The sequence below is a fragment of the Chitinophaga sp. genome (assembly GCF_039596155.1).
Taxonomy (GTDB): domain Bacteria; phylum Bacteroidota; class Bacteroidia; order Chitinophagales; family Chitinophagaceae; genus Chitinophaga.
Map to the genome: position 1 here is coordinate 57,672 of NZ_JBCNKF010000004.1, position 115,343 is coordinate 173,014.

The 115,343-nt window shown below is 44.8% G+C and carries 79 protein-coding genes (2 of these 79 cut by a window edge); 19 read left to right on the plus strand and 60 right to left on the minus strand.

The window, feature by feature from the left end:
• The 17 genes from ABDW33_RS05185 to ABDW33_RS05265 all read right to left on the minus strand — a co-directional run.
• Window positions 1-412: the 5' portion of a glycosyltransferase family 2 protein gene (locus tag ABDW33_RS05185; RefSeq protein WP_343689000.1), read on the minus strand. Its footprint begins 335 nt before the window's first position; the window shows 412 of its 747 coding nt (coding positions 1-412); it begins with the start codon at window positions 410-412; its stop codon lies off the left edge, out of view.
• A gap of 1 nt (window position 413) precedes the next feature.
• A complete protein-coding gene (locus tag ABDW33_RS05190; RefSeq protein WP_343689001.1) occupies window positions 414-1,493 on the minus strand; it encodes a glycosyltransferase family 4 protein in 1,080 nt (359 codons plus the stop codon).
• 5 nt (window positions 1,494-1,498) lie between these two features.
• Window positions 1,499-3,502 carry a right-handed parallel beta-helix repeat-containing protein gene (locus ABDW33_RS05195; protein ID WP_343689002.1) on the minus strand — a complete coding sequence of 668 codons (2,004 nt, stop codon included), beginning with the start codon at window positions 3,500-3,502 and terminating at the stop codon, window positions 1,499-1,501.
• Window positions 3,503-3,512: 10 nt separating this feature from the next.
• Window positions 3,513-4,955 (minus strand): O-antigen polymerase, encoded by a 1,443-nt coding sequence (locus ABDW33_RS05200; protein ID WP_343689003.1) that lies wholly within the window; start codon window positions 4,953-4,955, stop codon window positions 3,513-3,515.
• Between the two features lie 8 nt (window positions 4,956-4,963).
• Window positions 4,964-5,920, minus strand: coding sequence for a hypothetical protein (locus ABDW33_RS05205; RefSeq protein WP_343689004.1), 957 nt, complete (start codon window positions 5,918-5,920; stop codon window positions 4,964-4,966).
• Entirely contained in the window at window positions 5,917-7,194 is a 1,278-nt protein-coding gene (locus ABDW33_RS05210) for an oligosaccharide flippase family protein (RefSeq protein WP_343689005.1), read from the minus strand. The genes ABDW33_RS05205 and ABDW33_RS05210 overlap by 4 nt, the downstream gene beginning before the upstream one ends.
• Window positions 7,191-8,357: a sialidase family protein gene (locus ABDW33_RS05215; RefSeq protein ID WP_343689006.1), complete on the minus strand. Its 1,167-nt coding sequence runs from the start codon at window positions 8,355-8,357 to the stop codon at window positions 7,191-7,193. The genes ABDW33_RS05210 and ABDW33_RS05215 overlap by 4 nt, the downstream gene beginning before the upstream one ends.
• Window positions 8,358-8,387: 30 nt before the next feature.
• On the minus strand, window positions 8,388-9,110 hold the full coding sequence (locus tag ABDW33_RS05220; protein ID WP_343689007.1) for an acylneuraminate cytidylyltransferase family protein: 723 nt from the start codon (window positions 9,108-9,110) through the stop codon (window positions 8,388-8,390).
• Window positions 9,111-9,113: 3 nt separating this feature from the next.
• Window positions 9,114-10,160, minus strand: coding sequence for a nucleotidyltransferase family protein (locus ABDW33_RS05225; RefSeq protein WP_343689008.1), 1,047 nt, complete (start codon window positions 10,158-10,160; stop codon window positions 9,114-9,116).
• A 12-nt stretch (window positions 10,161-10,172) separates the two neighbouring features.
• Window positions 10,173-11,285: a UDP-N-acetylglucosamine 2-epimerase gene (gene neuC / locus ABDW33_RS05230; protein WP_343689009.1), complete on the minus strand. Its 1,113-nt coding sequence runs from the start codon at window positions 11,283-11,285 to the stop codon at window positions 10,173-10,175.
• Entirely contained in the window at window positions 11,282-12,301 is a 1,020-nt protein-coding gene (neuB, locus tag ABDW33_RS05235) for an N-acetylneuraminate synthase (RefSeq protein WP_343689010.1), read from the minus strand. Before neuB ends, neuC begins: the two co-directional genes overlap by 4 nt.
• Window positions 12,302-12,303: 2 nt before the next feature.
• Window positions 12,304-12,939, minus strand: coding sequence for an acetyltransferase (locus ABDW33_RS05240; protein ID WP_343689011.1), 636 nt, complete (start codon window positions 12,937-12,939; stop codon window positions 12,304-12,306).
• A complete protein-coding gene (locus ABDW33_RS05245; RefSeq protein WP_343689012.1) occupies window positions 12,932-14,065 on the minus strand; it encodes a LegC family aminotransferase in 1,134 nt (377 codons plus the stop codon). Before ABDW33_RS05245 ends, ABDW33_RS05240 begins: the two co-directional genes overlap by 8 nt.
• On the minus strand, window positions 14,062-15,060 hold the full coding sequence (locus ABDW33_RS05250; RefSeq protein ID WP_343689013.1) for an NAD-dependent 4,6-dehydratase LegB: 999 nt from the start codon (window positions 15,058-15,060) through the stop codon (window positions 14,062-14,064). Before ABDW33_RS05250 ends, ABDW33_RS05245 begins: the two co-directional genes overlap by 4 nt.
• Before the next feature lie 22 nt (window positions 15,061-15,082).
• On the minus strand, window positions 15,083-17,482 hold the full coding sequence (locus ABDW33_RS05255; RefSeq protein ID WP_343689014.1) for a polysaccharide biosynthesis tyrosine autokinase: 2,400 nt from the start codon (window positions 17,480-17,482) through the stop codon (window positions 15,083-15,085).
• Window positions 17,483-17,500: 18 nt separating this feature from the next.
• A complete protein-coding gene (locus ABDW33_RS05260; protein WP_343689015.1) occupies window positions 17,501-18,337 on the minus strand; it encodes a polysaccharide biosynthesis/export family protein in 837 nt (278 codons plus the stop codon).
• Window positions 18,338-18,412: 75 nt separating this feature from the next.
• Window positions 18,413-20,164: a nucleoside-diphosphate sugar epimerase/dehydratase gene (locus ABDW33_RS05265; protein ID WP_343689016.1), complete on the minus strand. Its 1,752-nt coding sequence runs from the start codon at window positions 20,162-20,164 to the stop codon at window positions 18,413-18,415.
• Between the two features lie 1,639 nt (window positions 20,165-21,803).
• On the opposite strand from ABDW33_RS05265, the gene ABDW33_RS05270 reads away from it, so the two are divergent.
• Window positions 21,804-22,820 carry a GntR family transcriptional regulator gene (locus ABDW33_RS05270; protein WP_343689017.1) on the plus strand — a complete coding sequence of 339 codons (1,017 nt, stop codon included), beginning with the start codon at window positions 21,804-21,806 and terminating at the stop codon, window positions 22,818-22,820.
• 215 nt (window positions 22,821-23,035) lie between these two features.
• Here the strand turns inward: ABDW33_RS05270 and ABDW33_RS05275 are convergent, their stop codons facing one another.
• Entirely contained in the window at window positions 23,036-23,641 is a 606-nt protein-coding gene (locus ABDW33_RS05275) for an FMN-binding negative transcriptional regulator (RefSeq protein WP_343689018.1), read from the minus strand.
• An 88-nt stretch (window positions 23,642-23,729) separates the two neighbouring features.
• Here ABDW33_RS05275 and ABDW33_RS05280 point away from each other — a divergent pair, with 88 nt between their 5' ends.
• Window positions 23,730-24,302, plus strand: a complete 573-nt coding sequence (locus ABDW33_RS05280) for a Crp/Fnr family transcriptional regulator (protein WP_343689019.1) — start codon at window positions 23,730-23,732, stop codon at window positions 24,300-24,302.
• Between the two features lie 251 nt (window positions 24,303-24,553).
• On the plus strand, window positions 24,554-24,880 hold the full coding sequence (locus tag ABDW33_RS05285; protein ID WP_343689020.1) for a multidrug efflux SMR transporter: 327 nt from the start codon (window positions 24,554-24,556) through the stop codon (window positions 24,878-24,880).
• Between the two features lie 53 nt (window positions 24,881-24,933).
• On the opposite strand, the gene ABDW33_RS05290 is transcribed toward ABDW33_RS05285, so the two are convergent.
• The gene (locus ABDW33_RS05290; RefSeq protein ID WP_343689021.1) at window positions 24,934-25,434 is read right to left on the minus strand and encodes a GNAT family N-acetyltransferase; all 501 of its coding nucleotides are present in this window, start codon (window positions 25,432-25,434) and stop codon (window positions 24,934-24,936) included.
• Window positions 25,435-25,443: 9 nt separating this feature from the next.
• Complete coding sequence (locus ABDW33_RS05295; protein WP_343689022.1) at window positions 25,444-25,902, minus strand: MarR family transcriptional regulator; 459 nt, start codon at window positions 25,900-25,902, stop codon at window positions 25,444-25,446.
• Window positions 25,903-26,498: 596 nt separating this feature from the next.
• On the opposite strand from ABDW33_RS05295, the gene ABDW33_RS05300 reads away from it, so the two are divergent.
• A complete protein-coding gene (locus ABDW33_RS05300) occupies window positions 26,499-27,083 on the plus strand; it encodes a tetratricopeptide repeat protein (protein WP_343689023.1) in 585 nt (194 codons plus the stop codon).
• 492 nt (window positions 27,084-27,575) lie between these two features.
• Complete coding sequence (locus ABDW33_RS05305; protein WP_343689024.1) at window positions 27,576-28,808, plus strand: ATP-binding protein; 1,233 nt, start codon at window positions 27,576-27,578, stop codon at window positions 28,806-28,808.
• 68 nt (window positions 28,809-28,876) lie between these two features.
• Here ABDW33_RS05305 and rhaM read toward each other — a convergent pair whose 3' ends face one another.
• The gene (rhaM, locus tag ABDW33_RS05310) at window positions 28,877-29,233 is read right to left on the minus strand and encodes an L-rhamnose mutarotase (protein WP_343689025.1); all 357 of its coding nucleotides are present in this window, start codon (window positions 29,231-29,233) and stop codon (window positions 28,877-28,879) included.
• A 30-nt stretch (window positions 29,234-29,263) separates the two neighbouring features.
• On the minus strand, window positions 29,264-29,833 hold the full coding sequence (locus ABDW33_RS05315) for an LUD domain-containing protein (RefSeq protein WP_343689026.1): 570 nt from the start codon (window positions 29,831-29,833) through the stop codon (window positions 29,264-29,266).
• A 225-nt stretch (window positions 29,834-30,058) separates the two neighbouring features.
• Here ABDW33_RS05315 and ABDW33_RS05320 point away from each other — a divergent pair, with 225 nt between their 5' ends.
• Complete coding sequence (locus ABDW33_RS05320; protein ID WP_343689027.1) at window positions 30,059-31,375, plus strand: amidohydrolase; 1,317 nt, start codon at window positions 30,059-30,061, stop codon at window positions 31,373-31,375.
• A gap of 94 nt (window positions 31,376-31,469) precedes the next feature.
• Here ABDW33_RS05320 and ABDW33_RS05325 read toward each other — a convergent pair whose 3' ends face one another.
• Window positions 31,470-32,459 carry a 2-hydroxyacid dehydrogenase gene (locus ABDW33_RS05325; RefSeq protein ID WP_343689028.1) on the minus strand — a complete coding sequence of 330 codons (990 nt, stop codon included), beginning with the start codon at window positions 32,457-32,459 and terminating at the stop codon, window positions 31,470-31,472.
• A 351-nt stretch (window positions 32,460-32,810) separates the two neighbouring features.
• Entirely contained in the window at window positions 32,811-33,851 is a 1,041-nt protein-coding gene (locus ABDW33_RS05330; RefSeq protein WP_343689029.1) for a hypothetical protein, read from the minus strand.
• Between the two features lie 76 nt (window positions 33,852-33,927).
• Here ABDW33_RS05330 and ABDW33_RS05335 point away from each other — a divergent pair, with 76 nt between their 5' ends.
• Window positions 33,928-35,139 (plus strand): hypothetical protein, encoded by a 1,212-nt coding sequence (locus ABDW33_RS05335; protein WP_343689030.1) that lies wholly within the window; start codon window positions 33,928-33,930, stop codon window positions 35,137-35,139.
• Between the two features lie 28 nt (window positions 35,140-35,167).
• Here ABDW33_RS05335 and ABDW33_RS05340 read toward each other — a convergent pair whose 3' ends face one another.
• The 7 genes from ABDW33_RS05340 to ABDW33_RS05370 all read right to left on the minus strand — a co-directional run bounded on the left by ABDW33_RS05340 (window position 35,168) and on the right by ABDW33_RS05370 (window position 45,729).
• Complete coding sequence (locus tag ABDW33_RS05340) at window positions 35,168-36,553, minus strand: lactate utilization protein B (protein WP_343689031.1); 1,386 nt, start codon at window positions 36,551-36,553, stop codon at window positions 35,168-35,170.
• An 18-nt stretch (window positions 36,554-36,571) separates the two neighbouring features.
• Window positions 36,572-37,309: a (Fe-S)-binding protein gene (locus ABDW33_RS05345; protein WP_343689032.1), complete on the minus strand. Its 738-nt coding sequence runs from the start codon at window positions 37,307-37,309 to the stop codon at window positions 36,572-36,574.
• Between the two features lie 22 nt (window positions 37,310-37,331).
• Window positions 37,332-38,876: an FGGY family carbohydrate kinase gene (locus ABDW33_RS05350; protein ID WP_343689033.1), complete on the minus strand. Its 1,545-nt coding sequence runs from the start codon at window positions 38,874-38,876 to the stop codon at window positions 37,332-37,334.
• A 251-nt stretch (window positions 38,877-39,127) separates the two neighbouring features.
• Window positions 39,128-40,402 (minus strand): TIM barrel protein, encoded by a 1,275-nt coding sequence (locus ABDW33_RS05355; RefSeq protein ID WP_343689034.1) that lies wholly within the window; start codon window positions 40,400-40,402, stop codon window positions 39,128-39,130.
• Window positions 40,403-40,497: 95 nt separating this feature from the next.
• Entirely contained in the window at window positions 40,498-42,615 is a 2,118-nt protein-coding gene (locus tag ABDW33_RS05360) for a bifunctional aldolase/short-chain dehydrogenase (RefSeq protein WP_343689035.1), read from the minus strand.
• Window positions 42,616-42,846: 231 nt separating this feature from the next.
• The gene (rhaT, locus tag ABDW33_RS05365; RefSeq protein WP_343689036.1) at window positions 42,847-43,905 is read right to left on the minus strand and encodes an L-rhamnose/proton symporter RhaT; all 1,059 of its coding nucleotides are present in this window, start codon (window positions 43,903-43,905) and stop codon (window positions 42,847-42,849) included.
• 315 nt (window positions 43,906-44,220) lie between these two features.
• The gene (locus ABDW33_RS05370; protein WP_343689037.1) at window positions 44,221-45,729 is read right to left on the minus strand and encodes a glycoside hydrolase; all 1,509 of its coding nucleotides are present in this window, start codon (window positions 45,727-45,729) and stop codon (window positions 44,221-44,223) included.
• Window positions 45,730-45,906: 177 nt separating this feature from the next.
• On the opposite strand from ABDW33_RS05370, the gene ABDW33_RS05375 reads away from it, so the two are divergent.
• The 4 genes from ABDW33_RS05375 to ABDW33_RS05390 all read left to right on the plus strand — a co-directional run bounded on the left by ABDW33_RS05375 (window position 45,907) and on the right by ABDW33_RS05390 (window position 53,007).
• Complete coding sequence (locus ABDW33_RS05375; protein WP_343689038.1) at window positions 45,907-46,818, plus strand: helix-turn-helix domain-containing protein; 912 nt, start codon at window positions 45,907-45,909, stop codon at window positions 46,816-46,818.
• Between the two features lie 201 nt (window positions 46,819-47,019).
• Entirely contained in the window at window positions 47,020-48,051 is a 1,032-nt protein-coding gene (locus ABDW33_RS05380) for an efflux RND transporter periplasmic adaptor subunit (protein WP_343689039.1), read from the plus strand.
• Between the two features lie 17 nt (window positions 48,052-48,068).
• Window positions 48,069-52,421 carry an efflux RND transporter permease subunit gene (locus ABDW33_RS05385; RefSeq protein WP_343689040.1) on the plus strand — a complete coding sequence of 1,451 codons (4,353 nt, stop codon included), beginning with the start codon at window positions 48,069-48,071 and terminating at the stop codon, window positions 52,419-52,421.
• A gap of 28 nt (window positions 52,422-52,449) precedes the next feature.
• Complete coding sequence (locus ABDW33_RS05390; RefSeq protein ID WP_343689041.1) at window positions 52,450-53,007, plus strand: TetR/AcrR family transcriptional regulator; 558 nt, start codon at window positions 52,450-52,452, stop codon at window positions 53,005-53,007.
• A 49-nt stretch (window positions 53,008-53,056) separates the two neighbouring features.
• Here ABDW33_RS05390 and ABDW33_RS05395 read toward each other — a convergent pair whose 3' ends face one another.
• The 5 genes from ABDW33_RS05395 to ABDW33_RS05415 form a co-directional block, all read right to left on the minus strand.
• Window positions 53,057-53,650, minus strand: a complete 594-nt coding sequence (locus ABDW33_RS05395) for a hypothetical protein (RefSeq protein ID WP_343689042.1) — start codon at window positions 53,648-53,650, stop codon at window positions 53,057-53,059.
• An 88-nt stretch (window positions 53,651-53,738) separates the two neighbouring features.
• Window positions 53,739-55,715, minus strand: a complete 1,977-nt coding sequence (locus ABDW33_RS05400) for a PAS domain-containing protein (RefSeq protein ID WP_343689043.1) — start codon at window positions 55,713-55,715, stop codon at window positions 53,739-53,741.
• A 206-nt stretch (window positions 55,716-55,921) separates the two neighbouring features.
• Entirely contained in the window at window positions 55,922-56,950 is a 1,029-nt protein-coding gene (locus ABDW33_RS05405; RefSeq protein ID WP_343689044.1) for an LLM class flavin-dependent oxidoreductase, read from the minus strand.
• Between the two features lie 98 nt (window positions 56,951-57,048).
• Window positions 57,049-59,253 carry a helix-turn-helix domain-containing protein gene (locus ABDW33_RS05410; RefSeq protein ID WP_343689045.1) on the minus strand — a complete coding sequence of 735 codons (2,205 nt, stop codon included), beginning with the start codon at window positions 59,251-59,253 and terminating at the stop codon, window positions 57,049-57,051.
• Window positions 59,254-59,367: 114 nt separating this feature from the next.
• A complete protein-coding gene (locus ABDW33_RS05415; RefSeq protein WP_343689046.1) occupies window positions 59,368-60,357 on the minus strand; it encodes an S-adenosyl-l-methionine hydroxide adenosyltransferase family protein in 990 nt (329 codons plus the stop codon).
• Between the two features lie 606 nt (window positions 60,358-60,963).
• Here ABDW33_RS05415 and ABDW33_RS05420 point away from each other — a divergent pair.
• From ABDW33_RS05420 to ABDW33_RS05440, 5 genes are all read left to right on the plus strand, one after another.
• Window positions 60,964-61,482 carry a DUF4402 domain-containing protein gene (locus ABDW33_RS05420; protein ID WP_343689047.1) on the plus strand — a complete coding sequence of 173 codons (519 nt, stop codon included), beginning with the start codon at window positions 60,964-60,966 and terminating at the stop codon, window positions 61,480-61,482.
• A gap of 182 nt (window positions 61,483-61,664) precedes the next feature.
• Complete coding sequence (locus ABDW33_RS05425; protein ID WP_343689048.1) at window positions 61,665-62,441, plus strand: hypothetical protein; 777 nt, start codon at window positions 61,665-61,667, stop codon at window positions 62,439-62,441.
• A gap of 89 nt (window positions 62,442-62,530) precedes the next feature.
• Entirely contained in the window at window positions 62,531-70,435 is a 7,905-nt protein-coding gene (locus ABDW33_RS05430) for a T9SS type A sorting domain-containing protein (protein ID WP_343689049.1), read from the plus strand.
• 165 nt (window positions 70,436-70,600) lie between these two features.
• On the plus strand, window positions 70,601-71,098 hold the full coding sequence (locus ABDW33_RS05435) for a DUF4402 domain-containing protein (RefSeq protein WP_343689050.1): 498 nt from the start codon (window positions 70,601-70,603) through the stop codon (window positions 71,096-71,098).
• Window positions 71,095-73,884 (plus strand): hypothetical protein, encoded by a 2,790-nt coding sequence (locus ABDW33_RS05440; RefSeq protein WP_343689051.1) that lies wholly within the window; start codon window positions 71,095-71,097, stop codon window positions 73,882-73,884. Before ABDW33_RS05435 ends, ABDW33_RS05440 begins: the two co-directional genes overlap by 4 nt.
• Window positions 73,885-73,903: 19 nt before the next feature.
• On the opposite strand, the gene yiaK is transcribed toward ABDW33_RS05440, so the two are convergent.
• From yiaK to ABDW33_RS05480, 8 genes are all read right to left on the minus strand, one after another.
• Window positions 73,904-74,875 carry a 3-dehydro-L-gulonate 2-dehydrogenase gene (yiaK, locus tag ABDW33_RS05445; RefSeq protein WP_343689052.1) on the minus strand — a complete coding sequence of 324 codons (972 nt, stop codon included), beginning with the start codon at window positions 74,873-74,875 and terminating at the stop codon, window positions 73,904-73,906.
• Between the two features lie 102 nt (window positions 74,876-74,977).
• On the minus strand, window positions 74,978-76,198 hold the full coding sequence (locus ABDW33_RS05450) for an ABC transporter permease (protein ID WP_343689053.1): 1,221 nt from the start codon (window positions 76,196-76,198) through the stop codon (window positions 74,978-74,980).
• Window positions 76,199-76,364: 166 nt separating this feature from the next.
• The gene (locus ABDW33_RS05455) at window positions 76,365-77,114 is read right to left on the minus strand and encodes an ABC transporter ATP-binding protein (protein WP_343689054.1); all 750 of its coding nucleotides are present in this window, start codon (window positions 77,112-77,114) and stop codon (window positions 76,365-76,367) included.
• Between the two features lie 33 nt (window positions 77,115-77,147).
• A complete protein-coding gene (locus tag ABDW33_RS05460) occupies window positions 77,148-78,398 on the minus strand; it encodes an efflux RND transporter periplasmic adaptor subunit (RefSeq protein WP_343689055.1) in 1,251 nt (416 codons plus the stop codon).
• Window positions 78,399-78,420: 22 nt separating this feature from the next.
• Window positions 78,421-79,737 (minus strand): TolC family protein, encoded by a 1,317-nt coding sequence (locus ABDW33_RS05465; protein WP_343689056.1) that lies wholly within the window; start codon window positions 79,735-79,737, stop codon window positions 78,421-78,423.
• Between the two features lie 146 nt (window positions 79,738-79,883).
• A complete protein-coding gene (locus tag ABDW33_RS05470) occupies window positions 79,884-81,839 on the minus strand; it encodes an alpha-L-arabinofuranosidase C-terminal domain-containing protein (RefSeq protein ID WP_343689057.1) in 1,956 nt (651 codons plus the stop codon).
• Between the two features lie 349 nt (window positions 81,840-82,188).
• Entirely contained in the window at window positions 82,189-83,637 is a 1,449-nt protein-coding gene (locus ABDW33_RS05475; protein WP_343689058.1) for a RagB/SusD family nutrient uptake outer membrane protein, read from the minus strand.
• A 21-nt stretch (window positions 83,638-83,658) separates the two neighbouring features.
• Window positions 83,659-86,724, minus strand: coding sequence for a TonB-dependent receptor (locus tag ABDW33_RS05480; RefSeq protein WP_343689059.1), 3,066 nt, complete (start codon window positions 86,722-86,724; stop codon window positions 83,659-83,661).
• Between the two features lie 503 nt (window positions 86,725-87,227).
• Between ABDW33_RS05480 and ABDW33_RS05485 the strand changes: the two genes are divergently transcribed.
• Window positions 87,228-87,950, plus strand: coding sequence for a hypothetical protein (locus ABDW33_RS05485; protein ID WP_343689060.1), 723 nt, complete (start codon window positions 87,228-87,230; stop codon window positions 87,948-87,950).
• Between the two features lie 226 nt (window positions 87,951-88,176).
• Here the strand turns inward: ABDW33_RS05485 and ABDW33_RS05490 are convergent, their stop codons facing one another.
• The 9 genes from ABDW33_RS05490 to ABDW33_RS05530 form a co-directional block, all read right to left on the minus strand.
• Window positions 88,177-88,704, minus strand: coding sequence for a hypothetical protein (locus tag ABDW33_RS05490; protein WP_343689061.1), 528 nt, complete (start codon window positions 88,702-88,704; stop codon window positions 88,177-88,179).
• Window positions 88,705-88,910: 206 nt separating this feature from the next.
• Window positions 88,911-89,411, minus strand: coding sequence for a hypothetical protein (locus ABDW33_RS05495; RefSeq protein ID WP_343689062.1), 501 nt, complete (start codon window positions 89,409-89,411; stop codon window positions 88,911-88,913).
• A 224-nt stretch (window positions 89,412-89,635) separates the two neighbouring features.
• Entirely contained in the window at window positions 89,636-90,001 is a 366-nt protein-coding gene (locus ABDW33_RS05500; protein WP_343689063.1) for a hypothetical protein, read from the minus strand.
• Window positions 90,002-90,082: 81 nt separating this feature from the next.
• Window positions 90,083-91,519 (minus strand): RagB/SusD family nutrient uptake outer membrane protein, encoded by a 1,437-nt coding sequence (locus tag ABDW33_RS05505; protein ID WP_343689064.1) that lies wholly within the window; start codon window positions 91,517-91,519, stop codon window positions 90,083-90,085.
• Window positions 91,520-91,537: 18 nt separating this feature from the next.
• On the minus strand, window positions 91,538-94,696 hold the full coding sequence (locus tag ABDW33_RS05510; RefSeq protein WP_343689065.1) for a TonB-dependent receptor: 3,159 nt from the start codon (window positions 94,694-94,696) through the stop codon (window positions 91,538-91,540).
• A gap of 100 nt (window positions 94,697-94,796) precedes the next feature.
• A complete protein-coding gene (locus tag ABDW33_RS05515) occupies window positions 94,797-95,366 on the minus strand; it encodes a TlpA disulfide reductase family protein (protein WP_343689066.1) in 570 nt (189 codons plus the stop codon).
• A 199-nt stretch (window positions 95,367-95,565) separates the two neighbouring features.
• Window positions 95,566-95,769 (minus strand): heavy metal transport/detoxification protein, encoded by a 204-nt coding sequence (locus ABDW33_RS05520; protein WP_343689067.1) that lies wholly within the window; start codon window positions 95,767-95,769, stop codon window positions 95,566-95,568.
• 4 nt (window positions 95,770-95,773) lie between these two features.
• Window positions 95,774-97,936, minus strand: coding sequence for a heavy metal translocating P-type ATPase (locus ABDW33_RS05525; protein ID WP_343689068.1), 2,163 nt, complete (start codon window positions 97,934-97,936; stop codon window positions 95,774-95,776).
• A 66-nt stretch (window positions 97,937-98,002) separates the two neighbouring features.
• A complete protein-coding gene (locus tag ABDW33_RS05530) occupies window positions 98,003-98,545 on the minus strand; it encodes an AraC family transcriptional regulator (protein WP_343689069.1) in 543 nt (180 codons plus the stop codon).
• A 326-nt stretch (window positions 98,546-98,871) separates the two neighbouring features.
• On the opposite strand from ABDW33_RS05530, the gene ABDW33_RS05535 reads away from it, so the two are divergent.
• The gene (locus ABDW33_RS05535) at window positions 98,872-99,696 is read left to right on the plus strand and encodes a hypothetical protein (protein ID WP_343689070.1); all 825 of its coding nucleotides are present in this window, start codon (window positions 98,872-98,874) and stop codon (window positions 99,694-99,696) included.
• A 25-nt stretch (window positions 99,697-99,721) separates the two neighbouring features.
• Here ABDW33_RS05535 and ABDW33_RS05540 read toward each other — a convergent pair whose 3' ends face one another.
• The 7 genes from ABDW33_RS05540 to ABDW33_RS05570 form a co-directional block, all read right to left on the minus strand.
• Window positions 99,722-103,597, minus strand: coding sequence for a PAS domain S-box protein (locus ABDW33_RS05540; RefSeq protein ID WP_343689071.1), 3,876 nt, complete (start codon window positions 103,595-103,597; stop codon window positions 99,722-99,724).
• Window positions 103,598-103,725: 128 nt separating this feature from the next.
• Window positions 103,726-106,050, minus strand: a complete 2,325-nt coding sequence (locus ABDW33_RS05545) for a glycoside hydrolase family 3 C-terminal domain-containing protein (protein WP_343689072.1) — start codon at window positions 106,048-106,050, stop codon at window positions 103,726-103,728.
• A 21-nt stretch (window positions 106,051-106,071) separates the two neighbouring features.
• The gene (locus ABDW33_RS05550; protein ID WP_343689073.1) at window positions 106,072-108,987 is read right to left on the minus strand and encodes a TonB-dependent receptor; all 2,916 of its coding nucleotides are present in this window, start codon (window positions 108,985-108,987) and stop codon (window positions 106,072-106,074) included.
• Between the two features lie 369 nt (window positions 108,988-109,356).
• Window positions 109,357-110,358 (minus strand): FecR family protein, encoded by a 1,002-nt coding sequence (locus ABDW33_RS05555; RefSeq protein WP_343689074.1) that lies wholly within the window; start codon window positions 110,356-110,358, stop codon window positions 109,357-109,359.
• A 164-nt stretch (window positions 110,359-110,522) separates the two neighbouring features.
• Entirely contained in the window at window positions 110,523-111,101 is a 579-nt protein-coding gene (locus tag ABDW33_RS05560; protein ID WP_343689075.1) for an RNA polymerase sigma-70 factor, read from the minus strand.
• 52 nt (window positions 111,102-111,153) lie between these two features.
• On the minus strand, window positions 111,154-112,419 hold the full coding sequence (gene xrtN, locus ABDW33_RS05565) for an exosortase N (protein ID WP_343689076.1): 1,266 nt from the start codon (window positions 112,417-112,419) through the stop codon (window positions 111,154-111,156).
• Complete coding sequence (locus ABDW33_RS05570) at window positions 112,416-114,899, minus strand: XrtN system VIT domain-containing protein (protein ID WP_343689077.1); 2,484 nt, start codon at window positions 114,897-114,899, stop codon at window positions 112,416-112,418. The genes xrtN and ABDW33_RS05570 overlap by 4 nt, the downstream gene beginning before the upstream one ends.
• A 310-nt stretch (window positions 114,900-115,209) precedes the next feature.
• On the opposite strand from ABDW33_RS05570, the gene ABDW33_RS05575 reads away from it, so the two are divergent.
• Window positions 115,210-115,343, plus strand: partial view of a DUF427 domain-containing protein gene (locus ABDW33_RS05575; RefSeq protein WP_343689078.1) — the 5' portion only. It continues 148 nt past the right edge of the window; the window shows 134 of its 282 coding nt (coding positions 1-134); its start codon is at window positions 115,210-115,212; its stop codon lies off the right edge, out of view.

Genomic DNA, 115,343 nt, shown 5'->3' on the forward strand with positions numbered 1-115,343 from the left:
CATATGGTTTGGTTCTCCAGGTACGCACCACCTTATCAAAGTCATTCTCCCTGAAGTAAACAATATTCCCGTATACTGCATCCACATCGGAATGCTCCTTAAATACCTGCATAATATTGCTGATGGTATGGGAATCGTAATAAATATCGTCGGAATTCAATATCCCGACCACCTCTCCGGTAGCCATTTCGATTCCTCTGTTCATGGCATCATAAATGCCCTTATCCCTTTCTGACGAAATTCTGGCTATCCGGCCCTTATACCTGTTCACCACCTCCATGGTTTTATCTTTCGAGCCTCCGTCTTTCACGATATATTCAATATCGGGATAGTCTTGTGACAACACAGACTCGATGGCCTGATCAATATACCGTTCGTTGTTATACACAACAGTTATTATACTCACTTTCATGTTATCGGGAGAATATATTTTTCAATTTCATTTTGTGTGACTGCCTGGAAAATTGTGCCTGGTAACGCTGCTGCAACCACTCAGATAATCCATCCTTATCTGCATAGCTTCTAAAACGTTCGATGCAATCTTTCAGCGAAGCTTCATTCTTTGGCTCACAATAAAAAGGATAATTATCACCCAGTAGTTCGTTCACATACCCAACACGTGTGGTAATCACAGGAAGACCTACGCTCATAGCTTCCAGCAATACAAGTGGCATACCCTCGTTATGAGAAGGGAATATAAATACATCAGCAGCTGACAAAGCGCTGAATTTATCATTACCGGTTATTGCCTGGCATAATTGAATATGTTCCTGCCCGGCAACACTTGCTTTAAGCACTTCCCAATAAGCCGGCTGAGTAACATTTCCATAACAATCCAGTCGATAATCAGCCGCTGAAAGTTGGCAAAACACACGCGTCAGCTCTCCTATTCCCTTCTCTTCAATATAATTTGCGATATAGATACAGCGTAACACCTCTTGTTGGCCTGTTTTTACCCTGGCCCCGCCCTCCTGTTCTATGGTATTGAATAACACGACTTTCTTATCAGCCGCGGCAGGAAATCCATCCAGCTGCTGCGCTGATAATAAAATAAACCTGTCGGTCATCTGCTGCACCTTACTGAAAAAAAAGCGATTCAGCTTCGATGCATTAAACCGGTCAAAGTCACTTCTGTGAATATGCAGGTAAACTTTTCCGGCGGGGTTCGCTCTTCTATACAAAGACAGCGCCAGATAATTTTTTATAATGCCAAATAGTGAAAAATATAGCACGCCGTAGTAACAATCATATGCCCTGTGGGAAAGTGCGGCCTTTAATTTCTTTATCGCCCTGAGAAAAACAAAAGTTTTATTGAGCGAAAAACGACCGTGATACTTCAGGTCGGCAAATTCCTCCACAATTTCAATATGAAAATCCTCCTGCAGCATCTCCAGGTTTATACCACTGGAAATGCTGGCACCATGAATTGTACGGGGCGGGGTTTCTCCAAAAAATATCAAATTCCTTTTATTCAGTAATGGATGTATGTTCATGTCTTCTAATTCCCATTTTGATTGGGATCAAACTTGTATTTGTTCAGGCTTTTCCAATAGAACTCACTGGTTTTTCTGATACTAACTGAATTTTTATAGCTGTTGTCTGAGGTCACACCTACCCGCTGTAGATCTATATCCTTAAATCCTATCTGCTGTTTCAGATTGTTATTGATGAAAGACTGACTCTTTACATCGTCATCTTCCACTTTTGTATTGGATATTACAATAGAATTGCGGTCTTTATTAGACAGTTTACGCCAGTCATTAAGGTTACCGTTCGCGAAAATTTTCTGCACGTTTTGTGCGTTGGAACAATACACATTGCTGTCCAGGTTAATTGTCATCTTACTCCAATATCCGTCCAGCCAGTTGCTGCTACCATCACCCACAATGATGTTTTTAGTGATCGTATTATTGACAGATTTTCCATCAAAAGCACCAATCTTCATCTGGTAGCCCCGGCCATTTGCAAAAATATTATTGTGCACTCTATTGTCACGGCCCTGGCTCAGGAAGAAACCTCCTGAATTGGTGTTATAGACGATATTATTCTGAATGTTGAAATCTGATGATCCCTGGTCCAGATAAATACCCCAGCCACCATACCTGTAACAGAGGATATCATACACCAGGTTGTGTGTAATAGATGAATTAGCATTTAGGCCAAGTGTATAAATACCGCCCAGATCATCCATCACTCCCTGCCCGATTTCATGGATGACATTATTACTGATCACAATGTTCTTATTCAGTGTGGTCTTAAATCCCCAGGTCCAACCTGTTGATATGCCGGAGTAATAAAGATCGCTGATATCATTGTTGGTAATTGAAAGATCACTGATATTAAATGCAGTAATACCAGCAGCAGCTGGATTCAGTCTGCCACCCGATTTGATAATATTATTAGTGATTTTAACCCCTGCAGTCAGCTGGCTCGCATCCATCATAATATTTCCCACTTTCACCGCGCCCATACCCAGGTCGCTGAACAGGCAGTTGCTTACTGTAACGTTATGAACACCATTTCTAAACCACATTACATTGTAACCAAAGTGCTCAAAGGAACAACCATCAAATGTGAGGTCACTGGTGTTATCTACCTGTATAGCCGCTGGCTGTGAAGCTGCCGCCTGTTGTGGATCGAAACCTTTATCAGGCAGGACGCAACCGGAATATTTAAAATGAAGATTCCTGAATGAAAAACCACTGCCGGTAATGTTGAACAACACATCAGTAGCAGGTGCATAGATTTGTGTACCCGAAGCTATAAACCCAATGGTTTTACCATCCGTAAAGAACTCTCCATCGTCATCCAATGCAGCCCATGTATTCGCAATTTTTATACGGGTACCGGCATTCCATGGCGTATATTTGGAAATAGCCAGCCCTGTAGTGGTAAACTGCTTACCTGATGCAGCAATAACAGGATATTGTGTAAAGTTCCATTTTGTATATACTTTAACCGTAACACCGTCTGTTGATTTCAACAAGCTACCCAGGTTATTGGCAGCTGTATCCAGGTTGACTGTTTTTCTTCCACTGGCATCTTCAGTAGTGCTTTTGATATAAAAGTAATTGTCGTCATTCGGTGATTCTGCCTGTTTCAGGCGTTGCTCTCCTGCGAATAACTGTAGTTCCCCCTTTCTCAGCAAAGCAGGATTATCAGGTGTAAGTATATTGATATTCCCTTTCTTACTGAGTTTTCCGGTCACTAACCGTGCTCCGGATATAATTACATTCGCATTGTTATAAGGTTGAAATGTGATGCCCGCATTACCCGAAAGACTGATCGGTGCATCGATGTAGTAAGTGCCAGCCAAAAAATTGACTGTCCCACCACCAAGTTGCTGAATCTTAGCGACAGCGGCTTTTACAGTTGCAAGTGGTGCGGAGACAGAAGTTCCTGCATTCCTGTCATTTCCGTTAACAGCGACATATACATTTGCCGCCTGAAGGCTCTGACATGCAATAAGCATCCCTAACAATAAGCAATTAAGGAGTTTCATACAAACAGTTTTAATTTGATGACAATTTGAATAACTCTTGATTATTATGAACAGGATGGAAATTTTCATTTTGCCCTACCCTGAATTTTCTCTTCTTAACTTTTTTCTTCACAAGCATATATGCCAGGTAGGCTGTCACCAGCATTCCAAAAGTATATGCATAAGAGGATAATAAATCACCTCTCATCATGAAGAAAAACATGCCTAACAACGACGGATAAATTAATATCCAGAAATTCATTTCGCTGCCACGACTCACATTTACCCAATAGAATCTATCAAATCTGGCAAAGATGAACGCAAACAGTAAAACTATAATTAAAGCACCCGGAATACCAAAATTCAGGTATCCTTCGGCCAGGTAAGGGCAGGACACATTCAGAAAGTAAAAACCATTTTTCTGGCCTATAAAATATCCGCTTCCGACGGGTTTATCCGGCCACACATTACGGGGTACAAAAAACAGGAGGACCCCCGAAAGTTGTTCTCCATATACGATACCTCTCAAATCGGTATATTCTACCGTCTTACAAAACATTGTATATGCATCAAAGTCACCAGAACTATATGCTTTAGCAGAAATCTCAGAAAAATTACCTGCTACATATTCCATAGAAAAATAATCATGACGGGCCTCCGTCAGGATCGGAAACACATAAAACAGTGATGCGATAATAATAATTGGAAACAGATTAGGACTGTTGAACCAACGCCTGTAAGTAAGCGCAAGCCCGATATAAAAAGTTGCAGCCAGATAACGGGGCAAAGCAAGCGGGAAATTGGTTAGTACAGTGGCCAACAATATGGTCAACATCCAGAACAGAGAAATTCTCCTGGACTTATACAACTGAATTGTTATGATAGCATAAATCAATACCCATGATCTGGCGACCTTATCGACCAACAGGTTCTCCGAAGAGTTGCTGTTTACATTATCTACAGAAGCACTGATTACATCAGAGCGCAAAAAAACAATTCCCCCACTTCTAAGCACGATCAGGGCACAAAATGCAAAAAATATGGTACCCCCAATCCAGTAATAGCGGGGAATGCTTAGGTCCGACGAAACATTTTGCGACCGTGACTGCGTGATCAGCTTACCTGAAAAATAAGCATAAAAAAACCTGAATAGCAAAAGACATACGATCAACAGAATATTTACCTTCAGTACCAGATCGTCGCTTAACTTCTCTCCTATCCATGGGTAACGGTTATTCAGGTATTGCATGGTAGGAATATATCCCAGGAATACAAGATTGAAGATCCAGAAGAACTTTTTGAGCGAGTAAGGATATCTATCTTCGAACACACCGATAGCCGATATCAGTACTATTCCTCCAAACGTCAGCAGATTCAGCAATGACACGCCACTCAGGTTATCATTCTGCAAAATGATTACTAAATAAAGGAAAAGGATAATTCCTACGGGTATATATGTCTTTCTTTCTTTCATTCCTGTTTTTACGCAAAATTTTCCAGGTACATCTTTCTGAATGTACCGAATTCTTCCTGTAATACCTTGCCCATATTGATCACTTTCATATTACTTTCATCCACATATAAGCAGGTAGTACTACTTTCGTGCACCACCGTTAATTCGTTTCCTTCTGCCAGCCGGCTAATTATAATTTCAGCCAATACACTGTTCGACATCACCGTCAGCTTTTCCGCCGGAATTTTGTCGGTGTGGTTTTCAATCCTGAAATTGTTGGCCAGATGAGGGTGTATTTTTATTATTATATTGTCGTATTGATCTATATTTTCCGTAAGGAATGTAATTACATCCGGATTAATGTTATAGGCGGTCAAATAAAATGCCACCTTTTTCCCTCCCTGTATAGCTTCCGGCAGTTCCAGGCCTGATACCTTTTCCATTAGCTCCTTTCTGGCTGCAAGTGCACTAAAGAAGTCGGTTCTGAAAGGTAAAATCTGTTTCTTATACCCCTTATGTACATGCCTGTAATAATGAGGGTTATACAGGTAAATTCCTTTCGTCCGGCTATTCCCTCCCAGGAAGGTTCCCCAGCCCTTCACCCGGAAAACAAGGCGTTTTAGCGTGCCCTTCTTTACTTTGTCGACATAAGGTCCAAGGCCCTCTTCTATTACATACAGGTTGCCAACAGGTAGCCTGGCATATTCACCGCCAATGCTGCCATAGTCACAATCAACATACAACCGCTCAACGGCATACTTCTTTGCCAGTTCTCTCACAAGGGCATACGAATCCTCCCTTGTCTGTCCAAATATCACTTCAGACCATGTGTCATCATATAACTTTACTCTTTCGTAGAATAACTCAGCTTCCTTAAAAGAGTTAATCACGATCAGGATACGATCCTCCTGACCCGGAAAATCTATATTCAGTGCATTGAACCACTGCAGTGGTTTCGTGCAGACAATTACATTTACTACTTTCATCTTAAAGAAGGCTTTAACCAAGGCATTTTATAGACCTTATCCGAAAAAATCAAAACGGCTATAAAAGTCAGTGCCGCAATAATTGTAGCTGAATACGCTGCACCGATAGGTCCGTAATTACGGATAAAATAATAAGAAGTTCCTACCTGCACCAGTGCAGCAGAAAAGGTAATGTACGCCAGCTGCTTAGTTTTCTTTGCATAAAAATAATAACAGGCTACCATCAGGTACATTCCCTGAAATACCTGCGTAAACATAGACCAGCTGATAAAGTCCCTGGCTTCTATGTAACTTTTTGAGAGAAAATGGTCAACTATAAAATAAGAAACCACAATGAGTATTACCGCCAGCACCACCTGTACGATACCATATGCGTATGTGAAAAATACCAACTTTCGCTTCAGCGGTTCATTGTTCTCTCTACCCAGGTTTTTATACAGATATGGAATGTAAGCATTGTTAAAAGCGAGGTTCATGAAAGACAGCAATAGCCCGAACTGAAAACCTGTAGCATACAGCCCGGTTGCTTCTGTACCATAAAATTTCGTTAAAAAAATCCTGTCGATACCTGTTCTTACCCAAATACTCATCGCATGAGGCAGCAATGGCAAACCAAATCCGAGCGCATCTTTAATGTAAGCTTTATTATACACCGGCTTCAGGTATCCCCTGCGCCAGATAAAACCAAGACTAAAGATACCATATACAAATGTTGAGAGAGCGATGGCCCAAACCCTGCCTTCCCACTTATACTTTAAACTGATCACAAACACAAGTGTGAGCAGAAAATTCAGTATGGTCTGCGTGATCTGATAAACACCAAAACTCAAAGGCTTCTCTTCCAGCCTCCACAGTTCCATATTAAACAGCGTGATTACCTGCGCCAGTGTGATCATTACACCCATCAGCAGATAAAAATTATTAATAGGCAAAAAACCTCTTATGAAATCTCCCAGCAATGCGATCAACACAAAACATACCACTGTAGAACCAGCCAGTATAAGACAAAGATTGTAGATGTAAGTGGCAATCTGCTCCTTGTCGAACTTATAAAAATTAACAGATATCGTACCATGTAAATTAATACCGGCGAATACCAGTAAGATAGAAGTATAGACAGTATAGTTGGCTACCACACCATAATCTGAAGGTGTCAGGTAAAAAGTCAGCAATGGCAATATAAGGAAAGGTACTGCCTTGTTAATGGCATCTGTCAGTGCATAAATCAGGCCTCCTTTCAGGAGTGGATGTTGTAAGATCTGCCGAAAGTTCATTTAATTAATTTTTCTATATCCACTTTCGCAAGCGCGATACGGGGCTTGCCCGTTAGCTTGCTATACTTATTATATGTAATGATGAGTAGTTTACCGGCAATCTTCACAGAAGGATAGCTATATGAATAATTAGCGGTATTTTCAATATCAATCTTCTTATCCCAGGTCTTCCCATTGTCAAAGCTTACCGCCAGTGTCAAAGGATTTCGCTTGTCAAAAACAGCCGGATCGTAGGTAGCATTATTCCAAACCATGAATAAACAGTTATACGCCGCGGAGTATACAATCGTTTGTGGTGATTCCGGTGTATTAATCTTTGATTTGGAAATATCCGACCAGGTATACCCGCCATCACTGCTCGATGAAAACAATACCGAGCCTGTTTTGCTCCTGATCGCCATTAGCAGCTTGCCGTTCCCCAGTTCCGTCACAGAAGGCTCCATTAGTGCCACATCAGCACTATATGTTCTACCCTTTTGCCAGGTCAGACCATAATCATCACTATAGTAGCAGAACATCGTCTGGAAGTTATAATACTGATTGATTTCCGGTGCAAAAGAAACAGGGATCAACAACCTTCCGGATTTCAATTGTATCAGCCTGGAATTATTGATGATGTTGTACCCGTCGTTCAGTGGATTTATATGTGTAAGTGGATTCCAGGTCAGGCCTCCGTCATTGCTGGCTTTAACATACAAATTGATATTAGAAAGAGAATTCTTTGCCAGGAATACCAATAACCTTTTGTTATTTCCTACATCCAACATATTAGGCATAGAAATATTAATCTTAGCCACTTTTTCCTGAAGGATCGAGTCTATTGCCCATGTTTCACCCAGGTCATAACTGGATGCCACTGCAATGGTGGCACTATCTGTATCAATCAAACCTACTGAATGTCCTGTAGCAGACAGTATCCATTCACCCGTTTTGGAAATCAGTAACTCAGGGTACCCAAAGCCTCCCGGGAACCGGGCGTCGGGCATTAAAATGTCTTTCTTGAAAATCAGCGCTTCTGATTTACGTTGTTCTTCTCCGTCGTCACTGACTAAGGCAATACCAGCATCATCATTTATACTCAGCCGATCATCATAAGTCAAATTGGCTGACTTCTTACAGGCTGCCAATGCAACCAGCATAAATAGAAACCCAAGACGGTACATAAGTAAGAGATAATAAGATTTCTGTACAAGTTAAAGCAAATCAATGCCGACCTTTCCTGTGTTCACCAAATACTCCATAAAATCGAAATCAATCTGATGATCAACGTCGAAACAAATATGGGGCATATCATATATCATAGACCTTTCTGTAATGACCTTGTTTGTGCCCAATTCAAAGAATGAACGTCTGTAAAAATAGAATGATCCATTGATGTCGTATACCTGAGGAGAAGCCTGACGGCTTAGGAAACCGCCTCCGGCAGATTTAACGACGCCGTAAAATCCATTTTCCTTTTGTTCAACCATATTAAAATAAGGGTTACGCCCTGATTTACTTACGGAAAACAAAGTAAGTGCGGTTTCCGCTGATTTAAAAGTATGGAAAGCCGTTTCAAGGTCATCCATAGTACGAAAAGGCGATGTAACGTCAAGATCCAGCAGGTATTCGAATTTTTGATTACGCTGTTGTTCCTCGAACAGCAGGAGATCAGCAATAGCATCCACTTTACCTGCAGTATCAGAAGCAAGTTCTGCCGGGCGTTTGTAATTGGTAGTAATACCAGATGCTGCAGCTACACGGATGATGCCTTCATCATCCGTCGATAAGGCGATTGCACCATCATACCTGGTCAGGAAAGCCTGCGCCATTTTAATAGAATAATCTATCAGTGGTCTGCCACCTAATGGCTTAATATTCTTACCCGGCACTCCTTTGGAACCACCCCGGGCACATATTGTTACTAATATCGACATATATTAAAACCGGATATATTTAATGTCTTCCTGTGCCTTTTTGAAATCCTCATGTTTGCCGATGTCCAGCCAGTACCCATGCAATGGATAAGAAGCCACCTTCTCCCCTTTTGCAATCAATGTCTCCATCAGGTCGGTGGCATTAAAAAATGCATCCCGGGGTATAAGATCCAGACATTCTTTTTTCATCAGGTAGATGCCTCCATTTGAATAATAAGTATACGTCGGTTTCTCCTTAAATGAACGAACATGTGATTCGTCTGTTTCGAGTACCGCGTATGGCACCTCTACATGATAAGGAATGGTTACCACGGAAAGCATCGCATCTTTTGCAATGAAATCCAGGAAAAAGTCTTCGTAATTAAGATCTGTTAACAGGTCCGAATTACTAACCAGTACATAGTCCTGGCTTAAGTCTTCGGCTTTCGATACTGCGCCGATAGTACCCAGCGGGGTATCTTCCCAGATGTATTTAATGGTAGCGCCTTTCTCTCCACCATCTTTCAGGTGGTTTTCGATCTGCTCACCCAGGTAGCGTACAGATACCCATATATCGTCAATACCGTAACTAACCAGCCGGTCAATGTTATACTCGATAATCGGTTTCTCACCTACCTTCAGTAAAGGTTTAGGCGTATTATCCGTCAGCGGTTTCAGGCGTTCTCCCCTGCCACCCGCCATAATAATGGCGTCTACAGGCAGATAGGAACGATGAAAGCGGAAGTTCACAATATTTTGAATACGACCTTCATCATCAACAACGGGAATGATCTTCAAATTGTTCTTCCTGTATTCAATAATTTGTTCAGCAGTATATTTTCCCTTTTGAATAATTTTTGGCGGTTTGGCAATAAAATCCCGGACATAACTGTCCAGTTGCAGGCCTCTGAGCAAACCTCTGCGAATATCTCCGTCTGTCAGCGAGCCAACCAGTTTGCCGTCTTCATCTATCACAAATAAAATAGTATCACTCGCCAGCACATTCAAGCGTGCCAGGCCTTCCATGAGGGTTGCCTCCTGGTTTATTAAGTGTTTTTTGTAATCTTCCATAACTTTTGAGGTTTAAAGCTGCTTAAGGGTTTGTATAATCCTTTCTGCTGCTCCGCCTTTGAAATAAATGTTTTCACCTTCGTAAGGCCCTTTCCCGGAAGCTTGTTCCACTGCTTCAAGCATTGCCGCTTTACTGAATGGCACATGCATTACATTGCTGCCTGTCAATCTGCCTTTCTGCCGGTCGCCCAGGTTAATAACATATTTATTAAAAGAGGCCGCTTCTATGATACCACTGCTGGTATTTCCCAGGAGCATACTGGCGTGCTGCATACAGGAAAAATAACTTTGGGTACCAAAATTTTCTATCAGTTTTATCTTTTCCGGATTGTTCTGTCCGAGCGCCTGAAAGGCATTGCGGAACACACTTCCGTTTGTATCTGCATTCGGCATGGTGATCACCAGCTGATAGCTGGATGAAAGTACTTCCAGTGCACCCAGCACTTCCTGCAAATGGCTTTTATTCTGTTGCGCCCCTACCGTCTCGGGATGAATGGTGATCAAAATAGAAGGCTTATCCAGATCAATATGCCACTTGTCATTAAATGCTGATTTGCTTAATAATGGAATACCAGAAAGATTATCCAGGCTCAGGGCACCGGTAACCGTTACGTTTGCATCCCTATTATCCAGTAAAGTGAAGACCCTTTCAGCAAACACATCTGTGGCCACGAAATGCAAATGGGATGCCATAGTTATAGTATGCCTGAAAACATTATCTATAGCACCTAAAGTTGTCTCTCCTCCGTGGAGGTGTGCAAATTTCACCCCAAAGCTGAGACCGGCTACCACAGCGGTACACATTTCATAACGATCTCCCAGACAGAAAACGACATCAAAATCCTTTGCGTGTGCCTGCCAGAAATCTGCAAAGCGGATAGTGGTCAGGCCCATCGCAGTTGAGATAGATGCATCATCATCTGTCAGTAACATAGAAGCGATCCTGTAATCCACCTTATAGCCATCCTGCTCTATCGCATCTACAGTATGCCCGTGATATGACGATAAATGAGTACCGAAAGCGATGATCGCAGTCTGAAAGAAATCGTCTGCGTACAGTGCCTTAATCAATGGTTTGTAAATTCCATAATCTGCTCTGGAACTTGTTAAAATGGCTACTCTCATGAAATATCAGACCAACTGAGTTTATGAAATGCGGATAAATCCCTGCCTGCCTTTCTGCCAACAATCTTGTCCATTTCAAATGGTGAAATTCCATCCCCCGGGCGTATCATTACCAAATCACCTGCTGTAATCACGGTACCTTCTGCAAGGTCTTTGCTCAGGTGAATGCTTTTCCTGGCGATTGCCATATTCTTCCTTTCACTTTCACTGGGCTGTTTATAACCATCTCCGGCCATTGCAAGCTCCACATTGCGAATAGCAGACACCATCTGCCGAAGTTCTGCAGGGTCCAAAGATGCTTTGTGATCAGGTCCTTCCATTTCCTTGTCCAGGGTAAAGTGCTTTTCAATCACTTCAGCCCCCAGCGCCACAGCTGCAACAGGCACTTCAATACCCAATGTATGATCAGAGTAGCCAACACCTATTCCAAATGCAATCCTGATGGTGTTCATGGCACGCAGATTTACATCCTTCATGGGTGTAGGATATTCTGTATTGCAATGCAGCACCTGGATGTTCTCCCTCGCAATGCCGTTCTCCAGCAATACATTTATGGCATTCTCTATTTCTCCGAGGGTAGTCATCCCTGTAGACAATATCACCGGCTTCTTTTTCGCCGCAATATGTTTCAGGTATGGATAGTTGGTAATTTCACCGGAAGGTACTTTAAAAAGGTCCATTCCAAGATTGTCGAGGAAATCTACACTCTCTTCATCAAATCCCGTACTGAGGAAACGGATATTATTCTTCTCGGCGTGGGCTTTTAACAAATAATGTTGGTCTTCTGTAATTTCCAGCTTTTTCAGCATCTCGAACTGGGTTGATTTGGCCCCCATATTCTTTTCCTGGTATTCGGCCTGCTGAGCGGTTTTACTAACCAGTTTGGCAGCTTTGAAAGTCTGGAACTTGACGTAATCTGCACCTGCCGCTGCTGCCGCCTCAATCAATCTGAAAGCATTTTCCATGCTGCCATTATGATTCACACCGGCTTCGGCTATGATCAATACTTTTTTCATCTCTATATTTTTTTGCAGGGAACACCTGCATATGTACCGGGAACGGTGATATCTCTGATCACAAGAGCACCTGCACCTACAACGGTATTCTCTGTTATTTTTACCCCATGCGATACAATACTACCGGAACCGAGCATGCAGGCATCTCCTACTACCACATTTCCATTAAGCAATACACCGGTAGAGATGTGGGTATGATTACCAACGCTGCAGTCGTGTTCCACATTTGCGCCTGTGTTGATAATGCAGTTTTGCCCGATTGTGACATCTGCATTAACAGATACCCGATGATGAATGACCGTACCCGCACCAATGGTTGCATATGCAGACACGGTTCTCTCATCTGCTATCACTGTTGCCAGGGGGGCTCCTCTTGTCAGTAGCGCATCATAAATACGCTGCCTTGGCTGAGCACTTTTAATCTGGCCAATGGTGATTAAAAAATGATGACCGGCTGCAACTAAAGCATCCAGGTTTTCATCTGTACCTATAATTTTCTGGTCGAGCAGGTTTGTGCCGACCAGTTCTTTTCTATCCAATATGCCTGCTACATGCCATTTACCGGAAGTACGGATTACTTCCAGAACGGATTTGCAATGCCCTCCGCCTCCTATCAGGATCAGCGACTGTTTAGGCATAAAACTCCTGGATTTTTGCAATGACTGATTTCACTTCTTCATCAGTTATATTTGTAGAACATGGAAGGCTCAGGCATTGCTCATATACCATGTTACTAATGTCTGCTTCTGAATAATAAATATCATTCTTAAACGCAGGCAGGCGGTTCATTGGCACCCAGAATGGGCGGGTTTGTATGCCATTCTTATTCAGGAATTCCAGTAAGTCCCTGCTTTTTGAAAACGCCGCTGTATACAACCAGCAGTTGGCCACCACTCCTTCTGTAAGCGCCTGTCCCATAAAACCAGGAATGTTTTTCAGTCCTTCGTTATACATGGCGGCGATAGCGCGTTTCCGCCCGATAAAACCAGGTAACTGCTCCATCTGGGCAACTCCCATAGCCGCCAGTATATTTACAAGACGGTAGTTATAACCCACTTCATCATGAAAATATTCCATTGGATCTGATTTGGCCTGGGTAGTCAGGTGTTTCGCCTTTTTTCCCAATGCTTCATCGTTCGTGAGTATCATTCCACCACCACCGGTTGTGATAATCTTATTACCATTATAACTCAGACATCCGAACAGCCCCATAGAACCCGCTGGCTGGCCCTTATAGCTGGATCCCAGCGCTTCGGTAGCATCTTCTACAACCGGAATATTGAACTTTTTCGATAAAGCCATCAATTGATCCATGTCTACCATATTGCCCAGCACATGCACAGGCACAATTGCACTAACTCTTTTGCCACTTTCTTTGTGATAAACACCATCTTCTTCCTCATCACAGTTATGGCTAAGGAAGTTCTCCAGCAGCTGTACATCCAGTTGCCAGGTGTAGGCATCCACATCTATCAATACAGGGTCAGCTCCCAGGTATTTAATCACATTTACAGGAGCGACAAATGTAATGTTCGGGCATACAACCAGGTCGCCCTGTTTAACACCTGCCAGCATCAGACTGATATGCAGCGCAGCAGTACCATTACTGGTTGCTACCGCCTTTTTGGTATGGGTAAAGGCAGCAGTCATTTCCTCGAACTGATTTACATAACTTCCTACTGAAGATACCCAGTTGGTATCCAGGCAATCTTTCACATATTTCCATTCATTTCCCGCCAGATTTGGCACAGATAACGGTATCATATATTGTATATATCGGCTTTATACTGCTTTAAATTTTCTTTGTCTTTAAACCATTCGATCGTAGCGGCAAGACCATCTTTCAGGCTATACTGCTGCTTCCAGTTGGTATATTCCTGGATCCTGGCGTTTGCTCCATACAACCGGAATACTTCCGACTTCTCTGGCCTCAGCCGCTGGTTATCAGTCACGATTTTCGCATTCGGATTGATCTGGTTGATCAGTTCCTGTGCCAGATCACCTACAGAGATCTCTGATTGCGTGGCGATATTACAATCGAGGCCAATTAACTTATCACTTTTTGCAATTTCCACGAAGCCATTGGCGGTGTCTTTTACAAATAATAAATCACGCGTAGGAATCAGGTCGCCCAGTTTTATTTCTTCCTTTCCATTCAGCAGTTGAGTAATAATGGTAGGTATAACCGCTCTTGCTGACTGACGGGGACCAAATGTATTAAATGGCCTTACAATAGTGAGCGGCAGATCAAAGCTTCTGTAAAAAGATTCCGCGATACAATCGGCTCCGATTTTCGAGGCCGAGTATGGCGACTGCGGCTGACGCGGATGCTTCTCGTCGATCGGGATATACAGTGCGGTTCCATATACTTCCGAAGTACTGGTGACAAGCACACGTTCAGTGCCGAGATCCTTTGCTGCCTGCACAATATTCAGTGTACCTTTTACATTTGTATCAATATAAGAGTCAGGTGAATGGTAGCTAAAAGGAATTGCTATGAGCGCAGCAAGGTGAAAAACAACATCAATATCTTTCATGGCAGTACGTACACCATTAGGGTCACGTACATCGCCCGCAAACACTTCCAGCTGTGCCAGCTTCTCTTTGGGAAAAGAATCAAGCCATCCCCAGCTGTTAAAAGAGTTGTAATAAACGAATGCCTTCACTTTACATCCTTCATCCAGCAGTCGCTCTACGAGATGACTCCCAATAAATCCGTCAGCTCCTGTTACCAGTACCTTTTTACCCTTTAAGTCCATTGTCAACAATTAGCTTTAAAAATTATTTTTTGATCTTTTTTGTCAATTTTGATAATAATGGTCGCTCCGTTTCTGATACATTGTAACCGTAACCATAACCATATCCGTAACCATAACCATATCCGTTCCTGTCACCTTTACGCACATCGTTTACAACCAGATTCAGCTTCGGCATCTTCCGTTGCTGGAAGAGGTCATTTACGATCTGGAGCTGCTGCTTGAATGTATAATTCTGACGTACCACATAGATAGTTGCATCAGCATACCTTGCAAGTAACTGCGCATCTGTCACCAAACCGATAGGCGCCGTATCGATGATCACATAATCAAATTCCTGACGCAGTCTTTCAAAAAGATGCTGTACCTTCTCCTGCAGTAATAATTCGGCCGGGTTTGGAGGAATAGGACCAGAGCTGATCACAAAACAATTTTCGTTAAAACCGGAAGGCTGAATCAGCTCATCATAGCTGGTCTTACCAATTATATAGGTACTAAACCCGGAAAAGTTCTTTAATCCCAGGTATGTGGAAATCTTTGGCTTTCTTAAGTCCAGTTCCATCAGCAACACCTTTTTCCCTGAGATTGATAATACAGCTGCCAGGTTGGTCGCGATGATAGACTTACCCTCCCCACTCATACTGGAGGTCATGAGAATGACTTTGTCGTTCGCCCCGGACAGAACGAACTGAAGGTTGGTACGTGCAGCGCGGAATTGTTCTGCAATTGGCGTTACAGAGTCTCGTTGTACAATGACCATCTCTCCATTTTCAAAATGTCCTATTTCAGAAAGAATAGGCACATTGGTGCTACCTGTGATATCAGCTTTGTGTGTGATACGGGTGGAGAGAGATTCCTTCAGATAAATAATCAGGGAAGGGAAGATCATACCCAGCAAAAGCCCTATCAGGTAAACGAGAGAACGCTTAGGTCTGAAAGGACGGGCCAGGGTCTTGGCAGGATCAATCACCCTCGCTGTTGCCATGTTGGACGACTTGGAAATCGCAGTTTCTTCACGTTTTTGTAGCAGGAAAAGATATAACTCCTGTTTAATAGATTGCTGCCTGGAATAATCAAGGAAGATACGTTCCTGTGCAGGTACTTTTCTGATCTTCTGAGACAGGTCGCCGGAACGTGATTGTAACTCCTTTATGCTTACTTCAATGCTCTTCCTGACAGATGCCACATTTGAAGAAAGGTCCTGACGCAAACCAGCCAGTTGGGTATCAATATTCTTTACCAGCGGATTGGACTCTGTGCTGGAGAGTAATTGTCTTTCTCTTTCCAGCTGCAGCAGGTTATATCGTTCAATGATACCTGCAAAGGTTGGATCTTCTACCACCAGTGCAGACGGCACCACTCTCTTATTGTTCTTACTGTCGGCCAGGTAATCTTCCAGTGACTTCACTACACTTAATTTTACCTGTAGATCCGTTAACTGTTTCAGGAAGTCGCCTGTACCGGATACCAATAATTTAGATTGTTCAGTCAGGTCTGCCAGCTCATTGGTCTGCTTAAAATTCTGGATCTCCTTTTCAACACCGGTCAGCTCCTGCCCTACTATCACCAACCTGTTGTCGATAAAGGCAATCGTGCTGTCGGCAATTCTGTTCTTATCGTCTACACTGGCCTTCAGGTATTCATCAATAAACCTGTTGAGGATAGTTTCTCCCTTCACAGGCACTTTGGTATCCAGTTTAAGGTCGATTGTGCTTACCTGCTTATTGGGAATAGATACGTCGATCATCCGCTGGTAATCTTCAACAGCCTGATCTACCGAAGTCAAATCAATCGTGTAAGTTCCTTCAAACGGGTAGTTGGTATTTCTCCTGATCACAAGGTCTCCTTCGTTCAGCCGCAATGTATCTCCCCAGGAAGCAGTCGTAGTTTTACCGGATTTGCCTATTGTCAGGGCAAATTTAGTCACATCAGCCACTGGCTTGATGGTATATGTTGTAGCCCGCAGGGAGTCAGTCATGCGAACCCAGTTCATATTGAACGGGGAATTACCGTACAACTCACTGCGCTTAATATGCCCCTCAGCAGTAATTCTGGAATAGAGTTGTAATTCCTGCACCACGCGTTGCATGAGAGAACGGGACTTCAGAATTTCTACTTCATTGTCCACATTACTCTTATTAGAGAAGAGCTGTAATTCCTGGAAGAGTTCCTTACCAGGAATATCCCCTCCCTTTTTGTCATCCTGGATCAGGATCTTAGCCTGTACTTTATATTCGGGAGTTGTATACCGGATATATAGCCATGACATTACCATACAAAAGACCAGGAAAATAAGGAAGAGGTACCAGTGGGTGATAAATTTATCAATAAGTTTTCTCAGATTCACACCATTCTCATTGACCTCCTCATTAGAGATTGTAGAGGGAATAGGACCTGGCTGATAATTGTTCCCGTTATAATGCATAATAAAAAAATAGAAAATTTATAATTTGACTCTGGACACGATGACTACCAGTAAGGTCAGCACAGAAGTGAGAATAGTAATTCTGCGTACCTGTCTGGAATCTGTAGCAGCAACCCTTGCTTTACTAGGTTCTACATAAACGACATCGCCCTGACGGAGGTAAAAATAGGGAGACTGGAACGTATTACTTTTATTCAGGTCAAATCGAACAAACTCTTTTTTGTTATTATTATCCCTTATTAGTAAAACATTCTCCCTTTTTCCGTAGATGGTCAGGTCTCCGGCCATGCCGATAGCATCCAGGAGCGTAATTTTTTCATTGGGCATTACATAAGTGGCAGGTTTGGCAACTTCACCAAGAACAGTCACTTTAAAATTTGCAAATCGGACGTTGACAACAGGTTCTTTATAGAATTCAGCCGCCTTGGTGCTGATTTCATCTCTTACCTGGTCAGTTGTTTTACCAGCTACAGCAACCTTTCCTAATAATGGAAGTATTACATAACCGTTCTTATCAACCAGGTAACCACTTACGTTTGTTGGAGATACTGATGCATTGTTCAAAGCGGGTTGTGCACTGCTACCTGTTGGCCAGGACTGCTGATTTAGCATTGCAGTAGCAGACGGGTCAAGTGTCTGAATGTTCACCTGGAGGATATCATCGGGTTGTATTACAGGTGTTGTATAGCCTGCCTGTTCAATCGATCTCCATTTTACAGAATCTGCAACATCATTAAAGTAGGTGATATTTTTTGTGGATGTACAAGAACTGATAGTTGCAAACATTAAAAGAGCCACCACATATAAGTATACACTTAATGCTTTTTTTTGGTGCCCGGTTGTAGAAATCCTCATTATGTAAAAAAAGTTTAATAGCAAATGACCAGACACAGCAAAATTCTTGCCGTTCGAGCTTATCTGGTATTAATATCAGATTTTTATTTTGTCTTTGTCTAATTGTTCATATGCCGAATTTTTGCTAATGAATTCTGGCACCAGTTGTTTCATCATCACAACTGTAGGGGTCACATAATGTTTATTCGCACTTGCAATCAGTTCTTCAATTCGTTGATTTACCGTAACAAAATCGTATTCTCTCACCTTTGCAATCATGATTTTCTCATGATATGTGCTCACTGTATTCTCTGAATTATTAAGTAATTCTTCGTACAGTTTCTCACCTGGGCGCAATCCTGTATACACAATTTGTACATCCTTACCTGGCTCACGACCACTCATAAGGATCATTTTCCTGGCCAGATGCGCAATTTTGACAGGTTGTCCCATATCAAATACAAAGATTTCGCCGCCCTGTCCCATCGCTCCTGCTTCCAGCACCAGTTGGCAAGCCTCAGGGATGGTCATAAAATAGCGGGTAATTTCCGGGTGTGTTACAGTAAGTGGCCCACCTTTTTCAAGTTGCTGTTTGAAGCGGGGAATAACACTACCATTCGAACCTAATACGTTTCCAAAACGGGTAGTAATAAATCTTGTAGGCGGATTGCCATATACTGGCCCCGTCTTTTTATAATGCTTATGCAGATGGTGATTAAAAGACTGTGTAAAGATCTCTGCAATTCTCTTGGAAGCGCCCATTACATTCGTTGGATTAACAGCTTTGTCTGTCGATACAGTAACGAATTTCTCTACGCCGAAGTCTACAGACAGTTCCGCGAGAATTTTTGTACCCAGTACGTTGTTCAAAACGGCTACTGAAGGATTCTTTTCCATCATCGGCACGTGCTTATAGGCAGCAGCGTGATAAACCATAGCAGGTTCATAGACTTCGAACAACTGCTGCATACGATTTCTATCGCAGATATTAGCGATAAAAGGAACAACCGGTACATTTGGGGCGAGATCCTGTAATTCAAGCTCCAGCTCATGCAGCGGAGATTCGGCCTTATCACAGAGGATTAATACAGAAGGACTCAATTTTACCAGTTGTCTTACAAGTTCACTACCAATTGAACCGGCAGCACCTGTGACGAGGATAGATTTTCCTTTAGCCTCTTTGCGAACCTGCGCGTTATTAATATTAATAACTGAACGGTCCAGGAGGTCTTCAATACGGATATCCTGTAGTTTGGAAGGGTTCCAGCCAGAATTGATCCATTTATTGATCGGTAATACCTTTTGTACTTTGATATTGAGAGAAAGGCAATGATCTACCAGGTTATTTAATAACTGAGAGTCGATAGCTTCTTCAACAATCAACACGAGTTTTACACCTTCCTGGTTTGCCAGTTTCTCAAGTGAGGCACGATTGGTAGCAAAAATAGGCAGCCCTTCCAATCGCTTTCCAGATCTTGTGAGTTTATCGTCCAGGAACCCACAGACTCTGATTTCACCGCTTGCGTCTTCACTTATTGCCTTTTGCACCATTATGCCGGAATGCCCAGCATTATAGATGACAGCTTTGGTCTTATTAATTGAACCATAGCGTGCATAATAATGGAACGCCCATTTAACAAATAACCGGTAAGAAAGTAAAGCGGAAATGTTGATGAAGAAGTTAATTACAATGACTGATAATGGAATCATTGTACCTGTGCCGAAGTGTACAGATGCATAATTTACAGAAAAATAGATGATACTTCCCAATAATCCCATACCGGAGATTCTACCGATATCTGACATACTGGTGTATCGTACAATACCCGTGTAAGTACGAAAAATCATCGACGTCAACAGATTTGTACATACCACTATTACCATTAAATCCTTGATGGGATAGTGGCTAAAATCTTCGAGGTTAAAATTAAGCCTGAGCAAATACGCCAGGTTCATCGCAACAATAGAACAACCTAGGTCCAATAATAGTATCAGCCAGGACGGAGTTATCCAAGATCTCTTAGTCATCGAATTAATTAGATAAGGTTAAAACTGTATCAGTGATTTAAAATTGTCCCAATCTCTAATACTTACCCTTATATTCTGTTTATGCCCTGAGAGATAAACAGCGTGCAAAATAAATATATAATATCAAATTTTGCAGTAAGAATGAGCACTTAAGATCAGATGTTTTTTTTATTAATATGTAATTTGATCAATATATTTTTATCCACAACTTATAAACCATTCAAAATTAATACATTATACCTTTTATACAATGCTCAGTTTGGAAGGATCTATATAGGATGAATACTAATCAATTAAAAAAAAACGTATTTATACGTATCCATATTTACAATCTTTTGGGTGCGTTTCGACAAAATTCACCGGAAAAGGGGCAGTTCTCTAAACGGACCACTTTAAGGTGTTTCGGTTGTTACCTGGATGGTAACCTTGGTCTTTACGTAACGTTTAACTTGAATAGTTTTATTGGAGGCATGATTAACTCTAAAGACAATTGTGTCTGATAATTTTAAAACAATAAGTTTGATAAGGTGCCATTCTCACAATTACCGACAGTGATGACTAATCAAGCAAACACTATACCAATTCAACTGGAGTATCTTGATGACTTAACAACTTTAGAGAAAGATTGTTTGTCTTTTTTCGAAAAACAATTTAATTGAGGTAATAACAAATAAAGAGCATTGTTAATATCAGCAATATTTCCCACACGGGCGAGTTTACACATGCCGTTTAACCCGTGCGGGAAAATGAGAATTGAGGATTAATTATCCTCTCTGTGCCATACGTAGGATTTCTTGAAACACTTATAACAAATATATCTTCTAAGGGGAAGTACCCCTAGCAGATACTTGACAAAAAATCCCCGTGGAACTCTATCTTCAAGGGTTCCTCCTTTACACCGGGGACAACGGTGTACTCTCTTGTGGGCAGTACTTGGGGGAACTGCAGCTTCATGATTGTGATTCATAACCTAATTAAAAGTTGTGTAGATATAACCGTTTCAGTTAGTTCGGAATAACGATAATACCCCGTGCTAATGGCAGTCTTCATTCAGATGGTTAAAATTCTTAGGGAGGGAAATGAGTATGTAAATGTAACTGTATTTTCGCCGCAAAAATAATACTCTGAATAGTACAAAAACAATAATGAATTGTTAAGGACTATGAACACATGAGCAAATTTTAAACTACGTCTGCATATAAACGAAATTGTATGTGATAAGAATTATTAATTTAACTCGTCAATTGCACACTGTTGTCGGGATAATGTTCCAGCCTCTTACCTTCATTGATTTCAGATGGCATTTGTATTTAACTCCTCTGCTAATTATTTAAACAACAATTGTGCAAATTTGGTTGAAATTGATATATAAAAAGTTTCCCCATGTGATTATCAGTGCTTCTACGCCGATGTTGCGTATAAATACGTATCGTGCGGGAAGTTTTAGTATTTTGCCAGTATGAAAGGGCTGAAACTTGATACCAGTAGTAAAATTCCCGTTTATCAGCAAATCGTACATTCTATTATGGCAGCCGTTAGAGATGGCATTTTGCAGCGCGACCACCAGATTCCATCTATAAATGAATTGAGTGAAGAATACCTGTTGTCACGCGGAACCGTAGAAAAAGCTTACAATGAACTGAGGGATAAAAAAGTAATCATATCAGTAAAAGGTAAAGGATACTTTATAAATCGTACCGACGTCACCACACCGCTGCGGGTATTACTCCTATTCAATAAAATAAGCAATTATAAAAAGCAGTTGTATAACGCTTTTGTACATGCGTTAGGTGATAATGTATTTGTTGATCTGCATATACATCATCATAGTGTGACCTTGTTTCAAAATCTTATAAATAACCGGATCGGGGATTACGACTACTATGTGATCATGCCTCATTTCTATGAACAGCCGGAGAAAGTATTAGAGATCATTCAACGAATTCCTGCGGATCAATTGATTTTACTGGATAGAGACCTGCCCGGCCTGAAAGGAAAATACGGACTCGTATATCAGAATTTTGAGAAAGATATATATGCATCATTAACAGATGCTTTACCCCCATTAAAGAAATATGACCGGTTAGTGTATGTCAACCCGGGTATGACCCCTTATCCTGAAGAGATTAAAATGGGGTTCCAATATTTCTGCAGGATGAATGATTTTAATTATTCTGTGATTGAAGGAGTGGAACTGGATACACCTGTGATAAAGGGACAGGCATATGTGATAATTGAGGAAATGGACCTGGTCAACCTGGTGAAAATCTGCCGCAATCAGGGGTTGAAAATTGGAAAGGATGTGGGAATAGTCAGCTATAATGAAACTTTGCTGAAAGAGATATTATTAGACGGTATAACAGTTATTTCCACAGATCATGATGAGATGGGGAAAACCGCTGCCCGCATGATTCTGGGGAAGAAAATGGAAGTGGTAAAGAATGAGTTTAAATTGATATTGAGGAATTCGCTATAAGCAACCGAACCTGATTTTGAACGCATCTGAAGTGCAGGATCGTTAGATTTTTTTTCCGTAAAATGAGTTGAAGAAGTCCTCTCAAATTTTGATATTAACTTGCCGTTAATTTGCTGCAAAAATTTGGATATGATTCGTATTTAATTTGATTCTAATTTGATTCATCGGCTGGGTTTGATTTCGCTTTGCACCTCCTGGAATAAGCCCCCTGTCATTTACTGATTCTTCATGTACTCCGCTAACTGAGAACCGGATGCATCCCCTGATTTTTCCAATGATTCAATGATCCTTTTCCGCTCATCTGGTGTTTTGTTCTGGCTCAGTTTCTTCTTTCCCTGCAAGGTAGTCACTACTATTTCGAACGCAACAATTCCGTTTGCCATCTTCTGTTTAAAACTCCCGGGCAACTCATTCCATTGTATCATATACTCCTGTTCATAATCTTTAATAGCATCTTCCAGTATCGACATTACCGCTGCTTTATCCGAAATGACATTTGCCTTTCCATATGCATGCACAGACAAGTAATTCCACGTAGGTACAGATTGCATGCTGTCGTAATTGGCCGGGGAAATATAAGCATGCGGCTCTGAGAAAATGATGAGATTTTCTTCCGTTGTTATTGCCTGCCATTGTTTATTAGCCTTCGCCATATGTGCGGTAAGCACTAACTGGTCGTTTCTCATTACTGCATGAAAAGGCAGGTGTGTGGCCACAGGGCGTCCCCCGATATTGGTGATGATAGTACCAAAGCTGTACCGCTGAATAAAGGAAAGGATTTCAGCAGCATTGTCCATTAAGTTATCGTTGGGTATATACATGGTACAAAGGTGCTGTTTCTTTTTGCTCCTGCAGGAGGCCAGCAGGGAAATAACGAATAGTCCAGAGAATATTTATTTTTGTGATATTATGATCTTGACGGAACTCATACAACGGATTCATCCAATACCTGCTGCAGCAGAGTCTAAATTAATGGATATTGCAACTGTAGTATCTTTTCCTAAATACCATTTGCTATTCAGGGCGGACAAGATAGATCATCACTTGTATTTTATTAAGAAAGGAATTGTGCGGGCGTTTACAGAGAAGGATGAGATAAGTATTACTTTCTATTTTGGACTGGAAGGTGACCCTGTATTGTCGATGAAGAGCTACGTGAGCCGGGAAAAGAGTTATGAGGATATTGAGTTGTTGGAAGATAGCGAGTTTTATCAGTTGGATGGGGCAGCCCTGGAAAGATTGTATAATGAAGATTTGCATATTGCGAACTGGGGAAGGAAGTTGGCGGAGATTGAGCTTGTGAAGACCGAGCAAAGATTGATAGCACGACAGTTCAGAACAGCGGCGGAAAGGTATGGAGAGTTAATGCAGGAAACGCCGGAGTTATTGCAAAGGGTTTCGCTGGGACATATAGCGAGTTATCTTGGGATTACGCAGGTTAGTTTGAGTAGGATCAGAACGAAACATAACAAAGTTATTTAGCTGCATTATTCATGTAGATAGGAAAAAGCGGATGGGGTGTTTTTTGTGGGATGAGACAATATTCCTGTGCGTACGTGTGTAAGTAGCAATTCTATTTTGCAGCACCAGCGGTGGCTGGTATTTACTTTTTGGGGGACTGTTATTGCCGGATCAGATTAAATGTTAACCTTACATCTTTGTGATTTCTTGCCAGATGAATTTTTTATCATTTGTATAAAATATTCTCCTACCCTATCCGGACCTTTGCAACCATGAATTGGATAATATTAATTCTCGCAGGGTTATTAGAGACAGCCTTTACATTTTGCTTAGGGAAAGTGCAGGCAGCCAGTGGTTCTGCTGCTTATGACTGGTACGCCGCATTAGTCATTGCGATGGCTTTCAGTCTCGGCCTGCTGATGAAAGCAGCGCAAACGATTCCTATCGGCACAGCCTATACGGTTTGGACAGGTATTGGTACAGTGTGTACAGTGCTGGTCGGCATCTTTATATTCAAAGACCCTGTGAATATATGGCGGATAATTTTTATCACGCTGCTCATAGGGTCTATTATCGGTTTGAAAGTAGTAGCAGAATGATCCCTGTATAGGATCATTCTTTTGCTGTGTTTATGGATCCTTTCCATTTTTACCTATAAGGCCAGATCAAATCGCAACTCTGTCAATGGCTTATCAAAAGCAGTTGAAAACTTTTCTTCCGTCTGCTTAAATCCAAACTTTGTGTACAGGGAGATGGCGGTTTCCTGCTCCGTCGTAGTCCATAAATAAATATGCTTACACCCGGATGCTTTCGCATATTTCATAAACTCGTACATCAGGTGCTTCCCTAAGCCTATCCCCCGGTATTCCGGCAGAAAAATAAAATACCTGAACTGTATATCGTTGTTTCTGCGAAATGCTACCAGCGAACCTATGATCTTATCCTCATGTTCACAGATCCAGACACAATCTTTAGCAGGATCATATTGATGTGCAAACTCTCCTAACCCGTCGAGGACATATCCTTCAAAATTGATCCCATATCCCATTTCCTTTGCATAAAGTTTTGCATGCATATAGGCCAGGAAACCAAGGTCTCCGGGTTGTAATTCCGTTCTGATGCTGATGTTGGCTAAAGTGATTCCTGCTTTCATGATGGCTGTTTATTGGTTGTTTTTTGATGTTTGTACTGCCGACCTTCCCGGCAATATCTTCCTGATCGCGTGCATATGCCCCACCAGATCCTCCTGTTCCTGTTCGCTCAAATGTGCAATCAGCCCCCCGACCTGCTCCTCTGTCAACCGCGTTAATTCCTGAAACAGCTCCTCCCCCTGCTCCGTTAGCGACACGACCACAGCACGCCCATCCTGCTCTGATGCTTTCCTTACTATCACCTCGTCCCGCTCCAGCTTCTTCAAAATCCTGCTCAGATAACTCTTATCGATATCCATCGCCCCCATAATCTGCGACGCCTGCACCGCCCCGGCGGTATGTATCTCGTACATAATCCTCACCTCTGACAATGAATACGCACTGTTCAGCAAATGCTTATTTAACAGACCGATCAGATCTGTATAAAACCGGTTAAATGCCCGGATCTCCTGTATGACTGCTTTTGACATGATAAAGTAAAGGTAATTAATTTAGTGGACAAAGTCCACTAAATTAAGAAAATAGTATTTCGGGGTAATAACACCCCTGCTTTTCGCCGGCCTTTCACCTAACCGGCTATACCCTGCCGGTACATTCAATAGGACATTTTAAGTGCACCATAAGTACATCATAAGTACACCTCTATATCAATTCGATATTGAGGTGTACTTATGGTGCCGTACTAGTACTCATTTGGTAGACTGGTAGTAACGTCAATACAGTATCCCCGACATATTCTTTATTGCCTGAAAAATTGCTCGTTAAAGTGAAGTGCTACCTTCGTCTTTTCCTCCTTGGCAAGGAAAAATTGCCGGGCACTCATCTGACATTAATAAGGATTGCAGGTGCTACCCACAATATCAATGGATTTTACCAGTGTGGAAATAGCCATCAAAACAGCGTAAGACGTTAATAATCAGCGATCATAAATACGGGGAAATATAGTGGAAGCAGTTGATGATGGACATGGCGGGTTTTATCGTGAATGATTCACCTTTACAGTATTATAGTGGTTAATTTTAAACAGAAGATCTTAATTTCCCGCTTTAAAAAACATACACGGTACATGACCAACAAGGAAAAAAACAGCCGATTTGAAGACGGATATAAACTGGCCTTTAATACGCCCGGAAAAGTCAACTGGAAAACTGTTTTTGCCCACTGGTACCCAGCCGCCATGGCCGGCCATACCCGCGCTCAATTCTACATCGGTACGTGCTACGACCTGGGGCGCGGCATCTCAAGGGACATCACCATTGCCTTTAATTGGTACCTCAAGGCCGCAGAAAAAGGCCATATGGAATCCGCTTACAACATAGGATTCTACTTCGACAAAGGTGAGGTAGTAGCCCAAAACTATAAAACTGCTTTCCGCTGGTATAAATACGCCGCGGCACTCGGCGACATGGAAGCCCAACGCTCAATGGGCTATTTCTATTTTTACGGCCACGGAGTGAGAAAGAACCATAAGAAAGCCGTATTCTGGTATAAAAAAGCCGCCAGACAAGGTCTGGCCGGTGCAATGTACAACCTCGCCCTCTGCTATAAACAAGGCGATGGTGTTATCCAATCCAATCGCTGGGCAAAATTCTATTTTGAAAAAGCCGCCCACACCGGACATAAAGCCGCGATCAGCGCATTAAAGAAATAGTACTTCCTCCAAATGTAAAAAGCATTTCGTTCCCGCGGTAGCCCCCCCTTCTTACACATTAAAATGGTAGAGGTATCATTTCATACTTCTCACAGAAACCTGAATGGATAGTCACCGTTATCCTCAGTGCGCCCCGACACACCCAGTTATTTTGCACATTAAACGCAGGAACAGCATAAAGGAGATCAGACAACTCTGGCAATTTTTATGATAGTAACATTGTACAGCAATTAATATTGACAGCACAATAAGGTCGTACGCGTGTGACACTACCCGGCATCTTCCGGCGATGAAAAAGCATATATCTGGTAAATGGATAACCCTGACATTAAAAACCTTTCTATGAGAAAACAAAGACAATAATGATAACGAAGACGCTAATTTGATACGCGTTGTTTTAATTTGAAAACCAACACATTACGTAAATAAATAATTTTTATAATCGTATTTTTTCTGGTAACTTGGTAGTGGGCAATAGTAAAAGTCCGGAAAATGCAACAGTTAAAAATCAGAAAATTTGGCCCACTGAAAGAAGTGGAATTGAAAATACAGGATTACATGATTTTTATTGGTCCGCAGGCGAGTGGGAAGAGTACTATCCTGAAGATCCTATATATATTTAAGTCATTGCGGGAGGAAGTATTCAGAACGGTAGCAGATATCGTAGAAGGAATCAATGCAGACCCCCTACCTGAAATGATATTGAAGGAGCATATCGTCAATAAATTTAAAAGCTTCTGGGACAGCCCTGAGCGTTATGGAGATTTCTTTTTACAATATAATTATGGGAACGATAAGTTAGTCAGCATTTTTCAGAAAAAGAAAGTGGTGCAGATAGTATTTAGTGACAGATTGGAGCAGGAGATCAGGGATATCTTTGCCGGTCTGAGGACCTTTATATCCGAGCGCTATAAAGATGCAACACAGGAATTTAAAGAGAATTATTACCTGGAGCTGGATAGTTATATCTATGAATTATTTGACAGGGAGCAAATTCCTGTCTATATCCCTGCCGGAAGGGTAATGGCTTATGGAATTTTCGGACGCTATCTGAACGAAAGGCTGGACAATACTATAAAAATCTTTATTCAACAGATAGCGGAGATGCGACCATTGTATTTTGAGCAGTTGGAGAAAATGGTGAATAACGAAACTGCGTTTAATATCCTGGATAGGGAGAGCGTAGAACTGGCCATAGCGTTGATAAAGCAAATTCTGAAAGGAGATTATATTTATGGCGAAGAGGTTGAGCGCATCAAACTGGATAAGAAGGGAGCTTATATTGAAATGCCTGTTGCATCAACAGGTCAGCAGGAATCATTGTGGTTAATGATGCAGCTGTTTACAACCATGTTGAGTGGGGTCGAGTACTTTATCATTATAGATGAACCTGAGGCACACTTATACCCGCTGGCTCAGAAGCAGCTGATAGCGTTGATTACCCTGGTGGCGAATTATACAAACAACCAGGTAGTGATGACTACAAATAGCCCTACGGTGTTGAAGACAATTAATAACCAGGTGTATGCGGGAAGGAAAAAGGGAGATGATGTGGCCAAAGTGATGAATAGCAAATTCTGGTTGAAAGAAGATGATCTGGGTGCATATATAGTGGAAGACGGAGTTGTAAGAAACATTGTAGAGGAGAACGGAATGATATCACCAGAGATGGTGGATATAGCCGGCGAGATGATTGAAGAAGAGCTGAAGTTGCTGGAAGGGTGAGAAACCATTGTGAAATGCCGGAAGAAATGTTTGTAATCCGGCGAAGGTGGCATATACCCCGTTCAATTTTACTCCATATGAAAAACAGGTTCCAGCGGAATAGTAACAGGGGAGTGATCAGGATTTGTTTCCATGATATCAGCCATGTAAGCCCACCAGCGTTGTACAATCTCTGTTGTACCAAGGTCCTGCGAAGACTGTTCGCCGGATTGTTGCTGCACGGCAAATAACGTGTTCGTAGCATCGTCAAGAAAGATCGTGTAGTCGCTCACACCGTTTTCTTTCAGTAGCTGCTTCAGTGCTGGCCAGATAGCAGCATGGCGCTGGCGGTATTCTTCTTTGCACCCGGGTTTAAGGTACATTTTAAATGCGATTTTCATACGTGGCAAGGTGGGTGAAATGTATGCAGGCAATGTGACCTGCATACCGTTATTTTTCGTCTATTACTTTAAGGTCTAGTCGATCAGGAACACTGTCAGGCTTTTGGCACCATGCGCACCTAAAACCAGTGACTGTTCAATATCTGCAGTCTTTGACGGACCTGCAATGAATACGCCGAATCCCGCATCCGGACCGCCTATTTTACGGTAAGCATCATGCATAGTCGGTAAAATAGCTGTGCTTTTTAACACAATAGCCAGGTGCTGCGCAATAAAAGGCAATGCTCTTACCTGCAATTCATCGTCAGTAACCCACACCGCACCATTTTCTGCCACACCCAGTTGTCCCTGAATGATAGCCAGGTCCACCTTCTCCAGCTGACGACCGTCCCCTTCCTGCCATTGCCGCATTCCATCAGGATAAAACTCAGGATGAGTGGTCACCACCAGGGAATGTTCTTTGATCAGGGGCAGCATATCAGCATAGCTTTTAATGGCTATTACCTGACCACCCAAAAACTCGACAACCTTAGTGAAAGCAGCAGGATCGCCAGCTTCATCATGGTGAAAAGGTGCCAGTTCCGGAAGGGCCTGCCCATCAGGTTGGTTCTGTTTTACAGCGGATAATATGCTTTCTCTGCTCATTATTTGTCATTGAATTACAGTGCAAAATACGGGGAGAAAATAAAATAATAAAGAAATTAGAAAATATCTTTATATTGAACATTCCCTGTTGCCCATTTAATCCCTTGCCATGAAAAACTTACATACTATCCGGGGAAATTGCCTGCGCATACCTCAATCCTGAATAGGAACAAAAATTAATTTTATCTTGTACACTCATACGCTCACCAAAATCTATGCTACCTAATGAAAAGATGTTTAATCCTGCTGACCTTTGCACCCATGCTCTCTGTGGCCCAATCCAACCTGGACAAATCGGTCGCCTCCATTAAAGACTCCGTTATCAACTGGCGCCGCGCCATTCACCAGCATCCTGAACTTTCCAACAGAGAATTCAAAACCGCAGCCTTCGTTGCCGAACACCTGAAAAAACTGGGCCTTGAAGTACACACCGGTATTGGTAAAACCGGCGTTGTTGCCATCCTGAAAGGTGGCAAACCCGGCCCGGTTGTCGCCCTCCGTGCCGACATGGACGCTCTGCCGGTGTATGAAAGAGCCAACATTCCTTTCAAATCAGTGGACACTGCCGAATACCTCGGCCAGCAGGTCCCTGTCATGCATGCCTGCGGACATGATTCTCACATCGCCATCCTCCTCGGTACTGCAGACGTGTTGACTGCCATGAAGAAAGACGTGCCAGGCACCGTGAAATTTATTTTCCAACCTGCTGAGGAAGGCGCTCCCGCTCCTGAAGAGGGCGGCGCACCACTTATGATCAAAGAAGGTGTGATGGATAATCCTAAAGTAGATGCCATCTTTGGTCTGCATATCAATTCCCAGACACCCATTGGTATGGTAAAGTATAAGTCCGGTGCAGAAATGGCTTCCAGCGACTGGTTTACCATCAAAGTGAAAGGAAGACAGTCCCATGGTTCCCAACCGTGGAATGGAATTGATCCGATTGTAGTCGCATCACAGATCATTCAGGGATTCCAGACCATTGTGAGCCGACAGACGGAACTTACAAAAGGGCCTGTTGTGATCACTGTCGGCAAGATAAATGGCGGGGTAAGAAGCAATATTATTCCCGAGGAATTGACAATGGAGGGTACCATCCGTACATTTGACAACAAGATGCTGGAACTGGTGCACGAGAAAATGAAACTTACTGCCACCAAAATAGCTGAAGCCTCCGGCGCGACTGCAAGCGTAGTTATTGAAAACAAAACAAAGGTGACCTACAACGATCCCGAACTTGTAAAACTTATGGTACCTTCTATCGAAGCAGCTGCCGGCAAAGAAAATGTAAACGAAACTGAATGGACGACAGGTGCGGAAGACTTTTCTTTTTATGGAGATAAGGCACCTGCATTTTTCTTCTTCCTGGGCGGTATGCCTGCGGGCGCCGATCCGGTTAAAGCGGCTGCGCACCATACGCCGGATTTCTTTATTGATGATTCAAAACTGGATGTGGGTGTAAAAGTGTTCTGTCAACTGGTATTTGACTATGCGAAAAAGAAACCACAATATAAATTGAGCAATAGTATGCCCGGTTCAATGTAAACAGACTATAGCAACTGTTGGATAAAGCTTATTATCTAAAAAGCCGTCTCTTTCATGAGACGGCTTTTTACTCAAACATCTACACCGATATTATTTACCCCAATTCATTCACCCCCTTCTCTCCTTTCACAAAACAATCTAAATTGTACATCGTCGTTGCTGCTATATTCTTTAATGCGGTGTCTGTAAGAAATGCCTGATGGCTCGTGATCAATACATTCGCAAAAGTGATCAGCCGGGATATTACATCATCCTGCACGATATCACTTGAATGATCTTCAAAAAAAAGTCCCCTCTCTTCTTCATACACGTCCAGTCCTAAATATCCTATCTGACCCGATTTCAACCCCTCTGTCACATCCAGTGTATTGATCAGCCTACCACGGCTGGTGTTGATCAGCATTACCCCTTTCTTCATTTTTGCAATGCTGTGCTTGTTTATTATATATTCCGTAGCTTGTGTCAGTGGCGCATGCAAGGAAATGATATCTGACTCCCTGCACAATTCATCGATACTCACATAAGTAGCATCATATACTTTCGCCCATTCATGATCAGGGTACCGGTCAAATGCCATGATCTGACAACCAAAACCCCGCATGATCCTGCCTACGATCTTACCTATCTTTCCCATACCTATGATACCAACAGTCTTACCATGTAAATCAAAACCGGTTAAGCCATCCAAAGAGAAATTCAGGTCTCTGATGCGGTTATGTGCTCTCACCAGCTTTCTGTTAAGTGCCAGTATTAATGCCACCGTATGTTCTGCCACTGCATATGGAGAGTATTCCGGCACACGGGAGATCCGCATTCCCAATGCATGTGCTGCCTGTATATCTACATGATTAAATCCTGCTGAGCGCAGGGCAATATACTTTACCCCAACTGCTGCGAGCTTCTCTAAGACGGGTGCGGAACCATCGTCGTTTACAAAGATACAAACAGCCTCACAACCCGCTGCCAGCGGCGCTGTTGATAATGAAAGTGTTGGTTCGAGCAGGACTAAGTCATGCTGATCACCAGCTGCCTGTAACAAAAAATCTCTTTCAAATTTATGTGTACTGTAAAAGGCGGTCTTCATGTTGATCAAAGTTATTCAAACAATAGTAAATTTTCAGATGATAACAGGTATGATAATGTCTGACTAAGATCATAAAAATTTGTCAATCCGGCGGGAAGAAATTGTGATGCGGGGGTGTAACTTATGTGATCGTAGCCATATAAGCGGCTTATCTGGAAATATATACAAATACGTTAGCCAGGCAATTCCTATCAAAGGAGTGGTTGACTTGCTGAAGTTGAAGTAATATAACGGTCCATGTTCCACCCGTTTTGTATTATCTATAGTGCTGCATAACTAAAAGAGGCAGCAGGAATAGTTTTTCCCACTGCCTCATGTTTAACCCAATGAAACATATCTGGACAAGCATCTTTAATACCTTGTAATCAGGGCGATATGTTTATGATCTTCTAAAACTCCCTCTTTCACAAAAATAATCTCTCCGTTTTTATCGATTACAGCGCGCATTGCATCTTCCACGGCATCAATAGTATGAGTTGCTTCAGCACTTTTCGTGCGAAGTTTGCCGGTTAACTCATCAATAAAGTCTGCGGAGTTAAAATCTTTCTCTATGAGTAACTTGCTGCCCCTGCCATCTTTTGCAGCGTCCAGTACGGCGCGGATACCGTCTACCACCTGCGCCTGACTATCTTCCAGTTCACGTATCACCTGCTGATCCCGCATTTCAATAAATGAGCAAACGGCCGGCCATACTTTGTCTTCCAGTGTTTTCATAGGAACGCTGGAGAAGTTGCCGTGGATAGAAGCTGTCACATCTTTCTTGTGCATGCTGATGTCCTCAAAGTAGCCAATGTCTTTTGTGGGACCTGTGAGGATCAGGGGCTGTCCATGCAGATAGGCCGCCAGCAGCCTGTCGGCAGCCTTGTAGAAATTCTTCTGGCGGCGGCCAACGATCGTGGATTTATCTTTCTCTCTTTCACCGGCAGTAGCCGTACTGTAATCGTATTCGTCGTCGAAATCAAGCGGAAAGTTGTCATCACTGATCTGTTCCAGGCGCCCCATTCTTCCGCGAAAAAGCTGTACCTTCTTTTCTTCCAGGTGGAGAACAAGATAGTCAAAGCTATATTGTTCCTGATAGAGCAACTCCCTGACTGCAAATTTCTCACTCAGGATCACCTTGGGCTGCACGGGAAAGGTGAATGCGAAAAGTTTGTTATAATTAGGTGCTACATATAGTCCGAGACCTTTATCAACCGGGCTGTAGTTGTAGCTATCGGAAAGTTCATTTAATGCATTGATGAGTACATCGGCTTTATCGGGCCAGGCTGTACGAAGGTGATCGGCGGTTTCTTCAATGGATTGATGGATAAGTTGCAAAGCCGCCTTTCTGTCTTGTGCCCCATCTAGCGCTATAACAATGGAAATACAGGGTGGGGCTTCATGCTTTTGCATTACAACTAATTGATCTGATAACATATGTCAGCATTTAAAGGGTGAATGATATGGTTTTTAAGGTCAACACGAGACTATGTACAATGAACATGCCGCGAAGGTGTACACAGAATGGTGGGGGCCAGCCACGGATGAGGCACAGGGGCACGATGTGATGGTGAGGGTACAGGAAGTAGAAAGATTGGGACAGCAATACTTGCACACCTCGCTAACTGTTATTAGCTTTGTAAAGGAATTTACGGTCATGAAAATATCTTTCCTTATCCTGCTATTATCAGCATGCAGCAGCGCGTTCGCGCAGCACAACACTTCATTTAAAATCGACGGTTTCTCCAATAAGTATTACGGACTGGTGCAGGTAAGTGATACGGCAGATGTATTCAAAGCCGGCACGGTGAAAGTATTTGACAAGGTAACGAAGAAAGAGCTGATGCATACCTCCTCAGATGAGCTCACCTTTGATTTCCATAACGGCCAGGTAAAGGCGAACATCCTGGAAGCGCCTTACGGCGAGCAAAGTTTGATTATTTATGAGGATTTCAACTTCGACGGTGTGAAAGATTTTGCTTTGATGGATGGTCAGAATAGTTGTTATCACGGGCCTTCCTTCCAGATCTGGCTGGCACAGGGTACCGGTTTTAAACATAGCGAGGCGTTTACCCGGCTGGCACAGGAGTATTGCGGTATGTTTGTAGTGAATCAAAAAGATAAGGTGCTGGAGACCATGACAAAAAGTGGTTGTTGCTGGCACCAGTTTTCGCGTTTTAAAGTGGAGAACGGGCAGTTGAAGACTGTGAGTGTAGAAGAGTCCGGTTTAAGTAATACAGAGCCTTATTTTGAAGAAGTATCCCTGCAGACATGGGTCAATGGCAAAGAAGAACAGACGCTGAAACAATATATGAGTGAACAGGCAGATACTGTGTTTTCTTTTACGCTGGCAAAGAATGGAAAACAGGTGGTCGTATTTCATGCTGGTGGCGAAGGAGAATTCCTCTTTTATGTATTGTGTCAGAAGGATGGTAGTGTGGAATTTTCATATCCCGAGGTGACATATGATGACAAGAAGCAGGAAAATGTAGGCGGTGTGATGATGTATAGCGCCGGTAAACTGGCATTTAAAAATGAAGATGCAGCTTATGAGGTATATGACGAAGGGAATGGTAAAATTGGAGTAAGGGTGGCCAGTGATGGGAAGAATTATGTGTTTGAGGGCATTGCAGAAAGCGCAAAGGGAGGATTGGAGACGTTGAAGGATATTCAGAAGAAGAATTTAAAGAAAACGCTTTAGCCCGGACTAAAGCGTTTTCTTTTTAAACCTATTTGATAGTTTTATTCTTTTTATACCAATCTGCAAACGATTCTTTAGGTGCATCTGGCATGTCTCTCTGTTTATACCATGGGTTCATGCCATTATTCACTACTCCGGGGAAGTGCCTCATTACCCAGCGTCCTACCCCACCGGCAGTTTTAAACACCGCAGGTTTGGAAAGCACCATATTCATCATCTGCATGCCCGCTTTTTTGGATGTCTTTGCATATCCCTCCTGCACAATTACCTGTCTCCACTTATAAAGCTGTTCATGAATGTTAATCTTCACCGGACAAACATTTGAACAGGATCCGCAAAGCGTAGATGCAAATGGCAGATCCGCATTCTCCTTCATATCCAGATTGGGGGCAAGAATAGACCCGATCGGCCCTGCTACCGCATTGTGATAACTATGCCCTCCGCTTCTTCTATACACAGGACAGGTATTCATACATGCACCACAACGGATACATTTCAGCGAATTCCGGAACTCCTCTCTACCCAGCTGACGGCTACGTCCATTATCCACCAGGACGATATGGAGTTGCTGTCCGGCTCCTGGTTTACGGAAATGGCTACTGTAAGTGGTGATCGGTTGTCCCGTTGCACTGCGTGCCAGCAAACGCAGGAAAACGCCCAGGTGTTTGCGTTGCGGAATGATCTTCTCAATCCCCATACACGCAATATGTACATCCGCAAGGTGAGCGCCCATATCAGCATTTCCCTCGTTGGTACATACGACCATCTCCCCTGTCTCAGCCACAGCGAAGTTCACACCGGTGATCGCTACACGAGACTGGATAAATTCCTTCCTGAGGTGCAGTCGCGCAGCCGCAGTAAGGAATTTGGGATCTGCATTTCCCGCAGGGGTACCTAAGTGAATATGAAAAAGGTCTCCGATCTCTTCCTTCTTTTTGTGGATACAAGGAAGTACGATGTGGCTCGGTGGTTCCTTTGCAAGTTGGACAATGCGCTCGCCCAGGTCCGTATCGATGACGTCGATGCCATGTTCCGCCAGGAAGGGATTCAGGTGGCACTCTTCTGTGAGCATGGATTTACTTTTCACCATGCGCTGTACGCCCTGTTCCCTGAGGAGTTTCAGAACGATCTCATTGTGTTCTTTAGCATCAGCTGCCCAATGCACAATAGCACCATTGAGTTGTGCGTTTTTTTCAAATTCAAGCAGGTAATCGTGCAGATTGCCCAGTACATTAAATTTGATCTGAGACGCTGCTTCACGCAGGTCTTCCCATTCGGGAAGGGACCAGGCCATTTTATCCCTTTTTTGACGCACCCACCACAGGGTTTCATCATGCCAGTCTACCCTCTGTTCGTTTTTATTGAATGCTTCCGCCAGCTCGGCGTGTTCTTTATATGCAGTTGTTGGTTCCATTCAGATCAGTTTTGGTGTTTAGAAAGCAGCATTCAGGATCTCAGCGATGTGCAGCACTTTGATCTTACTCTGCTGTCTTTTGAGAATACCTTCCAGGTGCATGAGGCAGCTCACGTCATTACCGGTGATATATTCCGCACCATGTTTTTCATGATCGGCGACACGGTCTTTTCCCATTTTCACGGAAACGGCTTCTTCGAATACGCAAAAAGTACCTCCGAATCCACAGCACTCATCTTTGCGGGAGAGTTCTATAAGTTCCAGGCCTTCCACCATCTGGAGGAGCTGTTGTGGTTTTGAATAGGGTGCTGCCACCAGCTCTGTCATTTGAGAGAGATGCAGGCCGCGCTGTCCATGACAGCTTTGGTGAATGCCAACTTTATGAGGGAAACGGGCGGTGAGGTGTTTTACCTGCAGAACGTCCGTTAAGAATTCGGATAATTCGTAAATGTGCTGGCGAATGTGCGTCGCAGCATCTTCTTTGTCATGTACGTGCAGGTGATCTTTGATATGCAGTGTGCAACTGCCGGAGGGCGACACGATGTAATCAAAGTCTGCAAAATTCCTGACAAAAAGCTCATTACAACCACCGGTGAGGTGTTCAAAACCAGAGTTTGCCATGGGTTGTCCGCAACAGGTTTGTCCCTGCGGATAAACGACCTCGCAACCAAGTTTTTCCAGCAGGGATAAAGTGGCAATGCCCACCTGCGGATAGAACTGGTCAATATAGCAAGGTATAAAGAGTCCTACTTTCATGTAAGTTCGTTTAAATAAGGCACTACCTGTAAGCTAATTCCCTGTTCACTGCATAATGCCTCATTTCAACCAGATCTCCCGGGAGGGATTGAGTATTCCAGTGCCGGTGAATGGCCAGCGCTGCACCGATGGCAGTAGCCTGTGCTACAGAAGCGGCAAATACCTCCATGTGGGGAAATGCGGCTGCGAGCATGTGCATGTACACCGGGTTTTTACCAAAACCGCCGTCAACGAAAATGCGTCGCACCGCTGTACCATTGGTGACGAGTGCAGTGGAGTGCTGCTGCTGTTCCATCAGGTCCATAATTAACTGGTGATAGGCGATTTCGTAACTCGTGAAATCTGACAATGATCTATGAGCAAACCGGGACGCCTGTAAAAGGTCTTTTCCTGCGAGCGGTGCTTCCTTTACCGCCGTTGCCTGCAAATGAGCAAATATAGCGGGGTCGAAGGCGATTTGTTGGTAGTAATTTACCGGTGTTTGATAATATTCTGACAGCCTGCGCACCTGCAGTTCATGTTCATTGCCAGCGAAGAGCCTGGCGGCTTTAACGGGTCGGCCCTGATAGGTGAGATAACAGAGGCAGTCCTGTGCAAGTTCTTCCGGGGTGAGCGGCTGGTTATTGAAGGGGTTGAGGGTGATACACCAGGTGCCGGTACTAACGAGTATGAAAGGCTCCTGGAAGGATTCGAGGTAAGGAATGAGGGCTGCGGAGGAGTCGTGCAGACCGGCGCCGACGAACCAGGTTGACTGTTGGAAAGAAGTATCGGACGTGGCCGTTCCAGCAGGACCGGCATTGATCGTTCCCTGAGAGCCGGAAGGCGTATCAGAACGGGAAATTCCCGGAGAACCGGTATTTATAGGCTGCAGTGGAGAAGTGAATGCAGAACCGGAGTTGTCCTGGTAGACATCCCGGCTACAGCAAACAGTCACTTCATTTCCCGGAAATATAGGAGGCAACTTCGTTTCCAGTCCTTCATCTTTCACCCACCGGTGATATTCCTGGCGGGCAAAATCCCACAACATGGTATGACAGCCGATACTGGTGATATCCGCCATAAATTTTCCAGAGACCAGGTAACTCACGTATTGTGGTAAATGCAAAGCGTAACGGATCTGTTTATACAATTCCGGTTGCTGTTCCTTGATGCGAAACAGCTGTAGGCCGGCGTTCAGACTCCCCAATGCCGGAGAGGCTGTTTCGCTGCATACTTGTAGCTGACCGCCGTATTTGTTATGAAATTTTTCCTGTAGTATAGGGGGATAGGATTTAAGATAGTTGTACAAGGGTGCAATAACATCGCCTTTTTCATTAAGGTAGACGAAGCTGGCGCCATATGTGCTGAAGTTCATTGCTTTTACGTGGAGATCCGGGTGGGCGGTCAGTTCTTTCAGACTGTCCTTTACCCATTTTGTGAGGAGGTGGATATCTTCACAGTTATCGCCGTCTTCGTCTTTGGTTTCAGGGAAGGTCATGCTTCTTTCGTAGACGATGTGGTATTGTTCATTGATAAGGAACAACTTTTTGTTGGTCTTACCGATATCTAAAATAGCAATACAATTCATAGCTGCTGTTTAAAAAAGAATTTGCCAATATGCCTTTTGCACATTGACAAATTCAATCTCAATCTCAATATGTAAATGGGCATTAGAGCGGATGAAATTCCGGGAATTTGCATGATGTCGCCAGCTAGCAAAATTGAGTGGCTTTGCCTGCTCTTCCTGATACTATAAGGGAAATGTGTTTTCGCTCCTTTAGTGATATCAGGTTGTACATAGCATTTGTTTTCTTTTACCTGCAGCGGCATGCAAACTAACTACAAACCAGTTGCGACAGTCTTCATACCTCTTTCTCTGATCAGGTTTTCTCGCACCTTATGCTGGCGATAAAACGCGATCGGATCGAGTACGCCACCCGCATTCAGGCGCGCCTGTGCCACCAGTGGCCGTACATCTGTACGATAAGCCTGTTGCAGGATCTCCTGGGCTGCTACAGCATCGTTGTTCTGCTGCGCTGCCTGTAGTGCCTTTGTATCCACCAGCAGTGCCTGTGCATAAGCGATCTTGATTGCCTCTACTGATTGCAAGAGATCTTCCAATGGATCTTTTACATTGTGTGAAGCATCAATCATCCAGCCAAGGTCACTTGCGTGGTGCATACCACGTGCGTCCATGCCTTCTACCAGTTCGTTAAAAATGAGGAATAACTGGTAAGGGTTGATGCTGCCTACTGTGAGGTCATCATCCCCATATTTGGAGTCATTGAAATGAAATCCGGCCAGCTTGCCTTCCATCAGCAGGAGGGCAACGATCTGCTCTATATTTGCGTTAGGGAGGTGGTGTCCCAGGTCAACAAGGGTTTGAGCTTTAGGACCCAGTTTATTCGCGAACAGGAGGGATTGACCCCAGTCACCAATTGTGGTACTATAAAAATTGGGTTCGAAGGCTTTATATTCAATGTAAAGTTTCCAGTCATCAGGGAGTGCTGCATAGATCTGCTGCAGACTTTCGTAGGTACGCCTGAAGGCACCACGGAAGTTCAGTTGGCCGGGAAAGCAGGAACCATCTGCAAGCCAGAGGCTGAGGGCGTTGGAACCTAGTTCTACACCGTAGCGGATTACTTCGATGTTGTGTTCTATGGCTTGTTGCCTTACACCCTTATCAGTATGGTGCAGAGAACCAAATTTGTAGCTGTATTCCTGTCCGGCCTGGTCCTGGAAGGTGTTTGAATTGACCGCATCGAAGCGGATGTCATATTGTGCAGCCAGGGCTTTGATATTAGCTGTGTTTTCAGGAATATCCCAGGGGATGTGCAGAGATACGGCCCCACTGCTACGGTTGAGGGCATGCAGTAAGCCAATATCTGTGATCTTTTCTTCCAGGCTGCGGGGTTCACCACCACCGGAGAAACGGCCAAAGCGTGTACCGCCGGTGCCGAGGGCCCAACTTGGGATGGCTACCTGGAATTCTTCCAGTTTTTCAAGTACCTCAGTGAGGTGATTGACTTTTTCAGAAATATGCTGAAAATTGCGATCGTGGGCTTGCTTGCGGGCGTCGTTAAAATCGGAGATGTGGAATTTTTCAATATTCATAACCAGGATTTTGCGCGTGATTCAATTTAACGAAAAAGTAGCGAATGGGCAAGGCTTGCGGTGCAAGCCTTGCCGGGGTAATTTTATGGATGTAATTATCTTACAAAAGCTGTTGCCACGCCGCCATCAACATTCACCACATTCCCGGTTGACTTGTTCAGCAAGCCACCAGTAAGGGCGAAGCAGGCATTAGCAATATCCTCAGGTAAAATGATCTGGTTAAGCAGGGTGCGTTTTGCATAATAACCAGGCAGTTCTTCAACAGTGATGCCATATGCTTTTGCGCGGCCGGCGGCCCAATCACCTTCCCATATTTTACTATCGGCGATCACCGCATCCGGATTGATGACATTGACGCGGATATTATCTTTTCCTAATTCAGCAGCGTTCAGGCGGCTCAGGTGCAGTTGCGCAGCTTTTGCAGAACCATAACCAGCATTGTTAGGACCGCTCATAAGGGCGTTCTTGCTCACAATATTCAACACATCGCCCCCCATGTCCTGTTTGCGCATAATTTCAACACCCGCCTGTGTAACCAGGAACTGGCCCTTTACCAGTACGTCATACAGCAGGTCCCAGTCTTTTTCAGTATGTGCTTCCAGTGGTTTGGAGATGGACAGCCCGGCGCAGTTCACTACAAGGTCCACACCACCAAATGCCAGTGCACCGACTGCGTATGCTTCGTGAATATCGTTAGCTTTTGTTACATCCAGTATCGCAGTCGTAAATACATCAGGACCATATTGTGTCTGGAATTCGTCTTTTGCCTTCTCGAGGCGGCTGGCATCATTATCATTGATGATCACACATGCACCTTCGTCAGCGAACTTCCTGGCGATTGCCTTGCCTATTCCGCCGGCGCTACCCGTTACCAGTGCGATGCGGCCGGATAAAGCTTTCGGTTTAGGCATCCGTTGCAGTTTTGCTTCTTCGAGCAACCAGTATTCAATATCAAATGCCTCCTGGCGTGGTAAGGCGGTATATTCAGAAATAGCTTCCGCACCTTTCATTACATTGATGGCGTTGATATAAAATTCGGCAGCAACGCGGGCAGTTTGTTTATCTTTTGAGAACGTAAACATACCGATACCGGGATAGAGAATTACGACCGGGTTTGGATCGCGCAGTGCAGGACTGTTGTCATGACGGCAGGCGGTGTAATAGTCTTTATACATCTGGCGGTAAGTTGCGAATGCAGGTTCCAGTTGTTGTTTAACGGTTGCTACATCGTCCAGGGACGCCTGGGGATCCAGCTCAACTACAAGCGGACTGATTTTAGTACGCAGGAAGTGGTCAGGACAGCTGGTACCCATTGGAGCCAGACGAGCGAGGTCGTTGGAATTGATAAATTCAAGCACGCGGGGATCATCGGTAAAGTGTCCAATCATGCGGGTATGACCAGAGCAAAGACCGCGTAATACAGGAGCCAGTGCAGCGGCTTGTTTTTTACGTACTTCCGGAGCGGCAGGGCTGATCTTTGCACCGCCGAATACAGGACGTTTTTTATTGTAATTATCTTCGAGATAAGAGGCGCACCGCTCGATTACTTCGAGTGTGTTGATATAGCTTTCGTATGCGGTATCCCCCCATGTGAAGAGACCGTGAGAGCCGAGCATAATACCTCTGATATTGGGATTGCTGTTCAGGCACTCGCGAAGCTGGAGACCGAGGTCAAAGCCCGGGCGCTGCCAGGGTACCCAACCGATACTGCCGTTGAAGAGTTCCTGTGTGATGCGTTCACCATCCTTAGCAGCTGCAATAGCGATGGCAGCGTCGGGATGCAGGTGATCAATATGTTTAAATGGCAGGAAACCATGCAGCGGGGTATCGATAGAAGGAGCTTTGGATTTCAGGTCATAGATGCAGTGATTGAACAGCTCCACCATTTCGTCTTCCATTTCAATGCCTTTGTAAATGTTTTCCAGGCTATGCAGGCGGTCTACATATAGAGCAGCGAGCCCACTACGCCTAAGGGTACCCAGGTCGCCACCCGAACCTTTTACCCACATTACTTCTGTTTGTTTTCCGGTAAGCGGGTCTTTGGCCATGGCTTTACAGGAGGTGTTGCCTCCGCCATAGTTTGTTAAGCGAAGATCTGCGCCCAGGAGGTTAGAGCGGTAGATTAAGAGGCCAACTTCGTCGCCGGCCAGTGCAGCCGCCTTTTCTTCATCCCATAAGTAGCTTACGTGCTTGAAATTTACAGACTGAATCATGTATGAATGTTTAAATATTTTAACTATCAGGTAGTTTTGATCAGCCAAAAATTGAGATATGCAGTTCTTATTGCAGCTTCAATGATCTGTTTGCTGATTGGATAACTACTTATTTATTGTTAATGAATTAACTCCCGTTGAGGCAGATGATTGGTATTTTAGGATGCTAATACACCAACGTGATATCCTGTCAATGTGTTGGTGTCCATTTCGCCAATACATACACTCCTGCTACTCTGCCAATGAGTTACCATATCCCACCAGCAATACTGAAATAACGATGGTCAATACGCCGGCGAGTATCGTTCCAAAAGTCTTCTTACTCACCCCCTTCCACTCTTTCAGGGTAATACCCCACAGGCTTGAGATCATTATGATAAATGCCATGTGCAGAATCCATGAACTTGCGCCGTTGCCCAGCTTGCTCTCCCCCATTCCGTAAAAGAAGAACTGAAAAAACCACGTGGTACCAGCCAGTGCAGCAAAGAAATAGTTGCCAGCCAGCGGTGTTTTCTTATTGGTATAATCACTAAAAGTTTTGTTCCTCGTATTCAGCAACAGGCACCAGAACAGGTTAGTTGTTAAACCTCCCCAAAGCAATACCACGAAAATGACATTGTTCTGGAACAGCGGATTGGCACCTTGTTGTATGGCGATCGCAGCCATGGGTTTACCAGCTTCAATACCGAAGTTGAAACAGGCACTGAGGATACCCGAAACGGTTCCCACGATCAATCCTTTCCTGAGGTTAAATTCTGAGATACTTTCCTTTTTCTCATCGTCAGACAATTCATTTTCTTTCATCATCCCGGCTTTTCCGCAGATGGCAATTCCGAGGAGACAAACGAGTACACCCGCGAGAACCAGTTGTCCGCTGATGTGGTGAACCATGGATGAAAAGGTGTGGGCCGTATCGCCTGTAAACAGATCCCTGTAAATAGGCGGGATCAGTGCGCCAAAGGCAGAGGTATAACCTAATGCAACAGACATCCCCAGGGACATACCCAGGTAGCGCATGGTAAGCCCAAATGTGAGACCGCCGATGCCCCATAGTACACCCATAAAATAGGTCCAGAATAATGTAGTGCCGTCGGTGACGCGGATAATACTCATGAAATCAGGGATGGTAATCCATGCGGCCAGGAAGGGCACGATCAGCCATGAAAAAAATCCGCCTACTATCCAATAACTTTCCCAGGCCCAGTTCCTGACTTTTTTAAAAGGGATGTAAAAACTGCCCGAGGCAAAACCTCCGACGAAATGAAAAAAAACACCAAGAATAGCTTGCATAAATGTGGAATTGTGGTTTTTATCTAGTTTAACTGTGGAACTTTGAATAGTGGCTACACTATCTGATCCGTCAAATGTATGGAATGGCAGTGGGCGAACTGTCCTATACCTTCCTACTGAGGTAAGGACATGCAGGAAAAAGCCCGTTACCACAGGGCGTAGCTGCAGCAACGGGCTGTCTTACTTCCTTTCCGATCTCATCCATACTTCCACCGTCTGTTAATGTTCTGTTTATTTCCTCCAATTAATACTATCACAAACAAAAAGGTCCGTAAAACCATGGTTTTACGGACCTGAAAATATTTCTTACGCCTCCTACTCCATCACCACCGTCACAATGCTCCTCCCTGGCAGTTCAATCTGTTCATTTTTCCCACGTACAACGTGCGCTCCCATATCCTCATCCTTACTTGTACAATAATACCTGGCCTTACTAAACTTCCTGCCTTTCACAGCCATATTTACTGCCTTTGGTTCCACGCCATCATTCACACACACCAATACCGTCTGGTGCTTACTTACATACGCACTCACCAGCAGCGAAGCATCCCCACTCTCAGCTATCACCCGCTGCATGCCCGGACGTACAAACCTGCTATACTGACCCAACGCCCACAGATTCTTTACCGCGGTTACCGTGCCATCCTTATAGGTCTTATCTTTCGGATGCAGTGCCACCAGGTAATACCTCGTATCCATATCCGCTCTTCCCGGTTCCCAGCTATTCCAGAACTGCCACGCCGAAGCATTCCCATATACGAAATCGTCATGGATCACCTTCGCCAGGAACAACGCACAATCCATTGCTGTGCGCGGCCCTTTATGTCCTTCCTTGTAGCCATCTGCCAACATCGAGTATTCTGTTTGCCAATACTGCAGACCATATCTGGCAGCAGTATCAGCTAAATGAACACGAACAGACCGTCTGCTGCTATCACCATCATCAGTGAAATAACTATGCCCGCCTATAATAGCCGGTACATGCGAAAGATTGTAAACACCACCTGATTTCAAGGCCTGTATCTGGTGCGATGCTGTGCCATCCTTCGCATATAAATACGCTAAATGCCCGGCCTCAGAAAGTAGTATTTTCGTATTTGCATGCGCACGTGTCAGCGCTGTATCCAGGGCGCCCGCTATTCGTACCACCTCACTATTCGTCCATGCGCTCCCTTCCTGATCGGCATCTCCATATGGATGACTCCAGTCCCACTGAGGTTCATTCACAGGACTGATGTAATCAAAATGCAGCCCTTCCTTATCGAAATGCTGATACACCTTTGTGAGAAAATCCGCATAAGCATCATACTGATCTACCTTCAGATTCGAACGGTGATCTTTCTCCGTCTTATACCCCAGCCCATTCTGATTCATCCACACGGGCGGCGTATTGGAAAATGCAATCAGGGTCTCCACACCATACTCCTTTGCCTTTCTTGTAAACCATAGGTACCCTGACTGTTTTGACCAGTCATATTTGCCGTCCGGGCTCAGAAAACACTCGGCACGTTTCCGGAAATCCTTGATTCCGCTGCTGTCTCCCTGCTCCGCTGTTCCGCCGCCAATATTAAACCGCCAGGCTGAAAGGCCGATTCCCTCCGGTGCCCCGTCCTTCTTAAAACCTTTACTAAATAGCCACCGGGCCATCTGCTCCCGGATCTCAGATGGCCAGTATTTACCTATACCTTCCGAAAACCAGGCACCAGAGGCTCCAATATTATCTATCACCTGTGCCTTCCTGTTGATATCAATTGTAATACGCTGCTGGGCATGGGCAAAGGCAGCCGTCATGAGCAGCATGATTGTAAAGCGAGACCGTTTCATTTATATTCACATGAATTCGATCCAAGGTAGGAATAATATTTTTAATTGTCAATCAGACAATGAAAACAAGGGGGACGCCAACCGACTTTTTGACCAGTTTTGCCGACTAATGAACCTTTTGTTATAAATTTATTACCAGAACTTTACTTCCGGATTCAAGGACCACAATTATGAGGCATGGCAGGTAAAAAACAAACTGCGAATGTATATAAACATGCAGAGCTCCTGCAGGATACAGAAATTGACGTACAGGCAACAATTCCCGGTTTTGCCGTCAACTGTAACCTTCAGTACATGGATATCCCTGTCTTCCGGAATAACTTTCGGTCTGACTTTCTTAGCATCATATTGGTTGTAAAAGGTAGTCTCACGATCTCTATCAACCTGGAAGAACACATTATGACGCCTAACAGTCTGCTGCTGGCTACGCCTCATGCACTGAAACAGGTGATCGCAATGGATGAAGATACCGTTCTTTGCGGGATCTCTGCCACTGTCGAATTCATAGGAAAGATCTTTGCCGACAAAATGCTTGATCTTATGAATTATTTCAGTACGAAGTATTGTCCGCACTGGCAACTGGATAGCAAGGATGCTGCTGCAATTGCCGACATCTTCGATATAATGCTGCATCGTACTAAAGCATACAATACGCATTCTTATGGCAAAGAGCTGTTCTATCATGCTTTCGCTACATTACTATACGAACTGGCAGGAATGGGACAGAAATATGCTAAGTTCAATCATGCCGACTTCTCACGCAAAGAGAACCTGGTCATGGCCTTTACTTCAAATGTACAGCAACATTTCAGAAAACAAAGGAACGTGCAGGCCTTTGCCGAACAATTGCACGTGACACCCAAGTACCTGACTGAAACCGTGAAAGAAATTACGGGCAACACAGCAGGAGAAATTATTGATCAATTTGTGATACTCGAAGCGAAACGCATGCTCAGCGATACGCCACTCAGTATTCTCCAGATAGCAGAAGAACTGAATTTCAGTGATCAGTCCTTCTTCGGAAAATACTTCAAAAGATTTGTCGGACATTCTCCCAAAGAATACAGACAGATCCAGAGAAAATATTAAGTTTAGTTGTTACAACACAGTGTAACAGTTGTAGGTTTAAGGAATGGCCGGAATAATCATATTCCGGCCTTGTTATTTCCAGCCAAAAAAACCGAACCGACATTCAGACCAATTTTGCCGATTTTCTAACCTTTTTCTCCGCTTTATTACATCCAACTTTGTGCAGTGAAATCATCTGTTCAAATTTCAATTACCAATTTTATGACATTGATTGTAAGACAGGCATCATTATTTCTAATGGTTATCCTGATTGCAGGCTGTAGTACAAAGGCTGATAAAAAGCCACAGTCCGATCCTGTAAAAGTAAAAACCATCCGCGTTCAGAAGGACCCGCTTCCGCAGCTATTAAGTTACTCCGGCACCATCGAACCTGACAACGCTGCTGACATTGGATTTGCCGTAGCTGGCACAGTTAATAATATCAGTGTGCAGGAAGGGGATCACGTAAAACAGGGACAATTACTCGCCAGCATTGATGCCACCGAATATAACAATGCACTGGCTATTGCGAATGCCTCGCTGGAACAGGCCGAAGACATGTACAAGCGCCTCAATGAACTTTATCAGAAGGGAAGTCTGCCAGCTAAAGATTATATAGAAATCAAATCCAGGCTTGCGCAGGCACAAGCCAATAAGAGTATTAATGCTAAACATATTGCCGACAGCAAATTATACGCGCCAATCTCCGGTATCATCACCGCCCGCAAAATAGAAAAAGGAAGTACCGCAGCCCCGGGCATTCCTGCCTTTACCATCATCAAAACTGATATTGTAACTGCAAAAATTACGGTGCCTGAAAGCGAAATCGGAGCGATCAGAAACGGCATGGACGCTAAAGTTTATATCGCTACACTGGAAGATACCCTTAGCGGAAAAATCGCTATCATTAACCCACAGGCTGATGCGATATCCAGAACCTATACCATCAAAATCAAACTGGCCAACAGCAATAATCGCCTGTTACCCGGCATGCTCACAAATGTACTCATCAACACAGGCAAAATGACCAATACCATCTCTATTCCGGCGACAGCCATTGTTAGAGATGCAGATGACCTCACCTATGTGTACATCGCCAATGAACAGCATAAAGCCATCCGCAAACGAGTTGCCGCAGGCATACTTACTGGCAGCAACAATGTTGTCATCACAAGTGGCTTACAGGAAGGAGATCAGCTGATCACCAACGGGCAGTCACATCTCAAAGATGGTAGTATCGTGACAGTTGAATAATCATTTAAACCAGGCTCATGAAAAGAAAAAAGATCGGCTTCATCGAAGCCGCTATGAAATATAAACAGGTGACGCTGGTAGCCATGGGCATGTTGCTCCTGCTCGGACTTTATGCGCTGCTGAATATGCCCCGCTCGGAAAACCCCAAAATAGATATGCCGGTTGCCATGGTATATGCTTTCTATCCGGGCGCTGATGAGGTGCAAATGGAAAAACAGGTAACTAATAAGATCGAACAGTTCCTGTTCTCCTACGAAGAAATAGACAAGAAGAAAACGACTTCACAAACGAAAGATGGACAGGTATTCATCACCGTTAATCTGCATACCGAAGTAAAAGATCGTAAGAAGTTCTGGAATACCTTGCAACACGGTTTGAATACTGCTTTAAGGTCAAATATTCCTTCCGGTGTAATAGGCCCCGTTGTAAACAGCAACTTCGGCGATGTCACCGCCCAGATCATTACAGTCTCCTCTCCTATCCGCAAATATGCTGAGCTGGAGAAGTACATGGATAAGATAGAAGACGGACTGAAAGTCATCCCGCAAGTATCGAAGATCAATCGCTCGGGCGGTCAGCAACAGCAGATTTATGTAACCGTAAACGATGAACAGCTGCAACAGTATGGCTTTGACCTCTCTACTATCGTACGTACCCTGCAAATGGAGAACGTAACTGCCTATTCTGGTGAAATGACTGTCAGCTCTAATACGATTCCGGTATTTACAAATAGTCAGTATAAGACGGAAAAAGACATTGCGGAGCAGATCATTTATACCACGCCGACCGGCACTGTTGTAAGACTGAAAGATGTTGCGACGATTACCCGCAGGTATGAAGAACCCTCTTCATACATTCGTGTAGGTAATGATCGCGTGTTAATGCTGGCAATTGAAATGCAACCCGGGAATAACATCGTAAAATTCGGCCATACGATCGAAGAAAAGCTGGCAGCCATCAAATCCAAATTACCGGATGACATCCAGATCAATACGATTGTGAACCAGCCTGAGGTGGTAGATGAAAGTATTAAACACTTTATGCGCGAGTTCGGATTAGCGATTGGATCCGTCATCCTGGTCGTAATGTTGTTACTGCCATTCCGCGTAGCAGCGGTAGCATCTGTAGCGGCGCCCATATCTATCCTGATCACCTTTGGCCTTATCAATATCATGGGGATAGAATTGCACCAGGTTACGCTGGCAGCATTGATCATTGTACTTGGGATGGTGGTAGACAATGCCATTGTAGTGGTGGACAACTATATTGAAAAACTGGATGAAGACATCACTCCGTGGACGGCCGCCTGGCAGGCAGCAAAACAGCTATCATTGCCCATCTTTACGGCTACATTGGCCATCATATTCGCCTTTGCACCACTGGCCATCTTTATGTTTGGTATCGCGAAGGATTTTATCGCCGCGTTGCCGGTGACTGTAGCAGTAGCACTGATTACTTCCATGGCAGTTGCCTTGCTTTTAACGCCATATACATGTTATGTCTTTATCAAACAGGGGTTGAAACATAAGATGAGTACCAGGGGCAATAAACGTAGTCTCCTGGACAGGCTGCAGGAGACATTTAATAAAGGAATTGAGATTGCGTTTCGCTTTCCCAAAATCACAATCTCCATTGCGGTCTTGGCACTTGTACTCGCTTTGGTATTGGCAAACAACGTGAGTCAGGAATTCTTCCCCCTGAGTGAAAGCAAACAGTTCAATGCAGAAATCTGGATGCCTAACGGGACTTCACTGGAAGAAACAGAAAAGGTCGTGACAGCGGTAGAAGCAGAATTGAAAAAAGACAAACGTGTGGTAAATACCGCCAGTTTTATTGGCACCAGTTCACCCCGTTTCAACGTGACTTATGCACCCGAAATGCCACGGCGCAACTTTGCACAGGTCTTTATTAATACTGTAAGCAGTGACGCCACCAATGAACTGGTGAAAGAATACCTGCCTATTTTCGACAAATATTTACCAGACGGTTACGTACGCCTTCGTCAGTTAAGTATGCAGGAAGGATCTCCTATTGCCGTACGCATAGTAGGTGATAACCTTAATGATCAGAAAAAAGTAGCGGCACAGGTGATCGATATTTTACAACATGCAGAAGGTACCAACTGGGTACGCTCTGACTATGAGGATGATTATCTTGGTATTAGCCTGAAAGTAAAGGAAGATGAGGCGGCGCGGTTAAATGTGCCTAATCAGGCAATTACACAGACTATGGGTGCGGGGCTCAAGGGCTTTGCAGTGACACAGCTCTGGGAGGGCGACAAACCTATCTCTGTTTATCTCCGGTTAGATACTGTAAACAGAACAAATTTCAGTGACCTGGGGAACCTGCATGTCAACAAAGTACTGTTAAAACAGGTAGCTGATATTACCCCTTCATGGCATACGGGCGTGATAGCGCATAGAAATGGTCTGCGTACACTTACCGTGCTTTCCGAGGCTCAGAGAGGTATCAGAGCTTCTGAAATTTTAAAGAAAGTGCAACCAGAAATAGCCAGGTTATCGTTGCCCGACGGCGTGCATATTGAATATGGCGGAGATGCAGAATCATCAGCAGATAACGCACCAGGCATGGGTCTGGCATTAGGTACGAGCTTGTTATTAATTCTGTTGACGTTGCTCTTCCAGTTCAAAACTTTTGGTAAAACGCTGATCATCCTGGCAACTTTCCCGTTAAGTTTATTAGGCGCATTTTTAGGATTATATATTACAGGCAATCCAATGGGGATGACTGCTTTCATGGGTATTATCAGTCTGATCGGTATTGTGGTAAGGAACGGTATCATACTCGTGGATTATGCGGACGAATTGGTAAGAGACCATGAGTACACCATTAAAGCTGCTGCGTTGGCTGCTGCGAAACGCCGTATGCGTCCAATCTTCCTCACCTCCGCGGCAGCGGCAATTGGGGTAGTACCAATGATCCTGGGTAAGTCTCCGTTATGGGCGCCATTAGGTAGTGTGCTGGCATCGGGATTGATCGTGTCTATGGTGCTGACACTGTTTGTGATCCCGGTAATGTATTACCTGTTTGTGCGTCCTCCGCATGAAACCAGCGGTACTCCTGAGATCCAGTATAAGCCATCGAAAGCTGTTGTAATAATCATTGGATTGATATGCAGCCCTTTCTTATTGCATGCTCAGTCAGGTAATCTATCATTAACTGATTGCCGGAAGATGGCATTGGAACAAAACAGGCAGCTGAAAGCGGCGAAATATGAAATAGATGCAGCCAGGGCAGCCGCTAAGTCGGTTGCAGCAAATGCATACCCTACGATAGACGGATCTGTACTGGGCGTATATCTGGGAAAACCAATCGGCGGGGCGCTGAATGGTGCGATACCAGATTACTTCGGGAGCGCGACCGTTACTGCTTCGCAAGCGATCTATGCAGGGGGGAAAATCAAGACTGGCAAAGCGGCCGCCGACAAAGGTGTGGAAATCAGGGAAACGCAACATGTGCTGACGACTTCACAGGTATTATTGAATGTGGAAACAGCCTACTGGCAGGTAATACAGGTACAGGAAAAAATTGTATTGGCAAATCGGTTCAGAGACATGTTACAAGTGCTGCACCAGGATTTAAAAAACTCCTATGATGCAGGACTGATCTATAAGAATGACCTGTTGAGAGTAGAAGTGAATCTGAATGAGGCGGAATTGAATATCACTAAAGCAGAAGATGGTCTGGTGCTGGCTAAATTACGCCTGGCACAACTGACAGGTATGCCCGGGAATACAAGCTTTTCAATTGCGGATAGTATCAGCGGTGACTTTCAGACACAAGCACAGCAAGGTAACGGCGACAACAGACCGGAGATTCAGTTATTACATCAGGCCATTGAAGCAGGACAGTTGCAGAAGCGATTGCTGAAAGCTGAATCATTACCAACAATAGGCATCGGTCTTAGCGGCTTTGCCTCTGCCGGCAAGGGTGTGAATATTAAAGATCGCAGCGACTTTATGGGATCATATTTCGGATTAGCGAATATCAGCATTCCGATCTTCGACTGGGGGAAGAGATCCGGTAAAGTGAAGGAACAAACATTGAAACTTGCCGCACAGGAACAACAATTGATTGACACCAAGGAGCTGGTCGACCTGGAGGTGCAACAGGCTTATTTGTCGCTGAACGAGTCATCCCAAAAGGTAAACCTGTCGATGTTATCATTACAGCAGGCAGATGAAAATCTGAAGCTCGCAAATGATCGCTTTAAAGCAGGAACCATTACAGGCAAAGACGTGCAGGAAGCTCAGGTAATCTGGCAGCAGGCTTATAGTAGCCTGATAGATGCAAAGGTCGAGTATAAGATCAATGAAGCTGGATATAAAAAGTCCATTGGTCGTTTATAAGTTTTCAGGCAAAAACAATACATATCCCATGAAAAAGGAAATGATGCGGATCATGACAATTGCCACCGGTCTATTCGCTGAACAAGGTGTACGGGCAATTAACATCGATCACATCAGCAATAGTTGTCAGATAAAAAAGCGCGAATTCTATATCCATTTTGAAAGTAAGGAAGCACTTATCAGTCGCATCATTGCTGAGTGGATCGGTAAAAGCGGAAGGCATTTGCGTATGATCCCATCATTATCCTTTAATGCGATCACTGAATTACAAAGTTACTTCAGTTTTATAGAAGAGACACTTGCGTTGGTCTCACCCATTTTGATAACTGAATTAGAGACTTATTATACAACGCAGTGGCTACGGTTATCTTACTTTCGGGACACAGAGCTCCTTCCTTTTATTATTCAGAATGTAGAAAGGGGATTATCGGAGGGGATTTATAAAGCAGATATAGATAAACTCTTACTCACCAGGCTCTATTATCACCAGGTGCAGGCAGTTTACCAAGATAAATTTCTATTAAAGGAGATGCACCGTGTGTTCATAAGCGGTGTAGTCAATACTAAGGGATTACATTTTATATAAAAAAAGGCGCTTCCCCTTTGAAGGAAAGCGCCTTTTTTTATACGTTTTATTAGTATTGAACTTTTACATCGGCAATGATGTGGTCTGATGCCAGACTCTTTACTTTCACAATCCCTTTTTTTCCATTGCCATTCTTAAAGAACACCAACAGAGGCAGATTGGTAGCACCAAATGAAGCACCATCATCAGTGATATACATTTTCTGCAGCGTCACCGCATGAGTCAATGTATCGAAAGCCGCCAGTGCAAAGGTATCGGTGGGTACATAGTTACGCACCAGCGTAGTCTTTGCACCTGTTATTTTCAGGTCAAAAGATGCATCATTAGCACTCAGGAAATTCATTTGAATGCTTCCGAAATAGTTAAATGCAAGATCGATATATTTACCCATTGTATCAGGAATGGCGTTGTCCAAATAAACGGCCCCTGTCTTGGATGAAAATACACGGCCGTAAGTACTGCTATTCGGGCTCCAACCAATATTAACGTCCTGGAAAATGACAACACTGTCAGCTCCTGCAACAGGCGTGGTAACAACGGTAGTATCGGGGTTATTGGTTGAACCCCCTTCCGTAGCCCCTTCTTTGGTACAGGCTGTGATTGCAATCGCGATCATGATAACCGGCAGCAAAAGTTTCTTCATAGGAAAGGATCTATTATTTATTACAAAAATATGAATATTTTATAATAAATATGTAATATATGAAGAGAAAACGGTAATTGACTGGCTATCAACTGGTAAATACCGGTAAGATCACGATAAATGTTGCCCCCCTCCCTTCTTCTGACTCCGCGTAGATCACTCCGTGATGTGCAGTCACTATCTTTTGGCACAATGCGAGTCCGATACCGCTGCCTTCGTATTCGCCTCTGCCATGCAGCCGCTGGAAAATTACAAAGATCTTTTTCGCGTAGGTCGGAGCAAAACCTATACCGTTGTCCGTTACACGAATTTCGCAGTAAGGCATACCGTTTTGTAATTGCGGATGATCTGCAACTTCAGCGTTAGAGAGTCTGCGGCTACGTATGGTTACTTGTGGTTGTTTTTCAGAATGGGTAAATTTCAGTGCATTGCTGAGCAGGTTATGAAAGAGCTGCGCCATATGCAGCGGGATGCCCTGTACCGTGCAGAGATCGTCCATTTCAATCGATGCCTCTTTTTGCTGAATTGGAATATCCAGGTCAGCCAGTACCTGTTGGATGGTCTTTTTGAGATCCACGGCTTCAAAAAGGTGGTCTTGTCTGGAGACGCGTGAAAATGCCAGCAGGTCCTGGATCAACGTAGTCATTCTGGTAGCGGCGTTCCGGATAATGCCGAGATTACGCATGCCGGTTTCATTCAGCTGATCCTGGTACTTATCCTGCAAAAGTGCGGAGAACATATTGATCTTACGTAAGGGTTCCTGCAGATCATGGCTTGCTACATACGCAAATTGCTCAAGGTTCTGGTTTACAATATTCAGATCGATATTGGCCTTTTTTAGCTCGCTGGTGCGCATTTCTACCATGCGCTCGAGTTCTGCCCTGTTTTCGGTCTGTTGCTTGCGTATCGCCTTTTCCTGACGCAAATCGCGGGAAATAGTAGCCTTGCCCTGAGAGACACCGGTAGCAGCATCTATGACACGCATGGTAGTGACGAATACGGGTATCGCTTCGCCTGTTTTAAAATTGCGATAGTTTACTTCGCCGGTCCACTGTCCTTTTTCGTCCACTGCGGTATTGATTTCTTCCATGATGCCGTCTACGACTTCAGGGAAGAGGAACTCGGTGTTAGCGCGTTTTGCCTCTTCTACAGAATCAAGGCCCACGAGTTGCAGGCCAGCGGGGTTCACGTAAGAGACAATGCCATTTTCGTCGGAGAGGCTTACGAAGTCGCGGCTATTCTCCAGAAGGGCCAGCAATTTTTGCTGTTCCTGCTTCGCCTGGAGTGCAGGGCGCAAGTCGCGGAGGATGGCGCCCCGGCCAATAATTTTGTCAGAGCCGGGTTCGCGGATCACGATAAAGTCGCCGTAACAGGGTATGCGTTCTTTCGTAGCAGCATGTCGAATACTGATATGACCGGACCATTTGCGGCCGGCGAGTAATTCCGGATATACTTCCTGACCCATGAAGTTAAAATCATCAGGGTGAAAGAGGTCTTTATTAACAAGTGTGGTAATATCGAATTCATCGGGAATACCAAGCAGCTTTTTGCCGGCGGTATTCATGTAGAAAAAACGCCCCTGGTTGTCGGCAGCAGCCATGTAATCAGGGCTGTTTTCAACGAGGGCGATCATCAGTTCTTCTCTTTCACGATCTTCAATCTCACGGGTAACGTCTTGCGCAGTGCCTGCGAAACGGTAGGCAGTACCGTCGGGGTGGAAATAAGATTTGCCCTTGCAGTCAAGCCAGCGGAGTTTTTTGTCCCGGGCGCCGATGGTACGGAAGCGAATAGCATAGTCACCACCGCTCTCGGGGGTGAGGGCTGTCATAACAGCCTGGTCCACACGTGCTTTGTCGTCAGGATGGATGTATTTAAGGATATCCTGATATTCAATCACATGGCCTTCGGGAAAGCCAAATAGTTCCCGGCAGCGATCGTCCCATCTTACTTCTTGTTTCAAGGGGTCCATGTTCCAGGTACCCAGACCGGCAGATAGGAGTGCAAGACGCATCCATTCTTCATTGTTTTCCTCCCTGAAGGTGCCAGTTTCTAATTGCTTTTCCATGCGTAAGTTTAAATTGAACCCGGCATCTGATATAGGAGCCACCCGGGATACTACAACAAGTATACCGGTTAATATGGATTTTATGTATTATTTTTTTTTGAGGAGTATTGAAGGGGGCGTAGTTTGGTTTTTCAATTGATAAAAGGGGAAAATCAGCATGCGGATGTTTACTTATCCGCATGTTGATCAGAACGTATAGAATTATATTAACCGATATCTCTTGGTTCCAGCTGGAATTGTTCTGCCAGGAGCTCGTAGGAATGGAAACGGTCTTCTACTTTGTCAGCCATGGTAGCAACTACAATCTCATCTACCTGATAATCATCGGCTAATTTCTGCAGTTTTATTTTCACATTTTTAGGCGTCCCGGAGATCATGCGAGCTCTATTGGCCATCACGCGTTGCCATTCCATATCAGTGTATTCGTAGTCTCTCACTTCTTCCCAGGTAGGATAAACATCGAACTTACCCTTTTCGAGGCTGAGGAGGCGGTAGTCCATCATGGCTTGCAGTTCATCTGCTTTTTCCTGTGTATCAGCGCAGAAGACAAAGATGCCGACGTTCGCTTCCGGTTCGGGCAGGAAGACGGAGGGCTGGAATCGATCGCGATAAGTTCTTACAGCCTGGGGACCGCCTACGGGATAGATAAAGTGAGCAAAAGATAGAGCCCATCCCTGGCGTGCAGCGAGGAGACCGCTTTCCCCGCTACTTGTGAGCATCCACAATCCGGGGAAGGTATCAATATGTGGAATGGCTTTTACTTTTTCATGAACGGTACCAAGGGCGTCGCTATCAGTAAGATAGCCTTCAAGATCATGAATTTGTTGTACAAACTCTCTGGGTTCAAAGCTATTGGAAGGATTGAGTAAGTGAGCCGTAAGCCGGTCGCCGCCGGGGGCACGGCCTATCCCAAGGTCAATACGATTGGGATAGAGCGCTTCCAGGAGGCGGAAGTTTTCGGCAACTTTTAGTGTACTGTGGTTAGGCAGCATGACACCACCGGAGCCAAGCCGAATATATTTGGTAGCGGCGGCCAGGCGGGCAATGAGTATTTCAGGTGCTGCGCCCGCGAGCGCGCGGGTATTGTGGTGTTCAGAGAGCCAGTAGCGGGTGAAGCCAAGGCGGTCCGCCAACTGGGCGAGTTGTATGGATTCCTGGAGGGCTTCAACTGCGTTGGAGCCTTTACGGATGGGAGATTGATCTAATACGCTGAGTCTTATTTTCCTGTCTGCCATATATTTTAGAATTATCGTTCCAAAATTACGGAATATAATGATAGGATGGCAGGATTAAATTTACGATAGTAGTAATCATGGAAACACCTGGTAAAAATCTAGTCTTTCGCTGTCATCTTCTTCCAGTGCTGTTGCACTGCCCGGACTTCGCCCCAGCTTACATCATCACCTAATTTAGCCTTAATAGGTGCAGAGGCTGTCACTCCCATCTCTTTGACAAGCGGTAATATCCGGTTTATCTTTTCCTCGCTCAATATCTTTGACAGTTCCAGTTCCCCCTGTCCTACTGCATCTGCCAGGTGGCTTTCTATTGTGCTTACTGCAAGATTTCTCGCTGCTGCGATATCTGCCAGTGTTTTTCCGGCCCGAAACATTTCAACGGAATCTCTCCTGCTACCGCCGGCTTCGCGTTTCTTTGTTTTTTCCTTTTCCTTTTCCCGATGTGGCGTACGCATAGCGGTATAATCAGGTAATCCTTCACTGAACCGTAATTCACCATAACTGGCATTCACGAATCTGAACAAGCGGTTCCATAGGAATTCCTCCAGCATCATCAGCTGAGTTGTATATTTCTTAATCTTAGGGATATCCTTTACCAGTGACATCTCGCGTCTGACCGGCTGAATCAGTCCTTCATACATGTCCTGGGTAAAATACGCGACAGCCTTTGTCACCCTTTCTTTCAGCAAAGAGGTGTCTCCATCAGCGAGCAACTGATCCAGCAGAGGTTCCAGCTGGTTACGGAAGCGATTTCCTACGTCCTGTAACTGCACTGCTTTCAGCTGCAGGTTACGGCTGAGTGTCAATGCGCTTTCCATTCCATTCATCTTTTTGTCCCGTAGCCAGATAGCATGCATTTGTAATTCAGAGGCAATCTTTTCCGCACTAAACAATTTAATCAGCTGCGCAGCCCAGAATACGAGTCTTTCCTTTTCCAGATTAGCAAAGAGGCTCCCGACTTCGGTTTCGCGGTTAGAATACTCCAATACTTTTTCATCGGTGCGAATGGCTCCCGGATGAATTCTCGTATTGAGTACCAGTCCTTCCAGCGAAGTACAACGGCTTAAGGCTACATATACCTGGCCTGGTGCAAATGCATTGCCGGCGTCGATAATGGCTTTCTCGAAAGTCAACCCCTGACTTTTGTGTATGGTAATTGCCCATGCCAGACGAATTGGATATTGTGTAAAACTGCCTACTTCTTCTTCCTCGACTGTTCCTTCTGTTTTATTCAAAGAGTAGCGGATGTTACGCCAGGTTTCCTTTTCCAACACAAGTGACTCATTGCTACCGGCCAGTACAACAACGATTTTATTATCATCGATCACACGCTCTACTGTAGCTAATTTGCCATTATAATAACGGCGTGGTTCTGCCAGGTCGTTTTTGATAAACATAACCTGGGCACCAGGTTTGATTTGCAGGAGCATATCAGTAGGCAAAGCTTTGTCACTGAAATCTCCTTTGATCTCTCCGGTAAAACTGTAGATCTCTCCAGGCATATTAGCCAATCGTCCTGCATTGATTTCATCAGCTCTGCGGTTATGCGTGGTAAGCACAATGTACTGATCGCCTTCTCCGGTAAACTGCGGGTCGTAACGTTCATTCAGGGTGGTAATACCTTCCCAGTCGAGCGTACAATTGCGCACGCCATTGAGTATATCGATGAAAGTTCTCTCGTTTTGTCTGTAGATCTTCTTTAGTTCTATATATATCGGTGGCGCCTGTTGCATGACACGTGCATGGAAGAAAAACACGCTCTGGTAATGATCTTTTAGCAAATGCCATTGATCATCGGGCATTACAGGTGGGAGCTGAAACAGGTCCCCGATATAAAGCACCTGTACTCCGCCGAACGGCACCATTGGCTGATTGCGGAAATGACGCAGAATAGCGTCGATAGCGTCGAGGGTATCGCTGCGTACCATGCTGACCTCGTCGATGATGAGGAGTTCCATTTCCTTAATCAGCTCTTTCTTCTCATAATTGAAGCGTATATTTCTGAAAAGGGCATGCGTATCCGTTACTCCATTATCTACGCCAAACAGGTGTGCACCTGAGGGTACATAAGGGCCAAAAGGCAATTGAAAGAAGGAGTGCATGGTGACGCCTCCTGCATTAATAGCGGCCACGCCTGTTGGCGCAACGACTACGGTATTTTTAGTTGTGTTTTCCCGAATATATTTGAGAAAAGTTGTTTTACCTGTTCCGGCTTTTCCGGTCAGAAAGATATGACGGTTTGTTTCGTTGATATAATTTGCCGCCAGGTGAAACAGGTCATTGGAATGATCCGGTTGTGGCATAAGCTGGTGCTACGTTGAGCAGTTTTTTATTGTTTTGAATGGCCGTGAAATTAAGCAAAAATATGTGATTAAAAGTGTATTCATTCTGTTCATTCCCTTTTCCTAATCCCGCACTTATTCATTTTTTGAACTAATTTCTACTTTCCAATCAGGTCCACTATTAATGTGGTAATTTAAAGAGAAGTTTCCCATATTCAGTGCAAAAGACAGATTGAGGAGACTATTGAGATAGGCCAGGGGCATCCCCTCCGGAACTGCAGAGAAGGTCGTTACATAAGGCATATCTCCTGAATATTTTAATGTATCACTTTGGAAAATCTTCACGTGCAGCGTATCACCGGTGTGTAGTTTTAATTGATTGAAGGTAGCCCCGTCAATATTCGTCCAGATGTTTCCATATTGAATATCTAATACCGGTATATTGCCGCTAATGACATGATTGCTGTAAACCGGCTCCTGAAAGGGAATACGAACAACGCTGTCGGCCAACCTGGGTCCAACCTGTTCAAAAGTGATAGTGCCGGAGGCCAGACGGGCAGCAGTATAAGAGTACACATCTCTGCCATGGAAAGTATATGACCCCACAGAGTGCTGAAGGCGGTTGCGGGTTTCATCTATTTCGCGGATAGCGGCAATACCTAATTGTCTGGCTACAAGGGTGAGGGTCCCATTATCGGGAGTAACAAAAAAATGTCCACTCTTTGTTTTTAACACCACGGATTTCCGGGAAGAACCTACACCGGGGTCGACTACAGAGACAAATACAGTACCGGCCGGCCAGTACGGCGCGGTTTGCTGAAGACGATAGGCCGCTTCCCAGATATTATAGGCGGGAATCTCGTGGGTAAGGTCGAATAATTGCAACGAAGGAGATACTCCCATAGCGACGCCTTTCATTTCAGCAACAGCACCGTCTTTAAGCCCAAAATCGGTTTGATAAACAATGACTTTGTTTTGAGAAATGGCGGAAAGGTGGAGACAAAAAGTGACGAAAAAAATAACACAGAAGATGTCCGGGCGACGAAACCCGGATATAAAGCAGTCAGCACAACGAATGTTGGAGCGAAAAAAGTCGTGAATAGCGGAGATGGTTAATTTTCTCATGTGAGTATGGAGCATTAGTTGATTAGGTAGAACCATTCCTGGATAGTGCAGGATGATGTTGGATTGATTTTAAATGTGTGACTACTAAGTTAATGAACAGTGCGTACCAAATAGAGCCATATTAAAGAAATATTCTTCATGCGGTTAATCTGATATGTGTAATCGAGTGGATTCGTCTGATTTAAATTATGAAAAGAAGGCTTATGATGAGTTAGGTAAGCAAATCCTGTTATACCCGCGGGCCATCGAAAGAATCAAGCAATTCCAATATATTTTGCCTGCAAGCAAATAATCAGTAGCAGTCCATCAGTTTATAAAACTCTGTAGCGCTGATTAATTAAATCTAAAATATGTGTACTAAATTATTGATTTCAAGAGCCTATCTGAAGTACATTAAGCAAAACTATTAATTGTACAATTCCAAAAATATCTGTAATATGCAGTTAATTAGGAATGCAATAAATAATACTGCCTTTACCCCACCCTTCTCAGGTCCACTGCCGGCCTGTTCGGTTTATTATTCATAAATCCAGATGAAAAAAGTTTTTGAAATGGCCATGTCATACATGACCAAAGTCTAGTTCATTCACTTATAAAATCTGAATTATGAGAAAAGTATCATTACTCTTCGCCGCCACATTCCTGTTGTTAGGTTTTAGCAAAATCACATATGGGCAAGCCTCAGCTACCGCAAACGTATCAGCGACTATCATCGCACCCATTGCTATTACCAAAACAAACGACATGAATTTTGGTCGTGCTGCCGCCACAGCCGCCGCTGGAAATGTTGTGCTGACACCAGCCGGTACACGGTCTTTCACTGGTGGTGTCACGCTGCCTTCTTTTGGAGGAACCGGTGATGTTTCTCCAGCGATCTTCACGGTATCCGGAGCACCTACTTACACGTATTCGATCACGTTGCCTACAACCGCTACGACTATTGCTAATGGTGCAAACACAATGACAGTAGACACCTGGACCAGCGACCCAACCCCGACCGGTACACTGGCCAGTGACGGTACACAAACCCTGAACGTAGGTGCAACCCTGCATGTCGGTGCAAATCAGGCTCCGGGTTTATATACATCGGCTACTCCATTCACGGTGACAGTAAATTATAACTGATTAAAGGATCTCTGATACTTATGAGGTGGCTACAAATGCGGCAAATATTGCAACGCACAGGTTTTTTGTTGACGAATGATTTTAATCGTCCCGGACAATTGACAGCAAAGGAAAAAGTGCCGCAACTATTGCTTCGCACAGCAGTTTTGTTAACTTTTGTTTTCAATTTGCCTGTACGCATAATGGCTCAGGGAGATTTACTGATCACACCGCGAAGAATTGTCTTTGAAGGAGGAAGCCGGCTGCAGGAAATCAACCTCGCCAATTCCGGATCGGATACAGCCAGGTACGTCATCTCGATGGTAGAGGTAAGGATGAACGAAAATGGCACCTTTGAATTTATCAATGCGCCGGATTCCGGGCAATTGTTTGCCAGCAACTTCATCCGCTTCTTTCCTCACAGTGTAACCCTACCTCCAAAAGAAGCACAGGTGGTAAAAGTACAATTACAACGCACAGCCGACCTGGATACAGGAGAATATCGCTCACACATCTATTTCCGCGCTGTGCCCAAACAACAACCCCTGGGCGAAGAAAGGCAACTTGATAGTCCACAGACGATTTCCATCAGGCTAACACCTGTATTTGGTATCACCATTCCCATTATCATCAGGGTTGGCAAAAACAATGCATCCGCAAGCATGTCAGATATATCGTTGACAATGGAAGATACCATTCCCAGGTTAAATATCACTTTTCACAGAGCAGGCAACATGTCTGTGTACGGAGACCTGTCAGTAGATCATATCTCCCCTGCCGGGAAAGTCACCCCTATTGGTTCACTAAAAGGTATAGCCGTATATACCCCTAACCGGGCAAGGCAATTGCAGGTTGCACTGGCAAGGGTAAATGGAGTGAATTATCATGCAGGGAAACTCAGGTTGTATTATCAGGAGATACCAACACAGATGAATGCAAAGACCACGGTGCTGGCAACGTCGGAAATATCACTGAATTAACAGGACGATATGGCTGATTCCAGCAGCAGATGTATTTGAGATGTTAAAGAAAATAGGTTGTAGTGCCCATCCAGGCAAGCGTATTGAGTATGCAAAAATTAATACTATTTACTCATTTACTCATAGTTACCTTTGGCTTGTTTGTTCCACTCAACACCTTGGGACAAACAAGCTGGAAAGGTACTGTCAATACCTCATGGAATGAGTCCGGCAACTGGACAGCTGGCGTACCTACCGCCAATAGTATCGTCGTAATCGGAGATGCTAACTTCACAGGTTCCTTTCAACCAACAGTCAACATGCCGGCTTCCTGTAAATCACTCACGCTTACATCCGGCACGCTTACCCAGAACAAAAGTCTATATGTAGGTGGTACCCTGGCCATCAACACAGGCGCTACCCTTGCTCATAACGCAGGCCCACTTACTGTATCCGGCAACTTTATCAGGAATGGTACTTACACCGCCGCCGCCGGCGCTACCGTTTTACTAAGCGGTGTCGCCTCCGCCATCACCGGCACCACCACCTTCAGTAACCTCACCATATTGGCCGGAAGTACCGTCAGCATCAGTAATAACATCACAGTTAATAATGCATTGACGGTAAACGGCACCTTTATACCCGTCGAAAATACGACACCTTACCAGGTAGCAGGAACAGGTGCGTTGACTGTAGGAGCAAATGGTACAATAAAAGTAAATGCTGCAACTTTACAGGCGAATTACGGCCTGTCTGGTACCATCACCTTAAGCCCCGGCAGCACTGTAGAGTATAGCGCTAATACAATTGCGCAATCCGTTTCCGCTACCCCTACTTACTCTACTCTAAAGATTAGCGGTAGCAACGTAAAGACACTTATGGGCAACCTGAATGCATTGAATTCAACAACTCCCTACACAGGCAGGATTGATATCACCGCAGGTACACTGGACCTTTCCTCCTTTACGGCAAACAGAGGCACCACTACTACCGGCGGGTGGTTACACGTGGGGAATGGCGCTACCCTGAGAATAGGGGGAAGCAATACCCTGCCGGCAAACTACGCCACTACTCAAATGGAGCTGAATAGTACGGTTGAATATTATGGCCCCACACAAACTGTAACCGCCTCGACTTATGGTAATCTGACCCTCTCATCTGCCGGGAGTACCAGGAATACGACTGCTGCTGCCACCACAATCAACGGCGACTTAACGGTAGGTACCAATAGCACCTTTACACCAGCAGCCAATATGACTGTAAATGGCACGACCAATATTAACGGCACATTTAATGGCAGCACATTTACTTACACCTTAAATGGCAGTTGGGTGAACAACGGCACTTTTACAGGTAATACTTCCACAGTAATAATGAACGGGAATGGTACCACATTAACTGGTACGGGAACGAATAACTTTAATCACCTGACCATTGGCACCGGTAATGTCTCCGCTGCTGCAACTACAGGTATCAATGTAGCCGGAACCTTTGCATGCAATGGCACCTTTACGCATAACAGCGGAGGTACTGTTACCATGTCCGGCGCGACATCTGCGATCTCCGGTACAGGCATCTCCTTCGATAACCTGACCATATCGACAGGTACAACTACCGGTAGCAGCAACTTCACTGTGAAAGGAAACCTTGTCGTAAACGGTACCTACACAGGAAGTAGTAATATACTTACAATGACCGGAGCAGGTAAAACTATCAGCGGTACAGGAACGATTACATTCAGCACTCTTTTTGTACAGGGAAGTGTGACAACCGGCAACAATTTTACTATTGCCAATGCATTGGATGTTACAGGAAGCCTGGCCGCCACGGCCAATACTGCAACCTTTACCGGCACCAGTACATTTAGCGGTGCTGCTAATCTGAATAATGTTACGATCAGTGGTACCTCATTGCAACTGGCTGCTAATGCGGCACTGGGTGTAGCCGGCACACTTACGCTGACAGGAGCACTGAACGTAACCAGTACAACACCCAATACCATCAACTTTAACGGTACCGCCGCACAGACTATACCGGGAGGTACCTACAACAACCTGACTATAGCCGGGGGAAATACCAAAACAGCCGGGGGAACACTGAAAGTAAATGGAGATCTGACTATTGCATCGGGTGGTACATTTGCGGCGGGAAGTACCCTGGACACAATATCTGGGAACTGGATAAACACGGGCACCTTTGCCGCCGGCAGCAGCACCATCACACTCGCAGGAAATACAAATACAATTGTCTCAGGTACATCCACGATTACTTTCAATAACCTGTCATTAAATAAAACAAATACTACCAATACCGTTACTTTAACGAACAATGTAACCGTTAATGGTACACCTGCCATTAACACGGGTATTATTTACACAGGTAGCAATATCCTGACATTTGGCGGTACTGACAGATCAGGTAACGGTATCGTGATAGGAACAGTTAGCCGGGTGTTTAACAGCCTTTTAGGTGTGGGAACGTCTTCCTTTGAAAGCCCCCTCACCTCTCTTTCCGGTATTACTACCGTACTGGGGGGAAGTGTTACCGTTACCACCACCAAAGCACCTGTCACAAGCTTTGCAGCCGGTAGCGCTATTAACAGAACGTATGCCTTTACGACTACGGGCGTAACGCTCGGTGTACTACCTACGTTATCATTGCACTATGAAGACATCGAGCTGAACGGCAACATAGAAAATAATATGCAGATCTATACTGGTACAACTGGCAGTGGCACATGGAGTACATTGGGAAAGACGACTAACAATTCAACTACTAATTATGTCAATTATAACCCACTGGCAATCGTAGTAAACGGCAATACTTTTACCCTGGCAGACGCCACACCAGTAGTACGCTGGGTTGGGGGCACCAGCACAGACTGGAACACCGCCAGCAACTGGACGGTAGTTGGCGGTGGCACAGCCAGGGTGCCAACAACCACGGATGTAGCCGATCTGGGAAGTATCGCCTTCACCAACCAGCCTACCATTAGTAATGCCGCCAGCGTAAGAGCAGTTTATTTCGGAAGTGCCGGCACCAACCCGATTACATTAACAATTGCTGCAGGTGGATCTCTAACTACATCCGGCAACATTACCGCCAGCTGGAGTGCCAATAAAACGCACACCATCAACGCAGGTGCACAAAACATTACTATCGGTGGAGACCTGCTGCTCAGCGATGGTACCACCGGTCATGCAATAAACTTAAATGTAAGCACAGGTACTGTTAGCGTAGCAGGCAATGTATGGCAATCAGGTGGTGCGAACATAACATTTTCCGGTGCAGGCGCATTGAATATCGGCGGCGATTTTAACTACACCAGCGGTACTTTTACACCTTCTACCAGCACTGTTACTTACAATGGAAACGTTTCGCAAATTATAGCCGCTGTACCTTACTATCATCTTACTATTGCGAAATCTGCAGCCATTGCACGAATTAATACTTCTACGACTGTAGCAGGTAATTTATCACTCACTACAGCAGCAGGTCAACTAGACCTGAATGCAGATCTTACAGTGACAGGGAATGTCACCAATGCGGCCATCATCAACGCAAAAAATGCTACCATCACAGTTGGTGGCAACTGGTCAAATACCGGCACTTTTGTGGCGGGCGGCAGTACCGTTACTTTCAATGGAACGGGCGCACAAATTATCAGTGCCAGCGCCTTCAACAATCTTACTATCAATAAATCGGGTGGCAATGCCACTTTAAGTGGTGTTGTCCTTATTAATGGTAACCTGGGGGTCACCAGTGGCACGCTTGATCTTAGTACTTTCAGTGCTAACAGAAGCGTACCGGGTGGCACATGTACTGTGTCCGCAGGCGCTTCTTTGCTGGCAGGCGGCACCTTCCCTTCCAACTATAACTCGTACATATTGGCTGCTACAAGCACCGAAACATATACAGGTGCCAGTGCTCAAACAGTTGCACCGCTTACCTATGGCAATCTCTCTTTTACAGGTGCAGGTACTAAAACACTTTCCGGCACCACTACCGTAGGTGGAAATATCAATAACGGTAGCGGTACCATATTAAATGGCGCCACCAATCTCCTGAGTATTGCAGGTAGCTGGACTAACACCGGCACCTTTACACCTGCTACAGGGACCATTGCTCTCTCCGGAAATGGCCAGACCATTACAGGTACAACCACCTTCAACAATGTGAGTGTAACCGGCAGCTACACGGCGAGCGGGATTAACCTTATCTTCAACGGCACACTCACCGTGCCTGCTGGGGGCACTTTCACTACCGGCGCAGGTGTGATCACGCTCAATGGGGATGTGAATACAGCAGGCAGTTTCAGCAACACCGGTACACTCGCCTTTGGTGGTACAGCGGTACAAAATATTCTTTTTAAAAGTGCAGTCACGAGCAATATCATTAGTTTCAATGGTAGTAATTCTCCTGCCCTTTATACAAGCGCTGTCCCCACTATTGCGACGCTGAATATCAATAATACTGTGGGGGTGAACCCGGCAACAGATCTATTGGTGACTACAAGCTTCAATACAGGTGCTACAGGAGTTTTCAATGGCGGCTTCTTCACCCAGGAAATACAGGGAGGATTTACCAATAATGGTACTTTCACCAGCAGTGGCACCACCTACTTCAACCCATCTGCAGCGCAGACACTTACAATCAATGGTAACAACTTTACCAGCAATGGCAATGTAATATTCGGAGGTACCGGAGCACTCGGAATTTCAGGTACGCCGACTTCATTGACACATGTTACCCTTGCCAATACAACCGCCGTTACCCCAGCGTCCAACTGGACCCTGGCAGGAAATTTCATACTGACCAGTAGCGCCATTTTTAATGCCGGCAGTAATACCTTCACGATTGCCGGAGACATGATTAGCAATGGCACATTGAACGGCAATACATCTGTATTTGTAATGAGTGGCAATCCCACAAATATTGCAGGGAGCCCATTAACTACTTTTTACGATTATACAGTATCTGGAAATGTATCGGCATTGAATGACTTTAATGTGTCGCATAATTTTACAAATAATAATGCTTTCAATGCTATCCAGGGTACAGTTTTCTTTTCCGGCTCAACGCCCTCAATTATCCAGGGCACCGCATCTCCTTACAACCTGGCGCAGTTTGCCGTCAACAAAAACTCAGGTATTACCACCACACTTGCAGTGAATGTTGTTGCAGTTGCAGACCTGCATATTTTTACGGGAACACTGGATGCTGGTTCATTTACCATCACACAGAATAACGGTCTACTGAGTATTGAAGACAATGCATTTTTGCTAATAGGTGGCACGAATAGTCTGCCTTCATTTAATGCCTATTATCTCGATACACTCAGTACTGTCAATTACAATGGTACTACACAGGCTGTCTCTTCTGCCACATCTTATGGCAACCTGATGATCTCAACGGTAGGAAGTAAGACAGCTTCAGCCAATATACATATCCTGAACGATTTCACGTTATCGAATGGAAATTTCATTCCGGGGGCGTTTACAGATACACTGGAAGGTAACTGGACGATGAACAGTGGGACCTTTACCAATACAGGTAATACCGTATTGTTCTATGGAGCAAAAAGTCAATCCGTCAGCTCTACAGGCGCATTTAATAATATCACACTCAATAAGACAACGAACAATGTTACATTGGCTACCAACATATCTGCAACAGGTGTTACAACATTTGTAAAAGGGCTTATTGTTACCGCCACATTTACATATAGTCTGCCTGCAGGTGGCACTATTTCCGGTGCAGGCACTACAACCGGGTGGGTATATGGAAGATTGCAGAGAAATTTTGCGACAGGAACAGCTGTGACACGAAATTTTCAAATAGGTGATGCCACAAATTATACACCGGCAACTGTGGCAATGGCCAGTGTCTCTACGACAGGAAATCTCACAGCTGTGACGCTTATACCAGATCATCCGAATATCAGTACATCAGGCTTGAATCCTAACAGGAGTGTCAACCGGTATTGGTCATTCTCGAACGCAGGCGCCGTATTTACTACGCTGAACGTTACAGTTAACTGGGTAACGACTGATGTAGATGCAGGTGCATTATCTGCTTACTTCCAGGCAGGCAACTACAACAGCGGCAGCTGGACATTACCGACTGTGATCACACCTTCAGCAACTTCCATCACAGCAACAGGTCTTACCAGTATCGGAGATATTGCTATTGGCGAATTGCTTAATAATAATGTTTGGACAGGAGCCGTTAGCACCAACTGGTTCAATGCGGGCAACTGGTCGGCAGGTATTGTACCGACAATTACGACTGATGCAACTATCCCTGCTGCTTTGACAAACTATCCGTTTATCAATACCAGTGTCGCAATGACGCATAATATCATCATCCAGACCGGCGCAGCCGTTACTGTGAGTGGTGGTAGTATGCAAATCAGTGGACTAATTACTAATACTGGTACGTTCACTGCCAGCAGTGGCTCAATTGAAATGAATGGTAACACTGCGCAAGTAATTGCAGCAGGTACGTTTGCAGCGAATACAATTAATAATCTTACCGCTAACAATGCTGCTGGTCTTACGATCGGCGGGCCCCTTAATATTGCGGGAATATTGAAAGCAACGACAGGAACATTAGCTACAGGCGGGTTTGTAACCTTGCTATCGACAGCTGCACAGACGGCGCTGATTGACGGTAGTGGTGCAGGAAATGTGACTGGCAATGTCACAATGCAGCGCTATCTGCCTACGGCATTTGGGTATAAGTATGTAAGTGCTCCCTTCCAGTCGGCGACTGTGAGTCAGATGGCGGATGATATTAACTTAGCGGCTACTTTCCCAACCTTCTATAGTTATATAGAGAATCGCTCCTACTCCGGCTGGACGGCATATACGACAGTGACGAATCCACTGGCGCCGATGGCGGGGTATGCTGCAAATTTTGGTACAGGTACTTCCCCATATACTTTTAACATGACCGGTGTGGTAAATAACGGTCCCGTTACATCACCAACGTTTACCAATAACAACCAACCCTATACACAGGGTTTTAATCTGGCTGGTAATCCTTATCCTTCACCAATAGACTGGTATGCTTCAGGTGGATGGACAAAGACCAATATTGATGATGCTATTTATTATTTCAATGCAGGAACTACCAACCAGTATACAGGAACTTACAGCTCCTATATAAACGGGGTTTCCAGTGATGGAGTGGCGACAAATATTATTGCAGCGATGCAGGGCTTTTTTGTACATGTTACAAATGGTAGTTTCCCGGTGACAGCAACATTTAAAGTCAACAACCTGGCCAGAGTGAATAATCTGCTTCCGAATTACCATCGGGACGAACCAGCTACAGTGCCTTTACTCCGGTTGAGTGCAGGCTTTACAGATGAAGGGTTGTCAGAAGACGCGGCCGTGGTTTATTTCGATCACAGTGCCGTGACAAGCTTTGACATTTCGCTGGATGCTTTGAAATTGATGAATACCGATGATAATGTGCCTAATTTATTCATGAGGGCTACAGACACGAACAGGTTGTCGATTTATGCTGTTCCGTATTTGCGGGATACAGCATTTGTGATTCCGTTGGGTTTGTATACTAAAAAGACGGGAATGTTGACATTTCGTACACAGGATCTGTTGCGGATTCCGGTGGGATGGCATATCTATCTGAAGGATACCAGGCTGGGGCTAAAGGAACTGTTGCACGATACGAAACACAAAGTGCAGGTGAATGCAGGAGATGATAATACCAGGTTCTCGCTGGTATTTAGTCCGGTGGCAATAGAGCAGGTGAGCAGCGAAGTGGACGGGTTTAATGCATACAGCGCGCATGGGAAGATCTATGTGAATTTACCGGAGGAAGGGCAACTGGCGGTAACAAATATGTCAGGGCAGGTGATGTTTCAGCAAAGGATGACGGGCACAGGTGTGAAGGAATTGAATGCAGCATTTAGCAGCGGGATATATGTCGTGAGCTTCTATTCCGGGAAAGGAATGAGGACGCGGAAGCTCTTTGTAGCACACCAGTGATTATTGTTTTATATAACAGGAGATCATGGTTTGTTTTTAACCAGATAACAAGTTGAAGGACCACAAATGTTTCCTGCTCATCTGAAGTAAAATCGATCATCAGTGTTTGTACTGGTAGATACTGGCCAGATAAAAGGACATAGTTTGTAGTTCATGAGCAATAACATGAAAGGACTTATTTATACCATATTGATTATTTCCGGATTACCGGGCTGCAGGCGGGCGAATGCGCAACAGCCACCGCCGAGGCCCATTTCTATTTTTGTGAACCCTGCACAGGGTTTGCGGTTCGGAGCGTTTACACTCGGCACTACGGGTGGTACGGTGGCTGTGGCGGCGAGCGGTGTCAGAACCAGCACAGGCGATGTGGTATTATTACAACTCGGGTACACATTTGCACCTGCTATTTTTGAAGTGGATGCAAATCCGGGTACACTGATACAAATTGTGAATGGTCCGCCTGCAGTGCTGACAGGAAGTAATGGAGGAACACTCTTGCTGACAATTGGCAGCTCCAGCACAGGCACACCTTTTATTGCGACAGCTACGCCACCAGCAAGGACATTGGTCAGGATAGGAGGAACACTGACTGTAGGCAACCTGCTGACCAATCCGGCGGGGCAGTATAGCGGGATGTTCAATGTGACTTTTATACAGGAATGACTTTGAAGAACCATGCAAATATTATCACCCATCGTATGTCTGCAAACAGGCGTAGGGGAAATGGTTTGCCTGATGAGCAACGGGTAAAAAGATGGTTGCTAAGGATATATCGTATAATGACAGGGCGATATGTAGCTGCAATGCTTCAACTCAACCAGATACAGTTACGACCCGCTTCACGAAATAGCTGTAGCGGTAAATGGATCTGTCTTTGCCTGCTTATATTACTTTCATCATTGTCTGCAAAAGCCGCGGGTCCCGGCCCGGGTCGGGAAGACGACGAAGACTTCGACTACGAAGAAATCTCCGTCACCTTTGTAGTAAAAGATATGGGAGGTGTAGAAATGCCTGCACTTATACACAATGATACCGTCTACCTGCCGGTATCTACTCTTTTCAATTACCTCAAGATCCGCAATGTTCCATCCGAAGGGCTGGATTCCATAACTGGTTTCTTCATTAACCAGGACTCCACTTATCTCATCGACAGAACCCATAAACTCATCAATTATAAAAACCAAACCTACCACCTGCAAAAACAGGGCATTGTACGAGTTGCAGATGAACTGTATCTCCGTTTCGATATCTATGGGCAGGTGTTTGGACTGACCTGTAAATTCAGTTTCAGAAACCTGGCAATCAACATGGAACCAAAGATAGAATTGCCGGCAATAAGGGAACTTCGACAGGAACTCATGCGACAGAATATAGGTAAGCTCAAAGGGAATATGGTGGCAGATACCACCATTGCCCGCACCTATCCCCTATTTCATTTTGGAATGGCCGATTGGGCGATCATCGCTACACAAAGAACACCTGGTAATGCTGACACACGACTCAATTTATCACTGGGTGGTATCCTCGCCGGGGGTGAGGCAATAGTGTCTTTAAACTATAATAACTTTTCGCAACAATACAGAACAACTATTTCGCATGATAGTGATTATATAAGACCGCTGGATGAGCGCCAGCAATTCTACCGCTGGCGATATGCCAATAATGATCATGCAGCACTTAGACAGGTTATTGCAGGAAAAATTTATGCTCAGTCGGTAGCGTCGATTTTTTCTCCGGTGGTAGGCGTTACATTGACCAATACACCGACAGGCATCCGTCGGGCGTATGGTACTTACACACTTAGTAATTTTACAGAACCTAACTGGACCGTGGAATTGTATGTTAACGGTGCCCTGGTTGATTATACAAGGGCTGATCCGGCAGGATTCTTCACCTTTCAGGTACCCCTGGTATATGGTAATACACAGGTGACACTTCGTTACTATGGACCATGGGGCGAAGAACGGTACAAAGATGAGAATATCATTGTGCCGTTCAATTTCCTGCCTTATCATGAATTTGAATATTCCGCCAGTGCTGGTATAGTCCAGGATACAGGTCATAGCCGGTTTGCTCATATTCAGGGGAATTATGGTCTTACCAGGCAGATTACTGTCGGCGGAGGTATTGAGTATCTTTCCTCTGTAAGCACTGGTAAAAGCATGCCGTTTGCAAACGTATCCATGTTAATTGCCAGGGGACTCTTGTTTACGGCAGATTATACCTATAATGTAAGAGGACGAAGCATCTTAACTTATCGCCATCATTCAGGATTAGAACTGGAAGCTGATTATATCAGGTATAAGGAAGGCCAGAAGGCCATTAACTTCAATTATTTGGAGGAGCATCGGTTTATCGTGTCTAAGCCGGTCACTTTGCGGAATATGGTCGCTTATACAAGATTGACGCTTGATCATATTTTACTTCCGGGAAATATCAATTATACGACCGCTGAATGGATGATCTCCGGAGCGATTAGAAGAGTAGGCACAAATCTGACTACCTATGGTATCTTCCTGGGGAATACGCATAAATACATCTACAGTAATCTGGCCCTGACATTCCGGCTGCCATCGAATATAGTATTTTTGCCACAGGTACAATATAGTTACACAGACAACAGTGTAAGTTATTATAGGGCAGAAATGGGGAAATATCTTTCCAGCAGAGGATATGTAAATCTAACATTTGAACAGAATAATGAGAGCCATGTAACGAATGTAGGGATCGGGCTGAGATGGGATTTCAGAGGGGTACAGACGGCAGTGAATGCATGGAGAGGAGGAGGCGTAAGTACATTTGTCGAATCGGCCAGGGGTAGCTTTATTTATGATCATCCTGCGAAGTATGCGAATTTTAATAACAGGGTGAATGTCGGGACGGGCGGGGTAACACTGGTACCTTTTCTGGATATGAATAATAATGGGAAAAGGGATCTCGGCGAACCGAAAGTAGAAGGTGTGAAAATAAGTGTGCAATACGGAAATGTGATTTATAGTAAGCGGGATTCTATAATCATGGTAACTAGCCTGGAGCCATTTGTTAATTATCTCGTGAAGATAGATCCGAATAGTCTTCCCAATATTGCATGGAGGATGAAGGAGCAGACTTATAGTATTGCAATTGATCCGAACAAGTTAAAAATGGTGGAAATTCCAGTGTTCATTGTGGGAGAAATATCAGGAAGGGTGTATATGGACAATGCGCCGCAGGGACGAGTGCTGGTAATTATCAGGGATAAAAAGGGAGCTATGGTGGCGAGGGCGCTGACAGAGAATGATGGCACGTACAATTATATCGGTTTACCTCCGGGTGATTATACCGCAAGTGTGGACCAGGCACAGTTGAAAAAGATACGGAAGAAGGCTACGCCGGGCAGCCTTCCGTTTACAATCAGATCACTGAACGATGGGGACGTGGTGGATAAGCTCGACTTTCATATTGAATGACAGATTCAATAATAGGTGACTAAATTGCTTTTACCTTCTTCCACATCTCCTCATTTACCGGCACCCCCTCTCTTAAATTCTCCAATCTTGTCCTGAAAGTATTCTCGCCGGGAAAACTAATCTCCTGCGGACTTTCAGATTTTGTATATGCTAAGATCTCTTCAATCAGACTTTCATGCAGATCAGGTTTATGAATCGCAATAAAACACTGTGACACGCCAAATTCCTTTCCACTGGCTGTAATTTGTTCTACTGACCGGCCACCGGTCAATGCAGCTAATAACACATCCAGCATGAGTGCCAAACCAGATCCCTTCCATAATCCAATAGGCAAAGCCCGCTTTGTCTTCCTTATTTCAGCAGGATCACGAGTCAACTCTCCGTTGCTATCATATCCACCGTCAAATGGCAATTGCTTCTGCTTCAATTCATACTCCTGCATCTTGCCATAAGAATATTGAGACATAGCCATATCAAGTACAATGGGATGTTCCGGACGGGGTACCGCTATCACTAATGGATTATTACCCAGCCGGGGAAAGGTGCCACCCCATGGCGGCATGCTACCTATTGCGTTCGTAAAACAAATGCCGATACAATCTGCCTGAGCTGCCTGCCAGCCATAAGTCCCGCCACGCATCCAGTGGTTCGTATTGCGGATGCCTACTATGCCCACGCCGTATTGTTTAGCCAGTTCAATAGCACGATCCATACATACTGTGGCATTGAACATGCCAGCTCCATTGTAACCCTCCCAGGTCTCCACCAGGCCATGTTTTTCTACCATTTCGGGGGTGGCATCAGGATCTACCAAACCATCTTTGATTAATTGTGCAAATACCGGAAAACGGTTCAGGCCATGGGAGTAGACGCCATCACGGCTATTATCAGCGAAGATCCCGGCAACGATCCCTGCTTTTGCAGAATCAAAGCCAAGGTCTATTAATTTCTCTTTGAATACGTCCTTTAATTCTTCGTATTTAACTCTCATGATGTATCGCTTTATTGCTGGTTTGCTCAAAAAACACGCCAGTAAAGAACGAAAAAAGTTCCAAAAGTCCAATACTTCATGGACGCTTATAAGTAGTAATGCTTACTCATATCTTAACGCCTCTATCGGATCCAATCTGGATGCTTTTTGCGCCGGATAATATCCAAAGAATACGCCCGTAGCAGCACACACCAGGAATGACAATATAATTGAGGATTCCGAAACGAGTGTTGGCCACGACAGAAAGATAGTGATCAACCTGGCAGAAGTGATCCCTAAGATCACGCCAATGATGCCCCCTGTGATACTGATCATGATCGCCTCGATCAGAAACTGCATCAGGATATCGATTCCCCTTGCGCCTATCGACATGCGCAACCCAATTTCCCGGGTACGCTCTGTAACTGATACATACATGATATTCATGATCCCAATTCCACCTATCACCAGCGAGATCCCGGCGATAGCAGTCAGTAGTATGGTTAGCAGGTTGCTCGTAGAGCTCAATGCACTGATCAGTTCTGCCATGGTACGTACCTGGAAATCATCCTCGTCAGAGGCACGCAGTCTGTGTTGTTTGCGAATGATGGCCGTAATCTCGTCGGTAGCGGCATCAGAAGCACTTTCACTTACAGCCGAGGCGTAAATGGTACGAAAATATATAGAAGCCAGAATTCTCTTCTGCACAGTTGTATACGGTGCTATAATTGCATCATCCTGGTCCTGACCAAAGGAGCTCTGCCCTTTAGCTTCGAGTACCCCGATTACCTGAAAGGGAATATTATTAAAGCGGATAATTTTACCAATAGGGTTATCTCCATTGGGAAACAGGTTAGATACAACTGTCTGGCCCAGCAGGCACACCTTAGCGGAGGCGCGTACGTCCTCCTCACTGAAAGGGATACCATCCTTTAATGCCCATTGACGAATATCCAGGTATGCGGGGCTTACACCATAAATAGTAGTCGGCCAGTTGAGCGCCCCGTTGATAGCCTGGCCGCTGCTGTTGGCAGCAGGTGAAACTGCACTTACATTCTCAGCTTGCTTGCGGATGGCCTTTACATCGTCGATAGTGAGTGTATTGACGGTGCTTCCTCCCAATCGGGCGCCACCAGCCACATTGCTGCTGGGCAGGATGGTGATCATATTCGATCCCATACTGGATAATTGTGACTGAATGCTTTCCTTACTCCCCTGCCCGATGGCAACCATTGCAATTACTGCGGCCACGCCAATGATAATGCCGAGCATGGTCAGGAAGGCCCGCAGTTTATTACGAAGCAGGGCCTTAAAAGCAATTCTTATGAGGTTTATTACATTCATATAAGTAATGATCATCTTAGACCGGCCAGATAAGTAATAGCCGCTTGAAAGATCTTATATTTTTATCTATCGGATGCGAAGGGTTATCAGCAGCTTTGGACTATTTATCTTCACTTATCCGGCCGATAGTATAGCATCCGGGATTCAATTTTTCGAAACCCGCTCATTAGTAATCATCTGTCACCGGTAACGATGCCAGCGCCTCCTTTGCGGACCGCACCTGCTCATTCTTCGTATCTTTCACTACCTTCCCGTCCCGCAACATCACGGTACGGCTGCTAAACGCTGCTATATCCGGTTCATGCGTTACAAATACAATCGTCTTTCCCTGTTCCTGATTCAATTCCTGCATAAGCGCCATGATCTCATAAGAAGTACGCGTATCGAGATTTCCGGTTGCTTCATCCGCGAGGATCATCACCGGCTCATTCACCAACGCACGCGCAATGGCAACACGCTGTTGCTGTCCGCCTGATAACTGACTCGGCGTATGATCCATACGCTCTGCCAGTTTCACTGCTTCCAATGCATGTACCGCTTTCTTCCTCCGCTCTTCATGGCTGATCTCCATGTTATAAAACAACGGCAGTTCTACATTCTCCAGCGCCGAAGTCCTTGGTAACAGGTTATATGCCTGAAACACAAATCCTATTTTACGATTCCGCAAACGTGCAAGGTCGTTACGGGAAAGCTTGCCTATGTCTACACCATCCAGAAGGTAGTTCCCCTCTGTAGGCTTATCAAGGCAACCTAAAATATTAAGAAGCGTCGTTTTACCTGAACCACTACTGCCCATAATCGTTACAAACTCACCCGCGAATACATCAAAGGACACTCCTTTCAATGCACGGACAACCTCCGTACCCATTCGGAACTCCCTTTTTATCTGTTGTATTTCCAGTATCTTCTTGTCCATCTTTTCGTTTGTGATATCAATGAAAAATCACTTTTATCGCCTTCTTCTTTGTGGCATAAAAGGACTGCCACCAGATCCGCCCTTCCCGGTAGCTTTGTTGTCCGTTTCCTGCGTCATTGCTGTCACTACATCGTCTTCTTCCGTCAACCCGGAGACTACCTCCGCCCGCGTATTATCATTCAATCCAATCACTACCTTCTTTTGTAGCAATGTATCACCCTGCTTTACCCATACATAACTCGCCGTTACCTTCGAAGTATCTGCATGCTGCCTTCTCACCGTATCCTGCTCCCCTCCCGTTACCGGCTTAGAAGATTTATGTTTCTCTGCTGCCGGAGGCGCTATACCTATCACAGTAAATTTCTTTGCCATCGCGGAGTCAGGTTTAAACATCAACGCCTTTGCCGGAATTAACAATGCATGGTATTTTTCTGCGGTATAAATAGTCACCGTCGCCGTCATACCCGGCTTCAGTTTCATGTTCTCGTTCGGCGCACTGATAATGGTTGTATAAGTTACTACATTGGAAGAAACCGTTGGTTTCAAACGGATCTCCTCCACTCTTCCGGAAAACTCGTCATCCAGGTAGGCATCCACGGTAAATGATACCCGCTGGCTATCCTTTACATTCCCAATATCTGCTTCATCTACATTTGCCTGCACCTGCATTTTTGTAATGTCCTTTGCAAGAATGAACAATGTGGGTGTACTAAAACTCGCTGCCACTGTTTGCCCTACACTTACAGACCGGCTCAATACTACACCATCTATCGGCGAATAAATTTCCGTAAAGAACAAATTACGCTGTGCAGTGGCCAATGATGCACGGGCACTCTCCACACTTGCTTTTGCTGCCTGGTACAGGTATTTTGCATTGTCATAATCTGCTTTACTTACGGCACCCACATTATATAATTGCTCTTCTCTTTTAAACTGCGCATCCTCATACACCAGCTGACTCTGAGCACTGGCAAGCGTTCCCTTATTACGATCCACTTCTGCCTGCAGTAGTACTTTATCCAGTTCGGCTATTAGCTGGCCTTTTTTCACCTGTGAGTTAAAGTCTGCATAAATGTATTTAAGTGTACCGGATACCTGTGTACCTACCGCCACCGTATCTACTGGCTGCACGTATCCTGTGGCAGTAATACTGGTATAAATATGACCATACTTTGGTTTTTCTGTCTCTACAACTACCGGTTTCTCCTTTTTTCTAAAAAAGAAAAACCATACGGCTAATACGGCCACCACTATCACTAAAATTATGAGGACCTTCTTATTCATCCTATATAAGTTTATACAAATTTTATAATGTAACAGGTACACCCCTGTAAAAATCATAGATTCTGATGTACAGCGCGGAACTATACTTCGCCTGTATATAACTCTGCAGTGCCTGTATGTAGAGATTTTTCTGCACCAATACCTCTGTCGTATTTGTCGCTCCTATTTTCAACTGCTCGTTGGCAATCCGGTAACTCTCCTGTGTATACCGCAACTGTTCCACCGCTGCATCATATTGCGACTGTGCATTTAATACATTGATATACGCCTGTTCCACCTGATAAGACAACGTAGTACGCGTATTCTGTAATGTGAGTTCCGCCTGCCCAACTCCCAGTTTTGCTACTGCCTCATTTACTTTATTCGCACGCTTACTGAAAATAGGTACAGACAAGGTCACGCCTATTTGCTGATAGAAATTGTTATCCATCTGTTTCATAAAAGAATAAGCACTGTTATCCGTATAATTCGTCCCTATGCCGGCACCCGCGCTCAAGGCAGGCAAATACCCCGCCCTTGCTTTTAACACGCCCAGTTTCGCTGACTCCACACTCAGCTCACTGCTCTTTACCTCAGGACGATTATTCAATGCCGCCTGCCTCGCCTCAGACAATGCAGTCAATACTGGATTCGACATCAGCGTATCCGGCTCCAGCACAGCAAAACCTGTATCCGGAGGTAACTGTAAGATCTGTTTCAGGGTCAGCAGGTTTTGCCGATGCGTGTTCTGTGCTGCTACTAATGTATATTTGTCATTGGCCAATTGCGCCTGTAACTGGATCAGGTCCTTCAGTGCCACTGCACCGGCATCATAAAACTGCTGCTCCTGCTTTACCTGTGCTTCCGAAGTTGCTACAACATCCGCAACATAGACAATGTTTTCCCTGGCCAGCAAAATGTTCAGGTATGCCTGTGTAATACTCAGGGTAATATCATTCTCCGAAGCAGCAAGATCCAAACCTGCTACCTGTACCAGCAACTCTTTCTGCCTGATATCATTTCTGAGATAACCACCATTATATAATGTAACCGAAGCACTGGCCGACGTGCTAGCCGAAGTAGTGACCCGTGATCTGAGATCACCATTTGTGTCTAATACCTTAGAATGGGTCACTGAAGGAGAAAGAGAGGCGGAAACGCCTGGCAATACGGCTGATCTGGATAATAAAAGATCCTGCTCAGATATACTGCGATTCAGGCGTAAACTATTCAGCGTGATATTATGCGTTTTGGCATAATCCAGGCAATTTTGGAGACTCCATCTCGGCAGGGAGTCCTGGGACTGTGCAGGAACACACTTACAAACAAGAAACCAAAAGATTATGAGTTTGTTGAACATATTGGAACATTTCAAGGCATATACTCATTGCTACTCTATTTAAACTAAAAAACGTGCCACGCGGTTCACCTGGTAAAAACAAAAAGCCCATTTTTCTACCACCGGCAGAAAAATGGGCTAAATGGGAACAGTATTTTATTAAATCCCTACTTGTATGGGATAACGAAAACATTCATAGAAGCTGGCTGCAGCGTCACACTTGCACTGTTTCTGATAATAGTCAGTTTTTGCTGCAGGGGAGCTACCATTGATGGTTCATCCAATGTATTGATAGCCAGTTTATCTGCAGTCAGCACCTGTTGAACCGCTGCCTCTTTTGTGGTGGCAGCACCTTCCAGTTGGATCTTATATGGACGGGAGGTGGAGGAGGCATTCACCACTTTCAGCAACAACTGTTTCTTTACCGCATCGATGGTCGCACTGGCATAAATGCTGTCCTGTCCTGTGACTACCTTCCCGTTTTCCAGTACAGGTACAGTATTAGTCCCTTTATAGTTGGCAAACAGTTTCTGTACATAATAATTAGGCGTACCTACTGAACGCAGGTTGTCGAACCAGATCAGGTCAGGGCGCCATTGCCATGCATCTACGTGGGCGAGCAATGGTGCGTAGGATGCCATATTCACGACATCCGCATTCCTTTCCAATCCAGTCATAAATGCGGCTTCGGCAAGGGCGCTGCCCCATGTATTGCGGCTTTCTGGCTGATCCTTCTCCTTATCCCGGGTATGAGCTGCATACTCGCCAGCGAAGATATGAGGTGCTTTACGGTCGTAATTATCGTATCTGGAGGCATTCTGAAGGAACCATTCCGGTGCCATATAATAATGTTCATCTACCAGGTCTGCTTTGGAATCTTTCAGCTGGGACCAGCCATAATGGAAACGCTCATCATCCGGAAAAGGGCCTACACTTGAAACCAGCTTGATCTCAGGATGTTTGGCTTTCAGGACCGTTTCCCACATTTTATAGCGCTCGAAATACTGACTATCCCATTGTTCATTACCCACCCCGATCATTTTCAGGTTGAAAGGCTTAGGATGCCCCATATCGGCCCTCAATTTTCCCCACTTTGTATCAGTGCCGGCATTGGCAAACTCGATCAGGTCAAGAGCGTCCTGGATATAATTATTGACATCATCCTCAGCTGCTACCTCGCCGGTATTGAACTGGCAGGCCATACCACAGTTCAGGATAGGCAGCGGCTCTGCGCCGATGTCCTCGGAGAGCTGGAAATACTCGTAGAAACCAAGGCCATAACTCTGGTAATAGTCACCCGGAGCACGGTTCGGGAATTCTGTATTCCAGCGGTTCACAATCAGCGTACGATCTTCCACCGGGCCTACAGTCTTTTTCCATTGATAGCGGTTCACCAGGTCCTTCCCTTCTACGATACAACCACCCGGGAAACGGACAAAACCTGGATGGAGATCAGCAAGGAGCTGTACAAGGTCGGAACGGAGCCCACCCGGACGCTGTTTCCAGGTATTTGCCGGAAACAGAGAGAGCATATCCGCATCTACGGTGCCATTGCCTTCGAAGAAGACCTGCAGACCACCTTTGGCGACCGTTTCTCCAGCAGTGATGCTTGCCCTGTAGCTCTTCCATTCCTTGCCGGGAGTCCCCACAGTAGCCGCACCGATGGCAGCGCCTTTATCATTAAGAAGTACTACCTTGATAGTTACATTGCCAGTCGTATTGCCGGCGAGAACAGAGAAATTATACGTTTCCCCTTTCTTAAAACCCATGCCACGGAAACCTTCGTTGAAAAGGCCGAAATTACCCGAAGTGGTAATGTGCGCGTAGCGCGGATTCGCCGCATTTTCAGGCGCACGGTTTACGATCAGGACCTTGCCGGCATTGGCTTCTTTGATCACTTTCCATCCCTGTAATGGCTGGGCAAATTCAAATGAACGGTTTTTGACCAGTTCTGCATAAATACCACCATCAGCCGAGAAGTTAATATCTTCGAAAAAAATCCCCCACATTGTGGGTTGAACATTGTGTTGTGGTGTATTTACTTTGACGGTAAGTGTCTGGGCCACGGACATTGATCCGGACAATAATAACGCTGTAAGACAGTGATGAATTTTGTATCGCATAACCAGGAATTATTCAGAAGTCCCAATATAGGCTTAAAAAAGGAAACTTTGTGTGTAAAATTGACAATTATTTATATACTGCCTGAAAAAATGGATTGTATTAGCCAGATAATAATCAATTAACCCTTCTATCACCTCGATCCTGTAATTCTACATCCTTTTGCCGGATCATGAGAAGCAACATATCACTCCAGCCATCGGGCCGCTGCATATGAAAATAACTTCACACGTTTAAAAGAAAAAGAGATTGTCTCAACAGCAATTTTTATTCGGCTACCTGACAGAACAAAATGTCGTATCACCGATTGCCGAATTTGCTGATGACTGCTGAGACAACCTCCTTTAACTACTAATAATTTGAATTCTGCACCAGCACACCATTACTCTTATCAATCTCAGATTGTGGTAATGGGAAGTAGTAATTCTTTGGCCTTGTAAAGGTTCTCGCCACCTGTATCACTGCTCCTGAAGATGTCAGCTTGGGTTTGTTGTAAATAGTGGTGATGTCAATAATCCCTGCCTTGTCCCACCGCATCAGATCCTGATGACGTTCATTCTCTCCACAAAGCTCGACTCTTCTCTCATGCATTAATGCAGGCATTCCTGCATTGGATACTTTTGTCAGGCCAACTCTTGAACGAATTGCATTGATTTCCGCATCTCCGGCACCTGCACCTGTCTGACGAATCTTCGCTTCTGCCACACATAAATATATATCTGATGTACGCATCAGCGGATACTTAAAGGAATAATTCAAACCACCTGTACTGATCCATGCACAGAACTTGTTGTAGTGATAACCTGTAGAAGATAATGACGCGGTATAAGTAGCCGTACCCGTTCCAATATTGATCACATCTCCGGGTTTCATGATACATACATCTTTGCGCGGGTCGCCATCTTCAAATTCATCCAGTAACCCCTGCACAGGTTCGAAGAAATCCCATCCACCCCATGCACGTGGTGCGTGGTAAGTGATGAAGTCAGAATAACCCCATCCATCCAATGTCTGCACATTGAACAGCATTTCACTGTTATTGCTGGTAGCAGGTGTGAAGTTGGCCTTATAGGTAGTTTGTAAAGCATAACTTGCATTAGTGATCACGCTGTCACCATATAAAATGGTATTTGCAAAATCATTTTCATAGAGATAAAGCTTTGCCAGTAACCCCCATGCAGTACCTTTGCTCACGCGACCAGCCTGTGATGCATCGTAACTTTCTGGCAACAGGATGGCTGCGGCCTTCAGATCTGCCTCTATCTGCGCATGAACGACGTCAATCGTAGACTTGGGTTTATTGTAGCTACCGTTTTTAATATCTTCTTCCATAATCATAGGTACGTCGCCATAGATCAGCGCCAGGCGCCAGTAAGCATAGGCACGAAAGAAGTGTGCTTCACCCAGGCAACGACGCTTCACATCATCACTGATGTTGGTGATATTCGGAATGTACAGCAACGCGCTATTGGATCTGTTCAGCATTTCATACTTCCACTTCCATGGAGCTTTCACGGCGGCGTTGGACGCGTCGTATGTGAAGTTTTCGATGTCCGCCAGCTCAGGGTGGTCACCGGCACGGTACTGGTCATCAGAACAGTTGTCATATACAAATTCACCAAAGCCGGTAAAGTCTTCTTCCAACAAGATATTATAGATCCCGGTGATGCCGTCCACTGCATCAGATTCATTGCGCCAGTAATTGGCTGTAGTATAGCTACCTTTTTTATCTACATCCAATTCCTTGTTACAGGCAAAGAACGCAGGTACGCACAGCAGCAGATATTTCATTCGTTTCATTGCTTAATTCGTTTTGCTTGTTTAGAAATTCATGGTTGCACCAAAAGTAAATACGCGTGCCTGAGGGTATGTGGCCACGTCTACACCGCGCATAAGGTTACCATCAGTAGATGATGCATAACCCAGTTCAGGATTTAGTCCTTTGTATTTGGTGGTCATGAATACATTCTGACCGGTGGCATATACCCTGATATCAGAAATACCGGATTTACCCCATACATGAGCAGGAATGGTATAACCGAGGGTTACATTTCTCAGAGAGAAATAATTACCACTTTCTACAAAACGGTCAGAAGTACGTGCATTCTGATTGGCATCCTTGAGAGACATGCGTGGCATGCTATTGCTGGTACCTTCCCCATGCCAGCGATTCATCGCTTCTGCATACATATTGTAAGAATAGGTCGGATCCAGACCTTGCATTCTGTCTGCATTATAGAGTTTTACGCCTGCTACACCTGCAAAGGTCGCGCTCAGGTCAAATCCTTTATATTCAACACCGGCCTGAATGCCATACGTCATGCGGGGATTGGGATTACCAAGGTTCGTCCGATCGTTTTCATCTATCTTACCGTCACCATTAATATCAACAAAGCGAACATCACCTGGTTTGATATCAGCACGGTTATTGTCCTTTGCTACGTTCGGATCATTGTCGATTGCTGCCTGGTTCTGGTAAATCCCGTCTGTTTTCCAGCCATAGAAAGATGCGATTGGCTGTCCCTCGTAAGTACGGGAAATCTCCTGTGCCTGCCGGCCATATGGTGTTGAACTGATATAGGTGCCGGAATACAGTTTGGTAACACGGTTTTTAATAAAGGAAGCATTCACCCCTACGTGATAATGTACCGCCTGTTTGCCACCCTGGTAGCCTACTTCTATTTCCCAACCTTTGTTGTTCATCTGACCGATGTTCTGATCAGGGATCGTACTTGTACCATGCACATCCAGCTCAGGATAAGGGACCAACATATCACGGGTATTTTTATTGAACCAGGTCACAGTTGCATTCAGTGCATTTTTAAAGAAGCCCATTTCTGCACTGATGTTCGTCATCTCTGCCTTTTCCCAGGTAATGTTAGGATTCGCAAGAGAACTGTTCCACACACCAGTATAAGGGTTTCCGCCAAACGAATATTTACGGTCCTTGGTAACGATGGCGAGGTACTGGTAATCGTTCACATTCTGGTTCCCCAGCTGTCCCCAGCCGCCGGTTAATTTCAGATTGCTCATAAAACCAACATTATCTTTAAAGAAGTTCTCATCGCTTACACGCCAGCCCATTGAGAAGGCAGGGAAATACCCCCAACGGTTGCCAACGGGAAACTTGCTGGAACCATCTGCCCGGAACGTTCCGGTAAAGAGGTACTTGCCTTTATAACCATAAAAAGCACGAAGGAATCCAGAAACAATCGCAGTTTCTGCATTGTAATTACCAGACGCGTTGTATACGGTAGTCCCATTATCCAGCACACGCTGATCAGTTGCTTCATCGGTATACCCCCAGCGTTCAGCACGGAACCAGTCCCCATGAGAAGTTTGCGCAGAGTAACCACCGGTCAGTGTAACCTGGTGTACTTTGTTGAATGTTTTATTGTACGTCAGGAAGGCTTCACCTAGTGCGGTCCCGTTGGATTCGGAACGTTGCCAGAGATCAGCATTTGCACTTACGCGGGTCTGATCCAGGATGGCCGGTGTGAAACTGTATTGCTGATAGATCTGGCCGTCGTAACCACCGTTTACACGCAGAGAGAGGCCATCGAGAATCTGCACTTCAGCATACACACTGGCAAGTACGCGGTAAGTTTTGCTATACGCATCAATATTATTGACAGTGAATACAGGGTTGTTGATATCTCCCAGTTCATTGCTGGCTTTCGCTGTTCCCCAACTGCCATCTTCATTTCTCACAGGTATTGCCGGGTTAAACCGAAGCGCACTAAAGATCAGACCTGTCTGGGAAGAATAGGTATCGAAACCTTTTGCATTGCGGTAAGTGAGCTGGAGGTTCTCTCCTACTTTCACCCGGCTACCAAGTTTATGTTCGGAGTTGATGCGGAAGCTATAACGCTTGAAGAAAGTATTTTCGATCATACCCTTTTCATCATAATAGCCGGCACTGAACAGGTAGTTGGATGCAGCACTACCTCCGCGCAGGTTTACATCTGCATTGGTAGTAGAGCCGGTACCGATCAGCGCTCTTTGCCAGTCCGTACGTTGAACCGCATAGTAAGGATCCTGCCACAGCGGGTTGATAGCTACACCATCATTAGTATAACGTTCCTGTTTTAGCTGCACGAGTTCCGGAGCAGTCAGCAGGGGTAAGTAGCGACGTGCATTGGATGTACCTTTATAAACATTGACAGTTGCATGAGTTTTCTCCCCATAACCACCTTTTTTGGTAGTGATGATCACAACACCGTTTGCCGCACGGGTACCGTAGATCGCGGAGCTGGAAGCGTCTTTAAGTATTTCCATAGAGGCGATGTCATTAGGGTTTACATCGCTCAGGCCGGTTGCAGGTACTCCATCTATAATAATAAGAGGTTCGGCATTGTTAATAGTACCCGTACCGCGAATGCGGATATTAGGCTCAGTACCGGGAGAACCATCAGAACGCACGATGTCTACACCGGGCACTTTACCCTGTATAGCCTGGGAAGCATCGCTGACAGGCAGGTTTTTGATATCAGATCCTTTGATGGATGATATGGTACCTGTTACGTCGCGACGGTTCTGGGTACCATAACCAACTACAACGACTTCTCCCAATCCTTTCGAAGCAGATTGCAGTGATACAGAAAAGGTAGATTGGTTACCGATAGCGATCGTTTGCTGGGTATACCCCATAAAAGAAAAGATCAGGCTCTTTGCCGATTCCGGGATCAGCAGGGAAAAGTGCCCTTTAGCGTCAGTAATGGTGCCGGTTGTGGTACCAGGCACGGTGATGTTTACGCCCGGGAGACTGCTACTATCGCCGGCGTCTTTGACCATACCTGAGATGGTGCGCTGTGCGAGGGCTGCCGTGGTAAGCAGACATGACACGAATAATAGGAAGCATAGCTTGCCCGATGGTTTGTACCTCATAGCAAAGTAAGTAGTTGGATTTGGAAAAACGTGTTTATATTATTATCTCAAGGAAGCTTACACACTGTTCGCTGGCATTACATTCAAGTGGTGTACAATTATTAATAGGAACACTTTTATTACGATGTCACATTCACAGATATGGGCGTAAATGTATACTTTCTTAACAAGAAATTATGATATTAATTTAACGAGTTTTAAAATATTTAGCTAACAGACATGCTTCTTTTTTAAGCTTACTATTCTCAGTATGAAAACGTGTACCCGGTCGTGTTACTACATATCTACAGTTTTCCGGCATTCGCGACTTACTAAAGTCAGTAAAGTTTAATCAGACTTGAAAAAATACTCAAAAAAGAAATCAAATCAAGCACCTGTTTTTCAATTAGTTACATAATTGATTATTGTCTTTAACATTTTCTTAGAGGATTCTTGCACCGTTTTGGCTATATCCTAAGCAACCATCTTTTATTGATTTTTTTAACCAATTAAATTGAAAAACCATGAAGAAGCAATTAATCCGTTTCGGCCTTATGGCAGGTTTTGGCGCTTTTGTTCTGGCCAATGTGAATGCAAAGAATGTTATGTCTAACAGCGGTAACGCAGCCGACACAATTATGTCAGCAGACACTGCGAGCTTTTTCAAAGCAGATACTGCCAGCTTCGCGAGAGACACTGCTAACTTCAGCACCGACACAGCCAGTTTTGTAAGAGACACAGCGATGGCTTATGACACAGCAAATTTGTTTAAAGCAGACACTGCGAGCTTTTTCAAAGCGGATACCGCTATGATGAGTGATACAGCTAGTTTGTTCAAAGTAGATACTGCTGCGAATTTCCGTGACACCGCTTCGTTCTTCAAAGCTGACACTGCGCTGATGAAAGACACTGCATTCAGCTTCAAGGCAGATACTGCCAATTTTAAAGCTGACACTTCCAATTTCCGTGACACAGCGGTTTTTGCTAAAGCAGACACAGCTTTCAGCAAAGACACCCTGGCTGCTGCTATGATGAAGGACACCGCTAGTTTTACTATGAAGGGTGATACTTCCAGCACCACGTCTGACACAGCCGCTTTCGCTCACAGACTGGATACAGCGATGGCTGTAAAAGATACAGCTGCGTTTAAAAATGCAGGTGATACTACCGCTGCCAAGGCCGATACAACAGGCAAACAAGTTGCTGATACTACTGCCAAAAAACACAAGAAACAACCTAAAAAGTAGCAGTACAGTGAACATGCCGGTAACATGATGAATACCGGAAAGATCTTCTTATTCAAACGGAAACCTGTGGAGCCTCCTGAGATAATCAGGGGGCTTCTTTATTTGGAATAAACGATCCCTTCTTAGGTTCTATATTTCAATCTATAAAGCACGACACCACATAGTGCTGGCAATAAAAAAGCCCCCGGATGCTTCCGGAGGCCCACTATAAATAATTAACAAATGACTAAAAATTATATCCCGCTTTCAGACCGAAGAAACCTAGATGATCACCGTCCTTAAACCAGGCTTCATACTTTGCTTCCACATCCAATCCCAGGAAACGAATGCCAATACCAGGAGCAAACAGCGTAGCCGTTCCCTTGTAATCGCCTACATAAGTTGCGGTACCGCCTTCTGCCTTTACATACAATAATGGGAAAGGGAATTTATACTTCACCCCCACTCTCACAGGAAATGCCTGCAGGGCAGAATACTTACCTGATGCCATAGCACCACCTGCATCGTAGTTAAAAGATTTTCCGGAGAAACGCATATAACCGGCAGAACCAGTCACACCCAAACCGGCAATCAGCTTAATGTCTGCATTCAGACCACCACCCCAGCCTGCGTTGTGGGTGTCCTTGAAGTCACCGGTAGGAACGCCTGTTTCTACGTAAGGACCGATACTGAATCTCTTTAACTGTGCCTGAGACTGAGTGCCGATAACACAGAAGAAAGCAAGTAATAATGAAATTTGAATGGTTTTATTCATACGGATATTTTAAAATTCTCACAAATGTAAGTAATTCATATTAAATGGCCCTGTTGATTGTAAATGGTATCATTCTGAAGTATTTAAGAGAGATATCCCCTCACTTAGATAGAAAATCCCTATCTTGATTCAATCGGTCTGTAGAAAAAATGTAACAACCCATTTCCTGGTAATTCCCAAAAGCATGACAACTGTTCTTTAAATCTCTAAAATGATAACGCCGCTTTCACCCCAATCGAACTATTGGCATTCTCCTTTACCCACGTCTCATACTTTGCCTCCAGATCCAATGATTTCAAATGTACTCCTAATCCAGGTGTCACTATCGCTTTTGTACCCTGCCCGCTATAATGACCAATAATAGTTGCAGTTCCCCCCTCTATCTTAACATATAATGCAGGCACAGGCAACTTATACTCCACCCCTAAACGTACAGGAATCACCTGATAGTCGTCTGCAGCTGAAACACTTTTCTGCGTCGTACTCCCTTTAAAACAAACATACCCGGCAGAAGCAGTAAAGCTCCAGCCGGTCAATAATTGCACTTTCATACCTATACCTGCCCCCGCTCCCACTTTCGACGCCGCAGGCAACTTTCCCTGGTTTATAAGCGTTTCTACGTAAGGTCCATAAGTCAGCTTGTTGCGCTGCGCCCAGGCAGGTAATGATGTAATAAACAGGACAGCAAACAAGTAAACAATCTTCATAGTCCGAAGTTTAGTATAGGATTGGGCTAAGGATGAAACACCGGAAAATACGCCAATGGAGAACCATGGCATGCAGGTGTAACGGGGAAATAAAAGAAAGGTTACTGCGTTAGGAAAACTTTAACTTTTTCTACAAACCACAATAAGGAAAGAGGTCAACCAACAGCCAATAAAAAAGCCTTTTAAGAATTCTTCTTAAAAGGCTTCCAGGGCTGATTATTCCCCTATTTTGGCAAAACTTTATACACTGAATCCTTCGCCGGTATACTATCCGTTTTCACACCGGCTGGCAACTGACTAGTCGCCGAAGGTAATGTCACCCCGCCCACTGCTTCATTTTGCTCACCCGCTGGCAGCCCCATCTTTTGCATATCCTTCCGCTCTTTGTTACTGAACAGATACTGTGGATGTTTCTCTCTCCTCATACCATCCTCAAAACGGTATTCAGCACCCAGGCGGGGAGGCTCGTAGTTTCCACTACGACTCGAAGCACAACCAGTGCCTAAAAACACAAAACCTGCCAACATACTAAATGGTATTAGGATATTGGCAGGCTGTTTAAATTTCTTCCAGGTAGATCTTCTAAACATTGATCCTGGGTTTACTGTCCGTTAATTAAACGCAAATTGTTCGTTCTTATTATTGAATAGCAAACTTAAGGCCAAACTTTATTAATAAAGCTTATTTGTTGTCAGCTCGTTGTTCGGCGCCGGAAAAATATAATTCGACGCAGACGGCTCTACGGCATTCGCCTGTAAGCTGCTACTTCCTTTCGCAGGAATGGTCTGCAGATTTCTCAGCAAATCACCGGACCTGTAACCTTCTCCTAATAATTCAATTCTTCTCTCGACCCCAATTGTAGCCACCAATGCTGCCGCAGTCGCAATATCCGCATCCGCAAATGTATAGTTCGCATCACTACGCGCATGCACCGCCTTCAGCAGATTCGTAGCAAGGGTTAGATTACCGGTCTGTGCCGCAGCTTCTGCATAGTTTAACAATACCTCAGCATAACGGATCACCGGAATATAATCTACATAAGGAGATGCCTTCGCATATTTCTTCAGGTAATACAGATTAGATGCCACACGCAACAAACTTCTCCGCTTATCACTACTACCCCACTGTGCATTGCCTAAGATGCCGGATGGATTCAGGTAATATTCTGAGTTTGCATTATAAATATACCCGATAGCAGACTGACCTGAATAAGAATCCGTAGACGTCATCGGCATAGAGAAGATAGACTCAGTAGTTGTATAGGTCGTACCAAACAACGTCGTAATATCAGGCTGCAAAGCATGCTTCACACTATAGCTGGTAGTACTAAACGGTGCTGTGGTTTGTGGAACAATCTTCGCAGCTTCTTCCACAACTTTTGCAAAGTTACTCATAGTGAGGTATACTCTTGTCTTCAGTGCAATGGCGGTACTCTTGTGTGCACGGGTCGTATTCAGCAGATCTGATGAATAACTGTCAGGCAGGTTCGCTTCTGCTGCATCCAGATCTGAAAGGATCTGTGCATATACTTCCGCTACGGTACTACGCGCCAGGTCATTATTGCTACCATCAGTTTCTGCATGCAGACGCAATGGCAAACCTTTGGAAGCTCCCTGGTCTGCATTGTATGGAGTGGCATACACCGTCACCAGACTAAAATAGCACAGTGCCCTGATGTATTTCGCCTCCGCTGTATACTGGGTATTCAGTGTATCCGAAATCACACCATTGCTGGTAGACAGCCCCGCGATGAGGATGTTCGCATTGTTGATCGCTGTATAGGCCTGTGACCAAAGGTTATTAATATCGTTGGAACCAGAGTTGTAACTATTGTTCCAGCTTTCGTAAGCAGTATATGAATTCGCCGTTACATTGATGAAATCCTCTCCTCTTACATCGCAGTACAGCAGATATCTGCCGCCATATAATGAGGCGCCTTTCACAGCATCATACGCTCCATTCACCAGCCCCAAAATACGGGAGGCAGATCCAAATGCATTCGCATCACTGATAGAGGTGGAAGGCACAGTATCCAGCAGATCCTTCTCGCTGCAGGAGGAGAAACCCAGTAATACCCCCAATCCTATATACAGATATATCTTCTTCATTTTCCTGATTGTTTTACGTTAAAAACCTACGTTAATACCCACTGTGAAAGTCCTGCCCTGACCCACTGCGTTCTTCTCAATACCCGGTGTGGTGTTGGAGTTACCATTGCTGCTTGACTCGGGATCTGTACCTGTATAGCCCGTGAGCAGGAAAAGGTTGTTGCCGGATGCATACACACGTGCGCTTGTGATACCAGATGTACCAAATACCCTGGAAGGTACACGGTAGCCCAGCGTCAGACTTTGCAGACGCAGGAAATCCCCCTTCTCTACATTCGCTGAAATCGGATAAGAAGAACCATTGGAGATCTGGTCATTGTATACCAGACGAGGAATGTCTGTCACCTGACCAACCGTTGTCCAACGTTTGGAAATGTCAGTATAGTTGTTGTAGAAGCGTTGATCTCTCAGCGTCGCTTTCGTACCATTCATTACATAGTTACCACCCGCATAAGTGATGTTCACACCCAGATCAAAGTTTTTATAACGGAAGTTGTTGCTCAGACCACCATACCATTTTGGCAATGCATTGCCCAGCAGATAATAATCGCTCGCAGAGATAGCAGAAGCCGTCGTACCATCGAGATAAGTCCAGTTGCTCTCACCAGATGCCACTGCTGCGCTGTATTGTACTTTCTCACCAGCTTTGTTAATGAAGATACGGCGACCATTCTCAGGATTTACGCCATCCGTCTTCGCACCATATAGACTACCCACGGAATATCCTACACGCGTTACGTTACTTGCTTCAGAAGAAGTATGGGTATACCCAATGATGTCGGAATTACCAGACGCCAGTGCAGTTACTTTATTATTGATGTGTGTATAGTTGAAACCCGCATCCCAGCTAAAGTTCTCCTTGCGAATCACACTCGCAGTTACACCCAGTTCCCAGCCACGGTTGTACATAGAACCTACGTTCATGAGGATGGCATTGTCAGGAATACCTTTGGAAGCAGATTGTGGTGCACTCAGGATCAGGCCATTCACGTCGTTGTTGAACCAGGTTCCTTCTACCTGGATTCTGTTATTCAACAGTCCCAGATCAATACCCAGGTTAGTTTGTTTACTTGTTTCCCAGGCCAGATCAGGGTTACCAGCCTGACTCAGGTACCAGGTAGCGGCACTACCGTACAGAGAAGCACTATACAGGCTCTGGCTCGCGTAGTCGTTGCTCACGTTACCATTACCTACACGGCCCCAGCTGGCACGCAGCTTCACGTTATCAACAACATGACTGATATTAAGGCGCCTATAGAAACCTTCTTCAGATACCAGCCAGCCGACACTCACACCACCGAAGTTACCGAACTTGCTGTTTGCACCCAGTGCAGAGTTACCATCACGACGGAAATTAGCCGTCAGGAAGTACTTGTTGTTAAAATCGTAGGTTATACGGGAGAAGTAAGAGATAAATGCTTTTTCACTCCTGCCGTTACCAGAAGCTGCCACTGTAGTGTAGCTACCTTCGTAGTTAGTAAAGAAATTATCCGCAGCTACAGTAGCGTAGGCGCCCCATGAGTTAGTTTCGAATTTCTGTACATCATAACCTAACAAGGCAGTGACGTGGTGCTTAAGGTATTTATTGTTGAAAGATAATGTACTTGCCCAGTCCCAGTTGTTACGCAGTGCGCTCACATTGGTGGCAGAACCACCTACGGAATAACCGGAAGACCCCAGTTGAGAACTTAACCATGTGTTGTTTTCAGTTCTCAGCCTGTCCATGGCGTAAGTGGTATTCAATTCGAAGTGATAAGGCAGTTTAATGGTACCCCCCACATTTCCCTGAAAGCGATCGTTCTCTGTAGTATAGCTACTCAGATCAAACAACGCTTTTGCATTCCAGAGGGTGTTAGTCACCAGGTTGTTGCCCATGCCTAACGTACCTGTGGAGCTCAGGTTATAGCTACCATCTTCATTGTACACAGACACATTTGGCGCGAGTGCGGTAGCAAGACGGGCAGCTCCGATGAGCAGAAAGGTACTGTTAGGCAGGGAACCTGTATTCTGACTTTGGTTGAATGTCGTGTTATAAGCACCTCCAGCTTTGATCCTGAACCATTTGGTTACCTCGTGGTCAACGTTGAAACGAAGGGATTTACGTTTAAATTCGTTGTCTACTACAAAACCCTGTTGGTTAGAATAGTTGGCGGATAAATAATAGTTGGTAGTTTTATTACCACCAGATACGCTGATATTGTGATTCTGAGAATAAGCCGTGCGATAGATATAATCGTACCAGCTGGTATTCACCAGAGAACCATCTGCATTATAATTGGGGAAGAACAATGCTGAAGCAACGTTGCTGTTATTCTCATTACCACCTAATATTTTGGCATTGTATACCGCTTCATTCTTATACTTCATATATCCGGTTGCATCCAGCAATTTAGGCAGTCGGGCTGCTTTTGTTAAACTCCCCCATGCATCGTATACCACTTTTGCTTTTCCTTCCCTACCTCTTTTGGTAGTGATGAGGAGTACACCGGCAGCCGCACGGGAACCGTAGATAGATGTAGAAGCCGCATCCTTCAGTACATCTATAGATTCAATGTCTGCAGGATCGATATCACTCAACGGGTTGTTAGGAACTGAAGTACTGGTGGAAATGTTTCCGGTATTGACAGGAATACCATCGATTACCACCAGCGGATAAGAACTGAGAGAGATGGAATTTACACCACGGATACGGATCACAGGCGGATTGTTCAACACACCGTTTGGCGATGCAATACTCACACCCGCAGCACGACCGGAAAGTGCCTGGTCAAAACTCTGTACGGGTGCATCTTTTACAAGCGCGCCTGAGATGCGTGCAGCAGCACCGGTAAATTCTCTTTTGGTTTGTGTACCATAACCCACCACAACCACTTCGTTCAAACCACTGGTAGTAGATTCCAGCTTTGCATTGACAGTAGCGCCGCTAATGGGAACGGATATTTTCTGATATCCAATGTATGTAAATTCAAGTGAGGTAACACCTTCAGGAACTTCGATGGTGAAGTGCCCCTCTGCATCAGTTTGTACGCCGATAGCCTTGCCGGCGGTCTTAACAGATACACCGGGGATAGGGCTATCATTGTCTTTCGCTGTAACTTTACCGGAGATACGGCGCGACTGTGCAGCTGCTCCAAGGGAAAGGGAGAGCAGCAGTAATGCGCTTAAGATTTGTTTCATTGTTTCTTTTGCTTAATGGTTGGCAATAAGATCCCGGCACACAGTGTTCGCTGCCTGTGCGCCTTGTTGGTCGAATAATTAAATTAAAGTACTGAGAAGCTTAGAGGCTCAATTGTTTATTAATCACTGACAGCATGGCTGCAAACTCATTTTCATCATACAATCTCGTTAAGTATATAATTTTTCCTGTTCTATCAATTACGATATTTCTTGTCACGCCTGCATTCTTATCGGCATAGCGGCGGAAGATAGCAGCGCCGGGATCGAGCGCCAGTGGGTATGAGATACCCATGTCTTCATGAAACTTCGATACCTTTTCCAAAGGTTCATCTCTGTCCACGCCTATTAAAACAAAGTCTTTATTCTTGTTGGCCTGCCATACTTCTGATTCAAGGTGAGGCATCTCTTTGCGACACACACTACACCAGCTGGCAGTGAATTGCAATACCACCACTTTACCACGCAGTTCTTTCAGCGTAGTCTTTTTCCCATCAGTTAATACCAGTTCAAAATCATCAGGAGCCTGATCGCCTACCTTAACAATATACCCTCTGCTGTCGGCAGCAGGATTTTCATATTTAACTTCTTTGGTTGGTGTAGGTGCAGATTGCTGAGCATATCCCGCCAGAGCGAAACCCAATACCGCACTGCATAACAACAGTTTCTTCATTGTACTTTATTTAGTGGTTAAGCGATCAGTACTACAGTATAGAGGAGGTTAATATTACAACTTCACGGCGACAAAGATAATCAAATACCCTACAAAACAAGTAGGGTTTTAAAATATTTGTTAATTTTTATTCAACAACATAAAAAGAAAGCCGCTCATACTTAGCGTAGAAGCGGCTTTCCATTGAAACTATTTCTTATCAGATCTCACTTGCCTTGTACCCAGCGGCTTCCACCTGCCTGATTACGTCAGCTGCTGATAATCCTTTTTCATCACTCACTGTAAGTATCTTATCAGGAGTAGTGGTGTCTACCTTCCATGCTCCTTTTGCAGGTAATGCATCCATATAAGGAGTTACTTTTGCCACACAGGCGTCACATTTAATATTCGTCTTGAATTGCATACTACTATAATTTAGTCCATTTTAACTTTAAACTATTACTGACTACCGATACGGAGCTTAATGCCATGGCAGCACCTGCGATCATGGGATCTAATAAGAATCCGTTCACCGGATACAAAATGCCGGCAGCCAGCGGAATACCGATTAAATTGTAAATAAAAGCCCAGAAGAGGTTTTGCCTGATGGTGCGGACAGTGAGCCGGGATAAAGCCAGCGCCTTTGGAATCGCATTTAAATCGGCTGTAATGAGCGTCATCATGGCTACATCCATGGCGATGTCTGAACCTTTGCCCATCGCGATACTGACATCGGCCTGCGCCAGCGCCTGGCTATCATTGATCCCATCCCCTGCCATTGCCACTACCTTTCCCTCATCCTGTAATGATTTAACAAAGGCCGCCTTGTCAGCCGGGAGCATACCTGCTTTGTAATGTTCAATACCTACAGATTGAGCGACTGCCGCTGCGGTCTTTTCATTATCACCGGTCAGCATGTAAATGGTAATACCCTGCCGTTTCAATTGGGTGATCGCCCTCGCTGAAGTAGGTTTTACTTTATCAGTGATATTGATATAGCCTGCAATTTTTTCATCTTCCACCACGATAATGGTAGCCCTGGTATCTGTTTCAATCTGGTAAGCATGTAATAATGCCGCATTCCCTGCCAGATAACGATGGCCGTTATAAGTAGCAACAATCCCTTTACCGGTAATGCTTTCAAACTTTGATAATTGTACCGGTTGTATATTCGCACTTTGCAAATAATCTACTACAGCCAACGCAAGCGGATGTTCAGACTGTAATTCCATAGCCAGCAATACAGGTTGTAACACCGCATCTAACTCAATACTTTCGACCGTTGGTTTCCCCTCAGTGATCGTTCCTGTTTTATCTAACACCAATACATTCGTCTTAAATCCCTTCTCCAGGCTCTCCGCATCTCTGATGAGGATATTATTTTCTGCACCGCGGCCTATACCGACCATGATGGCTGTAGGCGTAGCCAGTCCCAGTGCACAGGGACACGCGATCACTAACACGGTGACTGCTGCCAGTAAACCATGTGTAAATGCATTCGCTGTACCTGACAGGATCCATACACCAAATGTGATGAGCGCAATACTAATCACCACCGGTACAAAGATCCCCGCAATTTTATCGACCAGTTGCTGTACAGGTGCTTTACTACCCTGCGCTTCCTGCACCATGCGAATGATCTGCGCCAGTACGGTATCAGCGCCTACTTTCTCCGCTTTGAACTGAAAACTGCCCTGCTGATTGATTGTACCGGCAAATACTGATATGCCTTTTTCTTTCAATACCGGTACCGGTTCCCCGCTGATCATACTCTCATCTACATAAGAGTTTCCTGCTACCACTGCACCATCTACCGGAATGCGATTACCCGGCTTCACCAATATAATATCATTTACCTGCACGGCTTCCAGCGGTACCTCTGTTTGCTGATTACCCTTCAATAAGATCACCGACTTTGGCTGTAATCCCATTAATTTCTTCAGCGCAGAAGAAGTATTCGATTTCGCCTTCTCTTCCAGCAATTTCCCTAATGAGACAAACGCCACTACAACAGCTGCCGCTTCAAAATACACATGCGCATGCAGCCCCCTGGACATCCAGAAATGCGGATTGATTGTATTAAAAACACTGAAGATCCAGGCTATACCGGTACTGAGTGCTACCAGCGTATCCATATTGGCTTTCCCATGTCTGGCCTGTTTCCAGGCATTCACAAAGAAGCCTTTCCCCAACCAGAAAACCACTGGTGTAGACAATATACACATGATCCAGTTGGCATAGGGTATATTCATAAAGAACATCCCAATCACCACGACAGGTAATGACAAGATAATCGCTATAATCGTACGGGTCTTTAAAGCCTGATAGTGGCTTTGCTGTGCCTGCTGTTGTATTTCTTCCCGGTTGTGGGTTGCAATGACGAGGTCGTATCCTATGCTACGAAGCGCATTACGCATAACTTCAGGCGTTGCCTGATCTTCGTCATAGGTCACGAGGGCTGTCTGGTTAGCGAAGTTGACAGTAGCCTCCTTTACACCCGGCACCGAGTCCAGCATGGAGGAAACGCTTACTGCACAGGCAGCACAACTCATCTCCAGCACAGGAAAGGTTTCTTTTATTAAGTGTCCCATGGTACAAAGCTACCATGGAGCCGGGGAAGGATTGTTATATCACGAGGTATAAATTGTATATAATTATTACACCTGGTCCAATGGTTTGCGGCTATTTTCTTTCAATTGGCGATAGGCACTGGGTGTGAGCCCTGTGATTTTCTTAAACTGCTGGGAAAGATGCTGTACACTGCTGTAACCAAGATTATCGGCTATTTCGCTCAGGTTCATCTCATCGTATTGAAGCAGTTCCTTCACTCTTTCAATGCGTTGCAGGATCACGTACTTTTCAATCGTCAACCCTTCCGCCGCACTGAAGACGGTAGAAAGATAATGATAATCAACACCGATACTCTCCTGCAAAAAGATAGAAAGTTTGGTATTTAAAGTATCGTTGTCCCTGCCGTGAATAAGGTGGATGATTGTAGTTTTAATCTTCTCTACCAACGCATTTTTTTTATCATCCAGCAACTCAAAACCCAGTTTTTTCAGGTTATCTCCCAGTTCTTTTAGCTGACCAGGTGAAGGAGCCTCCACCATATTCACTTCCCCAAGTGAAATGCTGCTAAAAGGAAGTTGTAATTTTTCAAGCTCCTGGCTAACCACCATAATACAGCGGTTACAGACCATATTTTTTATAAACAAATGCATGTAGCAAAGTTATACTATCTTACTAACAGGGACAACCTGTACCTATTGAAACAGGTCATTTATCATTATTCCACTGCTCAGCGCCCTGCGTGCCGTGGCATAGAAGGGCTTGTCTACCAGCCCGCAACGTTTGCTCTTTACATATGTATACAAGATCCCGGATCAATTTCTACAACGACCACACAATGTCTATGACTGGCTGCGCCAGCTCCTTATCAAAGAAAGGCAAATCTACCTGTCAACTACGGTCAGTTTTAGGTTGTCCGAAAATGATTACCTTTGCGCAGGTCTTACAAAACATCATCATGCGAAAGTATTTACCTTTTCTGCTCACCGGCCTTTTATATGCCTGTGCAGAAAACGCGAAAAAGCCCTTACCTGACGCAGACAGCTCCCTTACCGCAAATGAACAGTCTGCCAATTCCACATCCAGTCCACTTCCTGATAAAATTATCTCGGAAAGGACCAACGGTACCGTCATCCTTTTAGATACCATCGACGGCAAGCCGCTTGTATCTCTCAATGACAACGTTCTGCTGGATGCGACCATGCCTAAAAACGGATGGTCGGAAACCAGTATCGAAATCGCTGTCAATGCTGCCCAGGAAAAAAGTATGATTATCAAAAAAGGTCAGCTGCTTTCCCTTGGAGGTAAAGTGATCGGTAAAGCACTCGATGACCTGCACCTGGTCACAACTGGTGAAAATATGAATAAAGAACTGACGGGATTTTTCTTTGGGTACGTTCAACAAAAAGATATCAAACCGGGCTCTGTGATCGAAACCGCTCTAGCTGCATTCCTGCATACACATAGTGGTAGATTATTGCCTGATATGCAGCCGTTTATTAAGCAGTTCCAGCTGCAAAATACCAATGTCAATGCGCCGTTCATTGAGTATCAGAACTATGATAATTCTGTAGATGATCCGTCCCCTCTGTACAGGGTCGTTCTGGTGTTCTATAAGAATACTTTAATTGGCGCTGTCGCTGCCCGGCCACTACAACTGGAGAATACAAAAGCACAAAAACTGGAGAGAGGATTCACCGGCTATTTCTTTAACGACACCGATCAGAAAGTGATTGACGAATATGTGAAGCTCTTCAACAACTTTATTACAAACGTAGACTAAATCAATTAGCGCAGGAACGAAAAAATCATACCTGACCACTCAGCGCTGTATCCACATAATTCTCCACCAGCCGGATCGCCTTGCTGATCTTTTCTCTGGCCTCCAAAGCTAAAGATGCCAGGGCTTCCGGCTGTATATTTTTCACGCCTTCTATCGTCTCTGCCAACTGTGCCAGGTCCATCAACCCCACTGTTACCGCTACTCCTCTCAACTTGTGGCCCCATGAATTTAATGTCAGCACATTTTCTCCCCTCAACACACCATCAAAATCTGCCATCAGTTTATTAAATTCTTTTATCGTAAGCAACAGGATCTCTTTCATAAACGCCGGATCATCATCTCCCAAATATGTCTTTAAATAGGCAATATCAAACACCTCTGCCCTGTCATCCAGCACCTCCGGTTCCTGTGGTTTTTCCAGTCGCAACCACTTATTGAACATCGCTACCATTGTATTTTCTATAAACGGCTTTGCCATAAAATCATCCATTCCTGCAGCTGTACATTTCTCCCTTTCACCCATCACATTACCTGCTGTCAATGCGATTATCGGCACCCTGAAACCCGGATATATGTCCCGGATCTGCCGGGATGCCTCATACCCGTTCATCTCCGGCATCTGGATATCCATCAGGATAATATCGGGCATAATATGGCTTACGATCGCCAGCGCCTCCTTTCCATTACCCGCCTCATGGATTACTGCCGCCGGCGCAATACGATGAATGATCGTCGTAGCAAGTAACATATTAATAGGATTATCCTCTACCACCAGTACATTGAAACCATCTCCCATTCCATTCCTGGTGTTATTTTCTGTTGCTGCCGGTTTAATCTCTTCTTTCTTAAATAAACGGGAAAGGGCATTGTACATCTCCTGCATTTTTATGGGTTTTACAAGTCGTTGCTGCACATGCAGTCGCTCACATGCTTTAATGATGCGTTCATCGTCCGATGAACTATGCAATAAAATGATCTTCTGCCTGGGATCGGCATCTATATTTTTCCTGATCTTCTCGATCGTCTCTATTCCATCCATAAATGGCATGTGATAGTCCATCAGGATTACATCAAAATTGTTCTTTTTTGACAACACCTCCAGCGCTTCAAATCCGTTTCTCGCTTCTACAAAACTGATCCCTTTCAGGAAAAGCATCTCCCGCAATATTACCCGGTTGTTGTCATTGTCGTCCACTATTAATACATGCCTCACCATATCAATATCTTCCCATTTCACACGTTCTCCATCTTCCGTTTTTACGGTGATGTCAAAGAAAAAACGGCTGCCCTTACCCGGCTCACTATCCAGTTGCAGATAACTCCCCATCAGGGCCAGTAATTTATTTGAAATGGTCAGCCCCAAACCGGTACCCCCGTATTTCTTGGTAGTAGAAACATCCTCCTGCAGGAAAGCCTCAAAAATCTTATGCGCCTTCTCCGGGCGAATTCCAATACCTGTGTCACGCACTTCAAAACGTAACCGGTCGTCCTTGTCCAGTTGTGTTACTTTCAATTCAATCTCACCAGCAGGTGTAAATTTCACCGCATTCCCCATCAGGTTCACCAGGATCTGTTTCAAACGCACCTCGTCGATGTATACAAACCGGGGAAGATTAGAGGATACGTTCAGTAACAACTCCAGCCCTTTATTCTGCGCCTGGTAACTGATAATATCACTTGCCTGGCTACAGAACTCATACAGATCCACCTTATCAATATCCAACTCCAGTTTACCCGCCTCGATCTTCGAGAAGTCGAGGATATCATTGATAATGCTTAAAAGTGCATTTGCAGACTGATTAACGATAGATAAGTACTGGTGCTGGGATTCTGTCAGGTGCGTCTTTAAAACGAGGTCCGTGAACCCGATAACACCATTTAACGGTGTCCGGATTTCATGGCTCATATTCGCAAGGAATTCAGACTTCGCAATATTAGCCTGTTCGGCCTGGATCCTGGCCTTCTTATATTCTTCCTGTTGCAGGTAAGCATCTGTAATATCCTGTGTGAACATCATAATTCCCCCGATCTTACCATCGTACTGGAACCAGGGCCTTACCTCCCAGCGCAGGTACTGGTCGTGGTTCCAGCCTTCAGGGCGCCATACATCCTGGTCTTCTGTAAGCACTTCACCGGCCATTGCTTTGGCATGGATCTCTTTCCATTCAGCTGATACATTCGGGAAGATCTCGTAATGAGAAGCGCCCAGTACATTTCTACCCTGAATCCGGAACTCTTCCAGCCAGCGCCGGCTCACTGCGATATACCGCATTTCCCTGTCAAACATTGCCACTGCCGCTGGTGCGTGTTCCACGAAAGTAGATAGACGGAGCTTCTGTGTTTTAAGCTCTATTTCTGCGAGTTTCTTTTCTGTGATATCCTGCAGCGTGCCATATAGCCGTTTGCACTGGCCATTTTCAAACTGGGCACTGCCCCGGCTTCGTACCCAGCGGTCATTACCCTTTTCCGTCACGATCTCCAGCTCCAGGTTGAATGGATTGCCATTGGCTATAGTTGCTGCCAGCGCAGCCTGCATCCGCTGCCGGTTCTCCCCTTCTTTGTAGAAGCGCATGCCGTTCGAAAATTGAGCTGGTTCATCAGGCGTCACTTCCAGGATTTCACGCGTCACGTCGGACCAGAATATATGTCCATTGCGCATGTCTATTTCCCACGCCCCTATACGCGCTACCTTATTGGTGCGTTCCAGCATTTCTGTAGACCGTTTCAGGGCTTTTTCCAGCTGGAAGTGCACCGTAATATCGGTAGAATTGGAAATGACATAATTATCTACCAATACGTTGTTGAAATGAAGAATGATAGGGGTACCATCTTTCTTCAGCACTTTCATGATGCCGTTTAATTTACCTTCTGCTTTGATCTGATCAAGGTATTCCTGCACTTCGCCATGCAGTTCCCTGGGCGAAATATCAAACAGGCTGTACCCATCCAGTTCTTCGAGGGTATAACCTAACCCGCTGGCGCCCGCCTCGTTCACAGACAGAAAGAATCCCTGCAGGTTATGTGTGCACATGAGACCGGGCGAGTTTTCAAAGAAGGTACGGAAATTACTTTCGCTTTCGCTAAGCAGTATTTCCTTCCGGCGCTCTTCAGTGATGTCTCTGCCAATACTGAAAATATTTCTGGTATCGGGTTCGGCAGTAGCCATCCACGAAATGGTGCGCCATTCTCCGGATTTGGTGCGAAGACGGTTCTCAAAGGCAATCGTAGACTTACCCTCTCTCAGATTATCAGACTCTATAAGAGAAGCTGGCAGGTCATCGGGATGGATCATCTCCCGCATGTTCAGTTGCAGCATTTCTTCCGGTGAATAACCGAAAATATGAGTGTAGGTGAGATTCGCCTTTTTGAACTGACCCTCAGGGGTGGTGATACTAATGAGATTGTCTGAAAGCAGGAAGAGTTTTTCCAGGTAGAACACCTCTTCTTTCTGCCGTCGGTTTTGGATGAGCGTCATGATCTCGCTCGCGATGAGTTGAAGCGCATGACGCTGGGCATCCAGCAACTGACGGGGGTGTTCGTCCATAACGCAGAGCGCTCCGAGTATGAAGCCATTGGGATCGCGGATAGGATAGCCCGAGAAAAAGCGGAAAAAGTTGCCCTCGCCGCTGTCATTTATTTCGACAGCATCATTCGTACGAAGAATCTCTTCGGTGAAGGACCATTCGCGGGGAACTTCCTGAAAGTTAAGACCAATAGCAGATTTGAGCCATTGCCGATCCTGGTCGGGGAAAGTAATGCAGGCTGCGGCAGTACTGCAGGTAAGGGCTGCTAATGTAGTGAGCCGGTCGAATTCCTCTTCAGCAGTTGAGTCAAGTATGTGATAGCCAGCCAGTGTTTTCGATCTTTCGGCTTCATTCTGAGTGATACTGGTTGCTTGCATAAATTAGTGACAATAAAATAAGCTCGTATTATACAACACGTAACCATTAAAACTGTTCATAATAAATGCCAAAAAAAAACGGTGGTCTGCTCCCAGACCACCGCTCTCTGCCATAAGTAAACCTCCTGCTATTGTACCTGCTTCAGCATTGCTTCTAACATTTCTTCTGTAAACTTACCTCCGCCCATCGTCACTAACTTGCTTACCGGCATTTCGTTCAGAATCGCCACCATCATCGCCTGCATTTTCTTTTTTGATTCCTCCTGTGCAGGCGTGAGTGGCTGCTTACTCTCTCCCCCGCCAAACATGGTTCCCATTCCCTCCATTAATTTTGCATACACCGCTTTCCCTTTTGGATGATTTGCAAAATCTTTCAATAAAGAATTCCTCGTCAGCGGTGGATATAACACATGTGTAGCAGTTACGTCCAACGCCTGGCGCAGGGGAAGATCCGCGGAAGAGCCCCCTGCAAGTATGTTATACTTACCTGTATGCGTCTGCCAGTCATGTACCCGCTCGTCGTAATAAGCATAGTCGCGGTAACCGAGTACAAAATCCACTGTCTTCTCTTCTCCCGGTTGTAACAAAACCTTCGCAAAGTGTTTCAGCTCCTTCTCGGGGCGAATGACCCCACTACTGAGATCCTGCACATATAATTGCACCACTTCCTTTCCGGCTACCTTTCCTGTATTCTTTACTTTCACATGCACTTTCACCGCATCGCTGTCATTCACGGATGACTTATCTACAGATATCCCTGTGTACGCAAATGTGGTATAACTTAATCCGTATCCGAAAGGGAACAACGGCTTCACTTTCTTCTTATCATAATACCTATATCCAATAAAGATCCCCTCTCCGTATAAAGTGTTTCCATTTTTCCCCGGAAAATTCAAATATGCAGGTGTATCTTCTAACTTCTCAGCAAAGGACTCCGAAAGTTTCCCCGAAGGATTTACCCTCCCGGTCAATACATCTGCAATCGCACCACTTCCAGCCTGCCCCCCCAGCCATGCTTCCACAATACCTTTTACTTTGCCAGCCCATGGCATACTCACCGCCCCACCATTCATCAATACGACCACGGTATTTGGCTGCACTTTTGCCACACTTTCTACCAACCGGTTAAACGCGGCCGGCATATCAATACTCGTTCTATCAAATCCTTCGCTCTCATACGAATCCGGTAAGCCAACAAAAACTACCGCTACATCACTGGCCTTCGCTGTCTGCTGTGCTTCTGCTATCAATTGATCATTGGTGGTCGCATCTGCTGTATAGCCAGCTGCATAAGCTACATTCCCCATTACCGCATAGACGTTATCGATCTGCGTGGGATTCACCTGTGAACTACCCGCCCCCTGATACCTGGGCGTTTTAGCAAACCCGCCTATCAATGCAATCTTCTTTCCCTTCTCCAGAGGAAGCACATGCTGGTTCTTCAGTAACACAATACATTCACTGCTCACTTCCCTTGCCAGCGCATGATGCGCTGCTTTATCATACGTAGCTCCTTCCTTATGTAATGCAGCGGATTGTAAGAATAAGGCGAGCGTTTGCGTAACGACTTCATCTAATCTTGCGGTTGACAATGTACCATCCTGCACAGCCGCAATGATAGCACGATCATTCACGCCGCCATTCCCGGGCATTTCCAGGTTCAATCCCGCTTTCATCCCCTGCACACGATCATTCACAGCACCCCAGTCACTTACTACAAAACCCTTAAATCCCCATTGCTGTCTAAGGATCGTATCTAATAACAACGCATGCTGCGAAGCATATATACCATTCAACTTATTATAAGAACACATCACCGTCCAGGGTTGCGCTTCCTTCACTGCGATCTCAAATGCAGGCAGATAAATTTCATGCAAAGTGCGCTCATCCACTTCCGAATTATTTGTGAGTCTTTCATACTCCTGGTTATTCGCTGCAAAGTGTTTCAGCGAAGTGCCGATTCCCTGACTCTGCACGCCATTGATCAATGCGGCGGCCAGCTTACCTGCCAGCACCGGATCTTCCGAGAAGTACTCAAAATTACGTCCTCCCAGTGGTGAACGTTTCATGTTTACACCAGGTCCTAACAGGAACTGTACATTATTTGCCTGACACTCTTCTCCCAGCGCCACTCCCATTCTATTCAGCAATTCCGGATTCCAGCTGGAGGCCAATCCTGCCGCCGTTGGAAAACACGTAGCCGGTACCGAATTTGTAAAGTCCGTACCCACTGCCTTGCGTAAACCATGTGGCCCATCTGTCATAAATACTGAAGGAATCCCGGCCTTATCATTGGGCTTAGTACTCCAGAAATCACGCCCCGAGCATAATGCGGCCTTTTCTTCCAACGTCATTTTAGCTACCAGCGCTTTAGCCTGTGCAGTATAATCTACCTGGGCAAAGCACATATGCGTCCAGGCTATACAGGCTACAATACTTCCGATTTTTTTCATGTTGTGTATTTTGAGGTCTGTTTAAAATTCATAGGAAAGAGATGCCCAGAAGCTACGTGGCAGGATTGTTCTTCCTGCCATGGCACTACCTTTCGTTACTGTACTGAAGTTTCTGAACTGATCACCTCTTACATCACCCTCTGTCAGCGTTCGGGTATTCAACAGGTTATCCACCCAGGCATGTATATTGATCTTCTTTGAAATGTCGTAGCCTACACCAGCTCTCATCACCACATACGCAGGCAGTTTATAGCTGTCAGAAGGCGCTGTAAAACGACTGCCGATATAGTTCGCCGACACGTTTACATTGAAGCGCTGCAAATCATAATTTACAGACAACTCTGTATTTAACGCAGGTACACGCTCTGTTTTTTTACCAGTAAAGCTGTAAGTGGTATCCCCCATTTCTGCCAGTACGGCTGAATTGGTATTTGTAGATGCTTTGTAATCGGTATATTTTGAATCCTGCAGGGTACCGGTCAGACGGATACCAAGATTCTTAACAGGCCTGTAAGAGATTTCATACTCTGCACTGTAAGTACGGGTAGAACCAAATGCCAGCAGGTTCTGTAAACCAGCAGCAGCTGTAGGTACCGCAATTGTCAGTGATACATTCTTAATCGCTGAATAACTTGCAGATGCAAAGAGAGAAAGTGGTCCTTCCGCATATTTCACACCCAGCTCACCCAGGTAAACAGGACGTTTCTTAATAGAAGTAGGATCAAACTGCGTAGCATTGTAATCAGAGATATTGGGTGAATTGTACGCTTTGGTGGCACGCGCAAACATTGCCAGGGCACTACTGATCTTATAGTTCATACCTACAGACGCTGCCCAGTTAGTATTGTTTTGTGTATAAGCTGTATACCCGGCGATGGTAGTCGTTGCCGCAACGGTTGGATCAGGGTTGCCGGAAGCATCTTTTCCATAATAAGGACGTTTACCCGTTACATGATCATTGTCCAGTCGGAAACCTACATCCAGTCGCCACTTGTCATTTAGTGTAATTTCATCTGTCGCATACGCAGATAATGTTCTGGTATTCCCAATCAGCGTAGCCACAGACAAGGCAGTCATGCCATCACCCGTCGGTGCGGTCAATAATCTGCGCCCATGTTCCTTCATTTCCTGGAAAAAGAAGAAATTGTAGTTAGGTCCGTTGTTCAGATTGAATTGGTACAAACCAGCCCCTAAAGTAACCTGGTGTTTATTGATCTTCTTTTTAAAATCGAGGTAATCAATGATCTGCTTATCCTTATTCTGCTGTCCGATTGCATACGTGCTCACGATGTAATCACCTGCTTTCAATGCAGCCTCCTTACCATCAGTGTAATAGTAGGTGGAAGTGCCATTCCACAGGGAAGCACCGATAGGAATACCTACCGTATAAGCAGTAGAGGCGGACTGATAGCGAAAGTTGTTATTGATGGTCCAGCCATTGTCTGTAGTGTAGTTGAATTGGAAGCCACCATAACCAAGTTTGGTATGTATTCCATCCGCCATGTCGTAGTTGCGCAAGGTACCAGCTGCATCTGTGTAACTCCATTTGGTATCAGGCGTGGCCATAGATTGTGAAAAGAGATCGTAACCGTTGATCGGTTTGGGTTTACCACTGCCGTCATATGCGTAGTAAGAGGGCAGCATCCATTGTACTTTATCATTCAGGTATTTGCCGTATACACGTATAAAACCTTTTTTATTTTTAAAGTCGAAGGTCATATTACCTTTGATCTGTCCGCCCTGGTTAGCAGTATAGGATGGTGGTACAATACCTTTGTCGGTACGATAGAACCCGCCGATATTGTATTTTACAAGATCACTGATCTTGCCGCCGGTATTGAAATCCACCCGGTAAAGAGACTGAGACATACCAGAAGTTACCTTCATCTTTCCGTATTGACGATCAGCGCCGGTATAACTCAGATTGTTCACTACAGCACCTGGTGTATTGTTTAGCAGGATGGCCGCATTCCCCCCTCTGATCGCTTCCACACCTTTGATGGTCAGGTCTGTTTTATAGTACTGGTCTGCGGAGGGAATAGAGTTAAAACCAGTAGGTATCACTGGTAGTCCATCTTCCATAATACCGAGAAAGATATAACCACCCTGTTGCGGAAAACCACGTACCCACACATTGCCGGGTCCATCGCCCCCCGTACTTTCTACGGTCAGCCCCGGAATTGCTTTTAACAGGTCGGTCGCATTGAGAGGTGCCCTTGTCTCAATATCTTTATTACTCACTGTGGTGATAGCCACACTGGATTCAATCTTCTTTTTAGGATTCCCTCCTGTCACTACCACACCCGAGAGTTGCAACACATCTTCGGTGAGTTCGATAACGACGTTTACAGGGCCATCAGTCACCGTTACAGATTGTTCCTTACCAATGTATCCAACAGATGAGATAGTCATGGTATAGGTCCCCGCAGGCACCTTTCTCAGTTCGAAGTGACCGGCGCCATCTGTCAATGCAGAAGCATTGGCATTTTTAAGCTGAATGGTGACGCCGGGTAACAACTCCCCCTTGTTACTTTTTACCGTACCGGAAATATTACCTTCCCTGTCGGCAGGAGTATTGTCGGTATTGTAAAGAAGTAACTGATCTTCTACCACCTTGTATCCGATATGGAGCGGGAGGAAGATTTGCTGCAGGAATACGCTTAGTTTCTGGTCTTTTACAGTAAAACTGATAACGCGGTCCGTCCCAATAGCACTGGCACTGAATATAAAGCGGACGCCCGTCTGACCCTGGATATCGGCAATGATCTTTTTCAGTTCCTTTTTATCGGCATTGAGTGTGACCTTTTTATCCAGCATCGTCTGCGCCCTGGAAGGGGTAGCATAAACCGAATACATCAGTATAACAGAGAGCGCGATTTGCACGGCAGTTACTTTCATTGCGAGCAACATTAAAGCAACAAGTTGCTTATTTTTCATATTTTTACGTGGATTTGATCGTTAAAAAATGGTTTGGCGGTAAAATCCTTCCTGCATAAGGAGTAAAGCCGGTAATGTAGCAGCATTGCTGGCTTTTTTATGCAGGGAAGTGTGGTGTGTTGGGCTTTTGTAAAAGCACCGGATCCGGATGGTGCAATTACCTGTATTACGGGCTTCCATTTTGCGAATATTGCATACTGGAAACCGGTAAATATCTGAGCCGGTATGCAGGACGTCCTGTGCGCGTTCAGGCGATTAAATCTGCATACGGCCAGCCCGTCACCCGGAATGTAGTTTGGTGATCATAACGTGTTAAATTGTATCAGTGATAGTAATCTAAAGCTATTTCATTGTGCACTGTGCCGTTGATTATTTACATCCTTTTCCCCGTATCAGTATTCTTGTTCCGATTATTTCGTAGGTAGCCCCTATAGTCTGACACACTACATCCAGGCGGGTATAGAGGTCGTGCTGGGTGAGTGCGCCGGTAAAGGGACAATTGTACAGGCTGTCATTCTCCACGACGATCTCCACGCCATAGTAGTTGCCCAGTGCATTTACAACGGTACGCAAAGCATCGTCGCTGAATTCCATGTCCGGCATGTCGGCAACCGGTACCACCGGTTCCGGTTTCTCGACCAGTGTGGTCTGGAAGGAATTTTCTTTCTGGTGATACAGCAGTCTTTGGTTGGGAGTGAGTATCACGCCACCTGTCACGTGTTTCTGACTGGCAGCCGCCTGCTCGTAAACCTCTACCTTACCACTACGCACAGATACCTCCAAAAGACCTGTAGCGGCCGGCTGTATTGTAAAACTGGTACCCAGTACGTGGGTAACGAGGTGATTACTGTATACATAAAAGGGGCGGTTGGCATCCTTGCCCACATCAAAAAAAGCTTTCCCTCTTAAATATACTTCCCTTTTAGCAGCGTGAAAGTGATGCGGATATTTCATTGCCGCACCGGGATATAGGTTGACAGTGGTACCATCTTCCAGTCGTACCTGCTGATTGCCCTTACTGTCATTCCTGATCTCGTTATATTCTTTGGTATTGCCGGCGGCAGCGTAGTAGGGATCAGCAGCTCCCCCGGTAAATAAGATACCGGCTAAGATGACACCTGCAATGGCAGCGGCAATACCAGCCGCCATCCAGCGCCAATTAATCATCCTGGGTTTCTTTGACTGTGTACCGGCGTTGATCTGCTGCCAGAGACGGTCTTCTGTTTCCTGCCATTCATTGTCCTGCATAGAAGTAAGCAGGTCGTCGTCGCCGATCAGTTCATACCAGTGGTCTATTAAAGTCATCTCCTCCGGAGTACATTTATTCTCCGCGTAACGTTTAAGAAAATGACGAAATTCGGTTTGGTTCATGAATAGCAGTTATATTATTAAAGTCAGGTCAAAAAGGAAAACCCCTAAAAGGAAAATAAAAAAAACGAAAAAAGGCTTCCACCTTAAGCAGAAGCCTTTTTTGCGCCAGCAATATTGCGCCTTCGGCGGGAATTTTCAATTCCCCGTCGGGAACGCGGGAATATTTATTTTAGTAACGTTACTATTAAAGGCACACCAACTACCATATAATCTTTCAAACTCACTCTCAATAACTTAAGACTTTGCGTAATGTGGTATTCTACCGCTTTCTCCGTCAGGTTCATGTGTCTTGCGATCTCCCGCACAGTATATCTTTCAAAACGGCTCATGGTAAATACCTCTCTTGTCTTTGCCGGCAACTGCGTCAATGCCTGTTGGATCGCAGCATGCAGGTCGTTGATCATGATAGTCGCTTCTGTAGATTCATCTGCAGTATTCCCCGCCAGCTGCTTTTGACCGGCCTCCCTGACCATCAGGGACGCAACATAATTAATAACCTTATATTTTACGGCTATATATAAATAGTTCTCCAGATTCTCAATTTGTAATGTGGCCCTCTTCTCCCACAGGCTCACAAAGATATTTTGCACTATTTCCTCCGCAGCTTCTTTACTTTTCAATTTGTGACAGGCCGTGGTGAATAATTTCTTCCAATAACGCTGGTATAGTTCCCGGAATGCATGCTCGTCAGAAGCCTGCAATAGCCGGAGCAAGAGATCATCAGTCAGCAAATGCAAATTCATACGTGGCGGTAATATTCGTAGTAAGGTAAGTAATTTTTTAAAAAATCAATTATTAAAAATTAAGTGTCATTATTACCTTTCTTAGGGACGATTCGTCTTTTGCAGTTACATTGATCAATGAATACTGCCGGCCACTTGTCATGGCATCAATTCTCCAGGCAAACTGACTGGTATAATGATGGTGACCGTTTGTATACCACCAGGCTGTATGTAACTTTGTTTTGCCATTTACCAGTATTGCTGTATAAACAGTCCGGCCATTCCATACCTGTTCCCGTACTCTTTCAAATGTATACCCACTTCCCTTCCAGCACATCATAGGATGGTGCTCAGTGTAATAAAATGAAGGGATGTACTTTATATATACCAGCGCATCGTCGTTGTCTAACTGGGTCACATCCTCCGGTAGATGTTTCACTGAAAATCCGCTGGCTTTTACTGGCAGCGCATGCGCTATTGCAGGTCGTGGGCGCAGATTTACACAACATCCATATACTATACAGGCCAGCAAGATACCATTGCGTAATAATAAAGGGCCGGTAGGAACAATCCGGTAAATTTTCTTTTCCCTTACCACCGCTTTTCCAAATCTCTTCACGACCAACCTGCTTAAAAAAAATACCGGCAATAAGACATATACGACCAAAGACAAGATGCCCATCGCCTCATGCAGAGAAGTATCCGGCATGATCTTAAACCGCACCAGGCAGACAATTCGAATTAAATTAGCCACAATATTCAATCCGAATGCTGCGCATAAAATACCAATGGTCATTCCCGCCGACAGGTGTGATCTATACTTTTTCTGCAATCCACCGATGATGATCAATGCACACAACATAGCAGTCACCGTCATCTGCAATCCCATACATGCCGGGTCTACATAAAAGTCCTGTCCGTCGCAGGTAATAACATTGCCATCAACCTTCGCACCCATCACCAGGCTACCGGCTATTGCGGTTAACTGCAATCGGATAGGAAAGGTAAACAGGTTCGCCCAATGACCAAAAATCGGAGACATACATACCAGCACCAGCATAGGTAAAATATTAATGCGCCCCAGATACATCTCCAGGCAAAACGCCAGTGCGGTGATCAGTGTCAGGTAGTAAAATGTATACACCGGTACCAACAGGAATAACGCAAACCACCCGAGAGAAATATAAAAATAACGACGACTTCCTTTTGTTGTCGCGTCAAACTCAGTTGTAAAAGGCAGCGCTGCCAGTCCCAGCAGGAAACCGGCAGACTGCCACTCAAAGAAGTGCTGCAGCCCTACGAAGAACAGGACGAGGTACATAAGTATAAGGATCCTCATATTGCTACAGCACGTTTCTTTTTAAACCAAACAATACACACTAACCCTAGTACGATCAATGCCCATTCATGCGGTTCCGGTACAGCACCTTTTCCTTTGACGGATGCATTCTTCAGGCTGTTCAGGTCATCTTTTATATTGAAACGCTCATAGTCCTGCTTTGTTTCCAGTACGATCAGGCTGGAGGCAGGTGTAACGATATACGCCTCTTTTGCAGTAGTTAATACATCGTCATCCTTAATTTGCTGCCACCCCATTTTCTGCATAACATGATTATAGGCAAACAGGCGCATCAGGTGATCAGGTGCATTGCTTACACCCGCATTTTCTTCCATATTGATAGTGATACCTGCTGGTGCTATCACGACACGATGATCGTTATCCAGGTCCTGCGGAAACTGTTTCGAAGACATCCATTGAGATAATTCATTTACATCAGCCGTTGCATACCGGAATAAATGGTATTCTTTCAGCGTACGCAGGTAAGGAGATAACTCACCACCCAGGTTCAGTAACAGCAACCTGCCGCTTGTGTCCATTGATCTTTTCACTTCTTCATAAAACCTGCTTGTTGCCAGATCTTCCAGGCCGGGCGACATGACATTACCTTTGGTGATTACTAATGCTGATGCACGATCGGCCACTTTATAGATCGGAAATAAACTATAACGATCCTGTTGCATGCGTTGAAATAATTCTTCTGTAGCCGGCTTCCATTCATTGTTTGCAAAGATCATCATGGGATAGTGCAGTTGCCTGATCGCCCTGAATTCGGCTATTGACCATGACTGGTTTACATCCAGATAAATCGTCTTGATGGTAGCTGCACCCAGTTCCTTTCTATACGGTGCCACAAAGAATGAATTTCCGTTGAAAGAAAAAAGATTACTGCGCACACCCGGATCTGTACAGGATACCTGCCAGGCTGCCTCGTAAGGCCCCGTACTTGAAAATGTATTATCCTTCCGGCTGAACATCCCCGGTAACTCAACACCCACGGGGGCTTCCTGGAAATTCAGCTGCACATCTTCCCGTGCTGCAGTAGCATCAGGTCCTTCGAACCAGATATTGCTGTAGACCAATTGTTTGCCCTGTTGTAACAACGGCGAAGTAATACCGATTTTAAACTGCCTGCTGCTATGACCAGCAACAGGAAATACCCGCACCTTCACCGTGTTGCCTTCCTGCCAGTGTACCACAGCAGGGTCACGCGCTTCCCGCCCAACGACGGTCTGGTAAGCGCTGTCAGCCTTTTCTTTGGTGGTCAGGATCCCCTTTTCCTCTCTCCCATTGATCCAGAGCGAAAGCGATGTAACGACACTTCCTTCCGGCAGGTGAAAAGTGTAGATCGCTTCTTCATTATTCCATGCATTGTCATCAGGTGCTGCGCTATATACATTGATGACCTTTTCAGTATAAGCCAGGTGCAGCGATGGCCAGAGATCAGCATTGGTACGCACCTGTATGGTAGACAGGCGGTCCCCGTTCCATAGCCTTTTCTGTGTTTCCTGGCGGGAATCATACATAGTACAGAGCACCATCGCTGCATCTTCTTCGCTTATATAAGGACGACATATGAGATCGGCAATGACCACCAGCGGATCGTGTAACTGGTCTGCATGAAAGAAACTACTTCTGCGCGGCATATCCAGGAAGCCATCCATATCACCTAATCCGCCACTCCGGGCAGTCTGGTAAACCAGGCCCGCTTTCAGCAACCGCTCTACAACCGGATTTCCAGGTGCCTTACGGGCAACATTCTCCCATGCCGGCAGATCTTTATTGTCGGGAAGGGAATAGGACCTATTAATAATGGAAACTGCATTCACCCAGATAGTAGTATACACTGCCAGCACGATTACAACAAAACCAATCCCGGATAGATATGCATAACGGTGTTTTTTTCTGAACCATACGTATTTGGAGACGAGTATGTAAGTATAAATCAGGAATAATAATGGAATAAATACATGCAAACCGATACCGAAGAAAAGTGCCCCAACAGCTCCTAAAACACAGCCGGGTAACAGGCAAAAGGTCAGATATAGAAAACAACAGGTAGAAACCCCCAGCATAAAAGCCATGAGCAGTCTCACCTTTAGGGGAAATGCATCCTTAACAGCATATAGCATATTATTGATACAACATAGCCCCAGCACAATCGCCCACCAGTCTGCCGAAATATAAAATATTTCAATGGACCTATTCAGCGAAAAACAACTGATCAGACAAAGTGTTAGGTACACCGCAAAGGTATTACGGCCTCTCCGCCCGCTTTTGAGATTTCCTCCCCACCATAGGTATACAAAATACATTTGCAGCAATACATAGTTCACCCAAAACAGGGAGAAAGTGTCGCCCGCATTGATATCAAAAATGCCCGAAGCGAAATAACATCCAAGGGAAACAACAATTAGCGCCAGTCCTACCCAAAGATGCTGATCCCGGAACACCATCTGAAAATACTGCCTGTTTTTCATAAATAAAGTACTTTGTATTTCAAAGTTAATAACACTAAAAAAATCGACCATGGCCAATCTGCGAACAAAGAATTCACTTTGCGATACAAAGTAATGGAAATTGTTTGAACCTGGCAAGTCATTTTTCAAAAATTTTTCCTACCTTCTGTCTCCACTTTTAAAAAATGAAAGACGAACGTTAAGATGCTGCGAAAAATGATCCCTTTTCGCAATTAAAAAGGAAGAAGTATGATCGCGCAAAGAAAGGAAGCAACAATCCCAATGGTATAAAATTTGTCCACGTATTTATAACACCTTAAACGACAACACGATGAAAGCAATCTGGCAGAAGGAAGTAATAGCAGAAAGCGAAAAAACAGTGGTAGTCGAACACAATCATTACTTTCCTCCCGAAGCAGTAAAGAAAGAAATGTTAAGTCCCAGCAAGACCCACACCATCTGTCC

Bases quoted from the DNA above. Each gene is read 5' to 3' on its own strand.
- ABDW33_RS05190 (WP_343689001.1), bottom strand. From the start codon at position 1,493: ATGAACATACATCCATTACTGAATAAAAGGAATTTGATATTTTTTGGA.
- ABDW33_RS05195 (WP_343689002.1), bottom strand. From the start codon at position 3,502: ATGAAACTCCTTAATTGCTTATTGTTAGGGATGCTTATTGCATGTCAG.
- ABDW33_RS05200 (WP_343689003.1), bottom strand. From the start codon at position 4,955: ATGAAAGAAAGAAAGACATATATACCCGTAGGAATTATCCTTTTCCTT.
- ABDW33_RS05205 (WP_343689004.1), bottom strand. From the start codon at position 5,920: ATGAAAGTAGTAAATGTAATTGTCTGCACGAAACCACTGCAGTGGTTC.
- ABDW33_RS05210 (WP_343689005.1), bottom strand. From the start codon at position 7,194: ATGAACTTTCGGCAGATCTTACAACATCCACTCCTGAAAGGAGGCCTG.
- ABDW33_RS05215 (WP_343689006.1), bottom strand. From the start codon at position 8,357: ATGTACCGTCTTGGGTTTCTATTTATGCTGGTTGCATTGGCAGCCTGT.
- ABDW33_RS05220 (WP_343689007.1), bottom strand. From the start codon at position 9,110: ATGTCGATATTAGTAACAATATGTGCCCGGGGTGGTTCCAAAGGAGTG.
- ABDW33_RS05225 (WP_343689008.1), bottom strand. From the start codon at position 10,160: ATGGAAGATTACAAAAAACACTTAATAAACCAGGAGGCAACCCTCATG.
- neuC (WP_343689009.1), bottom strand. From the start codon at position 11,285: ATGAGAGTAGCCATTTTAACAAGTTCCAGAGCAGATTATGGAATTTAC.
- neuB (WP_343689010.1), bottom strand. From the start codon at position 12,301: ATGAAAAAAGTATTGATCATAGCCGAAGCCGGTGTGAATCATAATGGC.
- ABDW33_RS05240 (WP_343689011.1), bottom strand. From the start codon at position 12,939: ATGCCTAAACAGTCGCTGATCCTGATAGGAGGCGGAGGGCATTGCAAA.
- ABDW33_RS05245 (WP_343689012.1), bottom strand. From the start codon at position 14,065: ATGATACCGTTATCTGTGCCAAATCTGGCGGGAAATGAATGGAAATAT.
- ABDW33_RS05250 (WP_343689013.1), bottom strand. From the start codon at position 15,060: ATGGACTTAAAGGGTAAAAAGGTACTGGTAACAGGAGCTGACGGATTT.
- ABDW33_RS05255 (WP_343689014.1), bottom strand. From the start codon at position 17,482: ATGCATTATAACGGGAACAATTATCAGCCAGGTCCTATTCCCTCTACA.
- ABDW33_RS05260 (WP_343689015.1), bottom strand. From the start codon at position 18,337: ATGAGGATTTCTACAACCGGGCACCAAAAAAAAGCATTAAGTGTATAC.
- ABDW33_RS05265 (WP_343689016.1), bottom strand. From the start codon at position 20,164: ATGATTTTTCGTACTTACACGGGTATTGTACGATACACCAGTATGTCA.
- ABDW33_RS05270 (WP_343689017.1), top strand. From the start codon at position 21,804: ATGAAAGGGCTGAAACTTGATACCAGTAGTAAAATTCCCGTTTATCAG.
- ABDW33_RS05275 (WP_343689018.1), bottom strand. From the start codon at position 23,641: ATGTATATACCCAACGATAACTTAATGGACAATGCTGCTGAAATCCTT.
- ABDW33_RS05280 (WP_343689019.1), top strand. From the start codon at position 23,730: ATGATCTTGACGGAACTCATACAACGGATTCATCCAATACCTGCTGCA.
- ABDW33_RS05285 (WP_343689020.1), top strand. From the start codon at position 24,554: ATGAATTGGATAATATTAATTCTCGCAGGGTTATTAGAGACAGCCTTT.
- ABDW33_RS05290 (WP_343689021.1), bottom strand. From the start codon at position 25,434: ATGAAAGCAGGAATCACTTTAGCCAACATCAGCATCAGAACGGAATTA.
- ABDW33_RS05295 (WP_343689022.1), bottom strand. From the start codon at position 25,902: ATGTCAAAAGCAGTCATACAGGAGATCCGGGCATTTAACCGGTTTTAT.
- ABDW33_RS05300 (WP_343689023.1), top strand. From the start codon at position 26,499: ATGACCAACAAGGAAAAAAACAGCCGATTTGAAGACGGATATAAACTG.
- ABDW33_RS05305 (WP_343689024.1), top strand. From the start codon at position 27,576: ATGCAACAGTTAAAAATCAGAAAATTTGGCCCACTGAAAGAAGTGGAA.
- rhaM (WP_343689025.1), bottom strand. From the start codon at position 29,233: ATGCAGGTCACATTGCCTGCATACATTTCACCCACCTTGCCACGTATG.
- ABDW33_RS05315 (WP_343689026.1), bottom strand. From the start codon at position 29,833: ATGAGCAGAGAAAGCATATTATCCGCTGTAAAACAGAACCAACCTGAT.
- ABDW33_RS05320 (WP_343689027.1), top strand. From the start codon at position 30,059: ATGAAAAGATGTTTAATCCTGCTGACCTTTGCACCCATGCTCTCTGTG.
- ABDW33_RS05325 (WP_343689028.1), bottom strand. From the start codon at position 32,459: ATGAAGACCGCCTTTTACAGTACACATAAATTTGAAAGAGATTTTTTG.
- ABDW33_RS05330 (WP_343689029.1), bottom strand. From the start codon at position 33,851: ATGCAAAAGCATGAAGCCCCACCCTGTATTTCCATTGTTATAGCGCTA.
- ABDW33_RS05335 (WP_343689030.1), top strand. From the start codon at position 33,928: ATGTACAATGAACATGCCGCGAAGGTGTACACAGAATGGTGGGGGCCA.
- ABDW33_RS05340 (WP_343689031.1), bottom strand. From the start codon at position 36,553: ATGGAACCAACAACTGCATATAAAGAACACGCCGAGCTGGCGGAAGCA.
- ABDW33_RS05345 (WP_343689032.1), bottom strand. From the start codon at position 37,309: ATGAAAGTAGGACTCTTTATACCTTGCTATATTGACCAGTTCTATCCG.
- ABDW33_RS05350 (WP_343689033.1), bottom strand. From the start codon at position 38,876: ATGAATTGTATTGCTATTTTAGATATCGGTAAGACCAACAAAAAGTTG.
- ABDW33_RS05355 (WP_343689034.1), bottom strand. From the start codon at position 40,402: ATGAATATTGAAAAATTCCACATCTCCGATTTTAACGACGCCCGCAAG.
- ABDW33_RS05360 (WP_343689035.1), bottom strand. From the start codon at position 42,615: ATGATTCAGTCTGTAAATTTCAAGCACGTAAGCTACTTATGGGATGAA.
- rhaT (WP_343689036.1), bottom strand. From the start codon at position 43,905: ATGCAAGCTATTCTTGGTGTTTTTTTTCATTTCGTCGGAGGTTTTGCC.
- ABDW33_RS05370 (WP_343689037.1), bottom strand. From the start codon at position 45,729: ATGAAACGGTCTCGCTTTACAATCATGCTGCTCATGACGGCTGCCTTT.
- ABDW33_RS05375 (WP_343689038.1), top strand. From the start codon at position 45,907: ATGGCAGGTAAAAAACAAACTGCGAATGTATATAAACATGCAGAGCTC.
- ABDW33_RS05380 (WP_343689039.1), top strand. From the start codon at position 47,020: ATGACATTGATTGTAAGACAGGCATCATTATTTCTAATGGTTATCCTG.
- ABDW33_RS05385 (WP_343689040.1), top strand. From the start codon at position 48,069: ATGAAAAGAAAAAAGATCGGCTTCATCGAAGCCGCTATGAAATATAAA.
- ABDW33_RS05390 (WP_343689041.1), top strand. From the start codon at position 52,450: ATGAAAAAGGAAATGATGCGGATCATGACAATTGCCACCGGTCTATTC.
- ABDW33_RS05395 (WP_343689042.1), bottom strand. From the start codon at position 53,650: ATGAAGAAACTTTTGCTGCCGGTTATCATGATCGCGATTGCAATCACA.
- ABDW33_RS05400 (WP_343689043.1), bottom strand. From the start codon at position 55,715: ATGGAAAAGCAATTAGAAACTGGCACCTTCAGGGAGGAAAACAATGAA.
- ABDW33_RS05405 (WP_343689044.1), bottom strand. From the start codon at position 56,950: ATGGCAGACAGGAAAATAAGACTCAGCGTATTAGATCAATCTCCCATC.
- ABDW33_RS05410 (WP_343689045.1), bottom strand. From the start codon at position 59,253: ATGCCACAACCGGATCATTCCAATGACCTGTTTCACCTGGCGGCAAAT.
- ABDW33_RS05415 (WP_343689046.1), bottom strand. From the start codon at position 60,357: ATGAGAAAATTAACCATCTCCGCTATTCACGACTTTTTTCGCTCCAAC.
- ABDW33_RS05420 (WP_343689047.1), top strand. From the start codon at position 60,964: ATGAGAAAAGTATCATTACTCTTCGCCGCCACATTCCTGTTGTTAGGT.
- ABDW33_RS05425 (WP_343689048.1), top strand. From the start codon at position 61,665: ATGGCTCAGGGAGATTTACTGATCACACCGCGAAGAATTGTCTTTGAA.
- ABDW33_RS05430 (WP_343689049.1), top strand. From the start codon at position 62,531: ATGCAAAAATTAATACTATTTACTCATTTACTCATAGTTACCTTTGGC.
- ABDW33_RS05435 (WP_343689050.1), top strand. From the start codon at position 70,601: ATGAAAGGACTTATTTATACCATATTGATTATTTCCGGATTACCGGGC.
- ABDW33_RS05440 (WP_343689051.1), top strand. From the start codon at position 71,095: ATGACTTTGAAGAACCATGCAAATATTATCACCCATCGTATGTCTGCA.
- yiaK (WP_343689052.1), bottom strand. From the start codon at position 74,875: ATGAGAGTTAAATACGAAGAATTAAAGGACGTATTCAAAGAGAAATTA.
- ABDW33_RS05450 (WP_343689053.1), bottom strand. From the start codon at position 76,198: ATGAATGTAATAAACCTCATAAGAATTGCTTTTAAGGCCCTGCTTCGT.
- ABDW33_RS05455 (WP_343689054.1), bottom strand. From the start codon at position 77,114: ATGGACAAGAAGATACTGGAAATACAACAGATAAAAAGGGAGTTCCGA.
- ABDW33_RS05460 (WP_343689055.1), bottom strand. From the start codon at position 78,398: ATGAATAAGAAGGTCCTCATAATTTTAGTGATAGTGGTGGCCGTATTA.
- ABDW33_RS05465 (WP_343689056.1), bottom strand. From the start codon at position 79,737: ATGTTCAACAAACTCATAATCTTTTGGTTTCTTGTTTGTAAGTGTGTT.
- ABDW33_RS05470 (WP_343689057.1), bottom strand. From the start codon at position 81,839: ATGCGATACAAAATTCATCACTGTCTTACAGCGTTATTATTGTCCGGA.
- ABDW33_RS05475 (WP_343689058.1), bottom strand. From the start codon at position 83,637: ATGAAACGAATGAAATATCTGCTGCTGTGCGTACCTGCGTTCTTTGCC.
- ABDW33_RS05480 (WP_343689059.1), bottom strand. From the start codon at position 86,724: ATGAGGTACAAACCATCGGGCAAGCTATGCTTCCTATTATTCGTGTCA.
- ABDW33_RS05485 (WP_343689060.1), top strand. From the start codon at position 87,228: ATGAAGAAGCAATTAATCCGTTTCGGCCTTATGGCAGGTTTTGGCGCT.
- ABDW33_RS05490 (WP_343689061.1), bottom strand. From the start codon at position 88,704: ATGAATAAAACCATTCAAATTTCATTATTACTTGCTTTCTTCTGTGTT.
- ABDW33_RS05495 (WP_343689062.1), bottom strand. From the start codon at position 89,411: ATGAAGATTGTTTACTTGTTTGCTGTCCTGTTTATTACATCATTACCT.
- ABDW33_RS05500 (WP_343689063.1), bottom strand. From the start codon at position 90,001: ATGTTTAGAAGATCTACCTGGAAGAAATTTAAACAGCCTGCCAATATC.
- ABDW33_RS05505 (WP_343689064.1), bottom strand. From the start codon at position 91,519: ATGAAGAAGATATATCTGTATATAGGATTGGGGGTATTACTGGGTTTC.
- ABDW33_RS05510 (WP_343689065.1), bottom strand. From the start codon at position 94,696: ATGAAACAAATCTTAAGCGCATTACTGCTGCTCTCCCTTTCCCTTGGA.
- ABDW33_RS05515 (WP_343689066.1), bottom strand. From the start codon at position 95,366: ATGAAGAAACTGTTGTTATGCAGTGCGGTATTGGGTTTCGCTCTGGCG.
- ABDW33_RS05520 (WP_343689067.1), bottom strand. From the start codon at position 95,769: ATGCAATTCAAGACGAATATTAAATGTGACGCCTGTGTGGCAAAAGTA.
- ABDW33_RS05525 (WP_343689068.1), bottom strand. From the start codon at position 97,936: ATGGGACACTTAATAAAAGAAACCTTTCCTGTGCTGGAGATGAGTTGT.
- ABDW33_RS05530 (WP_343689069.1), bottom strand. From the start codon at position 98,545: ATGGTCTGTAACCGCTGTATTATGGTGGTTAGCCAGGAGCTTGAAAAA.
- ABDW33_RS05535 (WP_343689070.1), top strand. From the start codon at position 98,872: ATGCGAAAGTATTTACCTTTTCTGCTCACCGGCCTTTTATATGCCTGT.
- ABDW33_RS05540 (WP_343689071.1), bottom strand. From the start codon at position 103,597: ATGCAAGCAACCAGTATCACTCAGAATGAAGCCGAAAGATCGAAAACA.
- ABDW33_RS05545 (WP_343689072.1), bottom strand. From the start codon at position 106,050: ATGAAAAAAATCGGAAGTATTGTAGCCTGTATAGCCTGGACGCATATG.
- ABDW33_RS05550 (WP_343689073.1), bottom strand. From the start codon at position 108,987: ATGAAAAATAAGCAACTTGTTGCTTTAATGTTGCTCGCAATGAAAGTA.
- ABDW33_RS05555 (WP_343689074.1), bottom strand. From the start codon at position 110,358: ATGAACCAAACCGAATTTCGTCATTTTCTTAAACGTTACGCGGAGAAT.
- ABDW33_RS05560 (WP_343689075.1), bottom strand. From the start codon at position 111,101: ATGAATTTGCATTTGCTGACTGATGATCTCTTGCTCCGGCTATTGCAG.
- xrtN (WP_343689076.1), bottom strand. From the start codon at position 112,419: ATGAGGATCCTTATACTTATGTACCTCGTCCTGTTCTTCGTAGGGCTG.
- ABDW33_RS05570 (WP_343689077.1), bottom strand. From the start codon at position 114,899: ATGAAAAACAGGCAGTATTTTCAGATGGTGTTCCGGGATCAGCATCTT.